Genomic DNA, 115343 nt, shown 5'->3' on the forward strand with positions numbered 1-115343 from the left:
GCTGGGCGATTGAAAGGGAAAGGTGGCGGCAAATCGATTTTATTAAACGGGCACGTAGATGTGGTTCCGGCAGGAGATACGAATCAATGGACATATCCGCCTTACAGCGGGCATATCATAAACGGGAGACTTTATGGACGCGGGGCAACAGATATGAAAGGTGGAAACGTTTCTTTACTCTTTGCGCTTGAGGCACTGCATGCGCTTCAGATTCCCCTGAAAGGAGATGTGGTGTTTCATAGTGTCGTCGAAGAGGAAAGCGGCGGAGCAGGCACACTTGCAGCGATATTGAAAGGGTACACAGCGGATGCTGCCATCATTCCAGAGCCAAGTCATATGAACATTTTTCCGCTTCAGCAAGGATCAAAGTGGTTCAGGCTGCATATTAAAGGAAGGGCAGCTCATGGCGGAACAAGGTATCACGGTGTTTCTGCTATTGAAAAGAGCACGGTGGTCCTTTCTCATATAGCGGCACTAGAAAAAGAAAGAAATCAGCGAGTGACGGAGCCGCTGTTTCAGCATATCCCGATTCCAATTCCAATCAACATTGGGAAAATTCAAGGCGGTGATTGGCCGTCCTCTGTCGCAGATCTTGTCACAATGGAAGGCAGGCTTGGTGTGATGCCAGGTGAGACAGTTGAGCAGGCAGAGAAGGAATTAGAAAATTGGATGACTGGACTCGCTGAAAAGGATGGTTGGTTTCAAGAACATCCTGTGGAAGTGGAGTGGTTTGGTGCTAGGTGGCTTCCAGGGTCAATCGACTCTGATCACCCGCTTTTAGGTCTATTGAAGGAACAATATGAAGAGGTCATGCAGCACCCGCCAAAAGTGGAAGCCGCCCCTTGGGGGACAGACGGCGGATTACTGTCACAAGCAGCGGATATCCCAATCATTGTGTTTGGACCTGGAACGACAGAGCTTGCCCATTTCCCGAATGAATCCATTGAGATGAAACATGTGATTGAAGCAGCAGAAATCATTGCTGGTACGTTGGTCAAATGGTGCGAAGCAGCGGAATGATTCACACACAAAAAAAGAAGGCTGTCTACTCAGCCTTCTCTTTATGTGTATTCTGCTGTTCACACATATAGGTCACTGGACAAAAACGAAGAATACCAGAGCCCAATTTTAATCCGCCGAGCATGATGCCAAAAAGCAGCATTTTACTCCATGGTTTTCGAGCATATAAGGATCCAGCTACAGTACATATCGTCATTCCGCAGGCAATTCTCATGAGCGCTTCCATTAAGCCAAGATTAGGTTTCATTGCAAGTGATTCTCCTTTTTTAAATTATTTTAAGTGTGATTTCAAGAAATTGTAACGTTTCATTAATGCGTAACGTGGTTCGTTATGTTACGATAGGGCTAATACAAATGAAGGAGAGTATGTGAATGTCCGAACGTACTTTTAATTGGAGAAACAATGACATCCGCACACAAATCGATGTAGTCGACTCAAAAATAGTTCCAACACTCCTTTTAACGAATGGACTCGTGCTAAACCCGTTTTTGAAGCAATGGGTGAAGGCAAATATTTGGATACATGATGATCGAATTGTTTATGTCGGAGCAGAGCTTCCTCAAAATAAATCAGCTAAACGTGTGATTGATTGTGAAGGTAAATACATTGTGCCGGGGTATATTGAACCTCACGCGCATCCGTTCCATATTTATAATCCCCAATCACTTGCAGAATATGTGTCTCAATTTGGCACAACAACGATGGTCAGCGATAACTTATTTCTTCTTTTGCAAAGCAATGAAAAGAAAGCGCTTTCCACTCTGTGTGAATTAAAAAAGCAGCCATTTCAGTATTTCTGGTGGTCTAGATACGATCTTCAAACCGAGGTCAGGTATGAAGATGAGATGCTTCCTATTAACTATCGGAAAGAATGGATTGATCATCCCGACGTCCTTCAAGGCGGCGAATTAACGAGCTGGCCAAGATTAATGGACGGTGATGATCTCATTTTATATTGCATGCAAGAAACGAAGAAGCAGAGAAAACGAATTGAAGGGCATTTCCCTGGGGCTTCTGAGAAAACGCTAACAAAAATGAAGCTGTTTGGAGCGGACAGTGATCATGAAGCAATGAATGCAGATGATGTGCTCAAACGCTTGTCTCTAGGTTATCATGTGTCCTTGCGTCATTCTTCCATCCGCCCAGATTTAGTGAACATTTTAAGGGAATTGCATGAGCGTGACTTTAGGCACTACGATCACTTTTTCTATACAACAGATGGATCAGCGCCTCACTTTTATGAAGAAGGCATGATCAATCGTCTCATTTCCATTGCCCTTGAAGAAGGCGTGCCTACTATTGATGCGTACAATATGGCGACTTTTAACATTGCGAAATACTATCAAATTGATGACTTATTAGGCGTGGTCGGTCCTGGCCGATTGGCTTCTTTGAATATTTTAGATGATCCGATGAATCCAAATCCAGAAACGGTGATTTCTAAAGGGGTAATCCTGAAATTAGAGGGGGAGAACCAGCATCAATTCCAAGAGACAAAATGGGAAAATGGTGGGCTTGAACCATTAGATTTAAGCTATGACCTGACAATGAGTGACTTGCAATTCTCAATGCCTCTTGGTGTCAAAATGCGAAATTCTGTCATCATGGAGCCTTATACAGTGGAGATTGATAACTCTGTCAATCAGCTGTCCTGTGACCATGATCAAAGCTTCTTCAGCCTGATTGATCGAAAAGGCGAGTGGCGCGTGAACACAATGTTAAAAGGATTTGCAAACAAGGTGCAAGGGTTTGTCAGCTCATTTTCAACCACTGGTGACATTTTAGTGATTGGGAAAAATAAAGATGATATGATGCTTGCTCATAAGCGAATGAAAGAAATTGGCGGTGGAATTGTGCTCACAGAAAACGGAAAGATTTTGCATGAAATCCCGCTGCAATTATCAGGCTGTGCATCAGCTGAACCGTTTGAAACGGTTCTTCAGCAGGAGCAAACGTTACGCGAGCTACTCATTGAGCGAGGGTATCCATTTGACTGCCCGATTGATACACTTGTCTTTTTCCAAAGCACACACTTGCCGTATATTCGAGTGACACCAAGAGGAATATTTGATGTCATGAAAAAAACTGTACTCTTTCCGTCTATAATGCGTTAAAATATAACAGAGTGGAGCTGTATCATATTTGCTAGATTTCTGACCGCTGTTATAGGGCAGGAGTAAGCAAAAGATCTCTTCGCTGCTAGATATGGTGACAAAGCATAGGGCTTTGACATGACGAATGAAGTGCCCAATTGTAAAATGAATCTGTCGGTTACGCTGGCCGACCAACATATTTTGAATAATTAAGCAAGGCGGGGCGCAGGTTTGTCGTCTCGCCAAGCTTTCTCCACATACTGTTTTTTAGGGAAAGACTTAACAGAGCAGAAGTGTTCTAGATATCGGAGACAAACAAGTTTGTCAGATTGTCGCACAAGGAATATGACAAAACTTGTCGAATTTGTTTACGATAAAGAAGCTTCGGCTTACGAAAGAACCTGATGGCATTTTCAGCGTAGAACCAAACCTGTCATGATTCGTTCAAAGCTCATTGCTGAGGTTGAAAAAAATGAGTCAGGAAAGATACCGCTTTCTCGGAAAAGTCAGTGCGGAGCGGTGTGCCAATAGTAAAGGAGAAGATGTATAAAGATGCAAATTGATAAATTAAGGGGCAAAAGCTTAGATCAGCTATTCAACTCCATCTTATCCCTTAAAGACCTGGAAGAATGTTATCGATTTTTTGATGATTTGTGCACCATCAATGAAATCCAATCTTTATCACAGCGTCTTGAAGTAGCGCGTATGCTTCGCGAGGGAAATACGTATCATAAAATTGAGACGGAGACAGGTGCAAGCACTGCAACCATCTCACGAGTCAAACGCTGCTTGAACTACGGAAATGATGCCTATACGATGGCACTTGACCGTGTAGCAGAGCAACAAGCAACGGACGAAACAAAATAAAGCAGCTTTCACTGCAGACATTCTTTATGATTTGTCGTTTTGAAGTTGAACAAATAGAGCCATTTCAGTTGAAATGGCTCTATTTGATATCATCAAGTTCTCCCATAAACCATCGTTCACCTTCATAGGACACTTCATCGTCATCAGTGATCACTTCCTTAAAACCGATGGTTCGCATATTTTGCGCAACAGATAAATCCCATTCTTTTTGAATATTTCTCTGATCAGAAAGGGGAAGCCATGTCTGATACTCATCTTGTCTGTTGAAGAAATCTTTCACATAAGAATCCCCTTTAAACACAATGATTTGTGAATGCCATAATCCAGGCAGATCGACTGCGACCACGACACGATATATGTCCCCGTCGTTTGGTTTCAAATCAATGAGATGCTCAGCTCTATTCAATAGAGTTTGAATGCATAGACGTTTGATCTTTTTCGGTGTTCTGTTGGAAGTCATAAAATCATAAGCCGCTGGTAGAGGCAGGTGCCAGTAGTCAGAAACATTCTCCGGAAACGACTGCGTATTTGCGTTCATTTCTTTTATGATCTGTTGAGTCTTTCGTTTCATACCGCGGACCTTTTTTTCACGCATACTCTTTCTCCTTATCAAAGATCTATTAAGTTCTTTATACGTGATTGAGCAAGAATGTCAACGAAAAAAGGTGTGGAAGCGCACCTTTTTAAGCTAGACAGACTGCTCTGTGCCTGAGAACATAGGGACTTCACTTGTCTGGCCGTTTTCTTGTCTAAAAATAATATGTTTTTCGTTAAAATGAATAGGTGATTCGATTCCAGCTGCTGCGCATAAATTAAACAAACCTTCTCTAAGGGACAGGATATAATTGCAGACTCGGTATTTCTTTTCTTCAATGGATAAACCTTTTTGCAGCTTTGGATCTGTGGTGGCAACCCCAACAGGGCATTTATTCGTGTGGCATACTTGCGCACGAATACAGCCAACCGAGAACATCAAGCCCCGTGCGATATTCACAAAATCCGCTCCCATGGAAAGGGCAATTGCGATTTTATCAGGGGAGAGAAGTTTACCAGACGCAAACAGCTTGAGTTGATCTCGAACCCCATATTTCTTCAAAATTTGATGGACCATCGGCAGTGCGGTGAAAATGGGTAGGCCTGCGGAATCAGCCAGTTCATGAAAGGAAGCACCTGTGCCACCTTCTCCGCCATCTACTGTAATGAAATCAGGATGCTTTCCGCTTTTTTTCATATAGAGAGCAAGCTCCTCGATATCTTCTTTATGTCCTACAACTAGCTTGATTCCAACTGGTTTTCCGCCGATGTTTCGCAGTTGTTCAATAAAATCAAGCATGTCAGGAATGGAGTGAAACATCTCGAACCGGTTCGGACTGTCAATGGATTGGTGTGGCGGCAGTTTACGGATTTGGGCAATTTCTTCTGTGACTTTTTCACCATCAATGTGTCCGCCGCGTGTTTTCGCCCCTTGTGCCAGCTTGAGTTCAAAGGCTTTTACTTCATCATGCTCACTTTTTTTCTTAAACTCTTCAAATGAAAATGCGCCATCCTCTGTTCGAACCCCAAATAAACCAGGCCCAATCTGGCAAATGATATCGGCGCCCCCTTTGAGATGGTAAGGCGAAAGCCCGCCTTCACCTGTGTTCATCCATGTGCCGTCAGCCATTTTTAACCCGGAGGATAGAGCCGTAATCGCCCGGTCGCCTAAGGAGCCGTAGCTCATGGCTGATTGACCGATCAATCCTTTGACGTGGAAGGGTTTTTGGCATGTATGTTCACCAATGATTTGTACATCTTCTTGATGGAGATAGTAAGGTTTTGCTTCGACTTCTTTCGTGTGTTCACTTCTTCTCAGTAAATTGTCTTGATCGATCTGATACACTTTTGTTTGGATTTTTTCAGATTGATCGATGCGTAACTCATCTCGCTGCTTTGGAAATAGGACGTTGCGAATATAGTAACCAGGCTTGTCAAAATCACGTTTTGATCCAAAGCCCATTGTCCGGCTTTTGTACTTCCCAGACATGACAGCTTGCTCGTATTCTCTTCTTGAGAAAGGAAGCTCCTCTCGATCATTTAGAAACAGATATTGACGAAGCTCAGGTCCTATTTTTTCAAAAATAAACCGTAGCTTTCCAATGACCGGATAATTTCGTAGGACAGAATGCTCTTCCTGTTTTTCATCTCGCATCCAAATCCAGATGAATAAAATGATTGGTATGATGAAAAAAATCACTAATAATGCGCCAATGACAATAAAAGTTGTTGTCACGAAAATCCCCTCTTTTCTCTATCATTACTGTTGTTATTCCACTTATCATTGAAAGAGAAACCACTTCAACAGATTGTGACGTTTAGAAATGAAAAGGCGGGGTAACTTACAAATAAGATCATAAGGGGAGGGAACATACATGAATAAGCGTCCGAATGCGTATGTACTTGCAGGATTAGGGGTTGGTGGTGCAGTGTTATTAGCAGTGAAAAATAAACAGCATCTCAAAAAATGGGCAAGCATGTTCCGATCAGATGAAAAGGTTCCTGAAAAAGCTGGTCACCCTGATCCGTTAGATATTCAAGACAATAAGATGGTCGATGAAGGGGCCATGACATCTGTTCATTATTTTAATGAAGTGAGACAATAGTTTAGAAAAACCGTTTTGACCATTCAAAACGGTTTTTTCTTGTCTTTTTTTTGATGTGATATCGAAGAGGATCGACAATCGTAAAACCGATCAACCCTTCGTGATCAGGCGTCGAGAAAAGAAATTCAATGCCCGATAAATGATAGGTTGAGAGAACTTCCTGATCCGTAAAACGTAACGAAAGCTCGTCCTCATAAACGGGTGTGTGCTTCAACACCTTGGCTTCTTCTGCAAATAACTCCAGCCCAGCCACTCGGCCCTCTTTGTCGATGTCTACGTTCACACATTCATTCACGTCTAATTCAATGGTTTCTTTGATTGTCCCGATTCGAGGCGGGATGAGATAGATGTATCCGATGTCGATCGTTTGATCATATGTGATGGTTCTTTTCAAATCATTCACCTGCTTGGTCGATAGTAAAATGTTCCTTTCATGTATAATATCATGTGATGAGATGAAGTAGCTCTCATTTCAGTTCAGCACGCATCTATTGATCTCCTTCAGCTCCTCTTGAAGTGGAGCTTTTCATATAGTCTCCATTCACCTCGCCTAAAGTGAAAATCGACTATTTTCAAAAGAATGAAACTTTTAGCTGAAGGAGGTTACCCATTTTTTGCGGTGTCTGATTTTGTTATAATATTTAAATGGAATGAAACGAATGGAGGAACGTTTTTCATGTATGATGTTACCGAGTGGAAGCATGTCTTTAAACTCGATCCAAATAAAGAGATTTCCGATGAACAACTTGAAGCGATTTGTGAATCCGGTACGGATGCCATTTTGATTGGCGGCAGTGACAACGTGACAGAAGACAACGTGCTGCAACTGATGTCAAAGGTGCGCCGCTTTCTTGTGCCATGTGTCCTGGAAATCTCGACACATGAGATGATTGTGCCTGGCTTTGACCTGTATTTTATCCCCACTGTGTTAAACAGCGCTCATCCTGATTGGATTGTTGGTCTGCATAAGGATGCGATGAAGGAATACGGTGATTTGATGTCAATGGAAGAGATTGTGCCGGAAGGATATGTCATCTTAAACGAAGAGTGTAAAGCGGCTAAGCTGACAGAGGCAAATACGTCACTGGATATAGATGACGTAAGGGCATATGCGAGAGTGGCAGAGCACTTGATGAAACTGCCCATCTTTTACTTAGAATACAGCGGGACGCTTGGAGACATAGAGCTTGTGAAAGAAACCAAAGCAGTGCTACATGAAACGGTTCTATTTTATGGCGGCGGTATTGGAAGCAAAGAGCAGGCGAAAGACTTTGCACAGCATGCAGACGTTGTCGTAGTGGGAAACGTTATTTATGACAATTTTAAAGAAGCGTTAAAGACAGTCGACGCAGTGAAAAAGTCATCATAGTCAAACAAGACGAAACGGGTTAAAATAGAACATAAGTTCGAATTGGCGGTGAATGAAATGAATGAAATATCGAATCACTTATTAGAAGGGCTGAATGACGCGCAGAAAGAAGCGGTCAAAGCAACAGACGGGCCGCTGTTACTGATGGCAGGAGCAGGTAGTGGAAAAACACGAGTGCTCACGCATCGAATTGCGTATTTAATGGCAGAAAAGCATGTGGCGCCGTGGAATATTTTAGCGATTACCTTTACAAATAAAGCAGCAAGAGAAATGCGTGAGCGTGTACAAGCCATTTTAGGGCCTGGTGCGGATGACATTTGGATCTCTACGTTCCACAGCATGTGTGTGCGCATTTTACGACGCGATATTGACCGTATTGGTGTGAATCGCAACTTTTCTATATTAGACACATCTGATCAGCTTTCAGTCATTAAAAACATTTTAAAAGAACGAAATATCGATCCTAAAAAGTTTGATCCTCGTAGCATTTTAGGTTCAATCAGTAGTGCAAAAAACGAACTCATTGACGCAGAGGAATACGCTAAAACTGCTGGTGATTTCTATGATCAAGTGGTCAGCGACGTCTACACAGATTATCAAAAACGATTACTCAAAAACCAATCACTCGATTTTGATGATCTTATTATGATGACGATTCGTCTGTTTGAGCGGATCCCTGAAGTATTAGAACACTATCAGCGAAAATTCCAATACATTCATGTCGATGAGTATCAGGATACAAACAGAGCGCAGTACATGCTTGTGAAATTGCTCGCTCAGCGTTTTCAAAATATATGTGTGGTCGGTGACTCGGATCAGTCTATCTATCGCTGGCGTGGAGCGGATATTACAAACATTCTTTCCTTTGAAAAAGATTATCCGTCCAGTGAAGTGATTTTGCTTGAGCAAAATTACAGATCAACTAAACGTATTCTGAATGCCGCAAACACGGTCATTCAAAACAATTCAAACCGTAAGCCAAAAAACCTTTGGACAGAAAATGACGAAGGAGCGAAGATTGCCTATTACCGCGCAGATAATGAATTCGGTGAAGGTCAATTTGTCGCTGGAAAGATTCGTCAGCTCCATCAGAGCGGCAAGCGTAAATTATCTGATTTTGCGATCCTCTATCGAACGAACGCTCAGTCACGTGTCATAGAGGAAACGTTAATGAAGGCAAACATTCAATACAACATCGTCGGCGGCACGAAGTTCTATGACAGAAAAGAGATCAAGGACATTTTGGCTTACTTACGCCTTGTGTCAAATCCAGATGACGACATTAGTTTTGCGCGCATTGTCAACGTACCAAAGCGTGGAATTGGGGCGACTTCTGTTGATAAAATTGCCGCATACGCAGAAATGAATGATCTCTCTATGTTTGAAGCACTTGGTCAGGTGGATTTCATTGGACTCAGTGCAAGAGCAGCCAATGCACTTGATGAGTTCAAACAGCTCATTGACCAAATGACAAACATGCAGGATTATTTATCTGTCACTGAATTAACGGAAGAGATCCTAGAGAAAACAGGTTACCGTGAAGCGCTGAAGATTGAAAAAACGATTGAGGCACAAAGCCGTTTAGAAAATATTGACGAGTTTCTATCGGTCACTAAAAACTTTGAAGAACAAAATGAAGATAAATCACTTGTCACCTTCCTGACAGACCTCGCCCTCGTCGCAGACATTGATAAGCTGGATGAGGCTGAGGAAGAAGATCAGGATGCGGTCATTTTAATGACCCTCCACGCAGCAAAAGGACTTGAATTCCCTGTTGTGTTCTTAATGGGAATGGAAGAAGGCGTCTTCCCGCACAGCCGTTCACTAATGGAAGATGCCGAGATGGAAGAAGAGCGCCGTCTTGCTTATGTAGGGATCACACGGGCCGAAGAAGAGCTTTATTTATCAAGTGCGAAGATGAGAACGTTATTCGGCCGGACGAACATGAATATGGAATCACGATTTATCAGAGAAATACCAGCTGATTTATTGGACAACCTAAATGAGAAAAAAGAAACGAAAACACCGTTTGGCCAAACGAGAGAAAGACCGCAAAGACGAGGGCCTGTCTCACGTCCCCAAACGCAAACCATTCAAAACACAGGCGGCGGCAGCATTGGCTGGGCTGTCGGTGATAAAGCCGCTCATAAAAAATGGGGCGTTGGCACGGTTGTGAGTGTAAAAGGTAGTGGAGATAGTACAGAGCTTGATATTGCCTTCCCAAGCCCTACAGGCATTAAGCGTCTCCTTGCCGCATTTGCGCCAATCGAAAAGCAATAAACTGATAGGACTGACAAAACGGATGAAGTGAAAGGAAGAAGCAGATGGATAAAGAAGCAGCGAAACGCCGGATCGAGGAACTACACCAGATTTTGAATCAATACAACTACGAATATCACACACTGGATCGTCCAAGTGTTCCTGACGCTGAATATGATGCGCGGATGCGTGAGCTGATTTCTCTGGAGGAAGAATACCCTGATTTAAAAGCAGCGGATTCACCCTCGCAAAGAGTAGGAGGAGCTGTTTTAGACGCCTTCCAAAAAGTACGTCACGGTACTCCGATGCTCAGTCTCGGCAATGCGTTTCATGAACAGGACCTTCTTGATTTTGACCGCCGGGTTCGTCAAGCAGTCGGTGACGACGTCGCTTACAATGTCGAGCTGAAAATTGACGGACTCGCTGTTTCTCTCCGTTATGAAAATGGCGTGTTTGTCCGGGGTGCCACGCGGGGTGATGGGACAACAGGTGAGGATATTACCGAGAACCTCAAAACCATTCGTTCCATCCCGCTCAAAATCAATCGGCCTCTGTCGATTGAAGTGAGAGGCGAGGCATTTATGCCAAAACCTTCTTTTGAAGCCCTTAACGAAAAAAGATTACAAAACGAAGAAGAGCCGTTTGCGAACCCGCGTAATGCGGCTGCTGGCTCACTTCGTCAACTCGATACGAAAATTGCAGCGAAACGAAACCTTGATATCTTCGTCTACAGTATAGCGGAGCTTGATGAAATTGGTGTTGAAACGCAAAGCGCAGGACTTGATCTTCTCGATGAGCTTGGCTTTAAAACGAACAAAGAAAGACGGATGTGCCAAACCATTGAAGAAGTGATCGACCTCATTGAAACACTGAAAACAAAGCGTGCTGATTTCTCATACGAAATCGATGGCATTGTCATTAAAGTCAATTCATTGGCTCAGCAAGAAGAACTAGGCTTCACAGCAAAAAGTCCACGCTGGGCTGTTGCGTACAAATTTCCGGCCGAAGAAGTCGTGACGAAGCTGATTGATATTGAACTAAGTGTGGGGCGTACTGGCGTCATCACCCCAACAGCGATTCTTGAGCCTGTAAAAGTGGCAGGGACGACAGTGCAACGTGCATCTCTTCATAATGAAGATTTAATCAAAGAGAAGGATATCCGCCTTTTTGATCAAGTGATTGTCAAAAAAGCGGGCGATATTATCCCAGAGGTTGCAGGGGTCCTTGTTGATCAGCGAACAGGAGAAGAAAAGCCGTTTCACATGCCGACTGAATGTCCAGAGTGTCATAGTGAGCTGGTCAGAATTGAAGGAGAAGTGGCGCTGCGGTGCATCAATCCACAATGCCCCGCTCAAATACGTGAAGGACTCATTCACTTTGTGTCTCGTAATGCGATGAATATTGATGGGCTAGGCGAGCGAGTCATTACACAACTTTTCAAAGAACAGCTTGTCTCTCGTGTATCAGACCTTTATCGTTTAACTAAAGAAGAGCTGATTCAGCTAGAACGAATGGGCGAAAAATCAGTCGATAATTTACTGCGCTCGATCGAGCAATCGAAAGAAAACTCTCTTGAACGTTTATTATTTGGACTCGGTATTCGGTTTATTGGTTCTAAAGCAGCGAAGACGTTGGCCATGCACTTTGAGGATATCGATCAGTTAAAACAAGCAACGAAAGAACAATTACTTGAAGTAGATGAAATTGGTGAAAAAATGGCCGATGCAGTTGTCACGTACTTTGAGAAAGAAGAAATACTAGATCTGCTAAATGAACTAAAAGAACTTGGGGTCAATATGACCTACACAGGGCCAAAACCAGTGAAAGTAGAAGAAAGTGATTCCTACTTTGCAGGAAAAACGATTGTGCTGACGGGGAAATTAGAAGAAATGTCTCGTAATGATGCAAAGGCAGCGATCGAAGCATTAGGCGGCAAGTTAGCAGGTAGCGTAAGTAAAAAAACAGACTTAGTCATTGCCGGCGAAGCAGCTGGAAGTAAGCTGACAAAGGCAGAAGAACTCAATATTGAAATTTGGGACGAAGCCAAAATGCTCGAGGAGCTAAAGAAATAAGAGGAGTGTTTTCTATTGAAAAAGTTGCTATTGCTGCTGACAATGCTCACACTGGTATTGTCAGCGTGTGCACCTTTTGGGGGAAAGGATGAGGAAGAGGTCACACAAAAAACGGATGAAACGAAAGAAACAGCGATCATCCCAATGTACAACATCTCTGATTCCTATTACAAAATGGTGCTGCCGTTTAAACAAGGAGCGGCAAGAGGACTAACAGCAGAGCGTCTCAATACACGCTTAGACATTGATGAATTTGAAACAGGACTCATGCGCCTGGCAACAGAATCATTCAATACAAACGACTATCTGTTCCAAGAAGGACAGCATTTAGATGAAGATACTGTTCTCAGCTGGCTTGCCCGCAAAAAAACAGGCAGTGATCTGAAAAAAGCTGAAAAAGAAGACAAAGACTTTAAGAACTTAGGTTTAAACCCTGCTCTTCCAAACTCAGGTTCAACAAAGTCAAAAAATGAAAATAGTCCAATCTACTTAGCTTCCATGCTAGAACATAATTACTTAATCAGAAAAGATAAAAATAGCTTACAGCTTGGCGGGGTTGTCATCGGTCTTGCGCTTAACTCTGTCTATTATTATCGCGAAAATATCGGGGATCCTCAGCAAGAGGTGACCATCGATTCATCGAAGAATTCAAAGAAACTTTTAGCAGAGGGCGAAAAAATTGCGGAACAAGTCATTAAACGCCTTCGTCAAATGGACGGACTGCAAAAAGTCCCAGTCATGATTGCTCTTTATAAACAAGCACCAAAATCATCTATTGTTCCAGGAAACTTCATCGCTAAAACCGATGTAAAAGCAGGATCAGCTGATATTGGTAGTTGGGATACGATTAAAGAAGAGAATGTCTTCTTCCCTTCAGATAATGCCAAGAGCAGCTACAAAGATGATTCAGAGCGATTTGACCGCTTCAAGACAAAGGTAGAAGACTACTTCCCGAATTACACAGGTGTGGTAGGCAAAGGTTTCTATAAAAACGGGAACTTGCAAAAAATGAAAGTAGAAATTCCAATGCAATTCTACGGAAAAACAGAAGTCGTGGCATTTACGCAATACTTAACAGGTGAAGTCATGGATTACTATAAGAGCACCAATATAGAAATCAACATCACCTCTTCTGATCAGCAAGAAGCCCTCATCACAAAAAATGCAGAAGATAAAGAACCAACGGTCCATATATATGACTAAATAAAAACCGCCTTTTGGCGGTTTTTAGCGTGTAGACAAACCCTCGCATTCTTTGTCAGTCCTGCGTGCTGGTGCTCACGAATGTGAAATTCGCTCCGCGCCAGTACTCGTCCTTCCTAGGGCTGCAAAGGTTTTCTATCACGCTGAAAAGAAGACAAAGGGCTAAAATCAAGTTCATTTTAGCCCTTTGTCAACAATCTGAAAACCGCCTTTTGGCGGTTTTTTATTTCTAATTAGAGGAATTTTTCAACTTTTGTCAAATTATGTGAAGAAACCAAAAGGAAAGGCAGGTATGTTGATGCTCGTATAAATGCTGATTACCGTCATGTATAAGTAAAAAGACGATAAAAGGAGAATCAGCATGCATAAAGAAGTAAAAGCACGATACGATGAACAAATGGTCTTAAAGAAAGCGGCTCTACTCTATCATTTTCAGCCAGAACAAGTCACATTTCTAGCCGATGCAGAAAATTATGTGTATGAATATACGGATGAAAAAGGGTCGAGTTATATATTGAAAATTACCCATACCATTCGCCGCTCCCGCACATATATTCTAGGAGAAATGGACTGGATTCGGTATTTATCTCAACATGGAATCTCAGTAGCTAAACCGGTTTTATCCGCAAGAGGAAAAGATGTTGAAGCGATTCCCGATCAAGCAGGAGGCGCTTTTTTGCTGAGAGTGTACGAAAAGGCGCCCGGCAGAAAAGTGACCGAAGCAGATTGGAATGGACAGTTGTTTCAAGCGTTAGGAGCCTATACTGGGCGTATGCATCAAACGACTAAACAATATCAAGTGAAAGATCCTCGCTATAAGCGTCAAGAGTGGTATGAGGAGGAGCAATTAAAGCTTGAAACGTATATTCCTTCTGATCAAACGGTTGTGTTGCAGAGAAAAGATGAACTGATGCAAAAGCTTCACCAGCTCCGAATATCCAAGGATGTCTATGGACTGGTGCATGCGGATTTACATCACGGGAACTTCCATTATCATCAGGGAGAAATCATTGCATTTGATTTTGATGATTGTGGGTATCACTGGTTTATCAATGATATAAGCATTTTGCTATACAACGTTCTTTGGTATCCGGTGATTCCGTATGAGGATAAAGCTGAATTTACGGGTGAATTTATGAGCCATTTTCTCAAAGGCTATCGACAGGAGAATGAGCTTGATGACGCATGGCTGGCGACAATACCAGATTTCCTTATGCTGCGTCATATGCTTATTTATGGGCTTTTACATCAAGCATTTGATCTCCGAACACTAAGCGCTGAAGAAAGTGCCATGCTGGCGCGTTTTCGAAAGGAGATTGAGGACAAAACCCCAATTACGCCTTTTGACTTTCATCAGCTAACAACATAAATAGAAAGCCCCTTGCTGTTTCACATAGCAAGGGGCTTTTTATCCTACACCGTATCACACTTCACACCAACAACGCCTTCTAAATCTTTAATATCAAAGTACACATCGGTTGTATAGCGGTCTTTATGTACGCGAACACGTACTTCCATGATCGGATAGTCTTTTTCCTTTAAATCATCAATACGTACAGAATGAATACGAATATTGAGTGCTTTCATTTCTTTTAAAATCTCTGTCATGCGGTTTCGATCAGAAAGTGACATTCTGATGCGGATTTCTTTTTCCTGTAAGCGAATGGGTCCAATCCGCTGGAAGAGCCAAGGTAAAAATTCCACACTGACAAGAATAAAGAAAAGACTGAGGAAGGCTTCTTTATAAAAACCTGCACCTGTTGCAACCCCAAGTCCTGCTGCTCCCCAAATCATCGCAGATGTCGTAAGACCTGAGATGACATCATTGCTTTTGCGAAGAATCACACCTGCTCCAATAAAACCAACACCAGATATAATTTGCGCCGGTAACCTGAGTGGGTCCATTTGAAGCTTAGAGACTCGAGGGAAATTGTAGGCTGCATCAATGCTGATGATGGTTAATACGCAGGAGCTGACAGCAATGACAATACACGTTTTCAGCCCAAGCGGCTTTTTCTTAAGTTCGCGTTCAAGACCGATGATCAAACCGATTAAGGTGGCAACGGCTAATTTTAAGACCGTATCCCATTCAATTGTCCAAAACATGCGTATCGCTCCTTTCACTTCATGTACGTTTCACATCATGTATATGATCTTCTCACAGCCCATATGGCTGCACAACTTCTATTTTATTCAGAAACGGGAGAAAGAAAAGCATTTTATTGAAAAATAAAGAGAGTCATCCGCATAATGCAGATGACTCCTCATGTCTAGTTATTTTGTTTCTTCTTCGAGATGGTCTTCCATTTTGCTAAATAGCTTTTTAGAAGCTTTAGACGGTTTATTTGTTAAGAGGCTGACAATAATAGCAGTCAAACCACTTAAAATAAATCCAGGAACCATTTCGTACAATCCAGTCGTGTTGTTTAAGCCTGTTGAAATCCAAACGAGAACGACAACAGCCCCAACAATCATTCCGGCTAAAGCGCCATGATGATTCATTCGTTTCCAGTATAGACATAACAAGATGACTGGACCGAATGAAGATCCAAACCCAGCCCAAGCATAACCGACAAGGTCAAGAATAGTATCACTTGGGTTTAGAGAGAGACCAATGGCAACAATCGCTACGACTAGTACAGAGATACGTCCAATCATCACAAGTTCTTTGTCAGAGGCTTTTCTTCTAAAGAATGTACGGTATAAATCCTCTGTCATCGCACTTGCAGTGACAAGCAGCTGAGAAGAAATTGAACTCATAATTGCAGCTAAAATGGCAGAAAGTAAAAACCCAGTAATATATGGATGGAATAACACTTTAGAAAACACAATAAAGATAGTTTCTGGGTCTGCCAAAGTGGTGCTTGTTTCATGAACATACGCCACGCCGACTAAACCGACAGATAGTGAACCAATGACAGACACAATCATCCAGCTCATACCGATACGACGTGCTGGCTTTAAATCTTTTACAGTCGTAATCGCCATAAAGCGAACAATAATGTGCGGCTGTCCAAAGTAACCGAGTCCCCAAGCGAGGAAGGAAATAATGCCAATGACGCTCGTTCCTCTAAAAATATCAAGCAATTTAGGGTCAATCTGTTGAATATCATTGAATGTGGCAACAGGTCCACCTAATTGAGTAAAGGCAACGATCGGCACGAGCACTAATGCTAAAAACATAATAGCTCCTTGAACAAAATCAGTTAAACTAACTGCCAAAAAGCCGCCGAATAGTGTGTACAAAATCACGATACTAGAAGTTAAGATTAAACCAAACATATAATGAGCACCAAACGCTGATTCAAATAAGCGTCCGCCTGATACCATACCTGATGAGGTGTAAAGCGTAAAGAAAATCATAATGATGACAGCTGAGACAGCTTTCAATAAAGTAGATGAGTCTTTAAACCGTTTGTCAAAAAAGTCTGGAATGGTAATCGCATCATCAGCAACTTCTGTATACGATCTCAATCGTGGCGCTAGGAATAGATAGTTTAAGTAAGCCCCACTAATTAACCCAACAGCAAGCCATCCAGATGAAAGACCAGTTGTATACATAGCGCCTGGAAGCCCCATCAGCATCCACCCACTCATATCAGCTGCACCAGCAGATAGAGCCGTTACATAAGGACCTAACCCGCGTCCGCCTAACATATAATCATTCAAGTCGTTTGTTTTTCTGAATGCATACCAGCCAATGGCAAGCATTCCAATAAAATAAATAGATAGAGAAATTACAATCTCAATACTCATGTTTCCATATCACCTTTTTCGTATTAATTTGACATCACCTCAATCAAAATATACAAAGAACAGCCTATTGAACTGTCTGCTCACTGCTATGGTTACTTAACCTATCAGAGTATTCCCAAGTGATCAACCTTCTTAAACATCTTTATCTTTAAGAAAAAATGCACGGATCGGTGATAAGCGTCTATATGTATGCGTTTACAAAAATAAACTAAAGTAAAAATTTTCTGAAAAATAAAAAGGTACCTCGATGAATATTTTAGACACTGGCTGCACCACAATGACATATTAGGGGATAAAGCCTTTCTAGGCGACCTCGTAAAGTTGCTTTAGAACAGTAAAATTTGATATGATAAAGTGTATATGACTTATGATCATGACCACGAACACGTATCATTTTTGGAGGTGAACCTGCATGTCAAGAATATCAATAGAAGAAGTAAAGCATGTTGCGCATTTGGCACGGCTTGCGATTACAGAAGAAGAAGCTGAGATGTTTACAGAACAGCTTGATAGCATCATTTCATTTGCAGAGCAGTTAAACGAGGTAGATACGGAAAACGTTGAACCAACAACACACGTATTAAAAATGAAAAACGTCATGAGAGAAGATGTTCCGAATAAAGGTCTTTCCATTGAGGCAGTCATCAAAAACGCGCCTGATCATAAAGACGGCTATATTCGTGTGCCATCAATTTTGGACTAAAGGAGGCCTGAGGCATGTCACTGTTTGACCACAAAATTTCTGAATTAAAAGAGCTTTTACATAAAAAGGAACTGTCTGTTTCTGATTTAGTGGACGAGTCTTATAAACGAATCCATGAAGTAGACGGGAAAGTACAAGCATTCCTAGCGCTGGATGAAGAGAAAGCACGTGCGTACGCAAAAGAATTGGACGAGGCCGTTGGTGAAAAGGACGAGCTTGGTCTATTGTTCGGTATGCCGATCGGTGTCAAAGATAACATCGTGACGAAAGATTTACGTACAACGGCATCAAGTAAAATCTTGCAAAACTTCGATCCTATTTACGATGCAACCGTTGTGAACCGCTTAAGAGAAGCGGAAGCTGTCACAATCGGTAAATTAAACATGGACGAATTTGCGATGGGATCTTCTACGGAGAACTCAGGCTTCAAAGCAACGAAGAACCCGTGGAATTTAAATACAGTTCCAGGTGGGTCAAGTGGTGGCTCAGCAGCATCTGTTGCAGCTGGAGAAGTACCATTCTCTCTTGGATCAGATACAGGCGGCTCCATTCGCCAGCCGGCATCATTCTGTGGTGTTGTTGGTCTTAAACCAACGTATGGCCGTGTATCTAGATACGGTTTAATCGCATTTGCTTCATCATTAGATCAAATTGGGCCGATTACGCGTAATGTTGAGGACAATGCATATGTTCTTCAAGCGATTTCTGGTGTTGATCAAATGGACGCAACAAGTGCAAATGTCGATGTCCCAGATTTTCTTTCTTCATTAACTGGCGACATCAAAGGCTTGAAAATTGCTGTGCCAAAAGAATATCTTGGCGAAGGTGTTGGCGAAGAAGCAAAAGAGTCTGTTCTTAAAGCGTTGAAAGTATTAGAAGGGCTTGGTGCAACATGGGAAGAAGTGTCTCTTCCGCATTCTAAATATGCGCTTGCGACTTACTACTTGCTTTCATCTTCAGAAGCATCTGCAAACCTTGCGCGTTTTGACGGTATTCGCTATGGCTACCGTACAGACAATGCAGACAACCTGATTGATTTATATAAAAATACCCGTTCTGAAGGCTTTGGAGACGAAGTCAAACGCCGCATTATGCTTGGCACATTCGCTCTAAGCTCAGGATATTACGATGCATACTATAAAAAGGCGCAAAAAGTCCGTACGCTGATCAAAAAAGACTTTGAAGATGTTTTCGAAAAGTATGATGTCATTGTAGGACCAACAACACCAACTCCGGCATTTAACATTGGTGAAAAGACAAGCGATCCACTCACAATGTATGCAAATGATATTTTAACGATCCCTGTTAACCTTGCAGGCGTTCCAGGAATCAGTGTGCCTTGTGGATTTGCAAATGGTCTTCCGTTAGGACTACAAATCATCGGTAAACACTTTGATGAAGGAACCGTTTACCGCGTGGCTCACGCTTTCGAACAAGCAACAGATCATCATAAAGCAAAACCTGAACTGTAAGGGGTGAATCAGAATGAACTTTGAAACGGTAATTGGACTTGAAGTCCACGTAGAGCTCAAAACACAATCAAAAATTTTCTCAAGCTCACCGACGCCTTTTGGTGCGGCTGCCAATACGCAAACAAGTGTCATCGATCTTGGTTATCCTGGCGTACTGCCTGTGCTGAACAAAGAAGCGGTGAACTTTGCGATGAAAGCAGCAATGGCACTGAACTGTGAGATTGCAACTGATACAAAATTTGACCGTAAAAACTATTTCTATCCTGATAACCCAAAGGCGTATCAAATTTCTCAATTTGATAAACCGATCGGTGAAAACGGCTGGATTGAAATTGAAGTAGACGGCAAGACAAAACGAATTGGTATTACACGTCTTCATTTGGAAGAGGATGCAGGAAAACTGACGCACACAGGCGACGGTTATTCACTCGTCGATTTCAACCGTCAAGGCACACCGCTTGTTGAAATCGTATCTGAGCCAGACATTCGTACGCCAGAAGAAGCGTATGCTTACTTAGAAAAATTAAAATCTATTATTCAATATACAGGCGTCTCTGACTGTAAGATGGAAGAAGGCTCACTGCGCTGTGATGCCAACATTTCTCTTCGTCCGATCGGCCGTGAAGAGTTTGGAACGAAAACAGAGCTGAAGAACTTAAACTCATTTGCTTTCGTCCAAAAAGGTCTTGAGTTCGAAGAAAAACGCCAAGAGCAAGTATTGCTTTCTGGCGGATTGATCGAACAAGAAACTCGCCGCTATGACGAAGCGTCTAAAAAGACGATCCTCATGCGTGTCAAAGAAGGCTCTGATGATTACCGCTACTTCCCAGAACCAGATTTGGTGGAGCTGTATATTGATGACGAGTGGAAAGAACGCGTAAGAGCATCCATTCCAGAGCTTCCAGACGAGCGCCGCAAACGCTACATTGATGAACTTGGACTTCCTGCATATGACGCAATGGTACTGACGCTGACAAAAGAAATGTCTGATTTCTTTGAAGCGACTATTTCAGAAGGTGCTGAAGCGAAGCAAGCTTCAAACTGGCTCATGGGTGAAGTATCTGCCTACTTGAACTCGGCTCAAAAAGAGCTGGAAGATACGAAGCTAACGCCGCAAGGACTGGCTGGTATGATCAAGCTTATTGAAAAAGGAACGATTTCTTCTAAGATTGCCAAAAAGGTATTCAAAGAACTTATCGAAAATGGGGGCGACGCAGAAACAATCGTCAAAGAAAAAGGACTTGTCCAAATTTCTGACGAAGGTGCACTGCTCAAACTTGTCACAGAAGCTCTTGATAACAACCCGCAATCCATTGAAGACTTCAAAAATGGAAAAGACCGCGCGATTGGTTTCTTAGTCGGACAAATCATGAAAGCATCGAAGGGACAAGCAAACCCACCGATGGTCAACAAGATTCTTCTCGAAGAAATCAAAAAACGATAAATTGCAAAAACCGCCTCATGGAAGAGGCGGTTTTTTTGTTGATGGATATGACAGGGTCTTATCACAGATTCAGACCACCGCCGTATATCAATTCATTGGTTCTTTTTTTATAATGAAGCATAAGCTTTAGCACATATTCGAAGGGGATAAAGGTGAACTAAAGTGAACATCGCCACGTATTGTCATTGGAGGAATAGCTTCAATTGTTCCACAGCTCTTTGGACAGCGGAGTCCTCACACGTTTCTAAATTTGTCAGCATCCCTTGAATGACCGGCTTGCGAGGCTCAGCTTTGGCCAATTCTTCTTCAATAACTTCAATGGATACAAGGGTATCATCCGAAAGCAGATGCTCAGATTTTAACAATCGAAGCTCTTCTTGAAGAGTAGCGGCATTTGGCGCTTCATCATCCCAAATGTTTTGCTTCAGAATCGGCTTCGCATGAGAACGGAGAAGCCCATGCACCAAATCATCAAATCGGTCGAGAATAAAGGATGAGAGCTCATCACATGATAATTGCATCTGATCTTGCAAAAGCAGTACCTGCACATAAGATTGGATAATTCCTTGAATCATGACTGACAGGTCAGTTATATATGGTTCGATCTCCTGTCCATACGTGGTCAAAATAGAAATTTGGATTTCATCATTCATCTGTTTTTTAACCGTTTTGGAATACTTTTTAATTTGCTGGTTTTCCGGAATAATGTTCTCGCTGAGGATCAAAATGATAAAATCCTTGTTCTCAGCAAAGTGCTGGAACTGTTCAGCGATTTGTTTCTGAAAGATATCTCTAGGCGCAAGATGTTGATTTTCTTTTCGAATCTTTTCAATACTTTGCATAGACGTGTCGATATAATATTCAAACGCTCTGTTGAAAAGCTGTTCTTTTGATTTGAAATGCAAATAAAATGCACCTTTAGAAATTCCGCATTCATCTGCAATTTCCTGAATGGTCGTAGAAGAAAAACCTTTTTTCGCAAACAACTGAATGCTTGCTTTAATGATCTTTTCTTTTTTTTCGTTCATGAAATAAGGCCCCTTCAGCTTTAGAATGTTACGTCAAACGCAAGTGAAATGGTTGACGGCATTGTATATCACCGTTTATTATGATATAGAATGACCAGTCAGTCAATACATAAAGGAAAATGGAGGACATAATGAATTCGATCATCAATTTTGTATTAAAGAACAAGTTCGCTGTATGGCTCATGACGATTATCGTAACAGTTGCTGGTCTATATGCCGGATTGAATATGAAACAAGAATCAATCCCAAATATCAACACTCCAGTCATTACGGTTTCTACAACGTATCCTGGCGCAACGCCGGACGAAGTATCAGATAAGGTGACAGATCCAATTGAGAAGTCGATACAAAATCTCAATGGGGTGAATGTGGTCACTTCTAATTCTTTTGAAAATGCCTCATCGATTCAAATCGAGTACGATTACAATAAAGATATGGATGAAGCAAAGAAGGAAATTGAAGATGCCATTAGCAATATCAATTTCCCAGAAAATGCAGAAAAACCAAAAATCGCACGTTTTAGCATCAATGCGATTCCAATCTTAGCTCTTAGTGTCTCCGGTGATAAAGAATCATTACAAGACCTGACACAAAAAGTGGAAAATGACCTTATTCCTTCTCTTCAAGGTTTAGATGGTGTCTCTTCTGTCGAAGCTTCTGGACAACAAATCAAAGAAGTAGAATTTTCTTTTAAACAAAAGAAATTAAAGGAATATGGTTTAGATGAAGAAACTGTCCAAAACATGATCAAAGGCTCTGATGTCAATGTACCTTTAGGGTTATACACATTTGGCAACAAGCAAAAATCAGTCGTAGTGGATGGCAATATTTTAAGTGTTAAAGATTTGAAAAACATGCGAATTCCTGTTACACCAAGTGCAAGCGGCGGTGCGGGAAGCGCAGGAGCTGGAGCGCCTTCTAGCGGCTCAGGAAATGCAGGAGCTCAAGGTGCTGATCAACAGGCTGGAAGTGCAAGTCAGCAGCAGGCAGCAGCTCAGCAGCAAACTGGTGCAGGTGCAGCAAGCGGTCAATCGGTAGAGCTGCCGACGATCAAACTTTCTGAGATTGCAGATATTAAAGTCGTGAAAGATGCAGAATCGATTTCTAGAACGAACGGAAAAGACAGTATCGGTCTGCAAATTGTCAAAGGCTCTGATGCCAACACAGTGAGTGTAGCAGAAGCAGTCACAAAAGAACTTGAAACATTCAAAAAAGACAATAAAGGAATCAAAGTCAGCACGACATATGATCAAGCAGAGCCGATTAAAGAATCTGTCAGCACAATGCTGAACAAGGCGATCATCGGAGCAATCTTTGCGATCATTATCATCATGTTGTTCCTTCGAGATATCAAATCAACATTAATTTCGGTCATCTCTATTCCGTTATCCCTGTTGATTGCTGTTTTATTATTAAATCAGCTAGATATCACATTAAATATCATGACACTTGGTGCCATGACAGTCGCCATTGGACGTGTTGTCGATGACTCGATTGTCGTCATAGAAAACATCTATCGACGAATGGCGTTAAAAGATGAACCGTTAAAAGGCAAAGCACTCGTTAGAGAAGCCACAAAAGAAATGTTTATTCCGATTATGTCTTCGACGATTGTCACAATTGCGGTATTCTTGCCATTAGCGCTAGTGGGTGGAATGATCGGTGAACTATTCATCCCATTTGCATTAACCATTGTGTTTGCTCTAATGGCTTCACTACTTGTCGCCATTACAATCGTTCCAATGATGGCTCATAGCCTATTTAAAAAGAACCTGTACGGCAAAGCGAAAAAGGTAAAAGAACACAAACCAAGCAAACTTGCTGGTGGTTATAGACGTGTACTCAATTGGACATTGAACCATAAATGGATCACGTCAGGAATTGCGATTTTGATGCTGATCGGAAGCTTATTCCTCGCACCACTTGTCGGTGTCAGCTTCTTACCACAGGAAGCAGAAAAAACGGCAATGGTGACATACACGCCAGAGCCTGGACAAACAAGAGAACAAGCCATTGCTGAAACGAAAAAGGCAGAAGATTACTTAATGAAACGTGATCATGTCAATACGGTTCAATATTCATTAGGCTCTTCAAATGCGCTGACAGCAAGTGTTGGTGGAAACTCTAACGGTGCATTATTCTTCGTACAATACGACGAGGACACACCGAACTTTGATAAAGAAAAAGATCGTGTGGTTAAAGCCCTTCAAGACAAAACGTCTAAAGGGGAATGGAAATCACAAGACTTCTCATCTGCTGGCGCAAGCAATACAGTGACGTACTATGTGTACGGTGACAAAGCAAGTGATATTGAAGGCACAGTCAAAGATGTCGAGAACATTTTAAAAGATGAGAAGAACTTGAAAAACGTCAGCACAAGCTTATCTGAGAAATATGACGAATATACGTTTAATGCAGATCAAGAAAAACTGGCGAAACTAGGCTTGACCGCTTCACAAATCGCACAGGCGATCGCTCCTCAAAGTAATGAAACAACGTTGACGAAAGTAACAGAGGACGGCAAAGAACTAGATGTGAAGCTTCAAACGGAAAAAGATGAATACAAGAGTAAAAAAGATCTAGAGAATAAAAAGATCACAACACCAACAGGACAACAAGTCCGAATTGGCGATGTGGTGAAAGTGAAAGATGGCACAACAGCAAACACTGTGACAAAGCGTGATGGGAAGATTTACGCTGAAGTATCTGGTGACATGACAACAGACGACGTATCAAGTGTGACTCAAGATGTCCAGAAGAAAGTTGACAAGCTTGATTTAAAATCTGGCGTTACGATTGATACAGGCGGTGTAAGTGCGGATATTGAGGAATCCTTTACACAGCTAGGACTCGCAATGCTTGCAGCGATTGCTATTGTATACCTCGTTCTCGTCATTACATTTGGCGGAGGTCTTGCACCATTTGCGATTCTGTTCTCACTTCCATTTACGATTATTGGTGCACTCGTTGGATTGTTTGTAGCGAAAGAAACCATCAGTTTAAATGCCATGATTGGATTGCTGATGCTGATCGGAATCGTTGTAACAAATGCCATTGTCTTGATTGACCGAGTGATTCATAAAGAAAAAGAAGGACTTTCAACAAGAGAAGCCTTACTTGAAGCAGGTACAACAAGATTACGCCCAATCTTAATGACGGCACTTGCGACAATTGGTGCATTGCTGCCACTCGCATTAGGTTTTGAAGGCGGAAGTCAGATCGTATCAAAAGGACTTGGCGTCACCGTTATTGGCGGTTTAACAAGTTCTACACTTCTCACATTGGTCATCGTGCCAATCGTGTATGAAATCTTAAGTAAGTTTAGACGTAAGAAAAAGTACGCTGAAGAAGAGTAAGAGGAAGCCCCGCTCATGAGCGGGGCTTCAGCGTGTAGACAAACCCTCGCATTCTTTGCCAGTCCTGCGTGCCGGTGCTCACGAATGTCAAATTCGCTCCGCGCCGGTACTCGTCCTTCCTAGAATGCAAAGGTTTTCTATCACGCTGAAAAGAAGACACAGGGCTAAAATCAAGTTCATTTTAGCCCTGTGTCAACAATTTGAGCCCCGCTTATTAGCGGGGCTTTTTTATGATGAAATCTGACAAACCGCTTTTCTCATAAGCTCTTCAAAGGCCTCGAAAAAGGCATCTCGATCAACGTGGTCAATGACTTGAATCGATTTTCCATCTGGATGTTCTTCGGTACGTCCTTGTCTTGGCGATTCGGTATAAACAATTGCATTCATTTCTTTTGAACGGGTAAATGAGGTGGATGCAAGAGTGATCGTGGTCAGCACATCCCATAAGTAGTAAGTCGAGTTCGTTTCGTGATGAATGAGAGGCGGACAAAAGGCATAACATTGTCCAATAAAGTCAATCCCGATGTGAGAGCGAAGGGAAGCCCATCGTTGACGGACATCGAGTGTGAGCGGGACTTGATTCGTGCTTTCCAGTGCGACCATTTCAATTGGAAAACGCTCTTGAAATACGGTGCTCACAGCATAAGGGTCCCAAAAAGCATTCCATTCTGCTGTTCCATCATGCTCGGGTTCTTCTACATTGCCTTTTTCAAGGAATGTGCCGCCCATCCATACCAGTTTCTCAATTTTATTTGAGATGGAAGGATCTTCTTCTAAGGCGCGTGCAAGGTCTGTGAGCGGTCCTGTAAAGAGCAGCGTAACAGGTTCGGTTGACTTTTTCACCGTTTCAATCAGGTGAAGATGTGCAGGAAGCTTAGATACTTTTGTATCAATAGCGCCTTTTTCATTTAAAATCGGCAGGGCATCTACATAAAAAGCATGCATGCGCCATTCCTTTGGAAATGGATTCACACCTCTAGAATTGGAAGCGGCTACTTCAATCTCATATGGGCTAAATCGATCAATAATTTTCTGAGAGGCGCTCAGCGCAGGCTCTAAATAACAATCAGCAGGAATCACAGACATCCCGATCACTTTCAGGTGTTCCATTTGAAGAAGTAGAAATAAGGACACGAGATCATCAACACCGCCGTCATGGTTGAAATAGACAGGCTTTTTCATGGCATACCATCCTTTTCATCGTTTTCTTTTATCTTATCAGAATGCTGATCTGCTGAGGGAAACGTACCGTGAGATTTCAAATATTAGGGGGTTGTTCTGTTGCCATTTTCAAATCTCATAGTATAATTAAAGGTTGTTAGTGGTGAAAATAGATTGCATAATGATAATAGGATGATGATGAATGAAACGTGCTCGAATTATATACAATCCGACATCTGGACGTGAACTCTTTAAGAAGAATTTACCGCAGGTTTTGCAAAAATTTGAACAGGCTGGCTATGAAACATCTTGTCATGCGACGACATGTGCAGGAGATGCAACACAAGCAGCCGAAAAAGCCGCACAGAGAGATTTTGATTTAATTGTAGCAGCTGGTGGAGACGGCACGATTAATGAAGTCGTCAATGGATTAGCACCGCTTGAAAAAAGACCAAAATTAGGAATCATTCCAGTTGGAACGACCAATGACTTCGCTAGAGCACTTGGCATTCCAAGAGAAGATATTTTAAAAGCGACAGATGCCATCATTGATGGTGTAGCAAAGCCGCTTGATATTGGTAAAGTGAATGGACAGTATTTCATTAATATTGCGGGAGGCGGCCGATTAACAGAGCTGACCTATGAAGTGCCTAGTAAGCTGAAAACCATGCTAGGACAACTTGCGTATTATTTGAAAGGCATGGAGATGCTACCATCCATTCGCCCGACAGAAGTCGAAATTGAATATGACGGCAAATTGTTTCATGGAGAAATCATGCTGTTTCTTGTTTCACTAACAAACTCAGTAGGCGGCTTTGAAAAGCTGGCACCAGATTCCATTCTAGATGACGGGATGTTTGACCTGATCATTCTAAAGAAGGTCAATCTAGCAGAAGCCATTCGAGTGGTCAGTCTTGCACTTCGAGGCGAGCATATTCATGATAACAATGTCATCTACGCAAAAGCGAATCGCGTGAAGGTAGATGTAAAAGATAAAATGCAATTGAATTTAGATGGTGAATACGGCGGCATGCTGCCAGGTGAATTTGAAAATCTGTATCGCCATATTGAATTTATTGTGCCAAAAGCAACAGCTGAAAAAATAGGGTGAAGACTAAACTTGGTTCCTTATGGCGACCAAGTTTTTCTTTGCAAATGAGGTGATAAAATTGGTGAAAATGAAACCGCCTGTTGAAAAGAATGAATACTACAATGTAACCTTCGAAGATTTAACGCACGAAGGTGCAGGAGTAGCGAAAATTGAGGGTTTCCCTGTGTTTGTACCGAATGCCCTTCCTGACGAACAAGGGAAAATCAAAGTCACACGTGTCAAAAAAGGATTTGCTTTTGGACGACTCATGGAGCTGACAAAGGAAAGTCAGCACAGGCAAGATGCGCCATGTCCCATTTACAAGCAGTGCGGCGGCTGTCAAATCCAGCACATGAGCTATGAAGGTCAGCTGCAATTTAAACAGAAACAAGTAAAGGACGTATTGGAGCGGATCGGCAAGCTTGATATGAGCCGTGTAAAAGTTCATCCTGTACTCGGCATGGAAGACCCTTGGAACTACCGAAACAAAGCACAAGTACCAGTTGGCGAACGGGAAGGCGGACTTGTTGCTGGATTTTATCAGCAGCGTACCCATGAAATCATTGATATGGAAAAATGCTTGATCCAGCAATCAGAAAATGACGAAGTGGTACAGGCAGTAAAAGACATCTGCAATGCGTTTGGCATCAAAGCATATAACGAAGAACGTCATAAAGGCTGGCTTCGCCATGTCATGGTTCGTTACGGTATTGCAACAGGTGAAATGATGGTTGTGTTTGTCACAAGAACGGCTGATTTTCCGCAAAAGCAGCAGGTGATTGAACAGATTATAGCACGCTTCCCACACGTTCGGTCAATTGTGCAAAACGTGAATTCAAAGAAGACAAATGTCATTTTCGGAGACGAAACGACCGTTTTATGGGGAGAAGAATACATTTATGACACGATTGGCGACATCAAATTTGCTATTTCAGCCCGCTCGTTTTATCAAGTAAACCCAGCTCAAACAAAGGTGCTTTATGACAAAGCGCTGGAATATGCCGAGCTGCAAGGAGAAGAAACCGTGATCGATGCGTATTGCGGAATCGGTACAATTTCCTTATTTCTCGCACAAAAAGCAGGCAGAGTATATGGCGTGGAAATTGTGCCAGAAGCGATTGAAGATGCAAGACGCAACGCTGACTTAAACGGAATCAACAATGTTGAATTCGCAGTCGGCGAAGCAGAAACTGTTATCCCAAACTGGTACCAAGAAGGCATCAAAGCAGATACGTTAGTTGTTGATCCGCCAAGAAAAGGCTGTGATGAAGCACTGCTTGATACGATTTTAAAGATGAAACCAAACCGTGTTGTGTATGTGTCCTGTAATCCTGGGACGCTAGCTCGTGATTTGCGTATTCTTGAAGATGGTGGGTATGTGACGGAGGAAGTGCAGCCTGTGGATATGTTTCCGCATACGAGTCATGTTGAGGTGACAGTGAAACTTGTTTTAAAAGGTACAGTAGATTAAGCTGAACTTAATTAAGAGGAAAGAGAGGGGGAAAGGTTATAGTGTATCTACTCTTTTCGCCCTCGAATACCTCTATCTTGTTTATGAGCCTTTGAAGTACTTTTTTCTCATCTTATAAAGTTCGGAGGCACTAAAAAATTTCGTTGTTTCCTCTCTATGATGGACTAATCTTCCAGTATAAGCAGGATTATTAAGGATACCTTTAATTGTGTTTTTGAGCCATTATTTGCTTGAATTAATTGCTCCTGCTGCTGTTCTAGGAGTTGGTACTCTCCTTTCCATTAATTCATTAGTAATTTTGAACATTCCCCAACCTTCATAGAAATTAAAGACGAAATATCTTTTTGGTTACAGGAGAAGTTACCTCATTAGGCTCTAGTTTTCGAGTATAGGGGTTCACTTTGTATACGTAAGGAGGGATAGAGGCTTTATGTCTCCCTTTTTTGGCACTCCCCTGTAAACCTAGTTTTATTCTCCGTGATAGTTTAACTGCTTCTTCTTTAGCAACACTGCTTTTAACTCGAATGACATTGAACTATCGCTAAAAACTCTTTCAATAGTTAGTGAGTCTGTTTTTTTCTTTTCTATTTTAGTTTCTCCCGTTAAAAGATATTAGCCATATTGAGCCATCTTTATCTGGTGTGCATTAATTAGCTGTATTCGCTATCCTTATCTGATGTGAACTATGAACTCTATTAGCTTTCTGGATTTAAGCCGTGAAACCTAATTTAGAGAATTTTGTGCTCTTTTTCATGGATTTTACTTCTAGTAGAGGGTTTATTAGTGGAATATATAGTGAATTCATACTCCTATAATAGAAATGAGTGTTCTGGAGAAACGAAAAAAACAACTACCGATAAGACATAAGAATACAGTGAACTTAACTACTGTATCGAAAGACCATTAGGAAAAAAGCATAGCTACATGTAATTTGGGTGGTCTTATAGTGTTTTTCTTATGCGCATATCTTTAGTCGTGCGGTTATCTTTTTTATGAAATTTTCAACTCATCAAGTTGTGTTTAAGACAAGGTGCCTTATCTTAGTTAAGTTTTAAGTCAACCAAATATCAGAAAATGAGCGAACCTGTTTACCTTTAGTATAGTTACTGTAGAAATTTCGTTAATTAAACATCTAGATAGCAGGTGCGCAACGATAAGTACTATTGAAAGATAAGAGTCTAAGAGTTCGTTTTTGAAAATCATTTATTTCTAGCATTTCTTTGGACATAATCTAATATAATTCCACTTAAGTGCCTTCGGATATCCTTAGTAATAAAGAAGAAACAATGATGTTAGGTAATATCCCTTGTTGCTAAAGTAGAAGTAAAGACTTGGCCCTGAGAAACAATATGATAGTAAAAATATTCGTAGTCTAAAAAGTAATTAATCGGTAAATTTTATTTCGAAATGATTGTAGAGTGCTGGTGCCAATTGGTCACCAGCTTTTCATTTTTATACTGGGGATAAAATCTATTTGCGTAAAAGAAAGAACATAATTACATTACTAGTACTTTTACATGTAATTATGTGAAGATATTTTGTAAGTGAGAATGGAACTTCTAGATCCATATAACAATGTACTACCTTAACACGACCATGACCACCCACTGCGATAAATGTTTTAATGACGAACTGAGGCAACTAGTGTAAAATATTCTTAGTGGTAAAGATAGAGAAAATTTTCAAAAATAATTTAATAATGGTAATAGATTGAAAATGCAGGGTCAAAAAACGATATGAGAAAACATTTAAATGTGTAGCGAGGAGAACTATAAATGTTTCAGCAATTGAGTCATTTTCATTATTTATTTAATCCGCACACACTTTACTGTCTACTAGAGTTTGGTGTTTCGAAAAACAATATTGAAAAACTTGTGGCAGAGGAGTTCGTGGTCAACGATTTCTTAGTATCTTCGAACAAGGTGACCCAAATGCAAAAGACAAAGAAGGCATTAATTCAAAAAGTAATGAATACGCTGCCTGCATTCAGTGAGGCCGGGTATGAGCAATCGGTGTATAAGTTAGGCGCTGCCGGTTTATCACCAGTCAATATTCAATTGCTTGTGGATCATGATATTATGTACCAGCAGCTTTCATCGATGACATACGATATGTTTTTTGATTGCATTGGTCGAAAGAACAAAAAAGCCAGCTTTGAACGTATTAAGAAAGCGTATGAGGCGTGTGAAACATTATTTCGACTGGATGTTACTGTTAATATGTACAACTTTTACTTATGCCAGTACTTTGAGCAGTTAGCGCCGCGTCAATACGTGGATGTTGACGTGTTATGTGACGTTTTAAGTGAGCTCCTTCAGCTACCAAAAGAAGCTATAGATGAGCAGTGTATTGAACAATTTTTAGATAAAAAAAAGGCTGAAAACTACTTGACTAATACACCGCATCTCGGGTTCGCTAAAAAATATAAAACTATAAAAGAATTTTTAGCAAGTGATTTTAACGAAAAAGATATTTTACTTCGCCGTATGAATGGAGATACTTTCAAGGAAATTGGCGACAGCTTAGAAGTGTCACGTCAGCGGATTCAACAAATGGAGACGAAGGTTCTCAATCGATTGCCGGAGCTTGAGGAGCTCATTTATTATAAGGACGTATTTGAAGCATATAACTGGAGTCAAGAAATATTTTCAGCTGTATATGCCGAAAGCCCAGAAGTATATCAGTTGTTAAACGTTAAATTAAAACGAGGTAATAAGGGTTTATTAGAGACATTAGGGGAGCTCACATTAACGGAGGCGCAGCAAAAGCTCATTTTAGCACACTTTGATTGCTACATTAACTTCGAACAACAAGTGATGCCATACACTAATAAATTGAACTTTTTTGAGCATCTAATGTTCCATCTCGGTCAAACCGCAGTGAGCAACGAGGAATTTATTGAGGTAGCAAATACGTTCATAGCGGAACATCAGTTAAATCGATCGCTTTTATTTACGGTGAAGAACGTGTATGGGATGCCCGATCGTTCCCCGAAAATCTTACGTACGAAAAGCAACGGCTTCCGTTTTTATGACACGACGAAAATTGAGCAAGAAACGATTCATCAGTTAAAGGAGCTCTTAGTTTTAGACCCCGGAGTATATAATATGTCGAAATTATTTAGAGAGAATGAAGCTTTGATGGACGAGTTAAATATTGATTCGGAGTATGAGTTGCACAATTTGTATAAAAAATGCATTGAGGTCGAGGGTGTTACATTTACGAGAATGCCAGAATTTACTGTACAAACGAAGAAGGATGAGTTTTTGAAAAACTTATTCTATGAATTGGCACCAATAGAGGTAGAGGAATTTTTAGTGTATGTGGAAGAGCATTATGGCTTACGTCAAGATTCTTTATATAGTTTACTATACAATGATTACTTAGCTTTTATTGATAACAATAAAATTAAGGTTGATTATGCGGATGTGAGTGAAGAAGAGTATGAGTTAGTCCGCTCGCTGCTGAAAAATGCAATTTACACTGTTCATGAATTTATTGTTCTTGGATCCGAACACATCAAGAATTTCAAAGAAAAATTTGTCAACAATCAAGCGTTAATGAAGCTCAACTACAACTTAAGGGGCCTGTTCATCCTCCATCATACGTATGTTTCTGTCGATCAATATTTTACGCAGCTCATTTTAAAAGATGGACTGTTTAAAAATAATCGAACACCACATTTTAAAACGAACCATTTCTTATCAGCCTTATATAATTTAGAGAAAAATTTAGACGTCGTCAAAATCGCGCATGATGTGTATTTGACAAATAAAAAATTACAGGATGCGAGAGTTACTAAGGACGCATTAGTAGCTTATCGGAATGCAGCTTTTGAATTTGCACAAGTCCCTTATTTCACGTATCACTATTTGAAAAACAAAGGATTTGAGCATGAAGTAGAAGACTATGGATTCGACGAGATTTTTTACGAACGCATTATTTGGACGCATCCGAAACTTCGCACATTATATACAAGAAAATGTACGATTTTTGCAAAGGAGCAGGCGCAAGAATTTACACTGAAGGACTTTATCTCATGGCTGCTCACTCAGCACGATGAGCCGCTAGACTTCGACTTCCTACAATATAGGATAAAAAATGAATTCGGCGTAGAAATAAAAAAAGAGAAGCTTATTTACGTCATGCAAAATTCAACAATACATTATTCGAAAGAGATGAATAAGGTGTACCCAAGCAAGGAAGCATTTTATGTAGCTATTTATAGTAAAGAGGGGTAAAACATGGAGGATTTAAAGCAACTTATTGGTAAATCAATTATGGAAACAGAAGAAACCCGTCCACTTTTCATAAAAAATAAAGAAAAAATATATAAAGTTATGGTTATTCCTCTAGAGTATTGCCATTATAACGAAAAAAATGGCCGTATTTCAACGTACATTAGCCAATATCTATCAAGCGGCAATGAATTACAAAAAGACGATCTAGAGGCGTACAACCAAGTATTAGAACAGTTCATTTATGCTTCTAATCCGAACGCTTTAGACAAAACGAAAAAAAATATTCAATTAGTCGGTCAGCTTGAGCCAGGCGTTGTGCTAAACGATGGCCGTATTATTGATGGCAATCGCCGTTTTACGGCGCTTCGTAAATTGCAAGCAGAGGGTAAAACGGACATTTACTTTAAGGCGATTTTATTAGATCAATCCGAGGGTATTGACGATAAAGATATTAAAAAGCTCGAACTACAGCTTCAGCACGGGAAAGAAAAGCCAGTTGAATACAATCCGATTGATAACTTAGTTGACATTTATCAGGACATTATTGAAAACAAGCTCTTTACGATTGACGAGTACATCCAATATGTGAACAAGCCTGTAGGCGATGTTAAGAAAATGGTTAAACGTTCTGTATTAATGAACCAATTTTTACAATATATTAATGCAGAAAAGCAGTATTACATTGCACGTGATTGGGAATTCGATACGATCTTCCAGGACATTTTAAACATCATTGAACGCCAGTTAAAGGGCATCGATGTTATTACAATTTTAGATGTTAAGAGAGACAATAAAAGCGAAGTACAAGAATACCTACGCATTCGGGACACCTTATTTATGACCGCACTTTCAGGCCGGATGTTGAAAACGAATACTCAACAGAAGCAAAGAAGGAGTGATGACCTGTCTCGTTATATTCGAGATATCGGGAAGCACATTATCGGCACCGATAAAAAGGATGAATATTTAGAAGAAATGGAAGACTTCGTTGATGATATTTACGATACGCTTCATGACTATGATCAGCTTGATCTAAATACACTCCAAGAAGTAAGTAAAAACATTGAGGGTACGCAGCAAGAGATCGTCGTAAAAGGGGAAGACTATATTGAAAACGGTCAATTAAACGACGCACAAACAAAGCCCGTTACGATTATGAACAAAGTGCTGAAAAGCTTCGATCAACTAGATTACGTCCAGTTAAAACATATGGATGATGAAACCGAACAAAATTTCCTAACGTTGTACAATAAGCTCAAGACGGAAATGGAAAAAATAGAAGAGGCGCTACGTGTATAAAACGCTCACATTACAGCCTTCCTATTTTTCAGACGAAGATGATATAGCGAACGCGTTTTATATTCCCGTGCTAGAAAAGACAGTTAAGTACGATCGGGTGAGTGCCTACTTTAGCTTTAAAGCATTAGCTGCCTACAGCAAGGGCATCGAAGGCTTAATTCGCAATAACGGAAAAATGCGCTTTATTATTTCTCATGAAATTAGCTATGACGATTACGAAATGCTAAAGGTGGGCTATGTGTTAAAGAAAAAGCTAACACCTGAGCTTGCGCACCACGATTACCTTGCGCTTAGTTTGGAAGAACAGCGCAATGTCAGCAACTTTACGCATTTGATTGCACAAGGGGTAATCGATATTAAAGTGGGCTTTACGCATAGCGGTATTTTCCATAGTAAGTATGGCATTTGCGAGGATGCCAATGGTAATCTCATTTATTTTAACGGTTCCAACAATGAAACGGCCGCCGCCATTGCGAAAAATTATGAGGCGTTTGATGTAACGGCATCGTGGAAAAGCACCTCATTCGATTTGCAACGACCATTTCGAGCAATCGAACGCTTCGCTCAGCTATGGCAGGGCGGCTCCAAAAACGGCTTTGTTTTTGTTAAAGACGTCGATGAGGTCATTAAACAGCAACTGATTAAATATGATAAGGGGAAGCTAATTTTGAATGCAACGTTATTAACACCAAATGCGCTTATTTTAGAATATGTAAATGAGCAATTAATCGTACACAATAATGTAACCTCGTATAAGATCAAAGGAACGGAATCAATCTTTCGATCAAAATTGTTTGCCTATTTAGATGGCGGTTTCCCACACTTTGAGAAAAATTTAACACATTTACATATGCAGGACATTATTAAACACATAAAGAAATTTGCTGAACGTAAAAAATTTGAGGTAGTCGTAACGGAAGCGCTTCAGCAATTTATTTCGCAAAAGGCGTACTATATTAAAGAGCGTGCGGATTATGGGAAGGCGATTAAATATTATCAAAGAAATGTGGCTCTCGTCATTGCCGAGCGCTTTGAGGCCTTTAAAGCTATCGCAGCCCAGGCATTTGCGCGTCCGCCGAGAGATGTGCAGATTTGGAGTGCCTTTTATATGTATGAAATGCAGCGGGCGTCGAACTTTTCAGTGCCAGGGGCTGGGAAAACAACGATGGCTTATCTTGTTTTTTCTTATTTAACAGCCCCTGAAATTGATCAAGTTGATAAAATTGTCATGTTTGGGCCAAAAAATTCATTTTTGGCATGGAAGCAGGAGTTTTCGGAGAATTTTGGGATGAACAAGGAGTTGCGCGTATTAGATGTGCAGCGTTATAAGTATTCACCGACCGAGTTTATGGCTGAAGCGGGGAAATGCAATGTCATTTTAGTCAATTATGAGGCTGTTGCTAAATACCAGGACGTGCTGAACCGTGTCATCGATGACAGAACGATGCTTATTTTAGATGAAGTTCATAAAATTAAAGGCATCCAAAGTGCTCGTGCGCAATCGGTGATGGACGTATCAAAGCGTGCAAAATTTAAATATGCGTTAACGGGTACACCAATTCCCAACACGTATGAAGACATTTATAACTTATTGAAAATTTTATACGATGAGGAATACGAATTATATTTTAATTTCCGGAAGGATCAACTGAAAAATCCGAATGCAGTCACGATGGAGCGCATCAATGATTTATTATATCCATTCTTCTGGCGAACAACGAAAGCTGAGCTACAGGTACCGCCAGCAAATGAAAACGAATTATATTATGTGCTTGCTACTGATCAAGAGCAGCAACTGCTGAACTTATTGTATCGAAAATACGGACATTCCGTTTTCCATCTGTACATTCGCTTGATCCAAGCCTCTGTAAACCCCTCTCTTTTGCTGAACAGCATTGATTATATTGAAATGTACGGAGATGATGCAGGCAACAACATGAATCCTTGGCACGCCGTTGATCCGGAGAAAATTGAATTTACAGAGCAAGAAATTGACTTAATTCAAAGCGTGCCGAAAACGTCTAAATATTTCAAGGCCATCGACTTAATACGCTCACTGTATCAGGAGCAAAAGCAAACGATCATTTGGTGTATATTTGTTGATACAATGTTATCGCTTGAAAGTGAACTACGCCAATTAGGCATTTGTGCAAAAGTAATTTATGGTAGTACGAGCCAGCAAGAACGCGATGCGATCATTGAGCAGTTTCTAAAGAAGGAAATCGACATTTTAATTACGAATCCTCATACATTAGGTGAGTCGGTTTCTTTACATCATACGTGTCACGATGCAATTTATTTAGAGTATTCTTTTAACCTTACGCATCTCCTTCAATCACGCGATCGGATTCACCGTCTTGGGTTAAAGAAAGATGCATACACACAGTATTACTTCCTTATGCTGCAAGGTCAGCAAGGGGAGCGCAATGCGATTGATGAGCGCATTTATTATCGTTTGAAGGATAAAGAAGATCGGATGCTTGCGGCCATTGAACGTGGGGTGTTAACGCCAGACCCAATGGTAAATTTAGCTGATATTATCGCTTTATTTGATTAATGCTTTGAATTATGATTTTTACGAGAATGAAGAATTAAATGAAGAAGTCTTTGTTCGTATCTTTAAATCGATCACCGATTTTCAAAAGTCAAATCTAGTCGTTGTATCGAGGATATGAAGAGACGATAGCGCGTATTATTAGAGATCAGCTTAAAGTTGTTTTTTATACAATGTTGCTAAAACAGTGTAAATTAAAAGAGGATCATTAAGAAAGACTACGGTCGTATTAAGTTGGGAATCTATAGGGCTTCTGTAGAATGGAGTAGCAGGAGCCTCAAGTATCGCCAGAGGCATTTATTCAATCAGTCGTCCCATATCTACTTTCTGGTATCAATCACTAACATATCATGTATGGTTTGACATCCCAATGTCGTAACGCAATCTGGGGTGTATTTTCATTATCGCTTCTCAGAAAGCGCTAAAATCAATTTTCTCCGGCACGAATCTGTCTTTCCTCTCACCAACTATCATGAAATTTGCTTTTTTTGCAATTTTGCCTCGTTCATATTAAAGTATATAATGATTAAAATTGACAATCACTTGATTAGCTAAACTTGCTTATCGTGTGTGTGAAGTCATGAGAGGAATTGGATGAAAGATGAGTAAAAATTTCTGGCGTGATTTACCGCGGCCATTTTTTATATTAGCACCAATGGAAGAAGTGACAGATGTTGTGTTTCGTCATGTTGTGAGTGAGGCAGCGAGACCGGATGTGTTTTTTACAGAGTTTACGAACAGTGAGAGCTACTGCCACCCTGATGGCATTCAAAGTGTGAAAGGCCGTTTAACGTTTACAGAGGATGAGCAGCCGATTGTTGCTCATATTTGGGGAGATAAGCCTGAGAACTTCAGACAAATGAGTATTGGAATGGCGGAGTTAGGATTTCAGGGGCTCGATATTAATATGGGCTGTCCTGTCCCAAATGTCACGCAAAACGGGAAGGGCAGTGGATTGATTCTTCGCCCAGACGTTGCGTCAGAGCTGATTCAAGCAGCAAAAGCAGGGGGATTACCTGTTAGTGTGAAAACAAGACTAGGGTTTACAGAGGTCGATGAATGGCGTGGTTGGCTCAGACACATTTTGGAGCAAGACATTGTGAATTTGTCGATCCACCTTCGCACAAGAAAGGAAATGAGCCAAGTAGATGCGCATTGGGAGCTCATTCCTGAAATTAAAAAACTTCGTGATGAAGTAGCACCTGATACGCTTTTGACGATCAATGGTGATATTCCTGATCGTCAAACAGGCTTAAAGCTCGCTGAGCAGTATGGAGTAGACGGAGTGATGATTGGACGTGGGATTTTTCATAACCCATTTGCCTTTGAAAAAGAGCCGAAAGAGCATACGAGTGACGAACTGTTAGGTCTTTTAAGGTTGCATCTTGATCTTCATGATCAATATTCCTCATTAGGCTTGCGTCCATTCAAGGCACTGCATCGTTTCTTTAAGATTTATGTAAAAGGATTCAGAGGAGCGAGCTTCCTAAGAAACCAATTAATGAACACATCATCAACAGATGAAGTGCGTGCAATGCTAGATGAATTTGAAGCGAGAAATCAGGAACAATCATGATCAACAAGAGGAGGGGGAACCCTTCTCTTTTTTATGAATAGGACTATTAAACTAGTTCTCTCGAATGGTAAAATGAGATAGAAATAACAATTGGAGGTATTTTATTTGAAGCCATTTTGGGATACAGACAGAGAAAATGAAGAGACATTTAAGAAAATCAATGAAAAAGGCATTGCAAAAGCAGAAAAGAAACTAGGCGTCACCTTGCCTGATACATATAAAAAGCTTATCCTCGAACAAAATGGCGGGTATACCCTGCATAACGCTTTTCCAACGGACCAGCCGAATGGATGGGCAGAGGATCATGTGTCATTTGATCATTTAAGAGGAATCGCGAAAGGCGAAGGTATCATGGATAGTGATTATTTAATAGAAGAATGGGAATTGCCTGAGGGTCTTGTGCTTATTTGTGGGGATGGTCATACGTGGATCGCTTTGGATTATAGAGAAACAAAGGAGCATCCGCCGATTCATTACTTTGATCTAGAATATGAGACGGATTTCAAATTAGCGGATTCGTTTGATGAACTGATTGCAGGGCATTATACCGCAGAAGATAGCGAAGAAGATGGGATGTCAGATGAAGAGTGGCAGGCTGAATATGAAAAGCAGAATCCGCCATTATCAAAAGAAGAAGTGAAAGACATATTGAAGACTCGAGACCCTGAGGCACTTCATAAAATTGTATTTTTTCATTTAGACCAAATTGATGATATCAAGTGGTTTTTTTCAGAAGTAGAAACTTTTATGAACTCCATTCAAGACGAAAATATGTTAGTAACTGCTGGCTGGGCGCTCAGCACAATCCTTACACTGAATGATGTGGTGGTTAAGCAGAATGACGATATTTTTCAAAGGGCACGTCGTTTTGCGGAGCAATTGAATCAATCAAAAATAGAAGAAATGCATGAAATCGCTTTTAATATATCATTATGGTTGGAATTTGATTTAGAAGAGCAATAAGAATATCTATTTAATATAAAAACCCCCCATATCAAAAAGGGGGTCACCAATTCCTTTACTCTGCACTCTCCTCAACATCACGGCTATCTTCTGTTTCACCAATATAAATAGGGCCGTTTGCATGGTCGATTCGGATTGGCCATTCGTATGGGACTTGCAGGCGTCGTGCGATGGCTCTCCAAAATTTTGCAGAATCAAATTCTAGTTCTTGAAAGTCTTTAAGCAATTCTTTATAAGAAGATCCATCAAATTGAATGTACGAGTCTTGCAGACGCATAAAGGCGTAATGTCTCACTTCTAATGCTGCCGCAGCTTCCATTTCTTCTTCTGTTGCTTCGCCAATGATTGTTCCTGCGGGTGGAAGCATGTCGTATACGTTAAATTCCTCTTCTTCTTCGTGTGCTGCATTGTGCTGTTGATCTGACATTTTTTTCACTCCTTCTAGTCTTCATCAAGCTTTTATTCGTGCTTACTTCTATTATCGGAAGGAAATGCGAAATGTGGAATGAAAAAAGAAGCAGATCCACAATACTTGCTTTTTCTTCTTGAATCTTTTATGATCAATTACAGATATAAAAGGTCTACAATAGATAGAAAGGAATGTTTCTATGAAATATTCTAAAGCGACCAACTATGCGCTGCATACGATGGTCTTTTTAACCCTTGCACCAAAGGGGAAAGCAATAGGCGTTGAGCCTCTCGCCAAGATGCAAGATCTTTCACCTACCTATTTATCTAAAATTTTAACAAAGCTTGTGAAGGCGGGATTGATTGAATCAACACCTGGCGCAAAAGGTGGTTACACCATTCTGAAAAAGAAGGAGGACATTTCGTTTCTAGACGTCATTCAGGCGGTAGAAGGACAAACCCATTTATTTCGTTGTTCCTTAGCACATGATTCTTTCATGCCTCACGATGGCTGTTTGATTGAACAAGTCATGCAGGATGTTGAAACGAAAATGCAGGAGACGTTAAGTCAAAAGCGGTTAGTTGATATTGCAAGCCAAATAGAGCAGACAGAAAAAAATCCATTTTTCAACATGTGATTTTTTTGAACTAATTATAGATATTAAAAGTCTTTAAAGTCTTTAATAAAAAGGGGAGATTTATATGTTATTAGATTGTGCCATTATTGGAGGCGGGCCATCCGGATTAAATGCAGCTCTTGTTGTCGGGCGGGGCAGAAAACAGGTCATGGTATTCGATGATGAGATGCCAAGAAATCGAGTGACTCAGGAATCACATGGATTTATTACAAACGATGGAATGACACCGTTTGAGATCAGACAAGCAGGAGAAGCGGATCTTCAAAACTACCCCAATATCCAAATCAAACGAAGCAGAATTGTGGAGATACAAAATCATGAGGACAATTTCGTGTTACTGACACAAGAAGGAGAAAGATTCGAAGCGAAAAAAATCATTTTGGCCACAGGACTTCAGGACATATTGCCAAAGATCAACGGGATTCATGATGTGTATGGAAAGACGTTGTTTAGCTGTCCTTTCTGCGATGGCTGGGAGCTGAAGGACAAGCCACTTGCCCTGATTGCAGAGAACCAGCGCGCTTTGCATATGGCGAAACTTCTTTCCAATTGGACAAAGGATTTGATTGTGTTTACAAATGGACAGCAAGTGTTAGCTGAAGAGGAGAAAGCACTGTTATCAGCACATTCTATTCAAGTTATTGATGTGCCAATTGTAGCGATCAATCATGACAATGGACAGCTACACTCTATTCACCTTGCGAATGGGGAAACAGTGAAACGAGAAGGCGGATTTGTCGCAAGTGATTTCAAGCAGTCAACCCCTTTTGCTGAAAAACTAGGCTGTCAAATGACGAAAAATGGGGGCATTGAAACAGATGTTCTTGGGCGTACAACCGTCAGCGGTATTTTTGCATGTGGTGATAATTTAGGCGGACCTGCTCAGCTTGTTCTTGCAGCAGCAGGTGGAAGTCAGGCAGGAATGGGCGTGATTCATGAACTTGTGCAGGAAGAGTTTCAACAAAAAACATCTCTGTAAAAAGAGATGTTCAGCGATGAGCGATTTTCCGTTTTGCTAAGACGTGAGCAGTCCATTCAAAAAGTGCGTAGATGACAAAGAAGATCAGGATCCAGCTGCTGACATCGACCCATACATTGTTGATTTGAATGATGTTCGCCTGATCAAGTCCAGTCTGTATCCACATCGTGATCAATGCGGTGAGGAATACCTGTAAAAACCATTTTTTCAATTGGTCACACCTCCATCTCTTTCTATCATATAAGAAATGACAGTTTATTTCCAATTGAATTTCCATCAGTTTCAACGGTAAAATAATAAATAAAACCAATGGAAGGACATGAGATGAGCGATCAAACCAATCGTTTTTTAAAAAGTCATTTTCCTGATCTTGTCCTCACGCCGTCTCTTTTTTATAGGTGGCCTTTTGGTCTTCGCTTTGAAGTGGCAGATTGGTCATTAGGAGAAGAATCGGTTGTATTAGAAAAAGCAGGCGATCGGGCTTTAAAAATTGTCAGATATGCTTTTGATCCAGAAGACGATATTCTACTTGTCACGGATGTCTATACGCAGCATGAACATGAATTAACGAAGCAAAAGCTCCTTGTTTATCAAAAATATGCCGACCGACAAGTGCGTCACCGATTGCGTCACGAGCGTTTGACCTATATACAACCAAAACAAGAAGAAACAATGAAAATAGAGAGATTTACACTCAAGTGTCAGTTGCAAGATATTCGATTGCGCCCGCTATTACAAGCTATATGCCAAGAGGATTTCTACAAACCGAATCAAATCATGAAAGGAAAGCTTGGTTATGACATTTATCTTATCAATCTCTCAAAACAGATGATTTTCCACTTATATGATGATCGAGGCTGTGATCTTATTGCGGCAGATCCAGAACATCTGCGTCCAGTTTATGAAGGTTTACAGCACTGGCTCTTAGACTATGACCGTGCTCAGATGGATCAGTTGTTTGCCGAGAAATAAGAAAAACCGCACTTTGACAAGTGCGGCTTCTTTTTATGCTTCTACTTTATTGAAAAACTGTGGTAAGTAGTCTTTGTGTGCTTCTAGCATTTCATCTAGGATGCTTTTTGCAATGGCATCTGATGGGACGAGCGGATTGATGGTCATGGCGACAAGTGCTGTGTTGTAGTCGCCTGTCACGGCTGCTTCAGCGGCTACACGTTCAAAGGATTTAATTTGAGAAATAAGTCCTTTGACAGCAACCGGCATTTCACCAACAGCGATTGGTTTTGGGCCGTCTTTTGTGATGACACAGTTCAGTTCAACGGCAGAATCATTTGGAATGTCACTGATGGCGCCATTGTTGATTGTGTTTACAGGCTGAATGTCATGCTTGTCGTTATAAATGGATGCGATCAAGTTACATGCTGCATCACTGTAGTAAGCACCGCCTCGTTTTTCAAGCTGTGGTGGCTTAATATCAAGATCAGGATCTTTGTAAAGCTCGAACAGGTCATTTTCTAGTGCACGGACGACTTCTGCACGAGTTCCTTCATTTTCTGCTGCTTTCTTCTCCTCAGCCAGCATATCACTTGTTTTGTAGTAGTAGCGGTGATATGGACAAGGGATCACGCCAAGCCCTTTTAAGAAATCTGCATCCCACGGAATGGCGTGAATGTTGTTCATGGACATGGTGGAGTTTGGATCTGCCATGTCTTCGATCACTTGATCCATGATGCTTTTGCCATCTAAGAACACGTTCAGTCCAAAGACCATATGGTTTAATCCAGCAAAGCTGACTTCGACTCTGCTTGCGTCGACATCAAGTCCTTTGGCGATGCCCATGCGAATGCCGATTGGTACGTTACATAAGCCAACGACTTTGCGGTGGTTTGAATAGCGAAGTACGGCTTCTGTGACCATACCAGCTGGATTTGTGAAATTCACAAGCCAAGCATCCGGGCATAATTCTTCAATATCTTTCACAATCTCAAGAATGACAGGGATGGTGCGCAGACCCTTGAATAGACCGCCTGGACCGTTTGTTTCTTGACCAATGACATCATATTTTAAAGGAATACGTTCATCCTTCATACGTGCTTCCAGTAATCCGACGCGGAATTGTGTTGTGACGAAATCAGCGTCTACCAGTGCTTTCCGGCGATCTAAAGTTAAATGAACCTCGATTGGAAGCCCTGCTTTTTTCACCATGCGTTTTGCAAGATTTCCGACGATCTCAAGCTTTTCTTTACCTGCTTCGATATCGACGAGCCAAAGTTCGCTAATTGGAAATTCCTCGTACCGTTTAATGAATCCTTCGACAAGTTCTGGTGTATAGCTTGATCCTCCGCCGATTGTGACAACCTTTAATCCTTTTGCCATGTTCTGCACCTCCGAATAATGTAACGCACAATGTTATAATAGAGTGAATCAATCTTTTATCATTTGTTTGTACATCTATAGCTTATCGTGAGAGTACCTTGTGCGTAAACGGTTTCAGCGTCTTTAGGCAAGGGTGCCCTATTTAGAGATTTGTTACATAAAAGAAACGTGTTGTGTCATGTTGTTGGAGAAAGGGGAAGTCAGATGTTTTCAAGTGAGGTCATTTCCAGCTTTAATGAACTAGAAAGCGCTTTATACCGATACATTATGGAAAACAGTGAAAAAGTCGTCTATATGAGAATTCGTGATTTGGCAGATGCCGCACATATATCGACCTCATCTGTCCTTCGCTTTTGTCGAAAAGTGAATTGTGAAGGCTTTTCAGAATTTAAGGTGAAGCTCAAAATGTATTTAGAAGCAGAACAAACACCTTCTTTGAAAAGCACGCAGCATTTCCTGTATGAATTTATCGAACGGACACTTAAAGGAGATTTTGAGGAGAAGATTAAAGAGGCAGCGAAGCTCATTGCGGATGCAAAGAATGTGCTGTTTATTGGGACGGGCAGTTCTGGTATTTTGGCGCAGTATGGGGCAAGGTACTTTTCAAGTCTGGAGAAATTTTCGTTTTACATCAATGATCCATTTTTCCCGATGAATATGCAGTATTTAGACAATAGTGTCACCATTGTGCTGTCGGTATCAGGAGAGAACAGTATTACGATTGATCATATTTCGAAACTTAAAAGAGAAGGCAGCACGATCATTAGTATTACAAACAATCAGCACTGTACAATTTCTCGTATTTCTGACTTGAATATTGCTTATTACGTCACAGACGAACGAGTCCATAGAGCCAACATCACTACACAGACACCCGTTGTCTATATCCTAGAAGCAATGGCGCGTGACATGTTTGCGATGTTAAAAGAAAAGTAAAAGAGTCGCTGCCTTAAACAGCCGCTCTTTTTTTCTGCATCATGAAGGTGGTGATGGCAATGCTTGAGCAGATGAGTACAAACAGTCCGCCTAACAAATACACAAATCTCGCTCCGAATGTATCCGCAATTAATCCAACAAAGAAAATAGATAAACTGACAGACATAGAAGAGAGAACGTATTGAGCCGAATACACCTTTGATAACTCATGGACTGGCGTTTCCGTTTGGAGGATGGTTTGCTGCGAAACATCCCGAATTTGATAGGCAGGCCCCATTAAAATACAAAGCAGCAATGCAAGCCATGGCAGGCTGTTTAGTGAAAATAGGATCGTCAGCACTGCATAAATAAAAGAGCCCGCTGCCATAAAGAGGAGAAGTTGTTTTTGAATAAACTGACTTAGCCATGCAGCCATGAGTCCGCCTATAATGGCACCTATATAATATGCGGCATTGATATATCCCCACCATTCCGCACCTTCATTTAAAACAAGTGTGACAAAGGCAAGCGTAACCGGTCCGACCCACAAAGCACCTGCAATATTTTCACTAACATCCATGAAAGTCAGGATGCGAACCGTTTTGTTTGTCCAAATGATCTTCCAGCCATCCTTGAACCCGTTCATCTTATTTTCTTTTTGAACCGTGTCTTCTTGCTTGAGTAGAGAAAAAACAGGGATGATCAATAGATAGGACAACACAATCATGAAACAAGAGGCCCACATTAAATAAAATGGACCAATCAACAGGACGAGCATTCCAGTAAACGAATAGCCGGCGATTTGAACAGATTGATAAAAAACGGAGGCTGTACTGTTTGCTTTCACAAGCTGATTTGCTGATACAAGCATCGGCATGATGGCCTGTAATAAAGGGCTGATGAACCCGCCTGTGATGGAAATCAAAACGAACGCACTAAACAGCCAGATCAGGTGCTGCTGAAAGAAATCAAATTGGGTCGTGAATACGACGAGCATTCCAATACGTAAAAGAGGGACCCATTTCAATAGACGCTTGGCTTGAAAGAGTTCTGTCAAAACAGGAGAGAGGAGCCCAGCCAATAGCTGACATAGTGTTCTTATGAGCGGAAATACAGCCGCATAGGCGACAGATTGTGTATCTTGATAAATAACCAATGTGACTGTCATCAAAAATAGAATATCACTCAGCATGAGAAGGCTTTTACTGCCTGTATAAAACCAAAACTTATTTCCCATATCCAACCGACTCCTTTTCAAAAACAAGTTCAGTATAGCATGAGAGTGAAGGAGCTAGATGCTTTCCATTGAAAAATACATCTTAAGGATGAGAGGATTGTGATAAGCTAAATGAAAGAACATCGTAAGGAAAGGGGTTCAATCCATTGAAAAAATTACCAGCACATGACTTTTTGGACAAGCATGGCATCCCGTATGACATCAAAACATTTTCTGCCGACACAGAGAAGGGCGCAGCGAATGTAGCTGCAGCACTTGGTTTTAGAGAAAGACAAATGATCAAAACATTGATCTTTGAAACAGGGGAAGAGGAGCAGCTGCTTGTAATGGTTGGTGCTGACCAGCACATCAAATCAGGAAAACTAAAGAAAGCCGCAGGCTCTCGCAATATCAAAATGGCTTCACCAGACACGGTGCTTGAAGTGACAGGCTATCGCATTGGCTCCATCCCGCCATTTTGCTGGCAGCCTGAAGGGTTCCGCACGATTATCGAAGCATCGCTATTAGAAGAAAAGATATTAGGCGTTGGAGCAGGAGAATGGGGAAATGAAATACTCATCACACCAGAACAATTAGTGAAAGCCTCAAAGGCGGTCTCATTTGATCTAGTTCAACCATCCGAATAGAAAAAGTGCCTGTTGCTGAAGCAGGCACTTTTTTAATTGGAGTCAGGTGCTATAAAGGGTCCGATGTCTTTCATTTGCAGAAAAGCATTCACCGTCCTATTTTCCTCAAGGTCATTCGCCCGTTTGCAGACCACAACAGGTCTGATAATGTCAATTCCTTCGATATACACGCGCCCAATCTCTCCACGTTCTAAGCTTCGCTGAACAGCGTCACGAGGAACAAGGGTGATGCCATAGCCAGCTTTGATCATTTGAATGGCTTCGTGGACACCACTGAATTGTAAATCAACGGTCGGTTTTTTAATTCCTTTAGCGGTAAAAAGGGAAAAAAGCTTGTCTCTCGTCGAACTGCCTTCTTCTCGCATTAAAAAGGGTTCTTGGCTTAGGCGTTCTAGGGGGACGGTTGTTCCATTTAACGGGTGATCCACAGGCACGATAAAGTCATAACTTAAATCAGTCAAGTGAGAGGTGTGAAGATCTTCGTGGTGCAGATCCTCTATTACGGCGATCGCCACATCTGATTGATATTGAAGCAGGCTTTCGATCACTTGAGCGGAGTTTCCGCTTTTTAATTCAATATCTGTCTGTGGCGATGATGTTTTAAAAGAGGCAAGCCAATCAGGCAGCAAAAAGTTAAGTGGTACATAGGTAGAAGCAATTCTGAGTCTTCCTTTTTTTCCGTTTTGCAGAAGGGTAATCTGATATTCTACTTCTTTTTCCGCCTCGAATACTTGCCGGGCATATGGATACAGGATCTTTCCCATCTCCGTCAGTGTAATCCCCCGGCCGTTTCGTTTGAAAAGACGAAAGCCGATCTCTCGTTCAATGCTTCGTAATTGTGCCGTCACAGCCGGCTGCGTCAAAGACAGCACGTCTGCCGTTTGTGTGACACTTTTTGTTTCAGCTACCTTTGCAAAAATACGGAGGGCATGTAAATTCATCTTTGCACCGCCTATCAATTATTTTGATGATTCAATCAAAAACATTCATTAGATTTATTATAAGGTATCCCTTATCGTAAAGGTAGCGAAGGGGGAAGAAAAAATGGATCGTCGTCAAAAGCAAGTTGTGTCAATTTCGCTCATCACAGCATTTGCACTTATTGGGGATTCAATGCTCTATATTGTTCTCCCGGTCTATTGGAAAGAGATTGGTTTATCATCCATTTGGGAGGTGGGGTTACTGCTGTCTATCAACCGATTCATTCGTATCCCGCTAGCACCTGTCGTATGGTGGCTTTATCGATATATCCCAATGAAGACCGGTGTACTGATCGCAATTATGATCGCGTCAGTGACCACGATATTATATGGTATGAGTGGATTTTGGCTGCTATTGATTTGCCGCTGTGCATGGGGTCTCGCTTGGACGTTACTCCGTATGAGTGGGATGAGGGTCTTGGCTGAAATGGACGAAAGCTCACAAGGACATTTGACGGGTCTTTATAATGGGCTTTACCGGCTTGGCAGTTTATTTGGCATGTTATTTGGTGGAATCCTTGCCAGCTTGATCGGTTTTCAGTCCATGACGCTTGTCTTTGGCTTACTCACATTAATGGGCTGCATTTTTTATGTATCGTTGAATGAAATTGAAAAGAGAGAAGGCACGCAGGTGTATCATGGCATCAAACAGAAGTGGTTTACGCGAGATGTGGTAAAAGTACTGATAACAGGCATGCTGATCGCACTGATCATCCAAGGTTTATTCGCATCCACGCTGAGTCATGTCATTGAAGCAAAGATTGACCAAGATGAATTGACTCTGTTTGGCTTTGTCATCGGAGCTTCGGCTTTAAGCGGTGTTATTCAAGCACTCAGGTGGGGATGGGAACCATTTCTCGCACCGAGAACGGGCAAATGGTTTGATCGTCTTGTGATGAAGGAACGAATGTTATGCTGGATGTTTCTTTCATTTGGAGGGCTCAGTTTTCTTGTGATCATGCTGAAGGTAAGCGGCTGGTTCCTATTGATGCTGCTTTTGATTCAACTAATGGCAACAATTGTCACAACGTTCACCGATACACTTGCCTTTCAAAAAGCTTCTGCTCAAACAGATAAGAACCGCTTTCTCGCCAGCTATTCTTTTGTTCAAGATATGGGGGCTGCTTTAGGACCTTTGTGTGGGTATACGTTGATCCAGTTTTTCGGAACAAACAGCGTCTTTTGGCTGATGCTTATCATAAGTTTAATGCTCGTCAGCATGTGGATAAGAAGCGGGCAGCATGTTTCTTCTAGTGCAGTTTAAAAAATAAAGCGTTATATAAAAAACTGCCTCATGCAGCTGATCGCAGGAGGCAGTCATATTCTCTTATTCTAAGTCTGAATCATAGGCTTTTTGCGTGAGTTGGCTGACGACCTCTTTCAAGCCATTGGGTTTATGGAATTCAACAGGTGTGCTTCCTTTTTCAAATACAATTTGATCTGCTTCAACGAGCACGACATATCGATTGTTGACCTTTGCGATATGAATCGAGTGGCCGAAGTCGGCTAAAAGTCCTTTAATTTCTGTTTCGCCTAGACGCATCTTCATCGTGATATCAGGGGTTTGTTCAACAATGTGTGAAGCGGCTAGAGTGACCTGTTCTGTATCGAGTGTTTCCCGAATCTCCCGTTTTTCACTTGCTTCCCATATTTCAAGGTCCTCTTCAAATTGTTTTAATTCTTCACTTTCATCCTGAAATGTTTCAAATACATGTTCCTGCACCATATTCATGACCTGTGATTTCATGATTTCAGGCATCGATTCCCCGTATTCGACGAATTTTAGAAAGTCTTCAAAATAACGAGCGTGTGAGGATTGGTGAATTTTCACTTCGGCTTCCTCTGTCATGCCCTCTTCTGGCATAAACGGGTATTGAATCGATTTCATGTTTTTTGTTGTAATCGCCATTTCTACTTTTTTGATCAAGGTAGATGTATCAGCAATAGAAGCGACTTTCTGTTCAAAATCGCATTTCATGATAAAGACAAAAGAGTCATCGAAATATTTTTTAGGAACCGCAGATGCAACCAGAAACACGCCGCCTCTGACAGCACTTGTATCTAAATAGGTGCGAACAAATTGTTCACTGCATTCGATAAATACTTCTTTTGTATCTGCAAATCTCGTCTGATGAAATAAATTGTAGTTTGGATTTGAATCGAGTTCATGCCCGGGTTCTACAATAAAACGTCCGATTTTAGTCGGTACTTGCTCAGACTTAGGGTGTCTGTCCACTTTTCGTTTGACGATTTTTTTAAGCTCACCGTCTAGAAAGTCTTTCAGCTCACTTTGTTCAAATTCCTCTTGGTCTAATGTTTGGTAATGTTTAAACCGTTTATTTGCTTGTTCCTCTTTGCCTTCTATTTCAACCACATAGAATGATAGAAAACGTATCGTAAAATCCACTGATTGGTCACCACTTTTTCTTCTTTGGATATGTTGAGTATAGAAAAAGGAGTGAAAATCGTCAACGAATGGAGAAATATCGTGTCATTATTTCCCGAGAAATGTTTCGGGAAAAACGCTTGATAATAATTATCATTCTTGATAGAATGATAAAAGAAAAGAAGGAACCTGCCAGTTCCTTCATCTCAGAAAATCATGTATTATTTTGTTTCAAATGTTTCGCAATCCGTTTCAGCATTGCGAGTCACGTCAGTCATTGTGCTTTTACCAATTTTAATGGTAGAAGCTGTACAGCTGTTGTCAGCCCAAAAACGGCAAGAGTTCACTTCACAAAGTACATTTTGTGCCATGGGAATTCACCTCCGTGATTCATATTAAGAATGAAGCAAGCTGCCACTTGAGTTCATTCAATCTAGTAGTCTCTTTATCGAAAGAGGCTGTTTGTGCTGTATATGCACATGTTTATCATACCATCTACCCTGAAAATATACAATTTAAACTTTGAAAGAGCGAGAATGCAAATCTCGCTCTTTTTTGTTTGTAAAAATAGTTAAATGCTAGGTGGCACCCTCTCTTATTCCGACATATGAATAGAGTAGATTCAAAACCTGATGTCGGACAAAGTATAAGGGTACATGTACTGATTTTCCGCATGAAGATAGGGTTTTCAATCAAAAATTTTCATAGAGAGATGAGGGGAGAAGATGAAAGCAGTCATTCTCTGCGGAGGAAAGGGAACGAGAATGAGTGAGGTCACACAAGCGCTTCCTAAACCACTTGCTATGATCGGAGACCGGCCTATTCTATGGCATATTATGAAAATCTATCAGTATTACGGTGTAGACGAGTTTATCTTATTGCTTGGATATAAAGGAGAGAAAATCAAAGAGTATTTTCTCAACTACGACTGGCGGCATCACAGCATGCAACTGGATATGTCGACAGGGGAAATGAAGCTTTTAGGTAATTCGGAGAACTGGAAAATCACCTTTTTAGATACGGGTGAGAATACGATGACAGGCGGGCGGCTAAAGCAGGTACAGGATTATATTGGTGATGAGACATTTATGATGACGTACGGGGACGGACTTGCCAATATCAATATGTTTCATTTACTCAAGCGCCATCAAGAGCTTGGAGCAGCTGCAACTGTCACAGGAATTGAAAAGAAATCACAGTACGGCACGCTGAAGGTGTATAACGGGATGGCACAATCCTTCTCTGAGAAGACAGACAGTATCGGGATGATCAATGGAGGATTTTTTGTGTTGTCTCCAAAGGTTTTTGATTATTTAACAGATGATGATCAATGTGTGTTCGAAGCAGAGCCTCTTCAAAATCTGGCGAATGATGGAGAGCTTGCAGTCTATGAGCACCACGGATTTTGGACAGCAATTGATACGTATAAAAACTTGAAAGAAATCAACGGCATGTGGACTGAAGGAAAACAACCATGGAAGGTTTGGTGACAACATGAGCGGATTTTGGAATGGGAAAAACGTATTTGTGACCGGGTGTACGGGATTGTTAGGGAGTTACCTCGTCAAGGAATTGATAGATCAAGGAGCAAACGTAACAGGGCTTGTACGTGATCAGGTGCCAAGATCGAACTTATATCAAGGCAGTCAATTTGAAAAGATGAATGTCGTCCAAGGCGCACTGGAGGACATGCAAACGATAGAACGTGCGTTAGGAGAATATGAGATTGATACAGTCTTTCATTTGGCCGCCCAAGCGATTGTTGGGGTCGCAAATCGTCACCCAGTTTCTACATTTGAAGCCAATATTTTAGGAACATGGAATGTGCTGGAGGCATGCAGAAGGCAGCCGCTTATCAAACGAGTGATTGTGGCATCGAGTGATAAAGCATACGGGGATCAAGAACAGCTTCCTTATGATGAAGACATGCCGCTTAACGGCAAGCACCCATATGATGTGTCAAAAAGCTGTGCAGATTTAATTTCTCACACGTACTACAACACATATGGTCTTCCGGTTTGTATTACGCGCTGCGGTAATTTATATGGAGGCGGGGATTTGAATTTTAACCGAATCATTCCGCAAACCATCCAGCTTGTGTTAGAGGGAAAGGCGCCAGAAATTAGAAGTGACGGAACCTTTATCCGTGATTATTTCTATATTGAAGATGCGGTCAAGGCTTATTTACTGCTAGCTGAAAAAATGGAGGAAAAAGGGCTTGCAGGAGAAGCATTTAACTTTAGTAATGAAATTCAGCTGACTGTGCTTGAGCTCGTTGATAAAATCTTAAAGGCGATGGGCAGTGAACTAAAACCTCGTATTTTGAATCAAGGAACGCATGAGATTAAGCATCAATATTTATCAGCAGAAAAGGCGAGAAAGCTGCTTGATTGGAAGCCTGATTACTCCATTGATGAAGGGTTAGAAAAGACAATTGAATGGTATCGCGAATTCTTTCAAAAATAGAGGTGTATACAGATGAACAGCATATATTGTACGGTTCTATCAAGTGGAAGACTTTATCAAGCCATTGCGTTTTTCTTATCGTTGAAGCAAGTAGAAGATGATGCTGTCATCAAAACGTTATGTATGGATGATGCTGCATTTGATTTGCTTCATCAAATGAATTTCCCGCATGTCGATCTTGTTCATGTGCGTGAGCTTGAAACGCCGGAGCTTCTAGAGATCAAAAAGGAACGAAATGATTCGGAATATTGCTGGACATTAAAACCGATTTGGATTGAGTGGCTATTTAAGCAGGACCAGGCGGAGGAAGTGACGTATCTTGATGCGGATTTGTTCTTTTATGAGAGTCCACAAGTGATTTTTCAAAACCAGCCTGATGCCTCTGTGCTTCTATCAAGAGGGGATATTGTCATTCCAAGCTTTGATCCAGAGGAAGTGAAGATGCTTCAGAAACTTTTAGGGCGCTATAATTCAGGGTTCCTGCATTTTAAAGGAGATGAAGCCGGCCGAAAGTGCCTGAGCTGGTGGAAAATAGAATGTCTAAAAGAATGCAAAAATGCGCCTGGAGAAGGAAAATTTGGCGATCAAGGGTATTTAGATCATATGCCGGTGCTGTTTGAAAAAGTAGAGGATATTCAAACAAAGGGTGTGAATATTGGTCACTGGAATTATGGCCAGCATTCTTATCAGGAAGAGAATGGACGTATTTTGCTTGAGGATGGAAGCCCACTCATTTGCTATCATTTCAGTGGTTTTCGGATCTTAAGCAAAGATGATATGCAGCAAATCCATGAAAAAGGAAGAGATGACTTGCCATTTTTCCAAGAAGCCTATCGGGAAGTGCTGCGTCATGTGATTGAATCGGTAGAACAAGTCAATCCGATGTTTAACGGCTATGCCAAACTGGAGGAGGATGGCGCATGAATGAAAAGCCGAAGGTCAGCGTCATTATTCCGAGTTATAATGCGAAAGAGCGTTTAGAAGGGAGCCTTTTTTCCTTAACGCTTCAGGAAACCGATATTCCATTTGAGGTCATTGTCGCTGATAATGGGTCAACGGACGGCACGATGGAAATGCTCGAAAACATTGAGGTGAACTTTCCATTCAAAAAGGTGCGTATTCCTGTCAATCAAGGAATTGCCAAGGGGCGCAATCATGCCATTCGTGAGGCAGAGGGAGACCTTTTAATATTCCATGACAGCGATATGCTGGCAGAGCCCCAATTTATTCAAAAGCACGCAGAGGCACATGCTGATCATGAGGACCGTGTCATTTGCGGTGTATGCTGGAAGCGAATCTACCGTTATTTTTACACCGGTTTTGATAAAGATCATGTGAATCGATTAAAAAAACAAGGGCTGTATCAGCGGAAAATGAAAGACAAAACGTCTCTTATGTCGATGGAGGAAGTGAAAAGCGGCGCATTTCTAGAGAGAAGCTTCGACTTGCAGTCCGAATTTATTGATATCCTGAAAGACATTTTAAACACGTACGACTATGATTTAAGTTCTTATCAATTGCCGTGGCGATTTTTTATCACAAATAACTCTTCCGTCAAGCGAAAGCATGTCATGGAACTAGGGATGTTTGATGAAAAAATCGTTAGATACGGGTTTGAGGATTATGATTTAGGCATTCGTCTGCATCAGCTTGGCCTCTCATTTGAACTGCGTGAGGATATTTTGAGTGTGCATCAGGAACATCCAAGTAATTTAACGTCATTCGATGACATCAAATATAACATTTTGTATATGTGCGAGAAGTACAACAATATTGATTCGATTGATGTTCATCTGGCTTTCTCTGGACCATTTTCTCATACCGTGACAAATGATATCGTGAAAGACATTCGCCAGCTGCGTAAGAATGAAGCATATGATGATCTGCTCGCTTATTTTTTGGAGCTGCTTCATATGATCACAGAGCGGAATGTGGGCATTAAACGTGATCAAAAGGACGTGCTGACGGCAAAGCATTTCCCTTTGAAAAAGCTGTCAGAGGCGGCTCAGCTTGCCAAGCAGGAACATGGATGCACGGTGCTGGCAGAGGCCATTCAAGGGCTCACAAAAGAGCTGCTGCATGTTGACTTGTTCCAAGTGGATGTGTTGTAGATGGCATCCTATCATTTCACAACCATTGTGTCGAATACCCATGTATTTAAGCTACTGGCGCTGATTCATTCACTTGAGCAGACGGCTCAATCATACAAACTTTCTGTCTTATGTGCTGATCCTTTGGCTTACAAGGTGTTAAGTCAGTTTCCTCACCCACATGTCCAATATGAACAGCTTGAAGATGTGGAAGATGATTCGCTGCGAAAAGCAAAGGCGGATCGTACGTTCCACGAGTATTGCTGGACGCTTAAGCCTGCGTTTCTACTCAAAATTCTTGAGTCCTCTGATGCAGATTATCTCGCTCATTTGGATACGGATTTGTATTTTTATCATGATCCAGAGGCGATATTTGCAGAAAATCCACTCGCTCATGTATTTTTGACAGATCATATGAATTCCAAGCGATTCTATCACTTTTATGAATTATCCGGCCGTTTTAATACTGGGTTTGTAGGCTGTCGAAACACAGATGTGGCCAAACGGGCTGTGACGCAGTGGAAAGAGAACTGCATTGCGCACTGTACAGTAGAAATGGATACGGAAAAAAAGACATATGGTGATCAGCGGTATGTTGAAAGATGGGTCGATGATTTTGAGGGTGTCCATGTGGTGGCATCTAAAGGTGCCAATGCAGCGATTTGGAATATTGAAAACTATAAGCTCTCCGTTGTGAAAGGAGATATGTATCTCGACGAATGTCCACTGCTGTTCTATCATTTCTCTGCCTTTACGATCATTGATGAAAATACCTTTAATCTGAATTGGTATTACTATATGACAGAACACACTCTTGTGGATCATTTGTATATTCCGTATGCGGATTTGATTCATCTGAAAATTAAACAGGTGCAAAAGGTCTTTCCAGACTTTCAGCAGGGGTTTATTGCAAAGAAGCATGTTCCTGACACGCATTTTTATGAGATATGAAAAAACCGCTCATTTATTGAGCGGTTTTTACCTTTTATGATTCATTCCATTTCGCTATGGTCTGATCGCTTGGCAGTAAGAAGGCTAGGATGCCTAATATCGGTAAAAAGGCGACACCGATCATGGTAGGCGTTAAACCGACTGCATCAATTAATGAGCCGAGGGCAACGGATCCAATCGCTCCCATACCAAACGCAAGCCCAACAGTTAAACCAGACATTGTGCCAATTTTCCCGGGAAATAGTTCTTGGGCATAGACCACGGTGACAGAGAAGCTTGAGGTCAGAATGATCCCAATGAGTCCAAGTAAAACATAAGCAAAAACTGGTCCGGCAAATGGGAGAAGCAGGGCAAGCGGAAAGGATGCTAATAAAGAAATTAAAATGACGGTTTTCTTGCCGAAGCGGTCTGCAAGCGGCCCGCCTAAAAATGTCCCAATCGCACCCAATATAAGAAATAAGAAAATATAAGTTTGTGATTCTTTAATCGTCAAACCATATTGCTCAATCGCATAAAACGCATAGAAATTCGAGATCGCATTTCCATACCAAGAACGCGCGAAAATAAGAAAGACGATAATGCCAAGTGCTGTGAGCGCTGACTTGCGGTGAAGTTCAGATCTTGCTGCTTTTGCAGGCGCTTTTTTCGCTTGTGCTCGAATGGTTTGAAGTCTTCCTGCGTACCATCTTGAAATATAAAGAAGGAAACCGACAGCAATCATTCCAACAATCGTAAACCAAGCCACACCTGGCTGACCGAGAGGGACGAGCATTAATGCAGCGATTAGCGGAGCAAAGGCTTGACCTGTATTTCCACCGACTTGATAGATGGATTGAGCAAGACCCCGTCTAGGACCAGCTGCCATGTTGGCAACCCGTGAGCCCTCTGGATGGAAAATCGCAGAGCCGAGTCCAATAAAGACGACGCACAGTAGGATGGTCGCAAATGATGGTGCAAACGCAAGGCCGAGAATGCCGACAGCACTTGAAAATAATGCGATAGGCAGTGCATAGGGCATCGGCCGTTTATCTGTGTACCACCCGATCGCAGGCTGCATGACAGAGGAGACCATATTTAATGTAAAGGCGATTAGCCCTAATTGAGTAAAGGTCAGCCCCATTGAGCGTTCTAAAATAGGGAACATGGCAGGAATCACGGCTTGCAATGTGTCGTTGAGCATATGGCAAATACCAATAATCAATAAAATAGGATAAACCGTTGAACCGGTGACCGCTTTTTGAGGTTTATTCTTTGTTTGAGCAGCAATAGCCAATGAGACTTCCTCCTTTCATTCAACTTGTTTTCTTTTTTTCATTCTCCTCATTTTATTCATAAGGTGAACTATAAAACAATAGCAAATTGTCATGATTTAGAAAAAAAGAGACACATGCGCTTGATGGAGCGTGTGTCTCTAAAGGGTTATTTATAGAAAGAAGCGATGACAGGCTTCATTTTTTGAATGACAAGTCCACTGCCTCCACGGTTTTTCACACCTTCAATCATGCCGACGAGGACATAATCTTCTTTTTTAGGATTAAACGCAAGTAAAAATCCATTTTCAGTACCGTCTGTCGCACCTTGTTTGCTCTTTAGTTCCGCTGTTCCGGTTTTAGCGGCTATATCAGCCCCTTTTATTTGCAACGAGTGAGCGGTTCCGTTTGAATTGGTGACGACTTGAGTTAGTGCATCCTTCACCGTATTTGCTGTATCTTCTTTGATGATCTGTTTTGGTGATGCTGTTTTTTCATCCTGAATGACTCGAGGGTACACAAGCTTTCCTCCTGTTGCAAATGGAGAATAGGCATGTACTTGTTCAATTGGAGACATGAGTAATTCTCCTTGGCCATATGCTGAGTCGGCAAGTAAGATGTCTGATTGGATCCCGTCGTTAGACACTTGTGCCGGTTTCATTGTGAACGGCATGTTTAAATCATCACCAAACCCAAATGTTTTCACTTTTTTCTCGTAAGTATCTTTGCCGATTTCAAGGGCTTCCTGTCCAAAATAAATATTATCTGAGTACACGAGGGCATCGACCATATTGACTTGTTCTTTGTCATGAACCCGTGTAATGCGATAATTTCCCCATGATTGATCCTTTTGCCATTTCAGTCCATGAATGGTGCGCACTTTATTAGGTTTTGTGACACCTGTTTCCAGTCCAATCGCTGCTGTAATGGTTTTGAATGTAGATCCTGGTGCATATCTGCTCGCATACCGAGCTTGGAATGGGAGATCAGGATTTTCACTGTATGCTTGGTATTGTTTAGGCGTGATCCCGTTGGTCATTAAATTGACATCGTAAGAAGGGGTGCTAACAAGCGCTAATAAATCACCTGATGATGGATTCATAATGGTGACAGCCCCTTTTTCACCTTTCAGCTGTTGATAGGCTTTTTTCTGTAAAGATGCATCAATGGTCAGTTTGACTGTTTTTCCGTCTTTTCGGTCTGTTTTTTGTAATGTTTCTTCAATACCTGTTTCATCATGGATAATGAGGATGCTTCCGCCATCTTGTCCTCTTAAGTTCTTGTCAAATGTGAATTCAAGGCCGGTTTTGCCGATGATTTGATCCGCCTTTAAAGCTGGATTTCTTTTGATATCATCCGCATTTGCTTTTCCCACATAGCCTGTCAGATGAGCAGCGGCTTCGTTATATGGATAGTAGCGCATTTCCTTCGTTTGATAGGTGACGCCATTTATGTCTTTTGGAATCGGCTTTTGCTCTAACATAGACTTTAGCGGGACAAATGTGTCATCTGTGACCCATGCTTGTTTCAACTGATTTTGAATCAGCTCTTCATCTATATCAAAAGCGCTGCTGATTTTTTTGATGTTGCTTTCTTTTTCCGTACCTGTCCCGAGCTTTCCAGGGATGATGCCAAGTGCGTGTCCACCAGTTGTTTCTGCTAACGTGCGCCCTTTTCGATCTACAATATTTCCGCGTACCGCAGGATCCGTTGTCACTTTGATGGTGTCACCCTTTTCCATTTGCGGGAAGATGAGATTTGGTTTCCAGTCTACTTTCCACTCGTTATCCTCTTCGGAGAGAACACCTTTGTAAGAGAGTTTGTTCAGTTTTCCAAGTGACGTTTTCATCGTGACTTCATAGGTGAATTGATACCCATTTCTTTTATCCTGTTTTTCTACGTTGACGTTTGAGACGTTTAGATCATTCGCACCGATGCCGCTAAAGATATGATCGTATTTTTCGGCAAGTTGTTTTTTAGAAAAGTCATTGGCTTTCAGAGAGCCGCTTGTGACCTCATCTGCCAATTTTGTGAATTCTTTTTTCTCCAGATGTTTCGTAAAGGATTCAGCGGCTTTCAGCGCCTCTTTTTCTTTTGAGAAAAGCGTATCTTTTAAGAAAAAGAGAGCAGCAGCAATCGCGATGATGCTAAGAAGGGGAATGATGACTTTTTTCTGTTTCCAAAATGATTTTCGTTGATCTGTATACAATGAAAACACCTCAATTTTTGATTAGATCCTCTATAGTTTACAGTTACTGTGTAGGATTTGTATAGTTTCTCCTATGAAAATAGACCAAGTCATGAAGTGGAAATATGAAGCAAGACACAGTTGCTGCTGAAGGATCTCTTCATTTTTTCTTATGATTTAAAGGATTTTTTATGTGATCATCGAATGTGAAAAATTAGAAAAAATTAAAAGCGTTTTCATGAAGGAGGAATTGTGATCGTTTATAAAAAAGTGAATCTGACTGGACTTGTTCTTGGACCGATCTTCTTTTTTCTTATTTTTTTGCTCATTCCAGAAAGTGAATTGACCTATGCACCAAGAGTGGTACTGGGCGTTACGGCTTGGACTGCGACATGGTGGGTCACAGAAGCTTTGCCTATACCGGCTACCTCTTTATTGCCCATCATCCTTTTGCCAACACTTGGCGGGCTATCGATGGAGCAAACATCAAGAGCTTATGGAGACCCGATTGTTTTTATGTACATGGGCGGATTTATGATTGCCATTGCTATTGAAAAATGGAATTTACATAGAAGAATGGCCTTACATATTTTAAACATCATTGGCACAAGAAGTGACCGCATTGTATTAGGGGTTATGATGGCAACGGCCTTTTTATCTATGTGGATTTCAAATGCAGCCACAGCACTGATGATGCTGCCTGTGGCACTGGCTGTGATTAAAGAGGTGAAGGCGAACGATATTTTGTCTGGTGCATCTCTTGACCGATTCAGTAAAAGCATCCTATTATCAGTCGCTTATTCAGCCTCTATTGGCGGACTGGCGACACTCGTTGGGTCTGTGCCAAATGCTGTTTTTGCAGCGATGTCAAAAAAGCTGTTAGATCGAGAAATTATGTTTTTTGAATGGTTTTTGTTTGGTTTTCCGGTGGCGGCTGTTCTGCTCATTCTCTTATTTCTGTATTTGACCAAGATACAGTTCAAGGTAGAGCACACAGGTGAAATGGGAGCGGCGTTTATACGGAAGGGTTTAGAGGATTTAGGCAAAATGAAACAAGAAGAAAAATGGGTTTTTGCTATTTTTCTTATGACGGCTTTTTTATGGATTTTTAAAATCTTTTTGTTTGGCGGGCTTCCTGTCTCGGATACGTCGATCGCAATCTTTGGGGCGATGCTGTTATTTCTCATTCCAGCGACAAATGGAGAGAGAATACTAGAATGGCAGGATATGAAGCAGTTGCCATGGGGGCTTTTGCTTTTGTTTGGAGGCGGGCTTTCGCTCGCTACAGGATTTGCGGAAACGAATCTAACAGGATGGATCGGGGAAAATTTACAGCATTTAAATGGGCTGTCGTACCTCATGCTGCTAATTATTTTAACGGCTTCTATTTTATTTATGACCGAAATTATGTCTAATACAGCAGTTGCGAACATGATCATTCCAATTACAGTCGGGCTTGGACTTGCAATTGGCATGGAGCCGTACGGCTTAATGGCTGCGGCTGCGTTAGCTTCCTCATGTGCGTTTATGTTGCCAATTTCCACACCGCCAAATGCGGCTGTCTTTAGTGCGGACGTACTGAAAATATCTGATATGGTCAAGGCTGGCTTTTGGCTAAATGTGATCAGTATTGTAGCGATTGTGCTTGCGGTTTATTTCTGGCTTCCTGTCGTGCTGAGATGAAGACTTTGATCGAATGGAGACTTTTGGTGTTTTTGTTTCTTTTGGCTTCGGTACTGAAGCTGCCTTTTTGAGGTGCGGGTCCTTTGGCGTGTAATAGGTGGCCCCAATGTTGAGTCTGCCTTTAAGCTGATCAATGGAAAGCTCACCAAACTCTAAATGGTAGTCAATTTTGTCCACATGCAGTGATTCAATGTGAATGTGCGTATCCTCCGAGACAGGCGGAGCAGGTGCAGACATTTTCTGCTCAAGAGCGGTGAGTCTTTTTTCCAGCTCGACGACAGATGGAGATGGACTGGCTTCGGTTTTTTTAAAGAGTGATTGAATGAAATGTTTCAAGTGGACCACAACCTTTTCTTTCGCCTTGCTCTAGTCTATGGAAAAGCTGCCCGGTATATACTTATAGAGATACATGAAAGGGGAGAAGTGCATGCTGCCTACACGCATTCAGATTACCCATATGAAGACGAATACGATTGGTACAGGGTCCTCGATGACATTCGGTTCGACGATCGTACGAAATCACTGCTCGACGATCAAAAGAAACAATGGTTTTGGTGAACAAAATGCCGATGACGTGATCACGATCTTGCCGATTGAAACGATTGATGATCGTGATCTAATAGACGCAGTCAGTATCAATATTCGTCATCTATGATTATCGCAGTTGCTTTTCCTTCATCCTTTTGCAAGCGAATGTATAGCACGCCGTCTTTAAAGGCCGCATTCATTTGACCAAGAATCATATCTGGGAGCCGAATTTTTCTTTCAAACGGACCATACTTCCCTTGTTTTTGGCGAAAATCCTGTTCGTTAAAAAAGGAAAAACGCTGTCCTTTTACAACTAAATATTCACCATATGACAGCACCTGAACATCTTCCTTCCGGTAGCCAGGCAGGTAAATTAAGTACTGAAATTCAGTAGGGGTTTCCACAATGTCGACTGGTGGAAACGATGCATCTGTTCCTCGCTGATCTTGCTGCGAGAATGTAAAGGGAGACGGACCATTTGCCATAAAGGGAGATCTTTGCTCATCATCGAATATCATTTTCCAAAAATCATCTCCATGCATTTGCTGGGCAATGTCCATCCACTGCTTCATTTTTTCGAAGTCCATGTGAAGACCTCCTGTTAACATACTTGATGGGTGCTCGCATATACCTATAAAAAGGAGGTTTATCTGTGGTTCAACCAACTCCGTATATCAATATTAATATTTTCATGTTAAAAATTAATTCCTTTGAAAATGCGTCGGCGGTGAATGTCGGACAAAATTTGTTAGCAGAGTGGCAAAACTCAGATAAAAAAAATCAGGGGTACGGACAGAATTTTGGAGATGCCAGCGGTTTTGTCGGAACAAAGAGCCATGTAGATGATCGAGATCAAGTGGACTCACCTGCCTCTTTTTCGCCAGCAGCTAAACCTATTCCAAGGAAGTGATGTGTGATGTTATTCTCACCCTCAGTCGTCAATGTCGGTGCTTTTAAAATCAATGCAATGGATCGGGGGGCATCACTGACGCTAGGACCTTATCAGCAGATCGATTATTTTCTCTCGATGAAATTGAACCAGGGTTTTGGTGAGGACAATGGAGATTGTTCACCGCTTGTCATTCCGATTTCAAGCGTACTCGATCCAGATATGGTGGATTCGAATTCAGTGAAAAACAGTGTGATTTAAACAAAAAAGAGACCGGGATACCCCGTGTCTCTTTTCTATTGTGTTTGATTCAGATGGCTTTTGCGTCTTGCATAGGTGAAGTACACAACGACACCAATGGCTACCCAGATGAGGAAGGCTCGCCATGTCTCCCATTTCAGTGTGGCAGCCAAGATCATACAAATGACCGCACTAATGATGGGAAGGACAGGAACAAAGGGTACTTTAAACGCTGTTTTCATATTCGGATGTTTTTTCCGGAGTATGATCACAGCGATCGAGATCACCGTAAAGGCCGCAAGTGTACCGATGCTGACTAAATTAGCAAGTGTTGATAAGTTGACGAATCCAACGATACATGCCGCAACAGCGCCTGTCAGCCAAGTGTTGGCAACCGGTGTCTTCGATTTTGGATGAACGTTTGAAAAGATTTTCGGCATGAGTCCATCTCGGCTCATAGCAAAGGTTAAACGAACCTGAGCGTAGACAAGTGCAATTAACACTGTCGTAATCCCGATAATAGCACCTGCCGATATAATACCAGCGACACTATTCAGGCCAACCACTTGTAAAGCAAAAGCGACAGGGTCACTGACATTCAGCTTCGTGTAGTGAACCATGCCTGTTAAGACAAATGAAACCCCGATGTATAAAATCGTACAAACACCGAGCGCACCGATGATTCCGATCGGCATCGCTTTTTGTGGGTTTTTGACTTCTTCAGATGCATTAGCGATTGCATCAAATCCAAGGTAAGCAAAAAAGACAGTGGCCGCTCCTGCAATCACGCCATGGAAGCCCATTGGCATAAAAGGTGTCCAATTTTCAGGTTTAACGTAAGCAAAGCCTGAAATGATAAAGAGGAGGACAATGGCAATTTTGATGAGCACAATGATGTTATTCAGCTTCGTGCTCTCTTTTACGCCTCTTGAGACAATAAAGGTAATGAGTAAAATAATGAGTGCGCCTGGCAGGTTAAAGATGGCCCCATCAGCGGCTCCGGGTGCAGCCGATAAAGCCTTCGGTATGTGCAGACCAAATCCACTGAGCAGTGATTGAAAATAGGATGACCATCCGCTTGCCACAGCAGAGAGCGCAACAACATATTCAAGCATTAAATCCCAGCCCATTAAAAAGGCGAGGAATTCTCCAAGTGTTGCGTAAGAATACGTATAGACACTTCCTGACACTGGAATGGACGAGGAAAATTCAGCGTAGCAAAAAGCAGCAAGGGCGCATGCGATCGCAGCCAAAATAAAAGATATAATAATCGCAGGTCCCGCATCTTTCGCAGCCGCAACCCCCGTTATCACAAAAATGCCAGTCCCGACCACACAGCCAATGCCAAGCAAGATTAAATCAAATGTATTCAAAGAACGGCTCAGCCGCTTCGTTTGACTTTCAAGCATGAGCTGGTCGAGAGACTTTTTTCTAAATAAAGAACTCATGTTGACCTCCTAATGGATAAATCTTTTCGTAAGACGAATGTTAGTATATGCGTAAATGGCAATTTAGTCAATTGGTTGAAAAACGCTTTAAATCGCTAAAGTGTTAAATGTCACAAAAGGCTAATGTGTATCAAAAGACATCCGCCGTCATGTGACAGGCGGATGTGATAACAGGAGATTTACGTTTGTTCAGCAAATATTTTTTCGTTGTACAGCACACTAGGATGGGTTGGGTAATGGGCTGAGGATGCAAGATGATGGGTTTTGGCTTGAGCCAAATCACCGAGCTGATAATAACAATAGCAAAGCTGAAGGTGAGGATACCATGTTTTATATTGTGTCAGTGTAAAGGCTGTTTCGATTTCAGGTGCCTTCAGTGCCTGCTCATACCAATAGATGGACGCTTTGTATTTATTTTGTGCTTTGAAATGATCCCCAATCCGGCAGCAAAATTCTGGACGGGGCTGATCATATAAGAAGGATCGCAATAAGGAGGATAAGGCGGCTTCCTCAAAACCGACTGCATAATAGCAGTCAGCTAAATTTTGGCATGTGCGAATTTCATCCTCAATCCAGCATTGTTTTGTGGCTAAAAATTTGTGATAAAAGCGAATCGCCTTCACATGCTGCTTGTTATCTCGTAATTCATTGGCGAAGTAAAAGAGATCACGAGGCGTCATCTCTTCGCCTTTTGCAAGCATGTTTTCATAAATGCGCAGATTGCGTCCAGGCTCTCCAGCGGTTGTTTTCTTACGCTTTTGATGGGTGACGGCGATATCAGCCGGTAAGATGTTGCCATACACCTGAAGAAACTCATGAACGGCCCCATACCACTGAAAGTTCAAGGCACGCTTGACGAGCCGATTTCTTCTATATTTAAAATTCACCTGACCGTCCTCACTAAATCCAACGTGGTAAAACATCGAGACGGCATCTACTGCGGGATCAAGCGTCTGTTTGAGCTGAAGCAGTTTTTGCTGGTCCTCTTCAAGTAGGACATCGTCGGCATCCAGCCATAAGATATACTCTTTTGTCGCATGGGAAAAAGCGAAATTGCGTGCTTTTGCAAAATGCTGGACCCATTCAAAGTCGAGTACCTTTGCTGAAAAGGAGTGAGCAATGTCCTTTGTTTGATCTGTTGATCCTGTATCAACAATGATCATCTCATCTACAATGTCTTGAACAGAAGACAGGCAGTCAGCCAAAACCTCCTCTTCATTTTTCACAATCATACATAAACTAATGGTTATCATCTTTAGATCACCTCTTCATAGTGTATCGAGCATCAAAAGGAAACATTCTTTTCAGCAGCGGGTTTTTTTAAAACTAGTTTTCTGCTACTGGCTGATTTAAAATAAAGGAAGAATCTATGTAAGGGCTGATAAAATGAGTTTATTGAATGTAGAAGGATTATATAAAACCTATGGCGAAAAAACGCTGTTTGACCATATCTCTTTTCATATAGAACCAAAGGAACGCATCGGGTTAATTGGACCGAATGGAACAGGGAAGTCAACGCTTTTAAAAGTCATTGCAGGACTTGAATCATTTGAGGAAGGCGACATCACAAAGGCAGGGACACTTGATATCGAATTTCTCGAACAAGATCCTGAAATGAGCGGGGATGAAACGATTCTCGACTATATTTTTTCAGGAACAGCACCAATGATTCAAACGATGAAAGCCTATGAAAAGGCGCTGGCTGATTTAGAGCATGATCCACAAAACGAGGCAAAACAAGAAGCGCTTATGCGTATGCAAAATAAAATGGATCAGGACGACGCATGGGATGCGAACCTTTCGGCGAAAACGATTTTGACAAAGCTTGGCGTTAAAGATGTGAGCCGATCTGTTCATGCGTTATCAGGCGGACAGAAAAAGCGTGTGGCGATCGCCAAAAATTTAATTCAGCCTGCGGGTTTGCTGATTTTAGATGAGCCGACAAACCATCTAGACAACGCAACCATTGAATGGCTTGAAGGATATTTGAGTCAATACAGCGGGGCTGTCATTCTTGTCACCCATGATCGTTATTTCTTAAACCGCGTCGCCAATCGGATTTATGAATTAAATCAGGGGCAGCTTTACACATATAAAGGAAATTATGAAGTCTTTTTAGAAAAAAGAGCGGAACGAGAAGCAGAAGCTCAAGTAAAAGAAACGAAACGTCAAAATTTGCTTAGACGTGAGCTTGCATGGCTCAGAAGAGGGGCAAAGGCTCGAACGACAAAGCAAAAAGCACGTATCGGCAGAGTGGAAGAGCTGAAGGATCAAAAGGGACCTGATGCAAAGGGAGAGCTTGATTTTGCGATCGGTTCTCACCGGCTTGGAAAACAAGTGATTGAGGCAGAAGAGATCAGCATCACATTTGCTGGTCAAACCCTTGTGGACCAGTTCAGCGATTTAGTCGTGCCAGGTGATCGCATCGGATTTATCGGACCGAATGGAGTGGGCAAAACGACTTTACTTAATTGCCTGGCGGGTAAAATCGAACCGACAAATGGACAATTGACCATTGGACAAACAGTCCGCATTGGCTATTACACGCAGGACCATAACGAAATGAATGAAGAGCTGAATATCATTGATTACATCAAAGAAACAGCTGAAATTGTCAAAACGGCAGATGGCGTCATTGTGACAGCAGAGCAGATGTTGGAGAGATTTTTATTCCCTAGATCCATGCAGCGCACGTTTATCCGCAAGCTGTCAGGGGGAGAGCGCCGCAGATTGTATTTATTGAAGGTATTGATGGAAGAGCCGAATGTTCTCTTTTTAGATGAGCCGACGAATGATCTTGATACAGAGACGCTCAGCATTTTAGAGGATTATTTGGAGCAGTTCCCAGGCGTAGTCATCACCGTGTCGCATGATCGTTATTTCTTAGACCGAGTCGTCCATCGTCTGCTTGTGTTTGAAGGAAATGGACGTATTTCACACTTCCAAGGTGCTTACAGCGATTACATGGAGCAAGAAAAAGAACAGAAGCGGACAGAGACAAAACCAGCTGAAAAACAAGTAGAAGCTGCACCGAAAAAGAGGAAAAAACTATCCTATAAGGACCAGCTTGAATGGGATGGGATTGAAGATCGGATACAAGCACTAGAGGACAAACACCAGCAGCTCGAAGCCAGCATTGCTGAGGCTGGCAGTGATTTTGGGAAAATTCAAGAGCTGATGGACAAGCAAAAAGCCGTCGCTGAAGAACTAGAACAAGCAATGGACCGCTGGACAGAACTGTCGCTGATAATTGAGGAATTAGAAAGTAATGAAAAATAAAGGTTGGCAAAAAAACTGTAGAGACATTCTACAGTTTTTTTTGATAAGAACATTTGGCATAAGCATCGTGCTGGTGAATGGATTCTTCATTTCGGCACTCAACTTGAAACCCTTTGATCCAGTTTTGTTCGTACAACTCTGCCGCAATTAATCTCGCAACATCCTCTACAAAACGTGGATTTTCATAGGCCTCTTCTGTCACGTGTTTTTCATCTGGTCTTTTGAGTACAGGGTAAAGGGGCGCACTCGCATTAGACTCGATGATCTGCAGTAGATCTGCTTTCATGTCATCAGGGAGTTGACCTTGTTCAAACAGCTCTACCTGAATAGATACAGTACCGCGCTGATTATGTGCGCCGTATTCACTGATTTCTTTTGAACAAGGACATAGCGTTGTCACTTGAGCAGTGCAGCCAATATGACAAATCCATCCGTTTTCTTCATGAAAGTGGATGTCGTATTGCACGTCTGCATGCATCAAACCGGACTTTCCGCTGATGGGACTCTTTTTTTCCATGTACCACGGAAAGGAAACTTGAATCGAGGCAGATGGCTGATTCATATGCTTGGCAAGCTGTGCGGTCAATTCTTTTAAGGAATCCACATCAACCGGCTTTCCGCTCTCATAAAAGGAGTGAAGCTGCTCGGTGAGACGGCTCATATGAATGCCTTTTTGATGAGCTGGCAAATATGTACTCAGCGTAAAATTAGCTGAAGAGGTTTGGTGCTGTGGAGCCGTTTTAGACAAAATATGTACAGGGTACGACACACGGCAAATTCCGACCTGTTCCAGATCAAAATAATAGTCTTGTTCGGTTTGTTGGATGTCTATCATGTCCTCTTTTTGACAAGGTTTTGATCTAGCGCTTGGCGGGACAGAACCGAATTGTGCGTGTCGTTCTTTTTTGGATGGAAATGAACGCATAGGGTACCTCCTTTAAAACGTAATGGTTCCTATTTATTCTGCATCAAACCACAATAGAAATCAAGTCATCAAACATTAACGTTTACGTTAAGGTAACAAAGGTGTATAATAAAACATGAATTGATGAGCAGGAGGCACTGGCGATGGAATGGATGAAAATTGATCAAGTGGCGAAAAGAAGCGGTCTGACGAAACGGACGATTCGTTTCTATGAAGAGATTGGTTTATTATCAGCACCAAAGCGGACAGAGGGCGGTGTCAGACTTTACTCAGAGGATGACATGGAAGAACTGGAGAAAGTGATGCAGGCCAAAGAAGTGCTTGGCTTTTCTTTACAAGAGCTTCAGTCGTTTATGGAAATAGGAAAACAGCTTGAGCTGAATAAAGAAGGCTACTTGCTGTCACTTGACCCGAAGGAACGATTAGAGAAACTGTTAGATATTGATGCGCAGCTGACTGTGCAGCATCAATTGATTACAAAAAAGCTAGAAACGATTCAATCCTTTAAAAAGGATCTTGAAATGATGAAAGAAAGAGCGGCTCATGCCATTGAGCAATTACAAAAATAAACACCTCAGCGTGTTTATTTTATTTTGTTAAACAACTGTAGGAAAGGTTCTGATGGAATGAAGGAAGAAGAAGTATTGAAACAGCGTACGAGTCTGCTTAGACAGCCAAAAGCCGTCTGGGCGGTGGCCTTTGCTTGTGTGATTTCATTTATGGGCATAGGGCTTGTAGACCCGATTTTGCCTGCCATTGCATCACAATTACATGCATCTCCAAGTCAGGTGTCTCTTTTATTTACGAGCTATTTGCTTGTCACCGGCTTTGTGATGTTTTTTACCGGTTTTATTTCTAGTCGTATTGGTGCCAAATGGACGTTATTATTAGGGCTCATCTTTATTATTGTCTTTTCTGCTTTAGGGGGTACCTCTTCAACGATTAATGAATTAATCGGCTTTAGAGGGGGATGGGGCATCGGGAATGCCTTATTCATTTCAACGGCTCTCTCTGTCATTGTCGGCGTGTCTGTTGGAGGAAGTGCGAAGGCCATTATTTTATACGAGGCTGCACTAGGTCTTGGGATTTCTGTTGGGCCGCTCCTTGGCGGTGAGCTTGGAACGATCTCTTGGCGCGGGCCATTCTTTGGTGTGGCAGTGTTAATGCTCGTTGCTCTTTTAGCCATTACCTTTATGCTTCCACCTATGCAAAAGCCGCAGAAAAAGGTGAAGTTATTTGAAGCTGTTGGAGCCTTGAAATATAAGGGGCTTTTAACGATGGCATCTGCTGCTTTCTTATATAACTTTGGATTCTTTGTTCTTCTAGCTTATTCGCCATTTGTGCTTCATCTTGATGAGCATGGTCTTGGCTATGTCTTTTTTGGATGGGGATTATTTTTGGCTGTGACATCTGTCTTCTCAGCGCCGGTCATTCATCGCAAATTGGGTACATTAACAGCTCTTGTTGTTCTCTTTGCTTCGTTTGCTGTGATTTTATTCGGCATTGGAATATGGACATCACATGTGGTCGTGGTCATTTGCGGTATTGTCATTGCAGGGGGAATCCTCGGCATGATCAATACGGTGCTTACGACGGCTGTGATGGGATCAGCTCCTGTTGAGCGTTCAATTGCATCATCTTCATACAGTGCTGTACGATTTATTGGTGGTGCGATTGCGCCTTGGATTGCGGGAGTACTCGCTGAAACTTACACAGCAAGCACCCCTTATTATGTAGGGGCGGCTGTTGTTCTCTTAGGAATGGTCATCCTGCTTCTTGGCCGTAAGCATTTGGTGAATATCCAGGCAGGTCATTAATAGAAAAAAGCCTCATATCTTTTGAAAAGATATGAGGCTTTTTTGTCGTTATAATACTTTGGTCGTCCATGATTCACAATTCCAAGTTTCAGTGGCCACATCTTGATAAAATTCAGGTTCGTGTGAAATCAATAGGACGCTGCCTTTATATTCTTTTAACGCGCGCTTTAATTCTTCTTTGGCATCGACATCCAAGTGGTTTGTCGGCTCATCGAGAACAAGTAGGTTGGTTTCTTCATTGATCAGCTTACAAAGGCGGACCTTCGCTTTTTCACCACCACTTAAAACAGACACACGGCTTTCAATATGTTTTGTCGTTAAACCGCATTTGGCAAGGGCGGCTCTGACTTCATATTGTGTGTACGATGGGAAGGTGCTCCACACCTCTTCGATACAAGTGTTGCTGTTTTGCTCTTTTACTTCTTGTTCAAAGTAGCCTATATGCAGGAATTCTCCGCGTTCCACCTCACCAGAAATGGGGGAGATTTCTCCAAGAAGACTTCGGAGCAGTGTCGTTTTTCCGATACCGTTGGCACCGTATAACGCAATTTTCTGCCCGCGTTCCATTTTTAAATTCAATGGACGAGAGAGCGGTTCCTCATACCCAATGACTAAATCCTTCGTTTCAAAAATCAATTTCCCTGATGTGCGTGCAGGTTTAAAGTGGAATTCTGGTTTTGGTTTTTCCGCTGCTAATTCAATCATGTCCATTTTATCGAGTTTCTTTTGACGAGACATCGCCATATTTCGAGTGCTGACACGTGCTTTGTTTCTCGCGACAAAATCCTTTAATTCAGCCACTTCTTGCTGCTGCCTTTTATACGCTGCCTCTAGCTGCTGCTTTTTCACTTCGTACACTTGTTTAAATTGATCATAATCACCAACGTATCGCGTGAGTTCTTGATTTTCGACATGATAAATCAAGTTAATGACACTGTTTAGGAACGGGATATCATGTGAAATGAGGATAAATGCATTTTCATATTCCTGCAAATAGCGCTTCAGCCACTCAATATGCTGTTCATCTAAATAGTTGGTCGGCTCGTCAAGAAGAAGAATTTCAGGCTTCTCTAACAGCAATTTTGCAAGCAGTACTTTTGTCCGCTGTCCGCCGCTCAGCTCTGTCACATCACGATCGAGCCCGAGATCTGATAACCCAAGACCTCTTGCAATTTCCTCTACCTTGGAATCAATGATATAAAAATCATTGTTCGTCAGGGCATCCTGAATGACGCCTACTTCTTCTAAAAGCTTTTCTAGCTCATCAGGATCTGCTTCACCCATTTTTTCGTAAATGTCATTCATTGCGGCTTCCATTGAGAATAAATAATGGAATGCATCTTGAAGGACTTCACGAATAGTTCTTCCTTTTTCAAGCACGGTATGCTGATCGAGGTAGCCGACACGGACATTTTTTGCCCATTCGACCTTTCCTGCATCTGGCTCAAGCTTGCCAGTAATAATATTCATAAACGTTGACTTTCCTTCACCGTTGGCGCCGATCAAGCCGACATGCTCGCCTTTTAATAACCGGAAGGAGACTTCGTGGAAAATGGCTCTGTCGCCAAAGCCATGACTTAAATCTTTAACAGATAATATCATTTTTTACACCTCAAATAGATTCAAAACGGCTAGTGCCTCTCATGATTATATCGAACTGTACGGCTCGATAAAAGCATCAAAAGAAAAATTGCGTTTCAAAGCTGATTTTGAGATACTTAAGGATAGATTGAATGAGGATAAAGGAGATCAACATGACGGAAAATTGGGCATTTTTGAAAGAAGCAAAGCCATTTATTCAAAAGAACTTTGAAGCGGCTGGCTTTGAGAAGCCAACAGCGATACAAGAACAAACAGCAGAGTGGATTACGGAAAAACGCGATGTGATCGCAGAATCACCGACTGGAACAGGGAAGACCCTAGCGTATGTTCTGCCGCTTTTAAATAAAATTGATGTGAGTATCAAACACCCGCAAGTCTTAATCTTGGCACCTTCAAGAGAGCTTGTGATGCAAATTTTTGATGTCGTGCAAGAGTTCAAACAAGGTTCAGACATCAAAGCTATTTCCTTAATAGGCGGGGCAAACATCAAGAAGCAGCAGGAAAAGCTAAAAAAACACCCGAATATCGTGGTGGCGACACCGGGTCGCGTACAAGAGTTAATCAAAATCAAGAAACTGAAAATGCATGAAGTGAAAACGATCGTGTTAGACGAGGCAGACCAGCTTCTTGTCCCAGAGCATATGAAAACGATCCAAGCGATCATTAAATCCACATTAAAAGAAAGACAAATCCTTTGTTTCTCTGCGACGTTGAAAGAGGAAACCGTTCAACTGATCAAAGACATTGCATCTGAACCAGAGGTATTGAGAATTAGCAGAAGCCAAGAAGAAGCGCAGAAGGTAGGGCATTATTTCCTGTTATGTGATCAGCGTGACAAGGTGAAATTATTGCAAAAGCTATCACGGCTTGAGGACATGCAGGCACTCGTCTTTGTGCGAGATATTACGAATTTGAGCATTTATGCAGAAAAATTAGCGTATCACCATGTCGACCTTGGTGTGCTTCACAGTGAAGCGAAAAAAGCAGAGCGTGCTGTCATCTTAAAGGCTTTTGAACAGCGTGAATTCCCGCTTCTTCTTGCAACAGATATCGCAGCAAGAGGGATCGATATTGACGATCTGCCTTACGTGATCCATGCCGACCTGCCAAACGAAGAAGGCTATATCCACCGTTCAGGCAGAACCGGTCGCGCAGGAAAAGAAGGGGCTGTTATCAGCCTAGTCACACCTCAAGAGCATTCAATGCTTAAAAAAATGGCGAAAAAGCTAAATCTTTCGCTTCAGGAAATTGTTTATAAGCAAGGTCAGCTGCACCTTGCGCCCAAGCAAGCATAAAAAAAGGACCCTGCCGTTTGGCGGGTCCTTTTTGTGTTATGAAATTTTGACAAGTTGTTTTCCGACATTTTCCCCTTTGAATAGTCCAAGGAATGCATCTGGAATATGGTCAAAGCCTTCGATAATGGTTTCTTTGTAAGTCAGTTTATCTTCTTTTACCCATTGTGCGAGATCTTTTGCCGCCTCTTCAAAACGATCAGAGTAGTTGGCAACAATGAAGCCCTGCATCAATGCACTTGTTTTAATGAGTTTTGTTTGCACACGAGGGCCAATGTCTTCGCTTGCACTAATGTTATAAGAAGAAATGGCGCCGCAGACTGGAATACGTGCAAAACGGTTCAAATGATTCATCACAGCATCAGAGATTTCGCCGCCCACATTGTCAAAATACACATCGACACCGTTTGGACAGGCTTTTGCAATGGCGTCATCTAAATCATTTGTTGTTTTATAATTAATGGTTTCATCAAAGCCCAGTTCTTTTAAATAAGCCAGCTTATCATCAGATCCGGCAATTCCTACGACGTGGGCACCTTTGATTTTAGCAATCTGTCCGACAACAGAACCAACGGCACCTGCGGCTCCAGAAATGACAACAGTTTCTCCTTCTTTTGGCTGACCAATCGCAAGAAGTCCAAAATAGGCGGTTTGTCCTGGCATGCCCAAAATCCCTAAGTAATAAGATAACGGCGCAATGGATGGATCAATTTTTGTCAGAGACTCTGCTTTGGCAGTAGAATATTCCTGCCAGCCAAGGAATCCAAGTACAAAATCACCTTTCTCAAATTGAGGAGATTTGGACTCGACGACTTCTCCGACCACTCCACCCTGGATCACTTCATTGAGTTTAAACGGAGGTGTATAGGATTTGGTATCTTGCATTCGTCCTCTCATGTAAGGATCTACAGACACATATTTCGTTTGAATCAAGACTTCGCCATCTTGCGGCGTTGGTATATCAACTGTTTCAAAATGAAAAACATCTTTAGTAGGTAACCCTTTTGGACGTTTTGCTAATTGAATTTGTTTTTGTTGACTCATGTCAAATCCTCCCTTTCACTTGCAACCTAGATTTACATTAACATGATGCTTCTTTTCGTTCAAAACATACGGTCTTTTCCAAGCACATACAAAAAAGCAGCCACCATCTAAAAGAAGGGGACTACTTTTTTTGAAGAGAGACAGAAAGGAGCGGCGGGAGACAACCAAACAGTTGATACTCATCCGCATCACGTTCTTTTAATAAATATTCATTTGCATTTTGCATGGAGGCTTTCATCATATCGTGCGTCACAAAAGGAAAAAGGATATTTAAATATGAGGACAACAGGTCTTGTGGATCTTGTTCGATTGACTCGATATCTCCAATGTTAATAATAATAGAAAAGAGATAATCGATGCAGATGTGAAAGTGCTGTTCAGCAAACAAAGTAAGCGGCTTTGCTTTTGATTCTTCAGGATTCCATTTTTGAAAAAGCTGTTTCACCAAATCACTGACAACCCATGCATTAAACTGCTGCTCAGCTGAAAAATAATACATCAGCTCCACCCCATTTCTAGCCTCCAGTATAAGAATTGTACAACAAATGACAAGGAATGAATACGATTTTTCAGAAAATTTAGTCATATTCACAGTCTTTTTGTCAAAAATAAGTCCATAGACGCATTAAGTTCACAGAGTAAAAATGGATGTGCTGGAGGAAGGTTTAATGACAAAAGTGACGGGTAAAAGATTCGTAAGACGTTAAAGGAGGAATAATAAATGAAACCTGTTGTAAGAGAGTATTCAAATGATGAAACACTTCAAAGAGATGTGGAGCAATTAAAACAACTCGGTGTTGCAAGAGAGGACATTTATGTTCTGTCCCATGACGATGATCGAACTGAGCGTATTGCAAGCAACACAGATGCCAATACGATAGGTCCAAAAGAAGTTGGACTCAAGCATGCGGTTGGAAACATCTTTAGCAAAAAGGGAGATGAACTCCGCAATAAGATTCACGAAATTGGTTTCTCAAAAGAAGAAGCTGAGACATTTGAAGAACATTTAGACGAAGGAAAAGTTCTTCTCTTTGTGACTGACCATGAAAAAGTGAAAAATTGGGCATAAACGCCATCGTAAAAAGCCTCTTACTTTTGTAAGGGGCTTTTTTTCATGCTGCGATAATTAAAATCTACCATCTGTCTTTTTCACTATAATAAGAAAGGTTGAAAAATTGGGATAAACAGTAAAATGTCTAATTGAAAATATAGAAATATCAAAGGATACCATCAAAAAAATGAAAAAAGTAGTGAAAATATCACAAAAAACCATTCGGGAAATAATTATGATATCTTTATTTTTATTTCAAAATGAAATAAAAATCTTGTGTAATTTAGTAGATAAATTTCTTAGTTCTATTGGTTTAAGTTGTATTTTTGTGTAGAAATAAGTGTTTTAAGGTCAAAAAACCACGAAATATACCTGTATTTTCAATTAGAAAATCATTCTAATGTTTAGGAAATAATTTGTTGACAAAATAATCTAAAAACAATATATTTGGCTTAATCAAGTCATTATGGAAGTAGTTGTTAAATTTTCGATAGGTGGATTTCAGGATCAATTCGGTAAATGATGATGCGTTAAGACCTAAGGGAGAGCGCTTCTGAGGCAGAGCGATACTGAAGAAATATCTATTAGACAAAAAAGAATAGATGAAAGATAGCTTAGAATGGTAGATTCGTCTTTCTACTATGCCTATTTCTCAATGATATTGTTCAAGGTATTCAGAGGATCATCATAAAGAAAGCGCTTTCTAAACGATGTTAAGGAGGTGAATTCATATGAAGAAAATGTATAACAAACTGAGGCGCTGTAACAGTTGAATGGCTGTGGTTGTATGTGAAGATGAGTGCTGAAAAAGAAGAGTGACATGTGGGATGCTTCTCTCCTTTTTCAGAAAACAGATTTCCTAAAAAATCCATCTTTCATTTTATCATAAGGCTTTTTGCTTGAAAACCACCTTTATTAGGAAAGGTGATTGTGAATTGAAGGAGGTCACGTGATGAAAAAGGCTTTGTATCATGAAGACAGCGGGTTGTATTTAGAGAAAATGCGCATGGCTTTTCAAGAACACTATGAGCAAAGAACAGATATGTGGTCCACTGATCCATCATTAACAGACGCTGCAGTGATGTCTCTGAAGGCATGGCGTTCCAGAGAAAAGGATGCACTTGCTTCGGTGCTGGATATCGGCTGCGGGAACGGCAGGGCTCTTGAACATTTACAAGGACTGTCGGCATATACCGGCATTGATCTTTATGAGCATGAGGAATGGCAAGGATTAAAGAAGAGAAAAGAGGTTCCTGTCCATTTTTATCATCAAGATTTTATGTCCTGGTCGATGAATCAAGGGCGCGAGCTGACGTTTGATTTGATTTTAGATCATGGCTGCTTTCACCATCAGCACCCTGATGACCACGAACGATACTTAAAGCAGATTTCCTCGCTGCTTCATGAAGGTGGTGTGTTTTCCCTTGTTGTATGGGGAGAAGAGTGGAAAACAGGCTTAATCGGAGAAGATGGACGCTTCCATTTTTCATTCTCAGATACTCAGCTTGGAGAAAAGATTTGTACATCAGGACTTGAGCTCGTTTCGATTACACCATTACAAGCGAAGGCTGGGATCAGCCAGCATCATGTCATTGCTGTCAAAATCTAGTGCAAAGGAGGATAAACGCGATGTTTGATGTGATGGTTCTTGGTGCATACCTAGGCGGGTGTCATGCTTCAATCAATGTAGCTGAATTGAAGTACGGACTATTCATCCAATCAAAGGGCACAACCGGATGACGTGCATTTGAAGGACCAGAGCTTCTAGTAAAGGAGAAAGCAGCTCGAAGCTAGCAGAGATATTCTTTTAGAGAAAGAGCATGTCAGTTTCCATTCAAGAATCATCCAATGGTGTTGCTCTCTTACAGAGAATACAGCGTATGAAGCTCGATTTCTGCTCCTTTGTACTGGACAAGTGACAGTCTAAAAAGAGTCTTTATGAAAGGTACTGATGGATGATTGGCATCGCACATCTATTCAGCCAGTATGACAGGAAATTTCTCCTGAGCCATGATTCTAGCTGGAACCGGTGCTCAGGATGCAAAGGGAGTGCATACACATATTCATCACGCCATCACTGCGCTGAGAGAGTTCAATGGGGTGCAGTGATGAATAGGGGGAGACAAATGAACAAGTTTGTAGCTGAACTACAATCAATGATTCATCATTTTACATTTCAAGAAAAACACTATTTGCTCGTGGGGCCAGTGAACCTGCCGATCTCTATTGAACATGAAGAAGTGCAGTTTACATGGTATGCCTTTGCGTCTGTAGAAGCTGATACAACGCCAACGGTTGAGTCTATTGTACAAATGAGTACCGAGCAGCAAACATTTTCCTCTTGTCTCCTTTTTGGCGACTTTGAAAATGAAGTGCCGCCGCTTGTGCGAATTCATAGTGTCTGCCAAACAGGGGATGTGTTTGGGTCACTGAAATGTGATTGCGGTCCACAGCTTGCATCATCGCTAAAAAAAATCACCGATTACGGAAAAGGCATGCTTGTGTATATGGCCAATCAAGAAGGGCGCTCTATTGGGCTAATGGCCAAAGCCTTCACGTATAAATTACAGGAAATGAAACTGGATACATTTGAGGCGAACAGGTTGATCGGCTGCGGAGATGATGATCGGCATTACGAGGAAGCAGCGGCTGTCTTGCACTATTTAAACAAAGGGAAACCATTGCATCTCTTAACCAATAATCCAGATAAAGTCGATTCCATTGCTGCTTACGGTCTTCCGGTTTTACGGTTTGATCATACGGTAGAAGCCTCTCTCTATAATGAGGCGTATTTAAAGGCAAAAGCAGCATCAGGGCATATGGTCGATGAGAAGAAATTAATTAATCAGTAGATGAGTTTATTTAAAGAAGGCGGGAGAAAAGCGTGAAACCTGATATCAATTGGATTCAAATCCCAAGCGGCTATGCGACGATTGGAAGTAATGAAGAAGATATGAAAAAGGCATCAGAATTTTGGAAGGACAAACTTCTGAATCCAGCCTATGGCCGTGAGAAAAAATTTCAAAAATGGCTGTACAAAGAATTTCCATCTTATCAGCCGTATATGAGCGAATTTTTCATTTCAGATACGGTCGTCACCAATGAATGGTATCAAAGCTATTGCGACGAGACAGGAAAGCCTTATCCAGAGAGCTTGACGAACCTAGAACTTGGCGGGGGAAAAGACCATCCAGCTTGGGGCATGGACATCGAGGAAGCTTTCTCATTTTGTCAGTGGCTGAGCGGGAAGCTTGGATATGAGGTATCGATCCCTACTGAGGAAGAATGGGAATATGCTGCCAGGGGTAATACGAGACATCAATATCCTTGGGGAGATGAGTTTGATCCCTCTTACTGTAATACGCACGAATCAAATATTGAAAAAACGACACCTGTCCGTCATTACGAAAAAGGAAGATCTCTATTTGGACTATATGATATGGGTGGCAATGTCGAAGAATGGGTCAACACCAAGTATCACATATATGAAGGCGGAATTGAGGTTGTAGATGATTTAACCGAGACACTCGGCAGTGATTACTACATTTTAAAAGGTGGCTCCTTCGCAAGAGGCGGAGATTTATGCAGAGTCGCAAGAAGACACGGGAAACACCCAGACCCTGTTTTTCGATTTACTGGTTTTCGTGTAGTTACTCGTCAAAAACAACATATAAAGGTGGGAGTGTAAAACCATGCATAGAGGACCGATTACATCCGTTTTATCAACTCAGCATGACCAAATTGTCTACACAGGTGGCTATGACCGCTGTATTTATAAATGGGACCGTGCCACGGGAGAAGGAACATTCATTGGCAGTCACGAGCATATCATCAACTCTTTATCCCTTTCGGAAAATGGAACGTATTTAGCGAGTGCATCGTCAGACTATACCATTCAATTATATGATACTAGCACACATACAAGAATTCGTACGCTATATGGTCATGCGGATGACGTGGAAGCTGTCGCATTTGCAAAGCAGGATACGCTTCTTGTATCGGTGTCCAGAGACAGAAGATGCTTAGTTTGGGATATTGAAACGGGAGCCATTTTAAGAGAATTTCATGGACATAGCAAGGATGTATTAGCTGTATGGATTCATGAGGATAAAGCTTATACAACTGGTGATGATGGCTATGTCCTTGTATGGCTCTATGAAACAGGAGAAATTGTAGGTGAAATTGGCCCGTTTGATTATGAGCTGGATACCATCAGCGGCAGCAATCAAAAAGAAGTATTCGCCCTTGGTAGAGACGATGGCACGGTCATCATTTATGATGCCGCTACATTACAGGAGAAAAAAATCATCAAAGCTCATTTACAAGGTGTGAAACGTGTGAATTTTTCTCCGAGCGGTAACTACTTGCTTACAGCGGGTTATGACCATCTAATTAAGCTGTGGAATTATGAAACCGGTGATTTAATTGATACGTTGCTGCCTCATAAATATCAATGGGAGCGCTCGCTTGTTTGGACAGAAGACGAGCAAGCCATTTTAGGAGCCAGCTTTGGGAAAACGTATTGTGAATGGTCAATTCAAGAAGGAAAAGTGATCTCTGATGAGCAGGAATTGGCGACACCTTCTATTAATGATATTGCGTTGACTGAAGCGGGTGATATTATCACTGCATCAGATGACGGAAAATTCAGAAAGAATGGAATCGAAATCGCAAAATCAACAGGTGTTCTCACAAATGGAGTGGCTGTTGCACGGGATGGAAGCTATTATGCATGGGGCGATCATGCGAGTCAGGTGCATATTGTACACGAGTCATTGCAGCAAATGGTCTCTTTTGATCTCAACACAGGTCCTGTCAATAGTGTGTATTTCCATGAGGAGGATCGTCAATTTTATATTGGCACTTATGGCGGTTATGTGCATGTCATTTCGACTGAACACTTAAAGGAAATCGGCCGTTCTAAAGCACATGATTGCGCGGTCAAAGCATTAAAGGTAGAAGGAGATCATATCATCACAGCGGCAGTTGAAGGAACCATCTGTCTTCTCGATAAAAAGAGTTTGTCCTTAACAGCAGAATATATCGGGGCGACAGAGCTGTTAAATGATGTATTTATTGATAGCAAAAGAGATCGTATTGCCATTGTCAGCCGTGATAAAAACGTCCGATTGTTTGATTTGCATACAGGCAGAATTTTAAATCAGCACAACGAGCATCAATATTCCATTAAATCCATCACTGTGACAGACTCTGGCTATATTGTGAGCGGAGACTATTGGGGGTATATTGTGGTCTGGAATCCAGAGCTAGATGTCAATACAGGTCCGATTCGAATTGCTAAGAATGGCATTAGTGCCATTAGACAACTAGGAAATGATGTGTATGCAAGCTCATATGACGGTGGTATTTATCATATTCGAGAAGATGGCACACATACGGAAGTACTGCGCTTATTTGAACAATTTCCGAAAGAAGTAATCTCTCATTAAGAAAAAGAATGTAAGCGGGGGATTCTCATGATAAGTGTTTGCAAGGAACATATGAAAAAAGGTCTGACTGTACTCAATTGTCCGCATGTGCTCCTCATTAATAAATATGAATGTCGCAAATGCTGTTTTTGTAAACAACGAGCATCATATAAACTGTTTTATTCCTTGCCTTACTATGATCGATCTGAAAAGAAACGGCTTGAGAAAGTATAGCACATGAGAATAGAACTCCTTCATTTTCTGAAGGAGTTCTTTCCCTTGAGAGAAGAAAGGAGTCCGAGATGAAAGACGATGTTTTTTATATGAAGCTGGCGATTGCCAACGCGAAGGCGATGAAAGGACAAACCTCACCCAATCCGCTTGTTGGTGCAGTGATTGTTCAGAGCGGTGAGATCGTTGGGATTGGTGCGCACATGAAGGCGGGCGAGCCTCATGCTGAAATTCATGCGCTGCAAATGGCAGGAGAAAAGGCGAAGGGAGCTGACATGTATGTGACACTCGAACCTTGTACACATCACGGAAAAACAGGCCCTTGCACCGAAGCGATCATTAGCAGCGGTGTGAAGAAAGTGTTGATTGCCACCCAAGATCCGAATCCGGTTGTTGCAGGTAAAGGAATTGCCTTTTTGAAAAAGGCTGGAATTGAAGTGGAGCAAGGGATATGTAAACAGGAAGCAGATCGTTTAAATGCGCCTTTTTTTCATTTGATGCAAACAAACCTTCCTTATGTCATTTTAAAATCAGCTATTTCGATAGATGGGAAAATTGCTACGGCTGATCAAGAAAGCAAATGGATCACTGGAATAGAAGCGAGAACAGAAGTGCAGCGCTTACGTCAAGAAGTAGATGCGGTGCTGACAGGAGTGGAAACGATTATTCAAGATGATGCCGGCTTAATTGTAAAGGATTCATTCAACCATCAGCCCATTCGTGTCATTTTAGATTCAACATTAAGGATACCGCTTCATGCCAAATGCTTAACAGATCATAGGGCAGAAACCATAATTTGTGCATCACAAGATTATGATCATCAAAAGTATCAACAGTTGCTACAAAAAGGTCATCAAGTATTTGTCACAAGCGGAGAACACCGGACAGATCTTCAGGATGTGTTACACCTGTTGAAGAAGCGCTCTGTGATGTCAGTGCTTGTAGAGGCAGGGGGCAGTGTGAGTGCGTCATTTTTAGAAGCATCACTTGTGAACGAAGCTGTTATCTATATGGCACCTTTATTAATCGGAGGGAAAGATGCACCTACTTTTTTTGAAGGAGAAGGTGTGAAAAAACTAAAAAAGGCGATCCGTCCAGCGGATATTGAATATAGTATGGTAGGAAAAGATTTAAAAATAACGATGACATTTTAACGAAGAGGAAAGGCCTTGCACGTAGAGTGCAAGGTCTTTTCAAATTTTTTTATAAAAATAAAATTGTACATACACCTTTATCCATCACGATGAATACGATGGATGGGGGTGATTCTATGAGAAAATGTAGGCAATGCGGAAAGATATACCCAACTCATTCGACAGACCACTACCAAAAAGGAAGCTGGTATGATGCGTATAAGGATGATGGCTGGGAATGTGATAGTTGTAAGAAAGGTAAATCAGACAAACCAAGGAAACCAGTAAAAAATCCATGCTGCGGAAAAGATCCTTGTGTGTGTGTCATTCAAGGACCGCCAGGGGGAAGAGGAAGGAGAGGCCCAGCAGGTCCGGCGGGTCCAGTGGGTCCAGTAGGCCCAGCGGGTCCAGCCGGAGCCACGGGCGCCACGGGAGCAACCGGCGCAACCGGTGTAGGCTTAACTGGTATCGTAGCATTTGATCCAGCGGATGCCCCATCCTATCCAGTAGGTCAAGTGGTGACATTTGATGGAAGTACGTATGTGGTGAATACAGCTTCACCAACAGGTACGCCAGGTACGTCTCCAGATTATACATTGTTAGCAGCTGCGGGAGATACGGGCGCCACGGGTGCCACGGGAGCAACAGGAACAGGAGCGACCGGAGCCACCGGAGATACAGGCGCAACCGGAGCGACCGGAGCAACAGGAGATACGGGCGCAACGGGAGCAACAGGAACAGGAGCGACCGGAGCCACCGGAGATACAGGTGCAACTGGAGCGACCGGAGCCACCGGAGCGACGGGTGCCACAGGAGCAACAGGAACAGGAGCGACCGGAGCCACCGGAGATACAGGTGCAACTGGAGCGACCGGAGCCACCGGAGCGACGGGTGCCACAGGAGCAACAGGAACAGGAGCGACCGGCGCTACTGGAGATACAGGCGCAACCGGAGCGACCGGAGCCACAGGAGATACGGGTGCCACAGGAGCAACAGGAACAGGAGCGACCGGCGCTACTGGAGATACAGGCGCAACCGGAGCGACCGGAGCCACAGGAGATACGGGCGCAACGGGAGCAACAGGAACAGGAGCGACAGGAGCCACCGGAGATACAGGTGCAACCGGAGCGACCGGAGCCACAGGAGATACGGGCGCAACGGGAGCAACAGGAACAGGAGCGACCGGCGCTACTGGAGATACAGGCGCAACCGGAGCGACCGGAGCCACCGGAGATACAGGTGCTACCGGAGCGACCGGAGCCACAGGAGATACGGGTGCAACCGGAGCAACAGGAACAGGAGCGACCGGAGCCACAGGAGCAACAGGAGATACGGGAGCGACTGGAGTAACCGGAGCCACAGGAGCAACAGGAGATACGGGAGCGACTGGAGTAACCGGAGCCACAGGTGCAACGGGAGATACGGGAGTGACCGGAGTAACCGGAGCGACAGGTGCAACGGGAGATACGGGAGCGACTGGAATAACCGGAGCCACAGGAGCAACAGGAGATACGGGAGCGACTGGAGTAACCGGAGCCACAGGAGCCACAGGAGATACGGGTGCAACCGGAGCAACAGGAACAGGAGCGACCGGAGCCACAGGAGCAACAGGAGATACGGGAGCGACTGGAGTAACCGGAGCCACAGGAGCAACAGGAGATACGGGAGCGACTGGAGTAACCGGAGCCACAGGTGCAACGGGAGATACGGGAGTGACCGGAGTAACCGGAGCCACAGGTGCAACGGGAGATACGGGAGCGACTGGAATAACCGGAGCCACAGGAGCCACAGGAGATACGGGAGCGACTGGAGTAACCGGAGCCACAGGAGCAACAGGAGATACGGGAGCGACTGGAGTAACCGGAGCCACAGGAGCCACAGGAGATACGGGAGCGACCGGAGTAACCGGAGCTACAGGAGCAACAGGAGATACGGGAGCGACTGGAGTAACCGGAGCCACAGGAGCCACAGGAGATACGGGAGCGACCGGAGTAACCGGAGCTACAGGTGCAACAGGAGATACGGGAGCGACTGGAGTAACCGGAGCTACAGGTGTAACGGGAGATACGGGAGCGACCGGAGTAACCGGAGCCACAGGTGCAACAGGAGATACGGGAGCGACTGGAGTAACCGGAGCCACAGGAGCAACGGGAGATACCGGGGCAACCGGAGTAGGGTTAGCTGGTATTTTGGCATTTGACCCAGCAACAGCTCCAACCTATCCAGTAGGTCAAGTGGTGACATATGAAGGTGGAACTTATATCGTAAATACAGCGCCACCAACTGGCACACCAGATACGTCTCCAGATTATACGTTATTGGCAGCCGCAGGTGTGACAGGCGCCACGGGAGATACAGGAGCGACCGGAGTAACCGGAGCCACGGGTGCAACGGGTGATACAGGAGCGACCGGAGTAACCGGAGCCACAGGTGTAACGGGAGCGACCGGAGTAACCGGAGCCACAGGTGTAACGGGAGATACGGGAGTAACCGGAGCCACAGGTGTAACGGGAGATACGGGAGCGACCGGAGTAACCGGAGCTACAGGTGCAACAGGAGATACGGGAGCGACTGGAGTAACCGGAGCCACAGGTGCAACGGGAGATACCGGAGCAACCGGAGTAGGGTTAGCTGGTATTTTGGCATTTGACCCAGCAACAGCTCCAACCTATCCAGTAGGTCAAGTGGTGACATATGAAGGTGGAACTTATGTCGTAAATACAGCACCACCAACCGGCACACCAGATACGTCTCCAGATTATACGTTATTGGCAGCCGCAGGTGTGACAGGCGCCACGGGAGCAACCGGTGTCACCGGAGATACAGGTCCAACAGGAGCGACCGGAGTCACAGGCGCCACAGGTGTAACAGGAGATACGGGTGCAACAGGGGCTACAGGAACAGGTGCCACGGGAGCAACCGGTGCAACAGGCGCCACAGGTGCGACAGGATCAAGTGCGATTATTCCATTTGCATCTGGTACGCCAGCTGTTTTAACCACAATCGCAGGCGGTCTAGTTGGAACATCTAGCTTGGTCGGATTCGGTAACTCGGCGACAGGTGTCAGTATTGTAGGAGGAATCATTGATTTAACCGGAGCAGCAGGAACATTGTTAAACATGGCATTCTCCGTTCCAAGAGCAGGAACCATTACTTCATTTGCCGGCTATTTTAGCACGACAGCAGCCCTTTCTTTAGTTGGCACGAGTATTACTGTAACTGCTAGTCTGTTTGCTTCACCGACACCAAATAACAGCTTCACTCAAGTAGCGAGCGTCACATTGGCTCCAGCGTTAACCGGTGTTTTAACGATAGGGGCTATTACAAACGGTATCGCTACTGGTTTAAATGTACCAGTCACACCAGAAACAAGATTGCTTGTCGTATTCTCGGCAACAGCTACTGGTCTTTCCTTAGTGAATACTGTAGCAGGCTATGCAAGTGCTGGTTTATCCATCACGTAATAGGCACACAGGGATGACTCAATACTGAGTCATCCTTTTTTTGTCTGTGTGAATTTTCTCTTAACTTCATGAGAAAAAATGATATGATTTTCTTAGAGTCTATTCGGGTGAATCTACTGAATTAGGGGTTGTGGCGGTGAGGATGGGCAAAAGGAAAGTCACTTTACAAACAAAAATTTTGGGGTTAATTATTGGTCTTTTACTTGTTGTTATTGCCTTATTGACCATTTGTTTTGGTTTTTTGCAGACATCAGAAAGGCAGAGCCAAGCTGAACAGCTGGCGGTGCAAACTGCTAGAACGATATCTTATATGCCGCCTATTAAAACATCGGTGGCCACGGGAGATTCGCAAAATGAAGAACAGGCTGTGCTTGAGCAAATGAAAGAGCAAGTAAGAGCGCATGCCATTTTTATCACCAATCAAAAAGGAAAGGTTCTTTTTCATACGAATCATGAGGATGTAGGGAAAACCATCAGTGTGTCGGAAGGAAGAAGTACACTGCTATTTGGAGGAACTTCCATATCAACGGGTGATTCTGATGGTGAAACCGTTGTTAGAGGAAGTGCTCCGATCATGAAAGAAACTGGGAGTTATGAAGAGATTATTGGGACAGTCAGTGTCGAATTTTTAAAAAGAGATATCGACCAAGCCACAGCTCATCAACTATTCAAATTAAGTTATATTGCCCTTCTTGTGCTCTTGCCTGGGGTTTTTGGAGCGATTTTTTTAACAAGGAGTATTCGAAAAGATATATTAGGTCTTGAACCGCATGAAATTGCTTCATTATATCGAGAAAGAGAAGCGATGCTGCATGCGATTAAAGAGGGAATCATTGCATTTGACCGTAAAGGTGCCATTACGATGATGAATACGTCAGCTGAACAGATGCTGCGCGTCTCTTCAACGCTGCCTCTTCATATTGATCAAGTGTTGCCAAATGCCAATCTTCTTTCCTATCTAAAGGTAGAGATGATTGAACCTAACATAGAATCAATCGTCAATGATAAAACCTTCGTGCTAAATGTCAAAAAAGTGGTGCAGGACAATCGAGTATTTGGAGGAATTGTGAGCTTCAGGGAGAAAACAGAGCTGACAAAGCTGCTGGATACATTGACAGAGGTCAGTCAATATTCAGAAGACTTGAGAGCACAAACACACGAATTTTCGAATAAACTGTACGCTATTTTAGGCTTGCTTGAGTTGAAACAAGTGGATGAAGCCATTGAGTTAATTAAAGAAGAGTATACACTTCAAAATCGCCAGCATGACTTACTCATGAAGCAAATTCGCTCTCCGAAGATTCAAGCCATTTTACTTGGGAAGTTAGGAAAGGCATCTGAGAAAAAGGTTCATTTTCACATTGATGAAAATAGTTCATTGGAGCCGCTCCCAGCCCATTTAAGTTTATCTCACTTTATTACCATCATTGGCAATCTCGTAGACAATGCGTTTGAGGCTGTATTGAATAAAGAAAAAAGAGAAGTCAGCTTGTTCATCACAGATATTGGATTTGATATTATCATAGAGGTATCTGATTCAGGGGACGGTGTAGATGAAGGAGCCATTTCACAACTTTTCACAAGAGGACATTCATCAAAGGGAGAAGGGCGAGGTTATGGACTTGCCAATGTCAAAGAAGTGCTAGATGAACTTGGGGGCTGGATTGAAGTTGCGAACCAAAAAGAAGGCGGTGCCATCTTCACTGTTTACATACCGAAAGGCACAAAGGGGGAATAGGTTGTGATAAAGGTACTCATTGCGGAAGATGATTTTCGAATCGCTGCGATTCATGAATCTTATATACAAAAGGTACAAGGCTTTCAAGTGGCCGGCAAGGCAAAGAGTGCAAAGGATCTGTGGGAGGCACTTCAAAAAGAACAAGTGGATCTCATTTTACTTGATGTCTACATGCCTGATGAGCTCGGCACGAACCTTTTGCCGCTGTTAAGAGAGCGCCATCCTGAAGTGGATGTGATCATTATCACGGCTGCAACGGAAACGATGCTGTTAAGAGACGCACTGCATTATGGAGTCGTTCATTATTTAATCAAACCAGTGACCGCACAAAAATTCACGCAGGTTTTAACCGAATATAAAGAGAAGCGAGAGTTAATCAATTCAAAAGATGAAGTCAATCAAACGATGATTGATCTGTTTTTTGGTCAAATACAGGAAGAATCGCAGCAAAAGGATGAGCGAGACTTGCCAACAGGCATTAATTCATTGACTTTGGACAAAGTGAAAACATTCATGGCAGCAGAGAGGAACGGAATTACAGCGGAAGAACTCGGAGAAAAAATGGGCGCATCACGCACAACAGCAAGACGATACGTAGAGTATCTTGTGACAACGGGAGAATGCCGGGCAGAGCTGGCGTATGGAATCATTGGTAGACCAGAACGGAAATATTATCCCGCCAAAAAACAAACGGAGTCATAAAAATGAAAAAAGGAATACTCTTACTCATTTTGGTCTGCCTTTGTACAACGCTCACCTTTAATGAAAAAACAGCAAAAGATTCTTTCCTGGAGCACAGCCCATTATATATTGTGGTATCAGGTGTACCTGATGGCGGATTTGACCAAACAGCTCAAGTGATGAAAACCGTACTAGAACAAGAAAAGCTGGTGAAGGAGCCTGTGCATATTCTTTATCAAAGAGGTGGAACGGTTGATAAAGGATGGACCTATATGATGGAGCGAGATGCCAATTATATCAGTTTAAATTCAAGCTTATTATTAAGCCGTAATTTGCTGGGCAGCAGTAACGTGACCATGAATGATGTCACCCCGCTTGCTATTCTTGCGGAAGAGTGGCAGGTAGTCGCAGTGCCAGTTGATTCTCCTTTCTCAAATGGAAAAGAGCTATTACACGCATTAAAAAAGAAACCAGATTCCTTAAAAATTGGGTTTGCCCCGGACTTTGGAAATGATGATCAAATCTCATTCGCACGGGCTGCCGAAATGGCAGGAATTGATCCGTACCGCATTCAGTTTTTAAAATTTGATAGTGCAGATGATTTATTCCAAGCGCTCATTGACCATGAGGTAGATGCGGCAACCACGACCATTACAGAGGTTCGTCATGATTATGAAAAGAAAAGGCTGAAGCTTGTTGCGACCACAACGAATCAGCGTTTAGAAGGATTCAAAGACGTGCCCACTTGGAAAGAACAGGGGATTCCGCTCATTTTCTCTCATTGGCGTGGTGTGATGGGACCAAAGCAAATGAATCAGCACGACATTCGAGCATGGGATCAGCTTCTTCAAAAAATGACGCAAACGAAGTCATGGAAAAATCAGTTAAAACAAAAAGGCTGGACAAGCCGTTATATGAACAATAAAGAAGCAAAGGTCTTTATGGAAGATCAATTAAGGCGATATGAGCAATTTATACAAGGAGAACAAGCGGTCAAATGAGACCGCTTTTTTTCATGGAAGCAACAAAGAACAACAATTGCACAAAATGAACAAAAAGCATTTATCGACCAAAAAAGAATTAAAATTCATAATATTTACTTCAATTCAGGCGTCAGATATCATGACAGAAAGGGTTGGAAATGGGATACCAACATTTAATGAAAGCGTATACAACATAAGGGGTGAACAAAATGTTAGCGATCTTAGGATTTCTTATGATGGTTGTATTTATGGTTTTAATTATGACGAAACGTATGTCTGTTCTAACGGCATTGGTATTAACACCGATTGCATTTGCTCTTATTGCAGGTTTTCATTTTACAGAAATTTCAGACATGATTGTCAAAGGTGTACAGCAAGTTGCACCAACGGCGGTCATGATCATGTTTGCCATTTTGTACTTCGGGATTATGATTGATGCAGGTTTATTTGATCCGATGGTGGCAAAAATTTTAAACATCGTCAAAGGCGATCCATTAAAAATTGTTGTCGGAACAGCTGTCCTGACGATGCTTGTCGCACTTGACGGTGATGGAACCACAACGTACATGATTACAACAACAGCCATGCTTCCGTTATTTACACTGCTTGGCATTCGTCCGATTATTTTAGCGGGTATCGCCGGAGTCGGCATGGGGATTATGAATACGATTCCATGGGGAGGGGCAACACCTAGAGCGGCAAGTGCACTTGGCGTTGATCCATCACTTTTATTTGGCCCGATGATTCCAGTCATTGGCGCAGGGGTTTTGAGCATGATTGTGGTGGCATACTTTCTTGGGAAGTCTGAAAGAAAACGTCTTGGTGTTATTGAGCTCGAACAGCCGATTCATGCCAATGAAATGGCAGCGGCTCTGCAAGATGATATTAAGCGACCGAAACTTTGGTGGTTTAACCTGACACTGACTTTGCTATTGGTTCTCTTGCTTGTGTCAGGAAAAGTAAGCTTAACGGTTCTGTTTGTTCTTGCCTTCTGTGTTGCCATTATCGTGAACTATCCGAATTTAGAGCAGCAGCGTGAGCGGATTGCGGCTCATTCAACAAATGTTTTGGCGATTGCTTCGATGATTTTTGCGGCAGGTGTTTTTACAGGCATCTTAACTGGGACGAAAATGGTTGATGAAATGGCGATTTCGATTGTTTCAGCTATTCCAGAGCAGCTTGGCGGGTTTATTCCAGTCATTGTCGCGCTAACAAGCGGGATCTTCACTTTCTTTATGCCGAATGATGCATACTTTTATGGGGTACTGCCGATCCTATCAGAAACAGCGGCAGCATACGGTGTCGATAAAATTGAGATTGCGAGAGCATCTATCATTGGTCAGCCGATTCACATGTTAAGCCCACTTGTTCCATCGACTCATTTACTTGTTGGACTCGTTGGGGTATCACTAGATCAGCATCAGAAATTTGGCATGAAATGGGCGGTTCTTGCAGTCGTCGCCATGACAGTGATGGCGGTTCTCATTGGGGCCATTTCGATCTGGTAATGAGAAGAGTGTCTGCTGCTCATGCAGGCGCTCTTTTTTAGGTCCTATTGCAGGGCAAGCTCCATTCATTTGCCCTATATAAAGCCATACATGATTCCTCCAAAAGATATATTTTTGAAAAATGCTGACACTTTTGCTGTTTTTTTCTTTATAATGCAAATCAACGAAGGGAGAGGATAGCATGTCCAAACAGAAAAGTACCATTCTTTTTGCTGCTGTATGCCTCATGGCAGGAAGTTTGTCGATGGTGACCCCAGCTTCAGCGAATGCAGAGACCCCTTATTATGGAAAAAGCTATGAGCAGCCAGCCTCGGTTCAAAAACTGTATCCTGAGCCTGACGAAACGTTTGATACCCCTGCTTTTCAGAAAAAAGGAAAAGCATTTACCACACAAGAAGAGCTTCAAGATTTTTTACGTGACATTGTCAGTAAAAGTCCTTACGCCACGCAGAAACAGATTGGAACATCCATTGAAGGCAGGTCCATTCCAGCCCTCTATTTTACAAAGGATCGTCACATCTCTCCACTGTCAAAAAAGCCAACGATCTGGCTTCAAGCACAAATACATGGAAATGAACCAGCCTCCGGTGAATCTGCCCTTGTCATCGCCAAACGACTAGCAGGTGATGAAGGAGAGCGCATACTGAGCCATGTCAACGTCATCATTGTCCCAAGAATCAACCCAGATGGTTCTTATGCATTTGACCGCAGGCTTGCAAACGGAATGGATGGCAACCGTGACCACATGACACTAGAATCTCCAGAGCTGACAGCCCTTCATCAAGAATTTAATCGCTATGCGCCCGAGGTCGTCATTGATGCCCATGAATATGATGTCGGTCAAAAGCAGTTTGAAGATATCGGTGCATCAGGTGCTCTCAAGTATCACGATTTGCTGATATTATCCGGTAAGAATTTGAACATTCCTGAAAGCATTCGTTTCACGTCAAATGAATTGTACGTCAACGGAGTACGTGAAACATTGACGAATAAAGGATTTTCCAACGATTTATATTATACAAACACAAGAGGAAAGGACGGAAAGATCGACCTTTATGAAGGCGGAACCGATGCACGAATTGGCCGAAATGCCCTGGCGCTTTCACCAGCTTTATCATTTCTTGTAGAAAGTAGGGGGATTGGAATTGGCAGAGAGGACTTTACTCGGCGTGTGGCAGCACAAGTCACCACTCATGAAAAAATCATTGAGACAACAGTGAAGCATGCTAAGCAGGTGAAGCAGCAAATGGTGACGGAGCGGCTGAAACTTGTGAAAAAAGGTCTTCAATCAAACGATGATGATCAAGTAGTCATTCAAGATGCTTTCAAGGCGCCTGTGAACGATTCACTTGAAATGGTGGATATTGAGAAAGGACAAACCACCAATGTCCCAGTGCGTTTTCATAGTGCAAGTGATGCGGTTCCTGTATTGACAAGAGAACGGCCAACAGCTTATCTCATTCTCCCTGGACATGAAGGGGTAGATAGAAAGCTCAGAACTTTAGGGTTAAAAAGTGTGACACTTCCTGTTGGCATGAAAGTACCAGTTCAAGCCTATCAGGTGACAAAACGAGTGGAAACAAGCAAAACAGATATTCAGCTTGAAACGAGACTCGTTGAAAAGAAACGTCAACTGCCAAAAGGAACAAAGGTATATGTGACTGCACAGCCAGAGACCAATTTGTTGTCACTTGCCCTTGAACCAGAATCAAAAGACAGCTATATGTCATCAGGTTTTATTGCATCGAAAGTAGGCGATGAACTACCAGTTTACCGATTCTTGTTATCTCAAAAGACGTTAGGTATAAATAAAAAGGACTAAAATCAAGTTCATTTTAGCCCTTTGTCAACCATCCTAGAAGCGGCACAGTGCGTGCCGCTTTTTCTATTTTCGTCCAGCTCTGATCTCATCGGTCATGCCTTCATACGGCGCTTCTGCGATAATCGTTTCATCGTTTACCCCAGCATAGTGGATGTACGTAATGTCTGCGAATTCTGGTACGACATACTTCGGATAGGTCTCATATTTTTCACGGGATTCTTTCATGAGGTCGATATAGTCATTTTGATAGCAAACGGTGATATCTGGACGTTCATGCACCCATTTTGGGAAGAAAATGACGCCATGCATGCGTTTTTCCTCAGGCATAAAGTTTAAAGACACGTCTGTCCCAGTCGGTTCCGTCCAGGAAACTTTGTATACCCCTTTTGTCAGTTTCACAATATTCACTTCTTGATCACGAACCCAGCGGCCTCCAACCATTCCGCTATGAATGCGGTAATCAATGGTGTGATCATTTTTAATGTAAATCTCATATTCCCAGCCATTTTCATACGTATAAATCATATGAAGTCCAACGAATTGATCCATGTTTATTCCTTCTTTCAATTAAAATGATGTTGTTTCAAACATGTCATGATTTACATGTTTATTTTAGGGTGTATGGTATACTATTGTCAAAGAATATGCGTTGGAGGCATGTCATGAGAGTACTGAAATATGCCATTCTTGGCTTACTAGATCAGCGTGAGCTGACGGGATACGATATGAAGAAACACTTTGAAGATTCCCTTGGACAGTTTTGGAGTGCGAAGCATAGTCAAATATACCCTGAATTAAAGCGGCTAACAGAAGAGGGTTTTATTGAATTTGATATTCACATACAAGGAAAGAAGCTAGAGAAGAAGGTCTATCAAATCACTGATGCAGGAAAAAGAGAACTGCATGAGTGGTTAAGGAAAAAAGGCCCGATTCCAGACACAACAAAAGATGAATTTATGTTAAAAACGTTCTTTATCTCATCTATGGATCAAAAAGAAGCGGCCGGTCTCTTCTCACATCAGCTGCAGGAGCGAACAAAGAAAGTAGAGATGCTTGAACAGAAACTGAACGTTTTAACAGAAGAAGATCCATCTGCCCAATCACTGCATTCAACACAATTCGGGCATTATTTAGTGCTGACAAGAGCAATTGAAAGGGAAAAAGGGTATGTTCGCTGGCTCCAAAAGACCCTTGAAGTCATTGATTCATCCATTGTCTAAGGACAATCGTCGCACGATATGATAAAAAATGGTTTGAAACAAGTGAATTTATCAATAGAAACCGCTACAATGGATATATTCGTATTAAAGTGAGGCGAGTATGTTTGAGTAACCAAGAAGCGTTGTGGAATGAAGCAGAAGCTTTTATTTCTGTATGCTATGAAGAATTAGGCAAGTCAAATGAAGAAAAAGCAGCACGTCTGCATGAAATAAAAAAAGAAATTGAGTCTGACGGTATGTATACTCATACGCAGGAAGAATTAGCTCACGGGGCAAAAATGGCATGGCGCAACAGCAACCGGTGCATTGGGCGCTTGTTTTGGTCAACACTGCATGTGCATGACTGCCGGCACGTGACAACAGAAGATGAGGTGAAAGAGGCACTCTTTCATCATATTGAGTATGCGACAAATGGGGGTAAAATCAAACCGTCCATTACCATCTTCCCACCAGAGAATAAGGGACGGAAGGAAGTCGTTATTTATAATCATCAACTCGTTCGTTATGCGGGATATGAGTCGGAATATGGCATCATTGGGGACGAGGCATCACTTGAATTAACCAAGTTGTGTGAAGCGCATGGCTGGAAAGGCGAAGGCACGCATTTTGACCTTCTGCCACTTATGTTTCAGCTAAAAGATCAGCCGCCGGTTCTGTATGATCTTCCGAGAGAGATCGTTCAAGAGGTAGAGATCACCCATCCTGAATATGATGGATTCGGTGATTTAGGACTGAAATGGTATGCTGTTCCGATTATTGCTGATATGAAATTAGAAATTGGTGGCATTCATTACAATGCGGCACCGTTTAATGGATGGTATATGGGAACAGAAATTGGCGCACGAAATCTAGCTGACGAAAACCGCTACAATATGCTGAAAAAAGTTGCTTCTATTTTAGGACTGGACACGACAAAGAATGCGTCACTTTGGAAGGACAAAGCCATTGTCGAGTTGAATGTGGCGGTTCTTCATTCTTACCGGGAAGCAGGGGTGACCATTGTGGATCATCATACAGCTGCCCATCAGTTCAAACAATTTGAAAAACAGGAAGAAAAGGCTGACCGTAAGCTGACTGGTGATTGGACATGGCTGATTCCGCCAGTATCACCAGCTGCTACGCATATCTTCCATCGTCACTATGACAATACGATCGTGAAACCGAATTATTTTTATCAGGAAAAACCCTACCACGGGACGGAAAGAGCCTAGCGAAAAGCTAGGTTTTTTGTATGAAATGAGTCTTTTGAATGTTGTTTGATTTGGTAAATGATGGTTTAATGGCGGTGAAATCAAAAAGGGGGAATAGAGATGAAAAAAATGACGTTGCTCATATTTTTGGCTGTATTCAGTTTCAACGGATTTCTACCGCTAGGTGATGAGAGAGCTAAAGCAACTACTGGAACAATAGTTCAGAATGTCATCGATTTAAAGGTGACAACCGATCGTTCAACTTATACTTCGCTTCATCCTCAGGTCAACGTCAACATGACCGCAACAACAAATGAAACACTTTATTATACAGCTGCTATTCGAAAACTTACTTTCCCAGTGACACCAGTCTTTACACACGAAGGGTCTATCTCTGGACAAAACGCTTTCGCAGCACCTACTCGTTTATTACTTCCTAACAGTGGATCAGCCAACTATGATGTTCATGTGAGTCTCTACAAAGATGCTTCACGTACAACCTTGATTGGTTATTATGTTGCAAACCCATTTACTGTTGTGAAATAAAGGGTACACATCAACTATCCTCTAATCCGAAAGTCTTGATAATGGGCGAACTTGGTGAGCGGCTCCATGTCCAAATGTGTGACTTTTGAAAAAGGACTGCCTTTACGGACGGTCTCTAAAAAGTCAAAAACCTCCTGCTGCTCTCCTTCTACTTTTAACTCCACGTGACCCTCATCTGTGTTGCGTACCCAGCCTTTTATCCCTCGATTGACGGCTTCTCCTTGAACAAAATATCGAAAACCGACTCCTTGCACTCGTCCTTTTACAATAGCGTGATAATGAACCAATGTCATCTCTCCTTTTTTCTCATCGTACCATAACCTGCCTCGTTCCTTCACGTACCGACTATGATTTGACTGTCAAACCATGTAAAATAAAAGGCAATCAGACAATCAAAGGAGATGGCGAGAGTGGGGCAGACAAGGTACGACATCGAAGGAATTCAAGTAGGGCAACCTATCACCACCTATGTGAATGGTAAAGAAATCAAAACAGCCATCAACAAAAAGCGTATTCACGAGCCTGTTTATTTGAGTAAGCTCAATTTTGATGGAGATGGCCAGGGTGATTTGGTCCATCACGGAGGTGATGATAAAGCCATTTGCGTCTTTCCATATGATCACTATACTTATTTTGAGCAATTTTTAGGGGTGCCGTTACAGGAGGCAGCCTTCGGTGAGAATGTGACCGTGCATCAGCTTGTAGAGACAGAAGTCCGTATTGGAGATGTATTTCAGTTTGGGGAAGCGATTGTTGAGGTCAGCCAGCCAAGACAGCCATGTGTGAAGCTCTCTCTTAAGCATGGAAACATGAAGCTTGTGAAGGAAGTGCAGCAAACGGGATATACCGGTTTTTATTTGCGTGTGCTGAAAGAAGGAATGGTCTCTCCTGATGAAGCTCTTGTGTTAGTCGAAAAAGCGCCCCATCCCATCACTGTCCACGAAGTCAATGAAGTTAAATACCGTCAAGTAGATCAAAACAGGCTGAAAGCAGTTCTTGAAGTAGATGCCTTAGCAGATGTGGTCAGGAAGTCTTTAGAAAAACGTGTTCAGCCCATATAAAAAAGCCGTACATCTGATATGGATGTACGGCTTTTCAACATTTAAGAGCTCGTTTTCTTTTGCTCAAGAAGATTTGCAAGGAAATAAGTTTTAAAGCTTTGAAGCTTTCTTCCTTCATGCTTGGTCACACCAAGCTTCTTTAATTCTTCGACATACCAGCCTTTGCTACCATAATGCATGATAGAAAACTCCTTTCAATGGAAACTGCCTGCATTGTAACATCTCAAAAAAGGACGTGAAAAGTGTGCAGGTGTTTAGAAATGAAAACTGATTCTATCTGCCTATGATCCATGTATATGCTGGAAATAATCATTTATGAATTTGGCGGGTTGAGGGTAACGATGATCATGCCGACTGTCATAATCATGATGACAATACCGAGGTAGGTCATCATGGATTGTTTTTTCTTAATACCTACAACCGTTAAAATAATACTTTCAATAAAGAAGATAACACCGATGATGATGAACCACATATCAAATAAGACCCCTTTCGCATATCTTTGCCTATTTTACCACAGGCATTTTTGTTTAGTCGTGACAGATTCGTGAAACGGGCATGAAAAAATCCCCTCCAGTGAAGGAAGGGACCTGCTTGCTTACAGCTTTGTTAAAATAATCGGTTCGTCTTTTGTGATCACAATCGTATGTTCAATCTGTGCGACCAGGCTCTTATCAGGTGTTTTAAATGTCCAGCCGTCATCCGCTTGATAAATCGATTCAGCATTTGTTGAAATAAAAGGTTCAAAGGCGATGACTGTCCCATTCTTAAACAAAGCATTATCGAATGGATCATAATAGTTCAAAATATGGTTAGGTGCTTCATGCAGGCTTTTCCCAATACCGTGTCCTGTCAAGTTCTTAATGACGGTAAATCCTTGTTCTTTCGCTGTATTGTAGACCGCACGGCCAATTTGATTTTGTCTTTTACCGGCTTTCGCGTGCTTTAATCCTTCAAGGAATGCATCCTCTGCACACTGGCATAATGCTTCAAGACGAGCATCTCCTGTACCTAAAACGAATGAAATCCCAGTATCGGAATAATATCCATCAAGCTCTGCTGAGATATCAATATTAATGAGGTCGCCCTCTTGTAAAATGGTTTTTTCACTTGGAATGCCATGTGCGACTTCATCATTGACACTGATGCAAGTCGTACCGGGGAAATCATATTCTTTTTCAGGAGCTGAATTGGCTCCATGCTCTTCTAATATTTTTTTCCCAATCAAATCTAATTCTTTTGTAGACATGCCTGGTTTCGCTTGGCTTTTCATTTCTTCTCTTGCCAAAGCGACAATTCGGCCGACTTTTTTTAAGGCTTCTAACTCATGATCATGTTTGACAATCACTGTTCATTCCCGCTTTCTATAACTTCATTCTATTCAATAGCTTACCACATTTTACGCCAAAAGAGTAAAGGCTGAGATTCGGGTGAGATGTGGACAAATTGGTATAGATAACTAGATGTGCATATGATATATTTTTTATGAACATCATGAGAGATTTGTTCATGATGATGACGAAGGGGGGAGAAATAAGATGGTGTTTCAGTTTTTTCAAAAGTTAGGAAAATCATTTATGCTTCCAATCGCTGTGCTTCCTGCAGCGGGTATCATTTTGGCTATTGGGCGTGAAGATGTATTCAACATCCCGTTTATTCATGCAGCAGGAAATGCAATTTTTGCGAATTTGGCTTTAATTTTTGCTATGGGTGTAGCGATTGGTATTTCAAAGGACGGTAACGGGGCAGCGGCGTTATCTGGAGCGATCTCTTATTTTATTTTGTCAGCTGGTACCACGTCGATCAATTCGACCAACAATATGGGGGTATTGGGTGGTATTTTGTGCGGACTTTTGGCAGGTTACGTTTACAATAAATTTAAGGACACGAAACTGCCGGAATACTTAGGTTTCTTTAGTGGAAGACGGCTTGTGCCAATTATGACAGCACTTTTTACCATTCTATTAGCAGCCGTTTTTGGATATGTATGGCCTCCAATTCAAAGTGTGATCAATGATTTGGGAGAGTGGATTTTAAGTCTTGGAGCAACGGGTGCCGGGCTGTTTGGCTTCTTTAACCGCTTGCTCATTCCATTAGGACTTCACCATGTGTTGAATAATCTATTTTGGTTTCAATTCGGTGAATTCAGCGGAGCGACAGGTGATTTAGCACGGTTCTTCAAAGGCGATCCAAGTGCAGGTGTCTTTATGACTGGTTTCTTCCCAGTGATGATGTTCGGGCTGCCAGCGGCATGTCTTGCGATGGTTGTGACCGCAAAGCCTGAAAAACGAAAAGCAACAGCCGGTCTTATGATTGGAATGGCACTGACGTCATTTATTACAGGAATCACAGAACCAATTGAATTCTCATTTATGTTTTTATCTCCACTTTTATATGGTGTTCATGCGATATTAACTGGTCTTTCGCTCTTTATTGTCAACACCTTAGGCATTCATAGCGGTTTCGCTTTTTCAGCGGGTGCGATTGATTACGTTTTAAGTTTTGGAATAGCACAAAAGCCCATTCTGTTACTTGTAGTTGGGGTCATCTATGGCGTGATTTACTTTGTTGTTTTCTATTTCCTGATTAAATTGTTAAAGCTAAAAACACCGGGCAGGGAAGATGATGACATCGAAGATATCTCAGGTGATGATACACATACTGCTGGAGCAAGTATGCTCGTAGAGGGACTAGGCGGCAAAGACAATATCACCACAATTGACCATTGTGCAACCCGTCTTCGTTTAACAGTAGAAGATACCAATTTATTAAATGAAGGTACATTGAAAAAAGCAGGTGCCAAAGGGGTACTGACGTCAGGAAAAACTTCCGTACAAATCATCATTGGAACAAATGTCGAATTTGTCGCCGATGATCTTCGCAAGGAAGTCGCTCGGGACTAAAAAAAGCGTTCAGCCAGATCAAATGGGCTGAACGTTTTTTTGTTTTCGCTGTTCGATCACCAGTACAATGCTGATGACAACAAGTAAAAACCATGAACTGATTTTACCAAGATGGACGAGAGACCAAGCATGCTGCTGATTTGGATATTGCCATGCTCCTAAAAAGGTCGTGACATTTTCGGCCACCCAAATAAAAAAGCCAATCAGTAAAAACGAGATAACAAGCGGCATGCGAAAGGTCGATGAACCGACCTGAAAGGACACGGTTGTTTTTCGAAACACAACCACTAGGAGTAAGGTCAGCCACCAGCGTAGATCATAAATCCAGTGATGAGTAAAGAAATTGAGATAAATACATAAACTGATCCCCACTGAAAGAAACGGGTGAGGCCACGCATTCACCTTCACGCGAAGCCGAGTCAGTGCCTGATAAATATAGCTTGCCACACTGGCATACATAAAGCCGCTATAGAGCGGAACCCCAAAAATTTTCGTATAAGCTTCTTCAGGATAGGACCATGAACCCATATGTACTTTGTAGATTTCTAAGCCTATTCCAATCACATGAAAGAGACAAATAACCTTCAACTCTGTCAGTGTCTCAAGCCGCAGCATCAGCATGAGGAGCTGTGCGATAAGGCAAAGCAGAAGAATAACATCATATCGAGGAAGAAAAGGAATAGACACGATCTTTGATAGGGCAAGCGCTGTAAAGATCATGACGGGGAATAGACATGAAATAGCCTGTAAATAAGCAAAATGAAATAATGTTTTCATACTAAATGTAACCCCTTTTTACTGTCTGAAATAACTTAGACGGAAATAGCAAGGGAAAAGTTTACCTCGACTAGATATTCATGAACAATTTGTGAATATATATGTGAAAAGGATCACAAATGATATTTACATAGTATAATAAGATCATAAAGAAAATGTGAAATATTTCACATAATTTAAAAGGAGGCATCATCATGTTTACAAAATTCTTACAAACGAATGTATGGGCAGCGGTTATCCTTTTGGCAGCAAGACTTTATATCGGATGGACTTGGCTGACATCTGGTATTGGAAAACTAACAGGCGGATTCGATGCATCAGGATATTTGCAATTTGCCATAGCTGAACCTGTTGTGAAAGATGGACATCTTGTTTATCCATTCTATGTTTGGTTTTTAGAAAATGTCGCGTTGCCAAATGCCGGACTCTTCAGTGTCATGGTCATGTGGGGAGAAATCTTAGTTGGTCTAGGACTAATTGTTGGATTGTTCACAACAACGGCAGCCTTTTTTGGAAGCGTGATGAATGTCTCTTTCTTACTAGCTGGAACCGTCTCTGTTAACCCGCTTCTTCTTCTGATCGCCGTCTTTATCATAGCAGCGAAAGGAAATGCCGGAAAATTTGGTCTTGATTATGTAGCAGGTCCAGTCCTTAAGCGAAAACTGAAAAGAAAGCCGCATTTAGAAGTGGCATCATAATAAAGAAAAGCATCCTGAGCAAAAATTCAGGATGCTTTTTATTTAGGAACCGGCTTTGATGAGGTTAATATGCACCACAGTCAGCTCGTGCTGACTGATATCTGGATCATGTCCGACGATAAATTCGAGCTCATAATCACCGGTCTGATAAACGTATTTCTTCTCTTTTGTTTGCGGGATGGTGCTGACTGAATCTGCTGATCCAAGCTGTTTCTTTAATAGGGAAGGAGTCATTCCTCCGATATTCGTTTCTTTTTCTACATTTGTTCCAAAATAACGGATTTCGTTAATCTTGCCTTTTTTGTCATAGTGAAAAGCAAATCCAGGGTTGCCCATCTCAGCATGATACAAATCAAAGCCGCTTTGACCGGTTTCTGGATAAGGCTGCCCTAGTTTATGCCGAACGTCTTTTTTTGTTTGAACCCCTATTTTGAGTCCTTCTGCATAGTATGGCATTTGTCCTTGATGTGCTAGCTGATAAATGCTGTTTAGCGCTGCTTTCGGCCCTTGAGGAATGGACTGTTCTGTCTCCGTTTGGGTCATGGTGTGTGCTGAAATCGCCGGGCTAAAACCGAATAAGGTGGAAGAAGCGAGTGAAGCGGTCACGACAAAAGCTGCTGTTTTTTTCATGATTAATCAATCCCTCCTTCTTCAACTATACCCGGTGCCATGTGGATCAAACGTAAAAAGCCCCAGCTGATCTTGATCGGCTGGGGCTTTAAAAGAGAAAGTTATTTGGAAGACGAGCTGGATTCATCTTTGGCGGAAGAGGAATCTTTTTCATCCTGTACTTTCTTTGTGTAGTCATAATCATTGCGTTCAATTGGTGTAAAGCCTTTAGGTTTGTAGAAACGGAGTAAATCTTCCGTGACAATCTTATCAGATGTCTCTAGCATCTTTTTCACCGTTTCGTTTTCTTGTGATGCCTTTTCAGTCGGCTCGATTTTTTCACCTGTTTTGTTGCTGTAATAGTTGTTGCCTACTTTCGTGTAGTCCTTAGACACGAAGTCTCCATTTCTAAATGGCACAAGCTCTTTAAAGTTCTTCGATAAGATATCAGAACCAGACATTAAATAGTTCTTCGTATCATCTCCGAGCAGGTGGAGAAGAGTAGGCGCAACATCGACTTCACCAGAGTATTTATGAATCTGTCCGCCTTTTACGCCTGGCACATGGATAAAGAGCGGCACACGCATAAGCTGGGCATTTTCATAGTCTCCAATTTTTTCGCCAGTCACTTTTTCCATCGCTTCATTATGGTTTTCTGAAATGCCGTAATGGTCACCGTACATAATGACGACGGTATTGTCATAGAGACCAGATGTCTTCAAGTCATTAAAGAACTGTTCAATGGCTTCATCTAAATAATGAGCAGATTGGAAGTAGTTATCAACGACGGAGTCTCCGAAGTCGCCAGGTTCAAAATCAGTATCACCTTCATCCATACCAAATGGGAAGTGGTTTGACAGCGTAATGAATTTTGAATAAAACGGCTGTTTCAGATTTTCAAGCATTGGCATGGATTCTTTGAAGAACGGTTTGTCTTTCAATCCATAGTTCTTCGTATCTTGTTCATTCATATCGTAGTACTCAGAATCGTAAAATCTGTCATATCCAAAGGACTTAAACATTTCATTTCGGTTCCAGAACGTTTTCGTATTCCCGTGGAATTCTGCGGACGTGTATTGGTCCTTTTTCAAAATGCCAGGAAGCGCCTGATATGTGTTTTGAGCTTTGTTAATAAACACAGAGCCTTGTGATAATGGGAAAAGCCCCGTATCCATCATAAATTCCGCATCAGATGTCTTTCCTTGTCCTGTTTGATGGAAGAAGTTATCAAAATAAAACGTTTTGTTGTCATGGGCTAATGAATTTAGGAAAGGAGTGACCTCTTTTCCATTCACCTTGTAATCAATGACAAAGTTTTGCAGTGATTCAAGAGAAATCGTAATGACGTTCATGCCTTTCGCTTTCCCGTAATAAGCCGGGTTAGGATCAGCGCTGTTCGCCTTTAGATAATTCTCTACATCTGTTACGTCACTTGAATTTGCCAGGGCACGCTGGCTGTTTGATTTCACATTTTGAATGGCATCAAACACCGTAAAATTATAAGCACCCAAGTATTTGACTAAATAATTGCGGTCGAACGATCTTGATAAAAGCTCTGGGCGATCAATTTCTGCTGCGATTAAGTTGACAACAAAAATCAGAACAGAGGACACAAGAACGAGTCTAAACGATTTTGTTTTTTGAACAGGTACAGTCGCTGTACTTGTTTGCTGCTGTCTTTTCATGCGGACTGCGAGTACGATCAAGATGATGGTATCGAGAAAGTAAAACATATCAGTCCAACGCATGAGTGAAAATGCACTATCACCTAATTGTCCGCCATTCGTTCCTGCCTGCATCACTGTAGGCAGCGTGATAAAGTCATTGAAGAATCGATAGTACACGATGTTTGCGTAAAGTAAAAAAGACATGAAAAAGTGAATCACAATGATAGCGGCAGGCTGCCATTTTTTCTTGAACAATAAAGCAAAGCCAAGAAAGAACAAGCTGGAGCTAATAGGATTCACAAAAAGCAAAATATGCTGAAGCACATTTGATATACCAAGTTTAAATTCGATTAAATAAGCTGTATACGTCTTGAGCCATAACAAGATGGCTGCAATTACAAAGAAGCCGAGGCCCCTTTTTTGAATAAATGTTTTCATTTAAACACTCCTTTTCTCCGTTAAACGGAAGAGGCGGAACGAAAGAAAACGAACCATTAGAATATACCATGAAATGCACAAATAGAAAAGTCATAACCGGTGAGCGGGTAAAGCAGCCTGTCCGCGCTAGAGTTGGGAAGACATCGAAAACATTCGATTTCCGAAAAACTTTTTGTGAAATCTATCCTAATAATTACAGAAAATTCTGTATTTTTCCTGTTGCTATATCAATAAAACAGGTAAAAAGACACAAGTCTAAAGAATTAATTTGATTTCTACAATGGTGCATTTAGGCGGATTTCCAGTGTTTATTAATGTTTATGCAGGTTAAGTAAAAAAAATGAATGAATAAGCAGCTGAATTGTCTGGATAATAATTCCTTCATGGAAGTATATTAATATATTTTATTGTTTCACAAACATAATGGTTTTGATGTGTATTGTAAGGGTTTTATTCGTTTTGACGAGCGAACAAATTATCTAAATATACTTAAGCGAACAGTTCGACACTATAAACTTTTGAAACGGGGTCGATATAGACAGTGACAGGAAATCTTCCATTGAAAGGATTGATAGTATATGACTGTACGAGCACAGAACCTCGTTCAGAACTGGTTTCCGAGTGAGGACGGAAATGCAGAAGAGCGGAAAGAACTCATTAAATTAATGGAACAGATCATTTCAGGGGTCGATGACCTGAAGGATCCGAACCGTGCTCACCTAAAAGGTGAAAAGAATCGTGAGGAGGACTTTTACAAAAAGCTCACTGAAACAAGTCAAATTCCGATGAACGGACAACAAGCGGAACTTGTGAATGAAGAATTACTGAAGCTTTTACATAATCATCCATACCACACGAAGTATTTCTTCACGAACATTTTGCCAATGGCAAGTACACCAGGAATTCTAGGCATGCTGACGGCTATGCTGGTTAACGGAAACAACCTATGGGATGTGTATGGACCAGCAGGCGCAGAAGCTGAGGTCAGAGTGGTCTCAATGATGTCTAAGCTCATCGGATATGATCCAAATGTGAGCGGGGGCTACACAACATGGGGAGGTCAAGGGGCTATTTTCTCGGGGCTTCGTTTAGCAATTTCGAAAGTTGCACCGGAGTCATTACGAAAAGGTGTCCCGCAAAATCTTTATGCGTTTTGTTCTGATGCAGCACATTACAGCTTATTTAAGTCAATGGAAGCAACAGGGCTTGGCACAGACAACTTAATCAGAATTAAGACGAATAAAGATCATTCGATGGATATGGAAGATTTGCGTTGTCAAATGGAACGTGTTGCCCAAAATGGCGGAATTCCCGTTTATATTGTGGCAACAACCGGAACAACAGATGCCATTGCAATTGATGATGTAAAAGGGGTACGTGAAACGGCAGAAGCCATTGCTGAGGAGTATGGTCTCAAGGTGCCGCATATTCATGCGGATTCGGCGCTTGGTGGATTCTTTGCTTTCTTTAATGAGTATGATGTATCTGAAAACCCGCTGCAATTCTCAGACGGTGTTCTTCGTATGCTAAAAGAAATCAAAGCGAAATTCCAGCATCTTTCTCTTGCTGACACGATGTGCTTTGACTTTCAAAAGCTCGGACAAACACCGTACACATCTAGTTTATTCTTGGTGAAAAACGCTGCTGACTTAAAGCGCTTGGACCTAGAAGAACAAGAAACACCATACGTTGGACATAGAGGCTACGGGGAATACCATACCGGTTATACACTGGAATGCTCAAGAATGGGAAGCTCCATCAGCATGCTAAGTGTACTGCTAACGTTTGGAATTGAAGGATACCAGCGCTTGCTCGGTCAATTTTTAGAGGTGAACCTTGCATTTAGAGAAGCACTTCGTCAGGAAATTCCACAAGCAGAAGTCGTCAATGATGACAATGTCGGAATGGCTACATTGTTTAGAATTTACCTAGACGGCTCTCCTCGTTTTAAGGAAGAAGTGTCTGGTGAAGCAACTGCTATGGAAATTGAGCGCAACAATGATTTGAACAAAATCCTCTTTGAAAAGCTTGGAGAGAAAAGAGACGAAATGTTCTTTGGCGATACAACGAAGTTTTTACAAGTCAATGCCAAAGAAGGTCAAGAATTCTATCTAAGTGTGAGTAAATTTTTTGTGATTTCACCTTATACGTTACCGGAGCATATCCCTCATATCGTATCTTATTTAAAAGATGTGATTGCATCTGTTTGTGGACAATTTGAAAGTGTAGAGGCTTAAATTAAAATTGAGAGTGGAGATGTAGAAAAAAATGGCGAAACAAAGGAAGTTTGGGGGACTTACGATATCCTCCAAAATCATGTCAGTCGTTGTCGTAACATTACTCGCAACCGTTGCATTATTCGTTCTAACATTTTATTTAGTTAGCCAGGATTTATCTTCCCAATTATTAAAGCAATTTGATTATCGATTAACAACAGATATTGATACAGCGAAAAAAGAAATCGATAATATTGATGGAAATGTCCTTAGCATTAGCGGGAAGGATGATCCTATTTATGTGGAGATCAAAAAGAAATTCACAGAACTACAAAAAGATCATACGCTTGAGAACTTATACGTGTTATCAAATAAGGGCGGCAAAGAAAGAATCATCGTACTAACAGGGGAAGACAATGATTTTGATCAAGATTATGTCTTTTCAGATGAAATGAAACAAGCTCTTTCTGAAGATAAAATGGTCAAAAGTGACATTTATGTTGATTCGTATGGGACTCATAAATCCGTCTTTTTACCGATTAAAGATTCAGGCGGTGAACTCACGGGGATTTTAGGAATTGACTTAGATGCGTCTGTTGTTCCAGCAACAACGAAAAAGCTGACAATTTATATCACAGTAGCATCTGCGATTGTGCTCATCGGTGGATTACTCTTCTCATTCTTCATGGGAAGAAGAATTGCAAAACCAGCACGTTCATTAATGGAATCAGCGGATCGAATTGCAGATGGTGATTTAACTGGCATGGTAGAAGTTCAAAGTAAAGATGAGATCGGTCAATTAGCGGCTTCCTTCCAGAAAATGCAGGGACGGATCAAAGAGCTTATTGGAAAGATCTCAAACTCATCAAGTGAAGTGTCGAAAATGTCTTCACAGCTTCGCACAGTGACAACGGAATCTAGTCAAAGTGCACAACAAGTGTCAGAAGCGATGACGAATATGAGTGAAGGAATCAATGATTCAGTCGCAAACATTACAGACTGCACAACATCTGTTGCGGAAATTGATACTCAAATCGAAGGCGTGACAAAAGAAGTGGATGAAATGAAATCTGTTTCATCAGAAGTACAAGAGCAGTCAGAATCTGGTCAAAAATTGGTGCAGCATGTGCTTGAACATCTCAACATGTTACACGACATGATGACAAGCTCAAAGCAGGCGGCAGAAGAATTGCAATCACATTCAACAGAAATTGAAAGTGTCATCTCCATTATTACGGACATTTCAGCGCAAACGAATCTGCTTGCACTGAATGCTTCTATTGAAGCCGCACGTGTAGGAGAAGAAGGAAAAGGATTTGCTGTTGTGGCTGATGAAGTCCGTAAGTTAGCTGAACAGTCAGCTGATGCAGCTAAAACGGTCTCAGACTTAGTCATTGGCACACAGGAAAATAGTCAGCGTGTCCTTGAAAGCGTGGAGGAAAGCAGTAAAGCAGTGGAAGAAGGCCGTGAGCAAATGAAAGGCACCTCGCAGAACTTCGCTGGTATTTATGATGGAGTGTCTCAATTTGCAAGCAGAACGAACAATTTGCTTCAATCTATTAAGCAGGTAGAACGCGCTTATCAAACAATTTCTACATCGATTGAACAAATTTCGGTCGTGTCAGAAGAACATGCGGCAAGCTCTCAAGAAGTAGCGGCAGCAACAGAACAACAAAGTGCTGGCATGCAGCAAATTTCAAGTGCGATTGAACAGCTCTCTGACATGTCAGAGGACTTGGCACAAATGGTATCTACTTTTAAAATCGACAAAAAATAACGAGAAAGCTGGCTCTTGTGAGAGAGTCAGCTTTTTTGCTATGCTTAACCAAAATATCAGACGATCTGAAAGGAGACGTGTCATGGATTTTGCGCAGAGATTGTCAGAAGAACGGATCAAAAAGGCGATGGACCATGGAGCTTTTGAAGGACTATCAGGCTTTGGGAAACCTCTGCCAAAGGATGATGCTGCTCATGTACCTGAAGAACTGAGGATGGGCTATCGAATCATGAAAAATGCTGGCTTTGCCGGGGAAGAAACAGCTTTGAAAAAAGAACTAATGACGGTTAAAGAGTTACTGAAAACGAGTATAGATGGAGAAGAAAGAAAAAAACTCTCTCTCGTATGTGAGGAAAAACAAAAACGCCTTGATGAACTCACATCCAAGCGCCAAACGTTTGCTCGACCAGCCTCCTCCTTTTATAAGAATAGGGTCTACGAAAAACTAACGGAGCATAAAAAAAGATGATGACACGCTGCCTCTTTGAGCACATTGAGGGAGCTTTTTTTATGAAAGCGCTACATTTTCTTGTTGACTACATGTATATACAAATATAAAATATGAAGTGAACATGTATATACAAGTTTTGATTCTTTTTTCTTATAAAAAAACGATCTCGGAGGGGATAGCATGGCTGATTATCAGGCAGCGGCAGATCAGATTGTGAAAGCCATTGGCGGCAAAGAAAACATTGATCAAGCCACACATTGTGTGACAAGACTTCGTTTTGTGCTAAAAGATGAAGGTAAGGTGGATGAGAAAGCACTAGAACAAATTGATGAAGTGAAGGGATCTTTCTCAGCGAATGGCCAATACCAAGTGGTCATTGGTCAAGGAGTGGTGAATCGGGTTTATGCCGAAATGGTCAAACAGACGGGAATCGGCGAAGCGACAAAAGAGGACGTCAAGCGTGCCTCTGATCAGAAATTAAACCCACTTCAGCGTGCGGTGAAAACGCTTGCAGATATCTTCATTCCAATCCTTCCAGCTATCGTGACAGCCGGTTTATTGATGGGGATTAATAATATTTTAACAGCTCCTGATATTTTCTTTGATCAAAAATCCATTGTGGATGTGTATCCGGCATGGGCGGATTTAGCAAATATGATCAACTTGATTGCAGGTACTGCCTTTACCTTTTTGCCAGCATTAATCGGCTGGTCGGCTGTCAAGCGGTTTGGAGGTAATCCGCTTTTAGGGATGGTCCTCGGACTGATGCTTGTACATCCAGATCTGTTGAATGCGTGGGGGTATGGAGCGGCGGAAAAGACAGGTGACATACCTGTATGGAATTTGTTTGGACTTGAAGTACAAAAGGTAGGTTACCAAGGACAGGTTCTTCCGATACTCGTTGCCTCCTATTTACTTGCAAAGCTCGAATTATTTATAACAAAAAGGACACCTGAAAGTATTCAGCTGTTAGTTGTTGCACCAATTACATTACTACTCATTGGATTTTTATCATTTATCGTCATTGGTCCCGTTACATTTGCGATCGGAAACGTATTAACATCTGGACTCGTCACTGTATTCCAGCAATTCGCAGCACTTGGCGGCCTTTTATATGGCGGATTATATGCAGCGTTAGTCATTACAGGCATGCACCATACGTTCCTAGCTGTCGATATTCAGCTGATTAACTCAAAACTGCACGGCACGTTCCTATGGCCAATGCTCGCCCTGTCTAATATTGCTCAAGGATCAGCGGCACTTGCGATGATGTTTGTCTTAAAAGATGAAAAGCAAAAAGGGCTCTCGCTGACATCAAGTATTTCTGCTTACTTGGGTATTACTGAACCGGCGATGTTTGGGGTGAACTTGCGCTATAGATTCCCGTTTATTTTTGCTCTGATCAGTTCAGGGATAGCTGGTATGTTTATTGCCTCACAAGGGGTACTGGCAAGTTCAGTCGGCGTTGGAGGTATTCCAGGAATCTTCTCGATCATTCCGAAATATTGGGGTGCATTTGCCATCGGAATGGTGATTGTGCTGATCGTCCCATTCATTGGTACCCTTTTATATGCAAAACTTAAAAAGAAGGATGTATCACAAGAACTTAACTAGTGGTGGTGAAGGAAATTGAATCAACAAACAAACGAACCGTGGTGGAAAAAAGCCGTGGTCTATCAAATCTATCCGAAGAGCTTTTTAGACACAACAGGCTCTGGTACAGGTGATATCAATGGTGTGACGAAAAAGCTCGACTATATCAAAGAGCTAGGGGCGGATTGTATTTGGCTGACCCCTATGTATGAGTCACCACAGCATGACAACGGTTATGATATTAGTGATTATACAAAAATCCATGACATGTACGGCACAATGGCCGATTTTGAGCACATGCTGAAAGAAGCACATGAACGAGGGATTCGTGTCATCATGGATCTAGCCGTGAACCATACGTCGATTTTCCATGAGTGGTTTCAAGCCTCCCGAGAGTCGAAGGAAAACCCGTATCGAGACTATTATATTTGGAAGGAGCCGAAAGCGGACGGCTCTCCTCCGAATGACTGGCAGTCAAAGTTTGGCGGGCCAGCGTGGGAATTAGATGAAGCGACAGGTGACTATTATCTTCATTTATATGATGTTACCCAGGCAGACCTCAATTGGGAACATGATGAAGTGCGCAGGAAAGTATATGACATCATGCACTTTTGGTTTGAAAAAGGGATCGATGGATTCAGACTGGATGTCATCAATAACATTTCAAAGGATCAACGCTTTTTAGATGATGCCGGGCAATCAGTGCAAGGTGACGGGCGTATGTACTATACAGATGGGCCGAGAATTCATGAATTCTTGCATGAAATGAACCAGGAAGTGTTTTCGAAATACGATAGCATGACCGTGGGGGAAATGTCTTCAACGAATATTGCAGACTGCATTCGGTATACAAGACCTGATCGGCAGGAGCTGGATATGACGTTTAATTTTCATCATTTAAAAGTTGACTATCCTAACGGTGAAAAGTGGGCCATTGCGCCATTTGATTTTCTAGAGTTGAAATCAATTCTGTCAGAATGGCAGACGAAAATGCATGAGGGCGGCGGCTGGAACGCACTCTTTTGGTGCAACCATGATCAGCCACGCATCGTGTCTAGATACGGTGATGATGGCACGTACCATCAGCAATCAGCGAAGATGCTGGCGACCACCATTCATTTGATGCAAGGCACTCCTTATATTTATCAAGGTGAAGAAATTGGGATGAAGAATCCTCGCTTTGAGGACATTTCGTCATACCGCGATATCGAATCACTCAATATGTACGAAGTCATGCTTGAAAAAGGGAAAACAAAGGAAGAAGCTTTGGCGATTTTACAGGTTAAATCAAGAGATAACGCAAGGACACCTATGCAATGGACGTCGGAAAAAAATGTGGGGTTCTCAAAAGGTACGCCTTGGATTGAACCAGCTCAAAACGGCATTTCAGTAGAAGCTGCCTTAAAAGATGAGACGTCGATTTTTTATCATTATCAAGCCCTTTGCAGGCTTCGTAAGGAACTTGATGTAATCACCTATGGGAGCTTTACTTTACTGCTGGCAGATGATCCAAAGGTGTTTGCATATGTCCGAGAAGGCAAAGATGAGAAGATTCTCGTGATCAACCATTTTTATGCAGGCGAGACGGACTTTACACTTCCAGATGAGCTTGCAAAAGATGTCAATGAAATGGAAGGGCAAGTCCTGCTGTCCAATTATGAGGATGTGCCGACAGATATCAAGGGATTTACGTTGCGCCCATATGAGTCAATCGTTTATCATTTAACCAAACGCTAGTAAATGGGGCGGAAGGAAAATGAAAGAGAATAAGTTTCGAGTGATTTATGATCAGCTCGCAAGACGAATTGAACAAGGTGAATGGCAGGATAAAGGCATCCTCCCATCAGAACATGAGCTATCTGTCATGTATGACACATCCCGTGAGACGGTGAGAAAGGCATTAAACATCCTTGTGCAAAATGGCTATATCCAAAAAATTCGTGGGAAAGGCTCAGTATTGCTGAATCGAGAGAAAATGCAGTTCCCAGTTTCGGGTCTTGTCAGCTTTAAAGAGCTTTCCCAAACGCTTGGGCGAAAGACGGTAACAACGGTTCATGAGTTCGATTTAATCAAGCCAGATCAGTATATTCAGTCTCAGCTGAAAATCAGTGGGCAGGAGGACGTTTGGGAAGTCATTCGCTCTCGCAATATTAGCGGAGAAGAAGTCATTTTAGACAAAGATTACTTTTTGCAAAAACATGTGCAGGTCTTGTCTAAGGACATTTGTGAAGGATCGATCTACGAGTATATTGAAGGAGAACTTGGGGTCTCGATTAGTTATGCTCAAAAGGAATTTGTGGTCGAGCCATGTACTGAAGAAGATGAGAGGTATCTCGATTTGAACGGGTTTGATCATGTGGTGGTGGTGAAAAATTATGTGTTCTTGGAGGATACGAGTCTATTCCAATACACCGAAAGCCGCCACCGGCTAGATCGTTTCAGATTCGTGGATTTTGCTAGAAGAGAGAAGTAGACAGGGCCGAGGCTCTGTCTATTTCAGTTTGTAGGGAAACAAGGGATTAAACAATAGCGAGAGCAACATCTCAGGAGGACAAATGATCAGACTGAATAGACCACTCAAATTACGAGATGTAGAAATTTTTAGCGTGATGAAAGATCACAGGATTTTATGTTATGTCATCATTGAAGACACGCGAAAACCGTTTGCGGAAGAAGATAGAAAATTAGAGCCATTATGTTATATGGATGAAGAAGACATTCAAGCGATTTTGAATGTATTTCATATTTCAATTATCAGTGATGAAACATTAAATGAAGAAGATTTAACCCTTGTGAAATCGTACTTTGCTGAATTTGTGAATAACACGAACTTAACGAATTTCATTACGAGAGAATATGTTCAAAAGGATTTATATGCCGTTGATGATGAAGATGATATCACGTTCTTTAATAGAATGCTGCGTCATATAGGGTCAGATGATGTGAAAGAATTTGATGACCGTAATTGGATGTATTTATCCCAAGATTGATAGTGAGATGCAAAAAAGGACAGAGCTTCGGCTCTGTCCTTTTCTTTTAAGAAGACATCTTGATTCGTATATTGAAAGTCATTCAAGATACATAAAAATCCAATGATATCAAAAGATAATGTGGTTATCAGCGGAAGTCACCGATTTGGAAACCATTTTACCCAGTCTGATACTTATACCAGAAAATGAATTAATCTAGAACATGAAGACAGTATGCAAAAGAGTTTCTGCTATTAAATTAGTAGAAAAAAAGGTTGCTGGGTCTCGAATTCTGTATATTATTTTGTAATGAAATGATAATATATATATAGGATTTAGGGAGGATGTACTAATAGAAGAAAAATTTGTGTATTCTATTTTATAAAAAAGTGCATTAAAAGAAGATCAAGAAATTGAAAGTAAGAACGAGGAAGTAGTGTCCCTCCTAAATATAAAAGAAAATAACATAATGAAAAATTTTGTGGAGAGTGAATGAATGTTTAAGGATGAAAAAACTTTCGATAGTGAAAAGAGTGTAAAGTATGTATTTAGAAAATCTTTCAAAGAAACAGATGCGCTTGTCATTGTCTTTTCTGCATTCCAAAAAATTGGTTCACCACCTAGCTATAACTATGTTCGAACGATAGAAGAGTTTGATTGCAATAAATTGTTCATACTAGATGATTTCGGGGCAAGGGCTTCTTATTATTTGTGTGAAAATAGGGACTTTTCGATTGAACGCTCGGTAATAAAATTGATCAGGAAAATCATCGAAGAAAATGACATAAAGACAGTCATATCTGCTGGATCTAGCAAAGGTGGATACGCTGCAATGTATTATGGAATAAAATACGGATTCGATTATATAATTTCTGCTTCTCCGCAATATTTACTAGGTGACTATTTACTAAAACAAACGAGAACGAACGAAGTTGTAAAATTTATGGCCGGGAATGACTTAGAGGGAGATCATATTTTTTTAAACACGATAATGAAAAATATGATAATCAAAACTCACAACAAGCCAAATATTTTAATACATTTAGGTAAAGGCGAAATGCATTATCAAAAACATGTACTGCCTTTAACGAAAGATCTAGATGATGCTGGATTACAATATAATCTCGACCTAGGAGATTATGATAAACATAGTGATGTAGCAAAGGCATTTCCACCAATATTAAAGGGGAAAATAAGGGAATATATAGGATACCCAAGTCTGGATATTGAGATTCAAAGGAACAATGTTGATGGTAGTTGTAAATTTATTGCAAAAACAGAGACTGATAATAAAGTTGCTTGGTATGTCTATCAAAACAATAAAAAGATAGATGCAAAAAACTATTCACTAGACAAATTTTATGATTTAAAGACAACAAATCATGGGGAATACAAAGTTAAGGCATTTGCACAAAATGAGAAAGGGCTAAAGGTATCTTTATTTTCCGAGCCAATCATTATTCAAATGGAACAAACTATTCAGTCGTAATTAGTTAAAGGAAGACAAAATCATTGCATGAAAAAAGACAGAGCCGAAGCTCTGTCCTTTTTCTATTAAGATGATACTTTGTTTCGTGTACGCTTGCGCTGGTAGTAATAAAGGATACCGCCTGAGGCGAGCATGAGCAAGCCAATTAATACCGCTGTATACATCATCGTTGCCGTATTCGGCAGTGTGCCCCCTGGCATGCCGCTTCCATCCTGATTTGGATCCGAACCGCCTGGAGCAGAAGTTCCACCGTCTCCGCCATTTTGGTCTGGAGCTGTTCCAGCAGCTTCACTTTGATTGAGTACAGTGTATTCACTAAAGTGCTCCGTTTTACCTGAGACAATCCCGTTTTCGAATGAACCGTTATTTGTTTTGGTATAACGGTTTTTCTCACGATCGACATAATAGACACCTGGTTTTTTCGCTTTTTCAGGCGCATCTAATGTAAAGGACAGTGTGACAGGATCTTTAAAGGTAGAGACATTCTTCTGATCTTGTTTGATTTGGAAATCGTATGTGTCGGTTAATGCGTTTTTCACTTTATTTGTTTTTGCCATTGATATATCTGTTTGTTGCTCTGACAAATTGGAGAGCGGTAATGCTAGACCGACTTTGTCATGATAGATGGTGACGTTTGGATCTTGCTCTCGTTTCTTCAGTTCAGCTATTTGCCCTTTTGATAGAGACAATTGAACCTTTTTCGCTTCGGTTGCTTTGTCTAAATAGAGCAATGCTTTGTTCGTATGCTGCACATACGTTTGGAATTTCTCATCATCTTGAATGTCATAGGCGCCTTTTCCTTTCAAGCGAGGAAGGAATACTTCTTTCACTCGATGGTCGATGACTGGAGAGATATGACCGTCTGCCTGTTCAATTTGTTCTTTGAAGATTTCATAGTCAACATAGCCTAAGTCTTCACCATGAGACGCTTCTGTAAAGACGCTGTAGCCATCACCGCCTGTGCCGACGAATGCGTTAGTCGCCACGCGGTATGTTTTCTGATCATCAATGTCAGTCAGATTGCCCTTTTGATCTTTCAATTTGACATCAATCAGTCTGCTGCCAGCTGGTTTACTCAGTGTAAACGTATATTCAATACCGGCTACATGAGGGAATGCGCCTCCGCCTTCTTCAATGCCTGAAAGACCTTGTTCAAGCGCTTTTTTAATTTGACTGCCTTTTAAATCTGCGACATATAGTGTGTTTCCAAAAGGCATCACGGTTAAAATATCCCCTAATGTGATATCTCCTTTTTCAATGCTACCTCGAATACCGCCACCGTTTGTAATGGCAAGGTCAGCACCAGCAGATTCTTGTGCTTTCTTTAACATGCCATCTGCAATAAAGTTTCCAAGGTTCGTTTCCTTTGCACGGACGTGTTCACGCTGTCCATCTAAGAAGACATCTGACGTCCCGACTTTTTCGGTTTTTAAATCTTGGATATCTGCCTTGTACTGATCAAGAATCGCTTTTGCGTCCGCATCTTCTTTCACAGAGTCGTCAATCGTGATGAGGTCAAAAGTAGATTCTTTTGGCTGTACGACGCCTTTTTTGTCAAAGGCCACGTCTACTTTTCCTAAAAATTGCCCGTAGTCTTTTACTTGTGCAACAATCGTTGGTTCTTTTTTATTGATGACCTTTAATTTTTCAACAAGGGTGTGGGTGTGACCACCAATGATGAGATCAATGCCATCTACTTTTTGAGCCAGTTCTAGATCACGGTTATAGCCGATATGTGTGAGCGCAATAATTTTATTGATTTTTTCTTCAGTTTGAATGGTTTTGACTGTTTCTTTTGCTTTTTTGTATGCATCTTGAAATTGAATGTTGGGACCACTGCTGGATGTAATGGCTGTGTCTTCAGTGG

Annotated in this window: 99 protein-coding genes (2 of these 99 running past the window's edge); 65 read left to right on the top strand and 34 right to left on the bottom strand. The window is 41.8% G+C overall.

Annotation, left to right across the window (positions count from 1 at the left end; translation table 11 throughout):
- A protein-coding gene (locus NSQ52_RS03470) for a peptidase (RefSeq protein ID WP_342473923.1) crosses the window boundary here: on the top strand, positions 1-1020 show its 3' portion. The gene continues 246 nt to the left of window position 1, outside the view; 1020 of the gene's 1266 nt are visible here — the last part of the coding sequence; its start codon lies beyond the left edge, outside the window; the stop codon is at positions 1018-1020.
- Positions 1021-1045: 25 nt separating this feature from the next.
- Here the strand turns inward: NSQ52_RS03470 and NSQ52_RS03475 are convergent, their stop codons facing one another.
- A complete protein-coding gene (locus NSQ52_RS03475; RefSeq protein WP_008344274.1) occupies positions 1046-1267 on the bottom strand; it encodes a DUF2892 domain-containing protein in 222 nt (73 codons plus the stop codon).
- 125 nt (positions 1268-1392) lie between these two features.
- Between NSQ52_RS03475 and NSQ52_RS03480 the strand changes: the two genes are divergently transcribed.
- Positions 1393-3135: an adenine deaminase C-terminal domain-containing protein gene (locus tag NSQ52_RS03480; RefSeq protein ID WP_041506659.1), complete on the top strand. Its 1743-nt coding sequence runs from the start codon at positions 1393-1395 to the stop codon at positions 3133-3135.
- 531 nt (positions 3136-3666) lie between these two features.
- Positions 3667-3981 carry a YerC/YecD family TrpR-related protein gene (locus NSQ52_RS03485; RefSeq protein ID WP_007496879.1) on the top strand — a complete coding sequence of 105 codons (315 nt, stop codon included), beginning with the start codon at positions 3667-3669 and terminating at the stop codon, positions 3979-3981.
- A 79-nt stretch (positions 3982-4060) separates the two neighbouring features.
- On the opposite strand, the gene NSQ52_RS03490 is transcribed toward NSQ52_RS03485, so the two are convergent.
- Together NSQ52_RS03490 and NSQ52_RS03495 are read right to left on the bottom strand one after the other, a co-directional pair.
- Positions 4061-4576 (bottom strand): DUF3916 domain-containing protein, encoded by a 516-nt coding sequence (locus NSQ52_RS03490; RefSeq protein WP_045034428.1) that lies wholly within the window; start codon positions 4574-4576, stop codon positions 4061-4063.
- A 93-nt stretch (positions 4577-4669) separates the two neighbouring features.
- Positions 4670-6250, bottom strand: a complete 1581-nt coding sequence (locus NSQ52_RS03495) for an FMN-binding glutamate synthase family protein (protein WP_342473924.1) — start codon at positions 6248-6250, stop codon at positions 4670-4672.
- 139 nt (positions 6251-6389) lie between these two features.
- Between NSQ52_RS03495 and NSQ52_RS03500 the strand changes: the two genes are divergently transcribed.
- Positions 6390-6620 (top strand): hypothetical protein, encoded by a 231-nt coding sequence (locus NSQ52_RS03500; RefSeq protein WP_017366762.1) that lies wholly within the window; start codon positions 6390-6392, stop codon positions 6618-6620.
- 1 nt (position 6621) lies between these two features.
- Here NSQ52_RS03500 and NSQ52_RS03505 read toward each other — a convergent pair whose 3' ends face one another.
- Positions 6622-7023, bottom strand: a complete 402-nt coding sequence (locus tag NSQ52_RS03505) for a DUF2283 domain-containing protein (RefSeq protein ID WP_234833540.1) — start codon at positions 7021-7023, stop codon at positions 6622-6624.
- Between the two features lie 273 nt (positions 7024-7296).
- On the opposite strand from NSQ52_RS03505, the gene NSQ52_RS03510 reads away from it, so the two are divergent.
- From NSQ52_RS03510 to NSQ52_RS03530, 5 genes are all read left to right on the top strand, one after another.
- Entirely contained in the window at positions 7297-7989 is a 693-nt protein-coding gene (locus NSQ52_RS03510) for a heptaprenylglyceryl phosphate synthase (protein ID WP_268431699.1), read from the top strand.
- Between the two features lie 57 nt (positions 7990-8046).
- Entirely contained in the window at positions 8047-10269 is a 2223-nt protein-coding gene (pcrA, locus tag NSQ52_RS03515) for a DNA helicase PcrA (RefSeq protein ID WP_138278189.1), read from the top strand.
- 44 nt (positions 10270-10313) lie between these two features.
- On the top strand, positions 10314-12320 hold the full coding sequence (ligA, locus tag NSQ52_RS03520; RefSeq protein WP_007496867.1) for an NAD-dependent DNA ligase LigA: 2007 nt from the start codon (positions 10314-10316) through the stop codon (positions 12318-12320).
- A 42-nt stretch (positions 12321-12362) separates the two neighbouring features.
- The gene (locus tag NSQ52_RS03525) at positions 12363-13523 is read left to right on the top strand and encodes a CamS family sex pheromone protein (RefSeq protein ID WP_223255677.1); all 1161 of its coding nucleotides are present in this window, start codon (positions 12363-12365) and stop codon (positions 13521-13523) included.
- 361 nt (positions 13524-13884) lie between these two features.
- Positions 13885-14892 carry a phosphotransferase gene (locus NSQ52_RS03530; RefSeq protein WP_256689069.1) on the top strand — a complete coding sequence of 336 codons (1008 nt, stop codon included), beginning with the start codon at positions 13885-13887 and terminating at the stop codon, positions 14890-14892.
- Positions 14893-14936: 44 nt separating this feature from the next.
- Here the strand turns inward: NSQ52_RS03530 and NSQ52_RS03535 are convergent, their stop codons facing one another.
- Together NSQ52_RS03535 and putP are read right to left on the bottom strand one after the other, a co-directional pair.
- A complete protein-coding gene (locus tag NSQ52_RS03535) occupies positions 14937-15635 on the bottom strand; it encodes an MgtC/SapB family protein (RefSeq protein WP_169476135.1) in 699 nt (232 codons plus the stop codon).
- A gap of 162 nt (positions 15636-15797) precedes the next feature.
- Positions 15798-17279 carry a sodium/proline symporter PutP gene (putP, locus tag NSQ52_RS03540; protein ID WP_039168534.1) on the bottom strand — a complete coding sequence of 494 codons (1482 nt, stop codon included), beginning with the start codon at positions 17277-17279 and terminating at the stop codon, positions 15798-15800.
- A gap of 412 nt (positions 17280-17691) precedes the next feature.
- Between putP and gatC the strand changes: the two genes are divergently transcribed.
- From gatC to gatB, 3 genes are read left to right on the top strand one after another with little or no spacing between them, the layout of a single operon-like run.
- The gene (gene gatC, locus NSQ52_RS03545; RefSeq protein ID WP_003213898.1) at positions 17692-17982 is read left to right on the top strand and encodes an Asp-tRNA(Asn)/Glu-tRNA(Gln) amidotransferase subunit GatC; all 291 of its coding nucleotides are present in this window, start codon (positions 17692-17694) and stop codon (positions 17980-17982) included.
- 14 nt (positions 17983-17996) lie between these two features.
- Positions 17997-19454, top strand: a complete 1458-nt coding sequence (gene gatA / locus NSQ52_RS03550) for an Asp-tRNA(Asn)/Glu-tRNA(Gln) amidotransferase subunit GatA (protein ID WP_017359799.1) — start codon at positions 17997-17999, stop codon at positions 19452-19454.
- A 13-nt stretch (positions 19455-19467) separates the two neighbouring features.
- Positions 19468-20898 (top strand): Asp-tRNA(Asn)/Glu-tRNA(Gln) amidotransferase subunit GatB, encoded by a 1431-nt coding sequence (gene gatB, locus NSQ52_RS03555; RefSeq protein WP_007496855.1) that lies wholly within the window; start codon positions 19468-19470, stop codon positions 20896-20898.
- Positions 20899-21080: 182 nt separating this feature from the next.
- Here the strand turns inward: gatB and NSQ52_RS03560 are convergent, their stop codons facing one another.
- Positions 21081-21926, bottom strand: coding sequence for a TetR/AcrR family transcriptional regulator (locus NSQ52_RS03560; protein ID WP_039168537.1), 846 nt, complete (start codon positions 21924-21926; stop codon positions 21081-21083).
- A 131-nt stretch (positions 21927-22057) separates the two neighbouring features.
- Here NSQ52_RS03560 and NSQ52_RS03565 point away from each other — a divergent pair, with 131 nt between their 5' ends.
- Entirely contained in the window at positions 22058-25282 is a 3225-nt protein-coding gene (locus tag NSQ52_RS03565) for an efflux RND transporter permease subunit (protein WP_047946801.1), read from the top strand.
- Between the two features lie 228 nt (positions 25283-25510).
- Here the strand turns inward: NSQ52_RS03565 and NSQ52_RS03570 are convergent, their stop codons facing one another.
- Positions 25511-26464 carry a nucleoside hydrolase gene (locus tag NSQ52_RS03570; RefSeq protein WP_135009857.1) on the bottom strand — a complete coding sequence of 318 codons (954 nt, stop codon included), beginning with the start codon at positions 26462-26464 and terminating at the stop codon, positions 25511-25513.
- A 181-nt stretch (positions 26465-26645) separates the two neighbouring features.
- Here NSQ52_RS03570 and NSQ52_RS03575 point away from each other — a divergent pair, with 181 nt between their 5' ends.
- The 7 genes from NSQ52_RS03575 to NSQ52_RS03605 all read left to right on the top strand — a co-directional run bounded on the left by NSQ52_RS03575 (position 26646) and on the right by NSQ52_RS03605 (position 39637).
- Positions 26646-27554 (top strand): diacylglycerol kinase, encoded by a 909-nt coding sequence (locus NSQ52_RS03575; protein ID WP_007496845.1) that lies wholly within the window; start codon positions 26646-26648, stop codon positions 27552-27554.
- Positions 27555-27615: 61 nt separating this feature from the next.
- A complete protein-coding gene (gene rlmD / locus NSQ52_RS03580) occupies positions 27616-29004 on the top strand; it encodes a 23S rRNA (uracil(1939)-C(5))-methyltransferase RlmD (RefSeq protein WP_342473925.1) in 1389 nt (462 codons plus the stop codon).
- A 1775-nt stretch (positions 29005-30779) separates the two neighbouring features.
- Positions 30780-33245, top strand: coding sequence for a sigma factor-like helix-turn-helix DNA-binding protein (locus NSQ52_RS03585; protein ID WP_342473926.1), 2466 nt, complete (start codon positions 30780-30782; stop codon positions 33243-33245).
- Between the two features lie 3 nt (positions 33246-33248).
- On the top strand, positions 33249-34544 hold the full coding sequence (locus NSQ52_RS03590; RefSeq protein ID WP_217816577.1) for a hypothetical protein: 1296 nt from the start codon (positions 33249-33251) through the stop codon (positions 34542-34544).
- On the top strand, positions 34537-37101 hold the full coding sequence (locus NSQ52_RS03595; protein WP_217816576.1) for an SNF2-related protein: 2565 nt from the start codon (positions 34537-34539) through the stop codon (positions 37099-37101). The genes NSQ52_RS03590 and NSQ52_RS03595 overlap by 8 nt, the downstream gene beginning before the upstream one ends.
- A 598-nt stretch (positions 37102-37699) precedes the next feature.
- On the top strand, positions 37700-38674 hold the full coding sequence (locus NSQ52_RS03600; RefSeq protein ID WP_342473927.1) for a tRNA-dihydrouridine synthase: 975 nt from the start codon (positions 37700-37702) through the stop codon (positions 38672-38674).
- A 105-nt stretch (positions 38675-38779) separates the two neighbouring features.
- Complete coding sequence (locus NSQ52_RS03605; protein ID WP_342473928.1) at positions 38780-39637, top strand: SMI1/KNR4 family protein; 858 nt, start codon at positions 38780-38782, stop codon at positions 39635-39637.
- Between the two features lie 55 nt (positions 39638-39692).
- On the opposite strand, the gene NSQ52_RS03610 is transcribed toward NSQ52_RS03605, so the two are convergent.
- Positions 39693-40064: a hypothetical protein gene (locus tag NSQ52_RS03610; RefSeq protein ID WP_007496834.1), complete on the bottom strand. Its 372-nt coding sequence runs from the start codon at positions 40062-40064 to the stop codon at positions 39693-39695.
- Between the two features lie 181 nt (positions 40065-40245).
- On the opposite strand from NSQ52_RS03610, the gene NSQ52_RS03615 reads away from it, so the two are divergent.
- Positions 40246-40683 (top strand): Rrf2 family transcriptional regulator, encoded by a 438-nt coding sequence (locus NSQ52_RS03615; RefSeq protein WP_024718615.1) that lies wholly within the window; start codon positions 40246-40248, stop codon positions 40681-40683.
- A gap of 64 nt (positions 40684-40747) precedes the next feature.
- A complete protein-coding gene (locus tag NSQ52_RS03620) occupies positions 40748-41662 on the top strand; it encodes an NAD(P)/FAD-dependent oxidoreductase (protein WP_342473929.1) in 915 nt (304 codons plus the stop codon).
- Between the two features lie 10 nt (positions 41663-41672).
- Here NSQ52_RS03620 and NSQ52_RS03625 read toward each other — a convergent pair whose 3' ends face one another.
- On the bottom strand, positions 41673-41873 hold the full coding sequence (locus NSQ52_RS03625) for a hypothetical protein (RefSeq protein ID WP_045034441.1): 201 nt from the start codon (positions 41871-41873) through the stop codon (positions 41673-41675).
- A 113-nt stretch (positions 41874-41986) separates the two neighbouring features.
- On the opposite strand from NSQ52_RS03625, the gene NSQ52_RS03630 reads away from it, so the two are divergent.
- The gene (locus NSQ52_RS03630; RefSeq protein WP_135009843.1) at positions 41987-42634 is read left to right on the top strand and encodes a DUF3885 domain-containing protein; all 648 of its coding nucleotides are present in this window, start codon (positions 41987-41989) and stop codon (positions 42632-42634) included.
- 33 nt (positions 42635-42667) lie between these two features.
- Here the strand turns inward: NSQ52_RS03630 and NSQ52_RS03635 are convergent, their stop codons facing one another.
- On the bottom strand, positions 42668-43996 hold the full coding sequence (locus NSQ52_RS03635) for a 6-phospho-beta-glucosidase (protein ID WP_039168556.1): 1329 nt from the start codon (positions 43994-43996) through the stop codon (positions 42668-42670).
- A 204-nt stretch (positions 43997-44200) separates the two neighbouring features.
- On the opposite strand from NSQ52_RS03635, the gene NSQ52_RS03640 reads away from it, so the two are divergent.
- Positions 44201-44932 carry a MurR/RpiR family transcriptional regulator gene (locus NSQ52_RS03640; RefSeq protein ID WP_017366780.1) on the top strand — a complete coding sequence of 244 codons (732 nt, stop codon included), beginning with the start codon at positions 44201-44203 and terminating at the stop codon, positions 44930-44932.
- Between the two features lie 13 nt (positions 44933-44945).
- Here the strand turns inward: NSQ52_RS03640 and NSQ52_RS03645 are convergent, their stop codons facing one another.
- Positions 44946-46148 (bottom strand): MFS transporter, encoded by a 1203-nt coding sequence (locus NSQ52_RS03645; RefSeq protein WP_342467858.1) that lies wholly within the window; start codon positions 46146-46148, stop codon positions 44946-44948.
- Positions 46149-46294: 146 nt separating this feature from the next.
- On the opposite strand from NSQ52_RS03645, the gene NSQ52_RS03650 reads away from it, so the two are divergent.
- Complete coding sequence (locus tag NSQ52_RS03650; RefSeq protein WP_268431722.1) at positions 46295-46774, top strand: YbaK/EbsC family protein; 480 nt, start codon at positions 46295-46297, stop codon at positions 46772-46774.
- A gap of 32 nt (positions 46775-46806) precedes the next feature.
- Here the strand turns inward: NSQ52_RS03650 and NSQ52_RS03655 are convergent, their stop codons facing one another.
- On the bottom strand, positions 46807-47715 hold the full coding sequence (locus NSQ52_RS03655; RefSeq protein ID WP_342473930.1) for a LysR family transcriptional regulator: 909 nt from the start codon (positions 47713-47715) through the stop codon (positions 46807-46809).
- A gap of 103 nt (positions 47716-47818) precedes the next feature.
- Here NSQ52_RS03655 and NSQ52_RS03660 point away from each other — a divergent pair, with 103 nt between their 5' ends.
- Complete coding sequence (locus tag NSQ52_RS03660) at positions 47819-49018, top strand: MFS transporter (RefSeq protein ID WP_342473931.1); 1200 nt, start codon at positions 47819-47821, stop codon at positions 49016-49018.
- Between the two features lie 63 nt (positions 49019-49081).
- Here NSQ52_RS03660 and NSQ52_RS03665 read toward each other — a convergent pair whose 3' ends face one another.
- Together NSQ52_RS03665 and NSQ52_RS03670 are read right to left on the bottom strand one after the other, a co-directional pair.
- Positions 49082-50161, bottom strand: coding sequence for a DUF3900 domain-containing protein (locus NSQ52_RS03665; protein ID WP_342473932.1), 1080 nt, complete (start codon positions 50159-50161; stop codon positions 49082-49084).
- A 200-nt stretch (positions 50162-50361) separates the two neighbouring features.
- Positions 50362-50511: a DUF1540 domain-containing protein gene (locus tag NSQ52_RS03670; RefSeq protein WP_008344201.1), complete on the bottom strand. Its 150-nt coding sequence runs from the start codon at positions 50509-50511 to the stop codon at positions 50362-50364.
- A 354-nt stretch (positions 50512-50865) separates the two neighbouring features.
- Here NSQ52_RS03670 and rfbF point away from each other — a divergent pair, with 354 nt between their 5' ends.
- The 5 genes from rfbF to NSQ52_RS03695 are packed head-to-tail and all read left to right on the top strand — an operon-like array spanning position 50866 to position 55647.
- Positions 50866-51630, top strand: coding sequence for a glucose-1-phosphate cytidylyltransferase (gene rfbF, locus NSQ52_RS03675; RefSeq protein ID WP_019743935.1), 765 nt, complete (start codon positions 50866-50868; stop codon positions 51628-51630).
- A gap of 4 nt (positions 51631-51634) precedes the next feature.
- Complete coding sequence (locus NSQ52_RS03680; protein WP_025092661.1) at positions 51635-52606, top strand: GDP-mannose 4,6-dehydratase; 972 nt, start codon at positions 51635-51637, stop codon at positions 52604-52606.
- 12 nt (positions 52607-52618) lie between these two features.
- On the top strand, positions 52619-53530 hold the full coding sequence (locus tag NSQ52_RS03685) for a putative nucleotide-diphospho-sugar transferase (protein WP_268382435.1): 912 nt from the start codon (positions 52619-52621) through the stop codon (positions 53528-53530).
- Positions 53527-54717 (top strand): glycosyltransferase family 2 protein, encoded by a 1191-nt coding sequence (locus NSQ52_RS03690; RefSeq protein WP_160758104.1) that lies wholly within the window; start codon positions 53527-53529, stop codon positions 54715-54717. The genes NSQ52_RS03685 and NSQ52_RS03690 overlap by 4 nt, the downstream gene beginning before the upstream one ends.
- A complete protein-coding gene (locus tag NSQ52_RS03695) occupies positions 54718-55647 on the top strand; it encodes a putative nucleotide-diphospho-sugar transferase (RefSeq protein ID WP_024718603.1) in 930 nt (309 codons plus the stop codon).
- 34 nt (positions 55648-55681) lie between these two features.
- Here the strand turns inward: NSQ52_RS03695 and NSQ52_RS03700 are convergent, their stop codons facing one another.
- Positions 55682-56920, bottom strand: a complete 1239-nt coding sequence (locus tag NSQ52_RS03700) for an MFS transporter (protein ID WP_144740868.1) — start codon at positions 56918-56920, stop codon at positions 55682-55684.
- Positions 56921-57066: 146 nt separating this feature from the next.
- Entirely contained in the window at positions 57067-59106 is a 2040-nt protein-coding gene (locus NSQ52_RS03705; protein WP_336750331.1) for a penicillin-binding transpeptidase domain-containing protein, read from the bottom strand.
- Between the two features lie 231 nt (positions 59107-59337).
- On the opposite strand from NSQ52_RS03705, the gene NSQ52_RS03710 reads away from it, so the two are divergent.
- Positions 59338-60768, top strand: a complete 1431-nt coding sequence (locus NSQ52_RS03710; RefSeq protein ID WP_047946783.1) for a DASS family sodium-coupled anion symporter — start codon at positions 59338-59340, stop codon at positions 60766-60768.
- Here the strand turns inward: NSQ52_RS03710 and NSQ52_RS03715 are convergent.
- Entirely contained in the window at positions 60700-61104 is a 405-nt protein-coding gene (locus NSQ52_RS03715) for a hypothetical protein (protein ID WP_056705609.1), read from the bottom strand. The genes NSQ52_RS03710 and NSQ52_RS03715 overlap by 69 nt on opposite strands.
- A 91-nt stretch (positions 61105-61195) precedes the next feature.
- On the opposite strand from NSQ52_RS03715, the gene NSQ52_RS03720 reads away from it, so the two are divergent.
- Complete coding sequence (locus NSQ52_RS03720; RefSeq protein WP_058336484.1) at positions 61196-61423, top strand: hypothetical protein; 228 nt, start codon at positions 61196-61198, stop codon at positions 61421-61423.
- Here the strand turns inward: NSQ52_RS03720 and NSQ52_RS03725 are convergent.
- Positions 61404-61883, bottom strand: a complete 480-nt coding sequence (locus NSQ52_RS03725) for an Hsp20/alpha crystallin family protein (protein WP_008344182.1) — start codon at positions 61881-61883, stop codon at positions 61404-61406. The genes NSQ52_RS03720 and NSQ52_RS03725 overlap by 20 nt on opposite strands.
- A 65-nt stretch (positions 61884-61948) precedes the next feature.
- On the opposite strand from NSQ52_RS03725, the gene NSQ52_RS03730 reads away from it, so the two are divergent.
- Both NSQ52_RS03730 and NSQ52_RS03735 read left to right on the top strand, forming a co-directional pair.
- Entirely contained in the window at positions 61949-62206 is a 258-nt protein-coding gene (locus NSQ52_RS03730) for a hypothetical protein (protein ID WP_008344180.1), read from the top strand.
- Positions 62207-62212: 6 nt separating this feature from the next.
- Positions 62213-62446 (top strand): hypothetical protein, encoded by a 234-nt coding sequence (locus tag NSQ52_RS03735; protein ID WP_008344178.1) that lies wholly within the window; start codon positions 62213-62215, stop codon positions 62444-62446.
- 35 nt (positions 62447-62481) lie between these two features.
- On the opposite strand, the gene NSQ52_RS03740 is transcribed toward NSQ52_RS03735, so the two are convergent.
- Both NSQ52_RS03740 and NSQ52_RS03745 read right to left on the bottom strand, forming a co-directional pair.
- Positions 62482-63873: an amino acid permease gene (locus NSQ52_RS03740; RefSeq protein WP_008344176.1), complete on the bottom strand. Its 1392-nt coding sequence runs from the start codon at positions 63871-63873 to the stop codon at positions 62482-62484.
- Positions 63874-64052: 179 nt separating this feature from the next.
- Positions 64053-65126, bottom strand: a complete 1074-nt coding sequence (locus NSQ52_RS03745; protein ID WP_286067103.1) for a glycosyltransferase family 2 protein — start codon at positions 65124-65126, stop codon at positions 64053-64055.
- Positions 65127-65259: 133 nt separating this feature from the next.
- Here NSQ52_RS03745 and NSQ52_RS03750 point away from each other — a divergent pair, with 133 nt between their 5' ends.
- Positions 65260-67152: an ABC-F family ATP-binding cassette domain-containing protein gene (locus NSQ52_RS03750; RefSeq protein ID WP_098680470.1), complete on the top strand. Its 1893-nt coding sequence runs from the start codon at positions 65260-65262 to the stop codon at positions 67150-67152.
- 28 nt (positions 67153-67180) lie between these two features.
- On the opposite strand, the gene folE2 is transcribed toward NSQ52_RS03750, so the two are convergent.
- The gene (folE2, locus tag NSQ52_RS03755; RefSeq protein ID WP_342473933.1) at positions 67181-68077 is read right to left on the bottom strand and encodes a GTP cyclohydrolase FolE2; all 897 of its coding nucleotides are present in this window, start codon (positions 68075-68077) and stop codon (positions 67181-67183) included.
- A gap of 143 nt (positions 68078-68220) precedes the next feature.
- Here folE2 and NSQ52_RS03760 point away from each other — a divergent pair, with 143 nt between their 5' ends.
- Both NSQ52_RS03760 and NSQ52_RS03765 read left to right on the top strand, forming a co-directional pair.
- Positions 68221-68646 carry a MerR family transcriptional regulator gene (locus NSQ52_RS03760; RefSeq protein WP_017366797.1) on the top strand — a complete coding sequence of 142 codons (426 nt, stop codon included), beginning with the start codon at positions 68221-68223 and terminating at the stop codon, positions 68644-68646.
- A 57-nt stretch (positions 68647-68703) separates the two neighbouring features.
- A complete protein-coding gene (locus NSQ52_RS03765) occupies positions 68704-69894 on the top strand; it encodes an MFS transporter (RefSeq protein ID WP_035391389.1) in 1191 nt (396 codons plus the stop codon).
- A gap of 48 nt (positions 69895-69942) precedes the next feature.
- Here the strand turns inward: NSQ52_RS03765 and NSQ52_RS03770 are convergent, their stop codons facing one another.
- Complete coding sequence (locus tag NSQ52_RS03770) at positions 69943-71496, bottom strand: ABC-F family ATP-binding cassette domain-containing protein (protein ID WP_039170361.1); 1554 nt, start codon at positions 71494-71496, stop codon at positions 69943-69945.
- 152 nt (positions 71497-71648) lie between these two features.
- Between NSQ52_RS03770 and NSQ52_RS03775 the strand changes: the two genes are divergently transcribed.
- Positions 71649-72791, top strand: a complete 1143-nt coding sequence (locus NSQ52_RS03775; RefSeq protein ID WP_268356090.1) for a DEAD/DEAH box helicase — start codon at positions 71649-71651, stop codon at positions 72789-72791.
- 36 nt (positions 72792-72827) lie between these two features.
- On the opposite strand, the gene NSQ52_RS03780 is transcribed toward NSQ52_RS03775, so the two are convergent.
- Positions 72828-73832: an NADP-dependent oxidoreductase gene (locus NSQ52_RS03780; RefSeq protein ID WP_024718590.1), complete on the bottom strand. Its 1005-nt coding sequence runs from the start codon at positions 73830-73832 to the stop codon at positions 72828-72830.
- Positions 73833-73953: 121 nt separating this feature from the next.
- Positions 73954-74331, bottom strand: a complete 378-nt coding sequence (locus NSQ52_RS03785; RefSeq protein WP_017366799.1) for a YfmB family protein — start codon at positions 74329-74331, stop codon at positions 73954-73956.
- Positions 74332-74553: 222 nt separating this feature from the next.
- Here NSQ52_RS03785 and NSQ52_RS03790 point away from each other — a divergent pair, with 222 nt between their 5' ends.
- The 12 genes from NSQ52_RS03790 to NSQ52_RS03845 all read left to right on the top strand — a co-directional run bounded on the left by NSQ52_RS03790 (position 74554) and on the right by NSQ52_RS03845 (position 91872).
- Positions 74554-74901 carry a general stress protein gene (locus NSQ52_RS03790; protein WP_017360406.1) on the top strand — a complete coding sequence of 116 codons (348 nt, stop codon included), beginning with the start codon at positions 74554-74556 and terminating at the stop codon, positions 74899-74901.
- Positions 74902-75835: 934 nt separating this feature from the next.
- Complete coding sequence (locus NSQ52_RS03795) at positions 75836-76492, top strand: methyltransferase domain-containing protein (protein WP_008343184.1); 657 nt, start codon at positions 75836-75838, stop codon at positions 76490-76492.
- Between the two features lie 517 nt (positions 76493-77009).
- Positions 77010-77735 (top strand): GTP cyclohydrolase II, encoded by a 726-nt coding sequence (locus NSQ52_RS03800; protein WP_017360404.1) that lies wholly within the window; start codon positions 77010-77012, stop codon positions 77733-77735.
- Between the two features lie 32 nt (positions 77736-77767).
- Positions 77768-78571, top strand: coding sequence for an SUMF1/EgtB/PvdO family nonheme iron enzyme (locus NSQ52_RS03805; RefSeq protein WP_024718589.1), 804 nt, complete (start codon positions 77768-77770; stop codon positions 78569-78571).
- 4 nt (positions 78572-78575) lie between these two features.
- Positions 78576-80333 carry a WD40 repeat domain-containing protein gene (locus NSQ52_RS03810; protein WP_035391378.1) on the top strand — a complete coding sequence of 586 codons (1758 nt, stop codon included), beginning with the start codon at positions 78576-78578 and terminating at the stop codon, positions 80331-80333.
- 281 nt (positions 80334-80614) lie between these two features.
- Positions 80615-81697, top strand: a complete 1083-nt coding sequence (gene ribD, locus NSQ52_RS03815) for a bifunctional diaminohydroxyphosphoribosylaminopyrimidine deaminase/5-amino-6-(5-phosphoribosylamino)uracil reductase RibD (protein WP_342473934.1) — start codon at positions 80615-80617, stop codon at positions 81695-81697.
- Positions 81698-81813: 116 nt separating this feature from the next.
- The gene (locus tag NSQ52_RS03820) at positions 81814-85140 is read left to right on the top strand and encodes a collagen-like repeat preface domain-containing protein (protein ID WP_342473935.1); all 3327 of its coding nucleotides are present in this window, start codon (positions 81814-81816) and stop codon (positions 85138-85140) included.
- A 142-nt stretch (positions 85141-85282) separates the two neighbouring features.
- Positions 85283-86878, top strand: coding sequence for a sensor histidine kinase (locus NSQ52_RS03825; protein ID WP_144680263.1), 1596 nt, complete (start codon positions 85283-85285; stop codon positions 86876-86878).
- A gap of 3 nt (positions 86879-86881) precedes the next feature.
- Entirely contained in the window at positions 86882-87580 is a 699-nt protein-coding gene (locus tag NSQ52_RS03830; protein ID WP_058336538.1) for a response regulator, read from the top strand.
- Between the two features lie 2 nt (positions 87581-87582).
- Positions 87583-88560 carry a tripartite tricarboxylate transporter substrate-binding protein gene (locus tag NSQ52_RS03835; protein WP_342473936.1) on the top strand — a complete coding sequence of 326 codons (978 nt, stop codon included), beginning with the start codon at positions 87583-87585 and terminating at the stop codon, positions 88558-88560.
- A 191-nt stretch (positions 88561-88751) separates the two neighbouring features.
- Positions 88752-90050 carry a citrate:proton symporter gene (locus tag NSQ52_RS03840; RefSeq protein ID WP_024719341.1) on the top strand — a complete coding sequence of 433 codons (1299 nt, stop codon included), beginning with the start codon at positions 88752-88754 and terminating at the stop codon, positions 90048-90050.
- Positions 90051-90231: 181 nt separating this feature from the next.
- Positions 90232-91872, top strand: a complete 1641-nt coding sequence (locus NSQ52_RS03845) for a M14 family metallocarboxypeptidase (protein WP_259254961.1) — start codon at positions 90232-90234, stop codon at positions 91870-91872.
- Positions 91873-91935: 63 nt separating this feature from the next.
- On the opposite strand, the gene NSQ52_RS03850 is transcribed toward NSQ52_RS03845, so the two are convergent.
- On the bottom strand, positions 91936-92421 hold the full coding sequence (locus tag NSQ52_RS03850) for a phenolic acid decarboxylase (RefSeq protein WP_338704750.1): 486 nt from the start codon (positions 92419-92421) through the stop codon (positions 91936-91938).
- A 113-nt stretch (positions 92422-92534) separates the two neighbouring features.
- On the opposite strand from NSQ52_RS03850, the gene NSQ52_RS03855 reads away from it, so the two are divergent.
- From NSQ52_RS03855 to NSQ52_RS03865, 3 genes are all read left to right on the top strand, one after another.
- A complete protein-coding gene (locus tag NSQ52_RS03855; protein ID WP_039168079.1) occupies positions 92535-93092 on the top strand; it encodes a PadR family transcriptional regulator in 558 nt (185 codons plus the stop codon).
- Between the two features lie 104 nt (positions 93093-93196).
- On the top strand, positions 93197-94303 hold the full coding sequence (locus NSQ52_RS03860) for a nitric oxide synthase oxygenase (RefSeq protein WP_047946767.1): 1107 nt from the start codon (positions 93197-93199) through the stop codon (positions 94301-94303).
- Between the two features lie 99 nt (positions 94304-94402).
- Entirely contained in the window at positions 94403-94828 is a 426-nt protein-coding gene (locus NSQ52_RS03865; RefSeq protein ID WP_342467864.1) for a hypothetical protein, read from the top strand.
- A gap of 14 nt (positions 94829-94842) precedes the next feature.
- On the opposite strand, the gene NSQ52_RS03870 is transcribed toward NSQ52_RS03865, so the two are convergent.
- Positions 94843-95115 (bottom strand): acylphosphatase, encoded by a 273-nt coding sequence (locus tag NSQ52_RS03870; RefSeq protein WP_039962563.1) that lies wholly within the window; start codon positions 95113-95115, stop codon positions 94843-94845.
- Between the two features lie 123 nt (positions 95116-95238).
- On the opposite strand from NSQ52_RS03870, the gene NSQ52_RS03875 reads away from it, so the two are divergent.
- A complete protein-coding gene (locus tag NSQ52_RS03875; protein WP_060780871.1) occupies positions 95239-95889 on the top strand; it encodes an MOSC domain-containing protein in 651 nt (216 codons plus the stop codon).
- A 41-nt stretch (positions 95890-95930) separates the two neighbouring features.
- On the opposite strand, the gene NSQ52_RS03880 is transcribed toward NSQ52_RS03875, so the two are convergent.
- The 3 genes from NSQ52_RS03880 to map form a co-directional block, all read right to left on the bottom strand.
- Entirely contained in the window at positions 95931-96068 is a 138-nt protein-coding gene (locus NSQ52_RS03880; RefSeq protein ID WP_008341771.1) for a YflJ family protein, read from the bottom strand.
- Positions 96069-96202: 134 nt separating this feature from the next.
- Entirely contained in the window at positions 96203-96364 is a 162-nt protein-coding gene (locus NSQ52_RS03885; protein ID WP_008341770.1) for a hypothetical protein, read from the bottom strand.
- Positions 96365-96487: 123 nt separating this feature from the next.
- On the bottom strand, positions 96488-97237 hold the full coding sequence (map, locus tag NSQ52_RS03890; protein WP_008341769.1) for a type I methionyl aminopeptidase: 750 nt from the start codon (positions 97235-97237) through the stop codon (positions 96488-96490).
- A gap of 190 nt (positions 97238-97427) precedes the next feature.
- On the opposite strand from map, the gene nagE reads away from it, so the two are divergent.
- Positions 97428-98792 (top strand): N-acetylglucosamine-specific PTS transporter subunit IIBC, encoded by a 1365-nt coding sequence (gene nagE / locus NSQ52_RS03895; RefSeq protein WP_048002726.1) that lies wholly within the window; start codon positions 97428-97430, stop codon positions 98790-98792.
- Between the two features lie 18 nt (positions 98793-98810).
- Here nagE and NSQ52_RS03900 read toward each other — a convergent pair whose 3' ends face one another.
- Positions 98811-99569 (bottom strand): DUF817 domain-containing protein, encoded by a 759-nt coding sequence (locus NSQ52_RS03900; RefSeq protein WP_041090679.1) that lies wholly within the window; start codon positions 99567-99569, stop codon positions 98811-98813.
- A gap of 194 nt (positions 99570-99763) precedes the next feature.
- Between NSQ52_RS03900 and NSQ52_RS03905 the strand changes: the two genes are divergently transcribed.
- Positions 99764-100267 (top strand): DoxX family protein, encoded by a 504-nt coding sequence (locus tag NSQ52_RS03905; RefSeq protein WP_017366814.1) that lies wholly within the window; start codon positions 99764-99766, stop codon positions 100265-100267.
- A 42-nt stretch (positions 100268-100309) separates the two neighbouring features.
- On the opposite strand, the gene NSQ52_RS03910 is transcribed toward NSQ52_RS03905, so the two are convergent.
- Together NSQ52_RS03910 and NSQ52_RS03915 are read right to left on the bottom strand one after the other, a co-directional pair.
- On the bottom strand, positions 100310-100897 hold the full coding sequence (locus NSQ52_RS03910; protein WP_335352860.1) for a YjgB family protein: 588 nt from the start codon (positions 100895-100897) through the stop codon (positions 100310-100312).
- Between the two features lie 101 nt (positions 100898-100998).
- Positions 100999-102981 carry an LTA synthase family protein gene (locus tag NSQ52_RS03915; protein WP_008341764.1) on the bottom strand — a complete coding sequence of 661 codons (1983 nt, stop codon included), beginning with the start codon at positions 102979-102981 and terminating at the stop codon, positions 100999-101001.
- A 578-nt stretch (positions 102982-103559) separates the two neighbouring features.
- Between NSQ52_RS03915 and NSQ52_RS03920 the strand changes: the two genes are divergently transcribed.
- The 8 genes from NSQ52_RS03920 (at position 103560) to NSQ52_RS03955 (ending at position 113476) form a co-directional block, all read left to right on the top strand.
- The gene (locus tag NSQ52_RS03920; protein WP_008341763.1) at positions 103560-105218 is read left to right on the top strand and encodes a pyridoxal-dependent decarboxylase; all 1659 of its coding nucleotides are present in this window, start codon (positions 103560-103562) and stop codon (positions 105216-105218) included.
- 31 nt (positions 105219-105249) lie between these two features.
- Complete coding sequence (locus NSQ52_RS03925; RefSeq protein ID WP_243173170.1) at positions 105250-106974, top strand: methyl-accepting chemotaxis protein; 1725 nt, start codon at positions 105250-105252, stop codon at positions 106972-106974.
- 82 nt (positions 106975-107056) lie between these two features.
- Positions 107057-107443, top strand: a complete 387-nt coding sequence (locus NSQ52_RS03930; RefSeq protein WP_035391356.1) for a DUF1992 domain-containing protein — start codon at positions 107057-107059, stop codon at positions 107441-107443.
- Between the two features lie 162 nt (positions 107444-107605).
- Positions 107606-109039: a PTS system trehalose-specific EIIBC component gene (gene treP / locus NSQ52_RS03935; protein ID WP_017358785.1), complete on the top strand. Its 1434-nt coding sequence runs from the start codon at positions 107606-107608 to the stop codon at positions 109037-109039.
- Positions 109040-109054: 15 nt separating this feature from the next.
- On the top strand, positions 109055-110755 hold the full coding sequence (treC, locus tag NSQ52_RS03940; RefSeq protein WP_301232265.1) for an alpha,alpha-phosphotrehalase: 1701 nt from the start codon (positions 109055-109057) through the stop codon (positions 110753-110755).
- A 19-nt stretch (positions 110756-110774) separates the two neighbouring features.
- Positions 110775-111491, top strand: coding sequence for a trehalose operon repressor (treR, locus tag NSQ52_RS03945; RefSeq protein ID WP_342473937.1), 717 nt, complete (start codon positions 110775-110777; stop codon positions 111489-111491).
- An 82-nt stretch (positions 111492-111573) separates the two neighbouring features.
- A complete protein-coding gene (locus tag NSQ52_RS03950; protein ID WP_342473938.1) occupies positions 111574-112008 on the top strand; it encodes a terpene synthase in 435 nt (144 codons plus the stop codon).
- 475 nt (positions 112009-112483) lie between these two features.
- Positions 112484-113476, top strand: a complete 993-nt coding sequence (locus NSQ52_RS03955) for a Two component regulator three Y domain-containing protein (protein WP_268355662.1) — start codon at positions 112484-112486, stop codon at positions 113474-113476.
- A gap of 65 nt (positions 113477-113541) precedes the next feature.
- Here NSQ52_RS03955 and NSQ52_RS03960 read toward each other — a convergent pair whose 3' ends face one another.
- On the bottom strand, positions 113542-115343 hold the 3' end of the coding sequence (locus tag NSQ52_RS03960) for a multifunctional 2',3'-cyclic-nucleotide 2'-phosphodiesterase/3'-nucleotidase/5'-nucleotidase (RefSeq protein WP_342473939.1). The gene runs 2479 nt beyond the window's last position; the window shows 1802 of its 4281 coding nt (coding positions 2480-4281); its start codon lies beyond the right edge, outside the window; the stop codon is at positions 113542-113544.

The sequence above is a fragment of the Bacillus sp. FSL W8-1141 genome (genome assembly GCF_038593205.1).
Taxonomy (GTDB): Bacteria; Bacillota; Bacilli; order Bacillales; family Bacillaceae; genus Bacillus; species Bacillus altitudinis.

Bases quoted from the DNA above. Each gene is read 5' to 3' on its own strand.
- treP (WP_017358785.1), top strand. From the start codon at position 107,606: ATGGCTGATTATCAGGCAGCGGCAGATCAGATTGTGAAAGCCATTGGC.
- NSQ52_RS03910 (WP_335352860.1), bottom strand. From the start codon at position 100,897: ATGAAAAAAACAGCAGCTTTTGTCGTGACCGCTTCACTCGCTTCTTCC.
- NSQ52_RS03855 (WP_039168079.1), top strand. From the start codon at position 92,535: ATGAGAGTACTGAAATATGCCATTCTTGGCTTACTAGATCAGCGTGAG.
- NSQ52_RS03790 (WP_017360406.1), top strand. From the start codon at position 74,554: ATGAAACCTGTTGTAAGAGAGTATTCAAATGATGAAACACTTCAAAGA.
- NSQ52_RS03680 (WP_025092661.1), top strand. From the start codon at position 51,635: ATGAGCGGATTTTGGAATGGGAAAAACGTATTTGTGACCGGGTGTACG.
- NSQ52_RS03610 (WP_007496834.1), bottom strand. From the start codon at position 40,064: ATGTCAGATCAACAGCACAATGCAGCACACGAAGAAGAAGAGGAATTT.
- pcrA (WP_138278189.1), top strand. From the start codon at position 8,047: ATGAATGAAATATCGAATCACTTATTAGAAGGGCTGAATGACGCGCAG.
- nagE (WP_048002726.1), top strand. From the start codon at position 97,428: ATGGTGTTTCAGTTTTTTCAAAAGTTAGGAAAATCATTTATGCTTCCA.
- NSQ52_RS03630 (WP_135009843.1), top strand. From the start codon at position 41,987: ATGAGCGATCAAACCAATCGTTTTTTAAAAAGTCATTTTCCTGATCTT.
- NSQ52_RS03785 (WP_017366799.1), bottom strand. From the start codon at position 74,331: ATGTATTATTTTTCAGCTGAGCAGCAGTTTAATGCATGGGTTGTCAGT.
- putP (WP_039168534.1), bottom strand. From the start codon at position 17,279: ATGAGTATTGAGATTGTAATTTCTCTATCTATTTATTTTATTGGAATG.
- NSQ52_RS03635 (WP_039168556.1), bottom strand. From the start codon at position 43,996: ATGGCAAAAGGATTAAAGGTTGTCACAATCGGCGGAGGATCAAGCTAT.
- NSQ52_RS03780 (WP_024718590.1), bottom strand. From the start codon at position 73,832: ATGAGTCAACAAAAACAAATTCAATTAGCAAAACGTCCAAAAGGGTTA.
- NSQ52_RS03800 (WP_017360404.1), top strand. From the start codon at position 77,010: ATGAACAAGTTTGTAGCTGAACTACAATCAATGATTCATCATTTTACA.
- NSQ52_RS03955 (WP_268355662.1), top strand. From the start codon at position 112,484: ATGTTTAAGGATGAAAAAACTTTCGATAGTGAAAAGAGTGTAAAGTAT.
- NSQ52_RS03850 (WP_338704750.1), bottom strand. From the start codon at position 92,421: ATGGATCAATTCGTTGGACTTCATATGATTTATACGTATGAAAATGGC.
- NSQ52_RS03810 (WP_035391378.1), top strand. From the start codon at position 78,576: ATGCATAGAGGACCGATTACATCCGTTTTATCAACTCAGCATGACCAA.
- NSQ52_RS03660 (WP_342473931.1), top strand. From the start codon at position 47,819: ATGGATCGTCGTCAAAAGCAAGTTGTGTCAATTTCGCTCATCACAGCA.
- NSQ52_RS03795 (WP_008343184.1), top strand. From the start codon at position 75,836: ATGAAAAAGGCTTTGTATCATGAAGACAGCGGGTTGTATTTAGAGAAA.
- NSQ52_RS03565 (WP_047946801.1), top strand. From the start codon at position 22,058: ATGAATTCGATCATCAATTTTGTATTAAAGAACAAGTTCGCTGTATGG.
- NSQ52_RS03930 (WP_035391356.1), top strand. From the start codon at position 107,057: ATGGATTTTGCGCAGAGATTGTCAGAAGAACGGATCAAAAAGGCGATG.
- NSQ52_RS03590 (WP_217816577.1), top strand. From the start codon at position 33,249: ATGGAGGATTTAAAGCAACTTATTGGTAAATCAATTATGGAAACAGAA.
- NSQ52_RS03760 (WP_017366797.1), top strand. From the start codon at position 68,221: ATGGAATGGATGAAAATTGATCAAGTGGCGAAAAGAAGCGGTCTGACG.
- NSQ52_RS03685 (WP_268382435.1), top strand. From the start codon at position 52,619: ATGAACAGCATATATTGTACGGTTCTATCAAGTGGAAGACTTTATCAA.
- folE2 (WP_342473933.1), bottom strand. From the start codon at position 68,077: ATGCGTTCATTTCCATCCAAAAAAGAACGACACGCACAATTCGGTTCT.
- NSQ52_RS03840 (WP_024719341.1), top strand. From the start codon at position 88,752: ATGTTAGCGATCTTAGGATTTCTTATGATGGTTGTATTTATGGTTTTA.
- NSQ52_RS03950 (WP_342473938.1), top strand. From the start codon at position 111,574: ATGATCAGACTGAATAGACCACTCAAATTACGAGATGTAGAAATTTTT.
- NSQ52_RS03720 (WP_058336484.1), top strand. From the start codon at position 61,196: ATGCTGCCTACACGCATTCAGATTACCCATATGAAGACGAATACGATT.
- NSQ52_RS03915 (WP_008341764.1), bottom strand. From the start codon at position 102,981: ATGAAAACATTTATTCAAAAAAGGGGCCTCGGCTTCTTTGTAATTGCA.
- NSQ52_RS03905 (WP_017366814.1), top strand. From the start codon at position 99,764: ATGTTTACAAAATTCTTACAAACGAATGTATGGGCAGCGGTTATCCTT.
- gatA (WP_017359799.1), top strand. From the start codon at position 17,997: ATGTCACTGTTTGACCACAAAATTTCTGAATTAAAAGAGCTTTTACAT.
- NSQ52_RS03655 (WP_342473930.1), bottom strand. From the start codon at position 47,715: ATGAATTTACATGCCCTCCGTATTTTTGCAAAGGTAGCTGAAACAAAA.
- ribD (WP_342473934.1), top strand. From the start codon at position 80,615: ATGAAAGACGATGTTTTTTATATGAAGCTGGCGATTGCCAACGCGAAG.
- NSQ52_RS03765 (WP_035391389.1), top strand. From the start codon at position 68,704: ATGAAGGAAGAAGAAGTATTGAAACAGCGTACGAGTCTGCTTAGACAG.
- NSQ52_RS03500 (WP_017366762.1), top strand. From the start codon at position 6,390: ATGAATAAGCGTCCGAATGCGTATGTACTTGCAGGATTAGGGGTTGGT.
- NSQ52_RS03745 (WP_286067103.1), bottom strand. From the start codon at position 65,126: ATGATAACCATTAGTTTATGTATGATTGTGAAAAATGAAGAGGAGGTT.
- NSQ52_RS03525 (WP_223255677.1), top strand. From the start codon at position 12,363: ATGCTCACACTGGTATTGTCAGCGTGTGCACCTTTTGGGGGAAAGGAT.
- NSQ52_RS03825 (WP_144680263.1), top strand. From the start codon at position 85,283: ATGGGCAAAAGGAAAGTCACTTTACAAACAAAAATTTTGGGGTTAATT.
- NSQ52_RS03640 (WP_017366780.1), top strand. From the start codon at position 44,201: ATGTTTTCAAGTGAGGTCATTTCCAGCTTTAATGAACTAGAAAGCGCT.
- NSQ52_RS03865 (WP_342467864.1), top strand. From the start codon at position 94,403: ATGAAAAAAATGACGTTGCTCATATTTTTGGCTGTATTCAGTTTCAAC.
- NSQ52_RS03570 (WP_135009857.1), bottom strand. From the start codon at position 26,464: ATGAAAAAGCCTGTCTATTTCAACCATGACGGCGGTGTTGATGATCTC.
- NSQ52_RS03475 (WP_008344274.1), bottom strand. From the start codon at position 1,267: ATGAAACCTAATCTTGGCTTAATGGAAGCGCTCATGAGAATTGCCTGC.
- gatC (WP_003213898.1), top strand. From the start codon at position 17,692: ATGTCAAGAATATCAATAGAAGAAGTAAAGCATGTTGCGCATTTGGCA.
- NSQ52_RS03740 (WP_008344176.1), bottom strand. From the start codon at position 63,873: ATGAGTTCTTTATTTAGAAAAAAGTCTCTCGACCAGCTCATGCTTGAA.
- NSQ52_RS03845 (WP_259254961.1), top strand. From the start codon at position 90,232: ATGTCCAAACAGAAAAGTACCATTCTTTTTGCTGCTGTATGCCTCATG.
- treR (WP_342473937.1), top strand. From the start codon at position 110,775: ATGAAAGAGAATAAGTTTCGAGTGATTTATGATCAGCTCGCAAGACGA.
- NSQ52_RS03620 (WP_342473929.1), top strand. From the start codon at position 40,748: ATGTTATTAGATTGTGCCATTATTGGAGGCGGGCCATCCGGATTAAAT.
- NSQ52_RS03585 (WP_342473926.1), top strand. From the start codon at position 30,780: ATGTTTCAGCAATTGAGTCATTTTCATTATTTATTTAATCCGCACACA.
- NSQ52_RS03485 (WP_007496879.1), top strand. From the start codon at position 3,667: ATGCAAATTGATAAATTAAGGGGCAAAAGCTTAGATCAGCTATTCAAC.
- NSQ52_RS03925 (WP_243173170.1), top strand. From the start codon at position 105,250: ATGGCGAAACAAAGGAAGTTTGGGGGACTTACGATATCCTCCAAAATC.
- NSQ52_RS03885 (WP_008341770.1), bottom strand. From the start codon at position 96,364: ATGTGGTTCATCATCATCGGTGTTATCTTCTTTATTGAAAGTATTATT.
- NSQ52_RS03775 (WP_268356090.1), top strand. From the start codon at position 71,649: ATGACGGAAAATTGGGCATTTTTGAAAGAAGCAAAGCCATTTATTCAA.
- NSQ52_RS03670 (WP_008344201.1), bottom strand. From the start codon at position 50,511: ATGGCACAAAATGTACTTTGTGAAGTGAACTCTTGCCGTTTTTGGGCT.
- NSQ52_RS03600 (WP_342473927.1), top strand. From the start codon at position 37,700: ATGAGTAAAAATTTCTGGCGTGATTTACCGCGGCCATTTTTTATATTA.
- NSQ52_RS03490 (WP_045034428.1), bottom strand. From the start codon at position 4,576: ATGCGTGAAAAAAAGGTCCGCGGTATGAAACGAAAGACTCAACAGATC.
- NSQ52_RS03750 (WP_098680470.1), top strand. From the start codon at position 65,260: ATGAGTTTATTGAATGTAGAAGGATTATATAAAACCTATGGCGAAAAA.
- NSQ52_RS03510 (WP_268431699.1), top strand. From the start codon at position 7,297: ATGTATGATGTTACCGAGTGGAAGCATGTCTTTAAACTCGATCCAAAT.
- rfbF (WP_019743935.1), top strand. From the start codon at position 50,866: ATGAAAGCAGTCATTCTCTGCGGAGGAAAGGGAACGAGAATGAGTGAG.
- gatB (WP_007496855.1), top strand. From the start codon at position 19,468: ATGAACTTTGAAACGGTAATTGGACTTGAAGTCCACGTAGAGCTCAAA.
- NSQ52_RS03820 (WP_342473935.1), top strand. From the start codon at position 81,814: ATGAGAAAATGTAGGCAATGCGGAAAGATATACCCAACTCATTCGACA.
- NSQ52_RS03690 (WP_160758104.1), top strand. From the start codon at position 53,527: ATGAATGAAAAGCCGAAGGTCAGCGTCATTATTCCGAGTTATAATGCG.
- NSQ52_RS03770 (WP_039170361.1), bottom strand. From the start codon at position 71,496: ATGATATTATCTGTTAAAGATTTAAGTCATGGCTTTGGCGACAGAGCC.
- NSQ52_RS03735 (WP_008344178.1), top strand. From the start codon at position 62,213: ATGTTATTCTCACCCTCAGTCGTCAATGTCGGTGCTTTTAAAATCAAT.
- NSQ52_RS03480 (WP_041506659.1), top strand. From the start codon at position 1,393: ATGTCCGAACGTACTTTTAATTGGAGAAACAATGACATCCGCACACAA.
- NSQ52_RS03695 (WP_024718603.1), top strand. From the start codon at position 54,718: ATGGCATCCTATCATTTCACAACCATTGTGTCGAATACCCATGTATTT.
- NSQ52_RS03615 (WP_024718615.1), top strand. From the start codon at position 40,246: ATGAAATATTCTAAAGCGACCAACTATGCGCTGCATACGATGGTCTTT.
- ligA (WP_007496867.1), top strand. From the start codon at position 10,314: ATGGATAAAGAAGCAGCGAAACGCCGGATCGAGGAACTACACCAGATT.
- NSQ52_RS03575 (WP_007496845.1), top strand. From the start codon at position 26,646: ATGAAACGTGCTCGAATTATATACAATCCGACATCTGGACGTGAACTC.
- NSQ52_RS03880 (WP_008341771.1), bottom strand. From the start codon at position 96,068: ATGCATTATGGTAGCAAAGGCTGGTATGTCGAAGAATTAAAGAAGCTT.
- NSQ52_RS03900 (WP_041090679.1), bottom strand. From the start codon at position 99,569: ATGAAAACATTATTTCATTTTGCTTATTTACAGGCTATTTCATGTCTA.
- NSQ52_RS03920 (WP_008341763.1), top strand. From the start codon at position 103,560: ATGACTGTACGAGCACAGAACCTCGTTCAGAACTGGTTTCCGAGTGAG.
- NSQ52_RS03645 (WP_342467858.1), bottom strand. From the start codon at position 46,148: ATGGGAAATAAGTTTTGGTTTTATACAGGCAGTAAAAGCCTTCTCATG.
- NSQ52_RS03560 (WP_039168537.1), bottom strand. From the start codon at position 21,926: ATGAACGAAAAAAAAGAAAAGATCATTAAAGCAAGCATTCAGTTGTTT.
- NSQ52_RS03725 (WP_008344182.1), bottom strand. From the start codon at position 61,883: ATGGACTTCGAAAAAATGAAGCAGTGGATGGACATTGCCCAGCAAATG.
- NSQ52_RS03835 (WP_342473936.1), top strand. From the start codon at position 87,583: ATGAAAAAAGGAATACTCTTACTCATTTTGGTCTGCCTTTGTACAACG.
- NSQ52_RS03530 (WP_256689069.1), top strand. From the start codon at position 13,885: ATGCATAAAGAAGTAAAAGCACGATACGATGAACAAATGGTCTTAAAG.